Consider the following 115,343-nt stretch of genomic DNA (forward strand, 5'->3'; position numbering starts at 1 on the left):
CGCGACGCATACCCCCGCGCCACCTGCACACCACCCAGATACAACTCCCCCGGCACCCCCGGCGGCACCACACCCAACCGCGCATCCAACACGTACATTGTGGTGTTCGCCACCGGAATCCCGATGGGCACCAGTCGATCCCGGGTTGTCACGTCGACGTACCCGACCTCGACGGCCGCCTCGGTGGGGCCGAAGAGGTTGTGAATGGACACCTGCGGCAGCAGGGCATGGGCGGTGGCCACCGTCGCCGGCGGCAGCGCCTCACCCGAGCAGAAGAGCCAGCGCAGCGAGTCCAGCGCCCGAATCCGTTCGGCCGGAACCACATCGAGGAAGACCGACAACATCGACGGCACGAAATGCACCGACGTCGCCCGCGTCTGACCGATCAACTCCGCCAGATACCCCGGATCGGCATGCCCACCCGCACGCGCAACCACCACCTGCGCACCCGACATCAACGGCGCGAACAACTCCGGCACCGACACATCGAACGTCACCGGCGTCTTGAGCACCACCCGATCACCCGCGGTCCACGGGTACTCACCCAGACCCCACCAGAGACGGTTGAGGACCGACCGGTGCGAGACGGTCACACCCTTCGGGCGGCCCGTCGACCCCGACGTGAACAACGTGTACAACGCCGCATCCGGACGCAACACCGACAACCGCTCCCCATCGGCCACCGGAGCCGCCGACTCATCCACCGGCCCCGAGGCATCCACCTCCACGATCCGTACTCGCTCGCCGAGTCCGGCGATGGCGTCGGGCGTCTGTGCGGTCGCGACCAGCACCACCGACACCCCGGCGGTCTGCACCATGTACTCGATCCGCTCGCGCGGCGCCGTGGTGTCCAACGGCACGTACTGGCCACCGGCGGCTACCACCGCATGAATGGCCACCACGAACTCCACCGACCGCTCCAGCGACACCCCCACCGCCACCTCGGGACCCACCCCGACAGCAATCAACTCACGCGCCAACACCGCGACCCGCGCACCGAACTCCGCATACGACACCACCCGACCCTCGAACCACAACGCCGGCGCACCCGGCGACCGCACCACCTGCGCCGCAACAGCATCGGCCACGGTTCCCGACGGCATCCCGACGACCGGCCCCGTCGACCACTCGCCGATCATTGCCCGCTCGCCCGCACCGAGAAGTGCGATGTCGGCGACGAGGGACTCCGGCGTATCGGCCACGGTGCGCAGGATCTCGTCGAGCGCATCGGCGAAGACGCGGATCTGTTCGTCGGCGAATGCGGTCGGCAAATACTTGAGTGTGATCGACAGCCCACCGTCGGCGGCGGGCGAGGTGACCAGGTTGAGGGGGAAGTGGGTCGAGTCGCTCACCTCGACCTCGGTGATGGCCAATCCGGTCACCGACGATTCGGCGGTCGAGATCGACGCGGTGTCCACCGGATACGATTCGTGCACGGTCAGCGTGTCGAACAGGGCGCCCGTCACCCCGCTCAACGCGGTCAGTTCGGGCAGTCCGAGGTGCTGGTGATCGAGCACCGCCACCTTCGACTGCTGCAGCGCCGCAATCACATCGGTGATACTCGCGGCCGGGTCGACGTCCACCACGGCGGGCAGGGTGTTGATGAACAATCCCACCGTCGACGACGCGCCGTCGAGGTCGGCGGGACGGCCCGAGACGGTTTCACCGAAGGTGACCACGCGGTTGCCGGTGAGCCGTGACAGCAGTACGGCCCAGGCGAATTGGAGGACGGTGGCCACCGTCGAGCCCTGCCCGCGGGCCACCGCGTCGAGTCCGCGCACCAGGTCGGCGTCGAGGTGCACCGCGAGGTTGCGGGGCAGGGCGTCGGCCGTGGCGACCGCTCCGGGCGCGACGAGTGTGGGCCCGTCGATGGCCGCGAGCACCTCACGCCACGCGGCGCGCCCCGCGACGTGATCGGCACCGGCGATACGTCGGGCGAAGTCACCGAAATCGGCTGTCGGCGAATCCTGCTGGCCGGTGTAGGTGGTCCCGGTCGCATACAGCGCAAGGAGGTCGGCGAGGACGAGCGGGCCCGACCATCCGTCGAACAGGATGTGGTGGTTGGTGATGACGACGGTGACGCCGTCGGCGTCACGGACCGTCACCACCCGCAGCAGCGGTGGCGCGGCGAGGTCGAACGGCGTGATCCGCTCGGTGGCCACCACCTCGTCGACCGCGCTGCGCCGTGTCGCCTCGTCGACCGCGCCGAGTTCGACGGTGCGCCAGGGCACGTCCACCCGCGGCGGCACGATCGCCGCCGTGGCGCCGTCGGCGGTCTGCACGAAGGCCGAGCGCAGTGCGGGGTGATGGGTGAACAGGCCGTCGACCGCCCCGCGCAGGCGGTCGGGGTCGACGGGGTCGGCCAGGCGCAGCACCGCCTGCCCGACGTAGACGTCGACGGCGTCATCGCCGCCCGCGCCGGCGAGCGCGGACTGGAGGGCGAAGCCCTGTTGCAGTGGCGTCAGGGGCCAGATCCGGCTGCCCGGGTGCGCCGCGGTGAGCGCGTCGAGGTCGTCCTGGGTGAGGGCACTGCCCGGTACGTCCGACGGCGACGGCCCCGGATCACCGACCCGGGCGATCTCGGCGACGATCACATCGAGTTCGGCCGTCCAGGCCGCGGCCAGGTCGGTGACGTCCTGTTCGGTCAATTCGTCTTGTGCATAGAGGAATTCGGCCGAAAGTTGCCGGCCGTGCTCGCCCGGCCGGGCGACGATGTTGACGGTGAGGGTGTTCATCGCGGGCAGCAGTCCCGAAACGCTCGGCGGCAGCGCCGGCGCCGCGTCGTCGACGCCGAACGGCACCATCGCACCGTCGTCGGTGGCGCCCTGTCCGGCAGTTCCGAGATAGTTCACACCGATCGCGGGGAGCGCGCACCCCCACAGAGGTGTTCGCTCGTCGGCGCGCAGCAGGCCGAAACCGAGTCCGTGCTCGGGCCGGCCCAGGCGTTCTTCCTTGGCCGCCTTCACCGCGTGGATCGCATCGACACCCGGATCGACGACGATCGGCGCGATCGTGGTGAACCAGCCCACCGTCCGGGACAGATCGGCGCGCTGCGCGGGAACATCGTGCAGCAACGCGTCCTCGTAGCGGCCGTGCCCCTCGGTCAGCATCGACACCGGGCCGCTCGCAGCGACACCTCGCCCGTCTTGCCAGGCCCGGACCGCACGGGCCAGCGCGGCGATCAGCACGTCGGCGGTGGTGGCACCGAACGCCGCGGGCACGTCACCGAGGACGGCCTCGGTGACGGCGGTGTTCACGCGCGCGGTCACCGGCACCGGCGCCGCCACACCTCGTGTGATGCCCGAGTCGACGAAGCCCGGGGTGCGGTGTCCGACGCGTTCGAGCCAGTAGTCGATCTCGTCGGTGTCCACCTCGCGAGTGGAGAGGGCGTCCTGCCAGGCGCGTGCGGAGGTGACCTCGGGGCGAACCGAGACCGGGGCGTCGGCGAGGAGCGCACCCCAGACCGTGATGAGGTCCTCCACGATGATCGGCCACGACACCGCGTCGACGCACAGGTGGTGGATGGCGAGCACGACGCGCGCTCCGTTCGACCCGGACACCAGCACCGCGTGCACCATCCGGCCCGTCTCGGGATCGAGACGGCCGAGCGCGGCGGCATGTTCGGCGCGCACCAGTTCGGCGAATGCCGCTGATTCGCAGTCCATCTCGCCGTGGGCGACGGTCACCGCGACCGATGCATCGGGATCGCCCGCGAACAGACTCCATCCCGCCTCGGTGTGTCGCAGTCGCGCACCGAGCATCGGGTGGGCCGCGATCACCGTGTCGAGCACGCGCGTCAGGGTCTGTACGTCGAGTTCGTCGGGCGCCATCAGCACGAGCGATTGGGAGAAGTCGCGGAACTGCGCGGGTAGAGGTGCGGTGTCGAGCAACCACTGCGCCACCGGGCTCAACGCCAGGGCTCCGACACCGCCGCCGGCGGGTTCGGCGAGCAGCGGCGCCATCGCCCGGTCGTCGCCGCAGGCCCGCGCCATAGCGCGAACCGTCTTGTGCTCGAAGATGTCTCGCGGTGTCAGAGGCAGACCGGCGGCACGCGCCGCCGACGCCAGCCGGATCGACATGATGGAGTCGCCGCCGAGAGCGAAGAACGAGTCCGTGACACCGACGCGTTCGACGCCGAGAATGCCCGCCACCACCGCGGCGAGTCGCTGCTCGGCCGTCGACTCGGGTGCGATGTAGCGCTCGCCGCCGGGCGTCTCCGGGGCGGGTAGCGCCCGCTTGTCGAGTTTGCCCACCGGCGTGAGTGGCAGGGCATCGAGGACGGTGATCGTGGCCGGCACCATGTGCGAGGGCAGCCGGAGTTCGAGGTGGTCACGCACCGCGGCCACGTCGAGTCCGGGATCGGCCACCACGTAGGCGGCCAGCGCCGTCGCCACCGAACCGCCGACGCCGATCACCACCGCATCCGAGATCTCGTGATGGTCGGCCAACGCGGCCTCGATCTCGCCGAGTTCGATGCGCAGGCCGCGCAGTTTCACCTGGTCGTCGCTGCGTCCGGCATATTCGAGTTCCAGCCCACCGCTCGGCGACCGGCGCCAGCGCACCACGTCGCCGGTCCGGTAGAGCCGCTCCCCACCGGTGCCGAACGGGTCGGCGACGAACCGTGCCGCGGTCAGACCCGGACGGTGCAGGTAGCCGCGGGCCAACGCGACGCCGCGCACGTAGAGTTCACCGGTCACGTCGACGGGGACCGGTTGCAGCGCCTCGTCGAGCACCACCAGTCCGACGCCCGGAATCGGGCTGCCGATGCGCACCGCGACACCGGCCTCGCACGCCTTGTTCGCCACCGCCACGGACGTCTCGGTGGGACCGTAGGCGTTGAAGAAGGCCAATCGGGAGGCCCAGAGGTCGAGCAGCCGTTGGGATACCGCCTCACCTCCCGACGCCATCACCCGTACCCCGGGAACCGCATCGGGGTCGATCGTGGCCGCCACGGTCGGTGTCAGAAAGACGTGGGTCACCCGGTTGTCGCGGATGAACTTCTCGAGCAGGTCGCCACCGATCGCGCTGTCCGGCCGGTACGCGAGTGCCGCACCACTCGTCGAGGCCATCAGCCACTCCAGCACCGACGCGTCGAAACTCGGTGACGCGTAGCCCATCACCACGGCGTTCTCGCCTGCGCGGTAGCGGGCGAGGTCGTTGGCATAGTTGACGATTCCGCGGTTGGTGACCGCAACGCCCTTGGGCTGCCCGGTGGATCCCGAGGTGTAGATCACGTAGGCGAGCGCATCGAGGTGGCGCGGACGCAGCAGTTCGTCGTGCCGCAGGGCGTCGGTGGCGTGCCGGTCGTCGGCGAGGACCTCGGTGACCGATGTCCACCGCACCGACGCGGGCAACGTGTCACGCAACGCCGATGTGGTCACCCCGAGGGCCACGGCCGAGTCGGCCAGCATGTAGGCGATGCGGTCGGCCGGATAGCCGGGATCGACCGGTACGTAGCCCGCACCGGCCTTGGTCACCGCCCACATCGCCGTCAACAGATCAGCTGACCGCGGAATAGCCAGTGCCACCAGTGATTCGGTCCCGACGCCGTGAGCGATCAACCACCGCGCGAACTGATTGGAACGCGCGTCCAACTCCGCGTAGGTCAGCACGGCGCCGGACGAGTCGGTGACCGCGACCGCGTCGGCGTGAGTCGCGGCGGCATCGGCGAGCACATCGGCCAGCAACCGCGGCGCGGCGGCAGGGCCACCGGACACCGTGGTCAATTCGGCATGCTCGTCCGCATCGACTATCGCGGCATGACCGACCGGACTGGTCGGCGCGCCGACCAACTCGGTCAGCACCTTCGTGAAACGCCTGCCGATGGTCTCGGCCGTCGCCGCATCGAAGATGTCGGTGGCATAGACGAGTTCACCGGACCATCCGTCGGCGGTCTCGCCGATACCGAATGCCAGATCGACCTTGGCCGGGATGTCGTCCACCTCGACGGGCTCCACCTGCAGATCCGGCAGCTGCGCGGCGCCGAGGCCACGCATGGCCAGCTCGGGCATCGCCGACTGGTCGAACGTCAGCATCACCTGGCTCAGTGGCGCATAGGATTCCGACCGCGGCGGGTCGAGCGCCTCCACCACCGACTCGAACGGCAGGTCGGCGTGTGCGAACCCTTCCAGGTCGACACCACGCACCCGATCGAGCAGGTCGGTGAACGTCAGCGTCGGATCCACCCCGACGCGCAGGACCAGGGTGTTGACGAACATGCCGACCAACGGATCGAGGACCCGCTGTCCGCGCCCGGCGATGGGAGTGGCGATGGCGATGTCGTCGGTGCCCGACAGCTTCGCCAGCAGGACGCTCAACGCGGCGTGTACCACCATGAACGGGGTAACACCACCGGTTCGGGCCAGTTCGGTCACCGCGGCGGTCACCTCGGCCGGCACCGTGAAGGTGGTGCGCGCACCACGCATCGATGCCACCACCGGACGCGGCCGGTCGCTCGGCAGATCCAGTACGTCGGGCAGTCCGCGCAGTTGCCGGGTCCAGTACCCGAGCTGGCCACCGATGATCGAATCCGGATCGTCGGCAGAGCCGAGCACGTCGTGCTGCCAGATCGCGTAGTCGGCGAACTGGATCTCCAATGGCACGAATTCCGGTGCCACTCCGGCGGTTCGGGCCGCATATGCGGTGACGAGGTCGGTGACCAGGGGTCGCAGCGACTCCCCGTCGGACGCGATGTGATGCATCACCAACGCGAACACCCAGCACCCCGGGGACTGCGGCCACAGCGCGGCGCGCACCGGCCATCCGGTGGTCACGTCGAAGCCTTCCATCGCGACCGCCTGCAGGGCCTGCGCCGAATCCACCTCGCGCCAGTCGAGCCGGACATCGACCTCCCCCGTCTCGGAGATCACCTGTACCGGTGTGCCGTCCACGAGCGGGAATACGGTGCGCAGCACCTCGTGCCGGGCGATCACATCGACCAGCGCCGCCCGCAATGCGTTGACGTCGAGGTCACCGCGTAGCTGCAGCAGTGCCGGAATGTTGTAGGTCGGCAGTGAGGTGTCGAACTGGTTGATGAACCACATCCGGCTCTGGGCGAACGACAGCGGAATCCGTTCCGGCCGAGCGGAAGCAACCACGGTGGGCAGGCCGGTGGCGCGCTGTGCCGACAGTTCGGCCAGCCCGCGCACGGTCGGGGCGTCGAACACGTCACGGACCGCGAGGTCGACGCCGAGCGCTTCCGCGGCACGCCCGACGATGCGTGCAGCCGCCAGCGAGTTGCCACCGAGGTCGAACAGCGAGTCGGCCACGCTGACCCGATCCAGGTCGAGCACGTCGGCGACGATCTCGGCCAGCATCTTCTCGGTTTCGGTGCCGGGCGCCACGTACTCGGTGTCCACCACGATCTGCGGCTCGGGCAGTGCCCGACGGTCGAGTTTGCCGTTCACCGTGAGCGGCAACTCGTCGAGCAGCATCACCACGTCGGGCACCATGTAGTCCGGCAGCACGGCTGCGGCGTTGGCCCGGATCTGCGCCGGCGACACCGGGTGCGCGCCGTCGAGAACGGCGTACCCGACGAGCTGCTCGATCCCGTTGTCGCGTCGGATGACCGCCACCGCGACCGCATCGACACCGGGTGTGGCCAGCATGGCCGCCTCGACGTCACCGAGTTCGATCCGGAAGCCGCGCAACTTGATCTGCGCGTCGGAGCGACCCAGGTATTCCAGCGTGTCGCCGTGCGGGATCGCGATGTCGCCGCTGCGGTACATGCGCCGACCGTCACCGGCGAAGGGATCGGCGACGAAACGCACGCCGGTGAGTTCGGGCCGACCCAGGTACCCGCGCGTCACCTGGGTGCCGCTGACGTAGATCTCGCCGGGAGTGCCGTCGGGCACCGGGCGCAGCCGCTCGTCGAGGACGTGGATCGTCAACCCGGGCAGACCGTTGCCCACATCCGATCCCTTGGCGGTGGACACGAATTCGGGGTCGAGGGCACGGAATGTGGAATGCACGGTGGTCTCGGTGATGCCGTACATGTTCACCAGCACCGGCCCCGGCCGGCCCTCGGCGGCGATGCGGTCGTCGTACCAGCGGCCCACCTGGGCGAAGTCCAAAGCCTCCCCGGCGAACACCATGTAGCGCACGGAGGCAGGCATGCCGGTGTCGGTGCCACCGCTGACGGCGCGCGGACGGACCGCGGCAGCGAGCTGGTAGAAGGCCGACGGGGTCTGCGACACCACCGTCACCGATTCGTCGCCCAGCAGTGCGGCGAATTCTGCGGGACTGCGGGTGGTGAGGTAGTCGACCACCAGCAGTCGGCCACCGAACAGCAGCGGACCCCACATCTCGAACACCGAGACGTCGAAGGCGTAGGAGTGGAACATCGTCCAGACGTCGTATTCGGTGAATCCGTAGTGCTGTTGCGCGGCAGCCATCAACGCCACCACCGACCGGTGTTCCACCACGACGCCCTTGGGCCGCCCGGTGGAGCCGGACGTGAAGATCGCGTAGGCCGCCAGGCGTGGATCGACCCGGGCCGGAAGTGCCCGCGTGGCCTTCGATGCACGGTATTCCAGGCCGGCGGTGGTGAATCGGTCCACCGGGAGCAGATCGAGGGTGTGGTGGCCGTCCGGTCCGGTGATGACGAGCGCCGGAGCGGCGTCATCGACGATCATCGCCAACCGGTCCGCGGGGTGGGAGGTGTCCAGCGGCAGGTAGGTGGCGCCGGCTTTGAGCACACCGAGGATCGCCACCATCACGTCGACGGTCCGGTCGGTGGCCAGGCCGACCACCGTGCCATCGGTGACGCCGGACGCAATGAGCCCGAGTGCAACCGCGTCGGACCGCGCGTCGAGTTCACCGTAGGTCAGTGCGGCCCCGGTGGTGTCGGTGAGTGCCACGCGCTCGGGGAAACGACGGACCGCTCGCCGGAACAGACCGGGCAGTGACTGCCAGTCGGCGCCGCCCAGTACAGTCTCGGCGGCGTTCCGGACCCCCACCACGAGTTCCTGGGTGAGTGCGGCCAGCGCGGCAGGATCGGCTCCGGGCGTGCTCACCAGCGGCGCGATGACGGCCCCCACGGCCGCGTCGGCGTCGATGCCCCGACCGGCGAACACGGTCGCCATCGGCGCCACCCGCGCATCGAGGTCACCGAAGGTGATCACCCCGCCCGCCGCCGACAGCGCGATGGCGTCCGGCTCGACCCGTGCCGCGGTCGCGATCAGGTCCCGGGTGCCGGGACGTGCACCCCACCCCGAGCATGTTTCTACTGCGTTCGCATCGATTCCCGTCACGGTGTTTGTGGAACCTTCCGGCTAGATGGGATCGGCTGGAGTGGAGTTGTCGCGGGCCGCAACGCCGTGGGCGCGATCACGCAGTACGCGCAGGGTGTCGTCGAGTTCGGTGGCGTCGGCGGCCGCGAGGCCCGGAACCAGGGTCATCAGCGCCATCGTCAGAGCCGAATCAGGCTCGGGCACAATGGCGCTCAACGCGGACATGTGGGCTTGCAATGCACCGAAACTGACCTCGGCCCCGTGCAGGATCGGTGCCTCGGGGTCAGCGGCGGCCGCCGCGGTGACCAGGCCGTGTAACGGCGCGGTCGCAACCTCCTCGGTCGCGGTGGCCGGTTGGTCCTCGGCGATACGGGCGTCGCCCACCGCCCGCTCGGGATCGTCGGCGAGTTCGGTGAGCAGGTGCACGTACCGGTCCGCAATCCTGGCGACCGTCTCTTCGTCGAAAAGGTCGGTGGCGTAGATGAACTGAGCACGCAACGCGCCTCCGCGGGCCTCCCGGTCGGGGTCGTTGGGGAAGAAGGTGAGCGCGAGGTCGACCTTGGCCGACGTCAGTTCCTCGTGCTCGGGTTCCACGGTCAGTCCGTCGAGTCGCAGCACCGGGAAGTCGACGTTCTGGAACGCGAGCATCACCTGGAACACCGGATTGTGGGCGGTCGGCGGCCGGGACATCAGTCGGGACACGATCTCGTCGAACGCGACGTCCGCATGCGACATGTCGGCGAGATCGTCACCGCGGACCCGACCGAGCAGATCGAGGAAACTCTCCGACTTGTCGACTCGCGTGCGCAGGGCCAGCGTGTTGACGAACATGCCGACGACGTCCTCGAGCAGCGGTTCACCGCGGCCCGCGAACGGGGTGCCGATCACGATGTCGTCACGTCCCGACAGCCGCGCGAGCAGCACCGCGAACACGGCGTGCGTCACCATGAACTGGGTGGTGTGGTACTTGCGGGACATGTCTTCGAGGGTCGACACCACGGCTGCGGGGATCTCGAAATCGACTGCGGCGCCGCGGTAACTCGGAGTCCTCGGGCGCGGGCGATCGGCGGGCAGTTCCAGGATCTCGGGGAGTCCGGCCAGCCGGTCCTCCCAGTAACGCAGCTGCCGTTCCTGCTCGGAGACACCGTCGTCGACCACCGCGAGCCGCTCGGAGAGCCACATGCTGAAATCCGCGTACTGCACCGGCAGTGGCTTCCACGCCGGCTCGGCGCCCCCGTGACGGGCCGCGTAGGCCGCCATCAGATCTCGCGCCAGCGGCATCATCGAGGCACCGTCGGCGCTGATGTGGTGGATCACGAACACCAGGACGTGTTCATGCGCGGAGATCCGCAGCAGCACCGCGCGCACCGGGGGCGCAACGGTGATGTCGAAGCCCTCACCGGTGATCTCGGCGATCTGCGCCACCGGCGACGGCCCGGCGTCGCGGACCTCGAGGACCACGTCGTTGTCGAGTGCGTCGGCGGGCATGATCACCTGCACCGGTTCACCGTTGATCATCGGGTAGACGGTGCGCAGCGCCTCGTGGCGCCGGCTGAGATCCACCGTCGCCTGGGTCAGCGCGGCCACATCGAGATGTCCCGACAGCCGCAACGCCATCGCGACGTTGTAGGCGGCGGAACCGGGTTCGGCCCGGTTGATCAGCCACAGCCCCCGCTGCATGCCGGAGACATGCACCAGTTCCGTGCGGCTGCGCGCATGCAGTGCGGGAATGCCGTGCCCGGTGGGTCCCGACGTCAGGGCGGCCGCGAGCGCGGACACCGTGGGACGTTCGAAGAGAAGCTTGACCTGCACCTGCCGGTCCAACAGCGCCGACAGTCGCGCGGTGACCTTGGTCGCCGACAGCGAACTGCCGCCGAGGTGGAAGAAGTCGGCGTCGGCAGAAACCCGGTCGAGGCCCAGGACCTGCCCGAACACCCCGGCCACCACCATCTCCAGTTGCGAGGCGGGCGGCCGGTAGGGTGCCGTCTCGGTGAAGTCGACGGCCGGAAGCGATGCGCGGTCGATCTTGCCCGACGTGGTGAGCCGGAACCGGTCCACCACCACCAGGGTGTGGGGCACCATGTACCCGGCCAGCCGGGTGGCAGCATGCTCGAGGATGTGGGCGGGCTCGGTGGCGGCACCGGCGACCAGCGTCGCATAGGCCACCAGGACGTCCTCGCCGTTGGGCGCGGGCACACCCAGGCACACCGCGTCGGCGACGAGCGGATGATCGACGATCGCCGCTTCCACCTCGCCCGGTTCGATCCGCAGGCCGCGGATCTTGAGCTGGAAGTCGGTGCGGCCGATGTAGCGCAGATCGCCACGGACGGTGCGGATCACGCGGTCACCGGTGCGGTACATCCGCGCGCCGGAGTCGTACGGGTCGGCCACGAACCGGGTTGCGGTCAGCGCGCTGCGGCGATGGTATCCGCGGGCCAGTTGCACGCCGCGCAGATACAGTTCCCCGGGCACCCCGGTGGGCACCGGGCGCAGGCCGCGATCGAGCACCACCGCCCCGACCCCCGGGATCGGGGCGCCGATGGTGACCTCGTCGTGCTCGGACATGGGCCCGGCCGCGGTGGCCCAGATGGTGACCTCGGTCGGACCGTAGAGGTTGTGGAAGCGCCGACCCGCCTTGGCCCACTTGCGCATCAGGTCCGGTGGGCACGCCTCGCCGACGCTGATCACCCGGCGCAGCCTGGGAACGGCCGCCGGCTCGATCGTGCTCAGCGCCGACGGCGTCATCACCGCATGTGTCACGCCCTGCTCGCGGATCAGGGTGGCCAGTTCGTCCCCGCCGAACACGCCGTTCGGGCTGATCACCAGCCGCGCCCCTTCGCCGAGTCCCATGAGGATCTCGAAAACCGATGCGTCGAAGCTCGGTGACGCGACATGCAGGACGCGTGAATCCTTGGTCAGTCGCAGGATCGTGCGCTGGTTGGCCACCACGTTCGCCAGTCCACGGTGACTGACCGCGGCCGCCTTGGGACGTCCCGTCGACCCTGAGGTATAGATCAGGTAGGCCAGATCGTCGAGCCGTGGCGTACGGACGAGTTCGTCGGCGCCCAGGGGTGCGCCGCTGTGGCCGGCCAGCCTGAATTCGGCTGCCGGCTGACCGATCACCAGCCACGACAGCGTGTCGGGAACCCGGTCGGTCGCCTCGGCCACGCACAGGCCGGTGACCGCGCCGCTGTCGGCGAGGATCTCCTCGATCCGCCCGGCGGGCAGGGCCGGGTCGATGCTGACGAAGCCGGCCCCGGTGGCGGCCACCGCGAGCAACGCAATCACCGAGTGATGGGATCGGGGGATGCAGATCGCCACGATGTCGCCGGGCCCAACTCCGAGCGAGATGAGTTCGCGGGCAAGCTGATTGGATCGAGCGGTGAGGACCGACCAGGTGATCTCCGACGTCCCGCTGATGGCCACCGAATCCGGATCGGCCTTGAGCGCTCCCCCGTGGAGCAGATCACGCAACAATGCGGCGGGCGCCACCGGTTCGGCCACCGAGACGAGTTCGGTGCGGTCGTCGTCGGTGGTGACGTCGATGGTGCCGACCCGTCGTCCGGGCGACTCGACCATGGCCCGCAAGACAAGTTCCAGTTGCGCGGCAACGCGTTCGGCGGTACGCCGTTCGAACACGTCTGCCGCATAAGAGAGTTCGACGTCGTAGCCACCCGTGTCGGGCTGATCGGTGAGCGTGATCGACAGGTCGAATTTGGCGGCAGGCACCCGCGCATCGACCTGACGGGCCGACGAGTCGAATTGCTGCAGGGTGGTGGCGTGGCCCGGATGCATCGTCATGGCCACCTGGAAGAGCGGTGTGTGGGAGGCCGACCGTTCCGGGGCGAGGACGTCGACGACCCATTCGAACGGGATGTCGGCGTGCCGCACCGCACGCGTCCGACAGGCGTGCGCACGATCGAGCAGGTCGCCGACGGTGTCGCCGGAGGACACCGCGGTCCGCAGCACCACGGTGTTGACGAACATTCCGACGAGTTCGCTGGTGGCCGGTTCGTCACGACCGGCGACGGCGGTGCCGATGGCCACCTCGTCGACCTCCGCCCAGCGTGCGAGCAGGACGGCCAGGGCCGAGTGCACCACGGTGAAGGCGGTGACCCCGTGGTCACGCGCCAGGCCACGGACCGCCATCGCCAGATCGGCATCGAGGCTCGCGTCGACGTAGGCGCCGTTCCCGGTGGCCACGTGTGGGCGTGGGCGATCGGTGGGAAGCATCAGCAGATCGGGCATGCCGGCGAGTTCCTGCTCCCAGAACGACAATCCGGCGGCCGCCCGATCGGTCGGCGAGTCCAGCGAACCCAGCAGTTCGCGCTGCCAGATCGCGAAGTCGGCATACTGCACGGCCAGCGGCTCGAGGTCCGGTGTCGCGCCGTCGCGCCGGCGCGTGTAGCCGACCATGAGGTCACGGATCAGCGGTTGCAGCGAGAAGCCGTCCCCGGCGATGTGGTGCAGCACGGTGACCACCGCGTAGCCGTCGGCGTCATGCAGGATTCGGATGCGGAACGGGATCTCGTGCACCAGGTCGAATCCCCGCGCGGCATCCGCGGCGATCAATTCCTCGAGCCGGCCCTCGGCGTCGAACACCTCCGTGTCGAGCAACCCCATCGCCTCGGCCGCGGGCAGGATCTCCTGTACGGGTTCTCCCAGATGCGAGCCGAAGCGGGTGCGCAATGTCTCGTGCCGTTCGACCAGCGACTCGATCGAATCCCGCAGCGCGTCCACGTCCACGTCGTGGCCCAGCCGGACCGCCCCGGGCATGTTGTAGGTGGCCGCCCCCGGGTCCATGCGGTTGACGAACCACAGCCTGGTCTGCGCGTGCGACAACGGCACGACGGCCGGCCGCTCGACCCGGCGCAACTCGGGCCGGTCGTCCTGGCCGCCCAACTCCGAGCGCGCCGCGATCTCGCCGACGTCCACCGCGGCGAACACGGTGGTCAGATCCACCCGCAGGTTGCGTTCGTTGCGCGCCCGTGACACCAGGCGAGCTGCCAGCAACGAATCCCCACCCAGGGCGAATATGTTGTCGCGCAACCCGATCCGCTCCACTCCGAGAAGTTCGGTGAGCAGTCCGGCCAGCGCGAGCTCGACGGGGGTACGTGGTGCCACGTACTCCACCGACCGCGTCAGCTCCGGCGCGGGCAATCGCTTGCGATCGAGTTTGCCCGACGGGTTGAGCGGGAACTGATCGAGCAGCATCGCCGCCACCGGGACCATGTGCGACGGGAGATGCCTGCGGCACCACGCCAGCGCCGTGCCCTCGGTCACCTCGTCCGATTCCGCACGCAGGTAGGCCACGAGGACGGGTGCCGACGCCAGGTCGGTGCGCGGTATCACCGCGCTGGCCTCGACGCCGGGCAGCGCATCGAGCACGGACTCGATCTCGCCCGGCTCGACCCGCTGTCCGCGGATCTTGATCTGGAAATCGGTGCGGCCGAGGTAGTGCAGAGTGCCGTCGTCGGCCCAGCGCACCAGGTCGCCGGTGCGGTACATCCGGGTGCCGGTGGGACCGAACGGATCGGCGACGAACCGCTCGGAGGTCAACGCGGGGCGACCGACGTAGCCGTCGGCGAGCTGGATTCCGGCCAGGTACAGTTCACCCGCCACGCCGACCGGCACCGGGGCCAGCGCCTCGTCGAGCACGTGGACGCGCGTGTTGGCCACCGGCCGGCCGATCGGGACCGGACCGTCGTCGCCCACCACACGGCACTCGGTCACGTCGACGGCGGCTTCGGTGGGGCCGTAGAGGTTGACCACCTCCGCGCTCGAGGTCTCGATCACCCGGTCGGCCAGGTGTCGGGGCAATGCCTCGCCGGAGGTGAAGAGATACCGCACCGACGGCGGGAGCAAGGTGTCGTATCCCTCGTTGGCGAGCACCTCGGTGTAGACGTCGAGCATCGACGGAACGAAGTGCAGCACACTGACGCCGCGGCGCTCGATCAGCTCACGCAGATAGGCGGGATCGCGATGGCCACCGGGTGCGGCGATCACCATCCGCGCGCCGCGCGCCAACGGCCAGAGCAACTCCCACACCGACACGTCGAACGTGAACGGCGTCTTGTAGAGCACCACGTCGCCGGGGGTCAGTGCGTAGTTGTCCTGCATCCAGGCGAGTCGGTTGAGTACCGCCTCGTGGCTCACCCGGACTCCCTTGGGGACCCCGGTCGAGCCCGACGTGAAGATCACATATGCCGCGCCGGCACCGCCACCGACCGGCGGGAACGATTCGTCGGTCGCGGGCCCGCCGGATCGGATGTCCACGGATTCGATGTCCACGGACTCGATGTCCACGGCGAAGCCGATCGAGGAGAGGTGCTCGGAATCGAGCACCACGCGGGCGTCGACGGTATCGGCGATCAGCTGCCGCCGCTGTTCGGGCTGCCCGGGATCCACCGGCACATACGCGGCGCCCACGCTGAGTACCGCATAGATCGCCGCCACCTGCGCCACACCGCGGTCGAGTGCGACCACCACGTGATCGCCGTCCCCGACACCCGACGCCCTGAGGCTGTGGGCGAGCCGACGGCGGAGGTCGTCGAGTTCGCGGTAGGTCCACGAGCGGGTCTCGAACTCCACCGCCACCGCCGACGGCCGCTCACCGACCATCTTCTCGAAACCGTGCAGCAGGTGCTCCGACGGCTCCGGCAGCGGGCGCACCGGACCGACTCCGAGACCGAGCAACTCGTCGCGCTCGGAGTCGAGCAGCAGGTCGACGTCGCCGATCGGGGTGTCCAATGCGGAGAAGATCCGCTCGAGGAAGACGAGAAATCGATCCAGGTGCCCGCGTAGGTCGTCCTCGTCGTAGAGATGGGGGTTGCCGTGCAGGTCGACGACGATCCGCGCGCCGGGACTGGCCTGATAGAGGTTGAGCCGCAGATCCTCGAGGATGCCCGAGGAGAGGATCTGGTAGTCGATGGTGGCGCCCTCGAGCTCCATCGGCTTGTCGAAGAACATCATGTTGACGATCGGCCCGAACGACGCCGTGTTGGCGTCCTGCAGACCCGCGTCGAGGCGGATGTCCTCGAAACGGTAGCGCTGATGCCGCAGCACCCCGGTCAGCTCGAGTTGCGCCTGATCGACAAGAGCCCGCAGCGACAACCGCGAGGTGTCCCGGAATCGCACCGGCAGCATGTTGGAGAGCATGCCCGCGGCCCGCTTGATCCGGGCGGTGGCGCGACCGGTCACCGGCAGGCTGAGCACCACGTCGTCGGTGCCCGCCATGCGCGAGAGGAAGGCCGCGAATCCCGCGCTGAGCAGCACCGCCGGCGATGTGTTCAGCGACGCAGCGAATCGGTCCAGCGTGGCCTGCCGGGCGGGATCGAGTTCGGCGCCGGCAACCACGTTGACGGGAGACAGCGGCACCGCGGCCGATTGCCGCGCCAGGGTGACCCGCTCGGGCAGGTCACGCACCCGTTCCGCCCAGTAATCGCGGTCGGCCTGCCGGCGCGTCCCGTCCGCGTATTTGCGGTCGTCAGCCACCAGTTCGGCCAGTTTCGCCGCCGGCTTGGGGGAATAATCAGCACCATTTAGTGAGGCATTGTAACGATTTAGAATATCAACGACGATGGTCAGCGCTGCATATCCGTCGAGCGCAATGTGATGCGCACGGACGTACCAGAAAACGCGGTCATCGGCCACCCGCAACAATGCGGAGACAACGAGGCGATCGGCCAGCAGGTCCATGCTGGACCGGTAATCCGCATTCATCCATTCCCGTGCTGCCACAACAGGATTGACCTCACCGCGGAAGTCGATGAGCTCAACGTCGTTGTCCAGCTCCTGATCGACGACCTGCATCGGCACGCCATCGACCTCGACGATGCGGGTGAACGCCATCTCGGTCTCCCGCCCGACCTCGACGATCACCCGCGCGAGCAGGTGTTCGTCGAGCGGCCGGTCACGATCCTTGATGTCGATGTACTGCGCGACGGTGACCGAATAGTCCGGAGAAAGGCTCTCCGCGAACCACATACCACGCTGCGCCGCCGTCAGTTCGAGAAGCGTCACCGCCGTGTCGCAGTCCTCGTCGGCCGTCTGCTGTTGCCGCATATCCTCACTCCCGGGTCGCCCCGACTCGGCCGGACTCCCAACGACCCCCGCCGATGGAATGCGGCCGACCTGCCCTCGAATGGATTCCATGTCTACCGGACTCAGTCTCACCCAACTTCAATTTCGGCGGAAGCAATCGCCTGATTATTCGATCAATGGAAGTAGTCAGGAGAAGTAATTACCCGCAATACACACAGGAAATCCTCTCCTGGGAACTCATCGCTCAGGCACGCCGAGTCGTTACAGTGTCCGTCGAACGGGCTAAACCGCCCAGCGGAATTGTTATTTCGTTGACCGAAAATGCGATGATCTCGGACAGCGACGGGTAATCTGCGCACCGAACCCGAAATCCGGACCGACCGACGGCCCGGCCCGACGTGGTGCGCAAGCCACGTTGTTCCTGACCAGACACGCCATCCGAGGCGAGAGGAGTGCCGCATGGCACACCCGTTCCGCCGATCGGCGGTCCCTGCCGGCGCCACCACCCGAGCCCGACACCGCGCCGAACCCGAGGCCGCCATCGTCGCCGACGGGCTGCGCAAGCAGTTCGGTGATCACACCGCGGTCGCCGACGTCTCGTTCACCGTCGAGAAGGGGACCATTCTCGCGCTCCTCGGCCCCAACGGGGCGGGAAAGACCACCACCGTCAACATGCTGTGCACCCTGCTCAAACCCGATGGGGGCACCGCGACGGTGGCCGGCCACGACGTGGTGGCCGACGCCCCCGGGGTGCGTCGGTCGATCATGCTGACCGGGCAGTTCGCCGCCCTCGACGAATCGCTGAGCGGCCGGGCGAATCTGATCCTCTTCGGCAGGCTGATGGGCCTGGGCAAGCGTGCCGCGCGCGCCCGGGCCGACGAGTTGCTCACCGAATTCGGCCTCGGCGACGCCGCCGACCGCCGGGTGGGCAAGTATTCCGGCGGTATGCGCCGCCGAATCGACATCGCGTGCGGACTCGTCACCCGCCCGGACGTGGTGTTTCTCGACGAACCGACCACCGGGCTCGATCCGCGCAGCAGACAAGAGGTGTGGCGCCTGGTGGCCGCGCTGCGCGACCAGGGGGTCACCATCCTGTTGACCACCCAGTACCTGGAGGAAGCCGACACCCTGTCCGATCACATCGTGGTGATCGACAACGGGCGCGTGATCGCGTCGGGAACCGCGACCGAACTCAAGGCGGCAACCGGCGCCTCCCATTACCAGGTGACACCCGCCGTGCCGGACGAACTCGAGGCCCTGCTGGCCTGTCTGGGTGATCTCGCCGCCACCCGCGCCGGTACGGCGATGCTCGCCGACGACGACACCGACGTCGGCGAGCTGAATGTGGTGGCCGCATCCGTACCGGCACCCGAGGGCGCCGACACCCTCGTGGAGATCGTGCGGCGCACCACGCTCGCCGGAATCAGGCTGTCCGACATCACATTACGGCGCCCCACTCTGGACGAGGTGTTCCTGACGCTCACCGGGTCGGACACCGTTGCGCGCGAGGATATCTCGGGTGACGCCCCGGGAAAGCGAAGCGCGAGCGCATGACCGAGACCACCGTGAACGGTATCGTCACCGTCGCCGGCCGCGACGACGAGGCGGAGCCGCACGCCCGCGCGACCACTCAGCTCTGGGTGCTCACCGGCCGCGGGGTGGCCGGCATCGTCCGCAACGGCGAGTTCGTCTTCGCGTTCGTCGCCCCGGTGCTGCTCGCGGTGTGCTTCTATCTGCCGTTGCGTTCCATCATGGATGCCGACCCCGGCATGGACTACGCACAGTTCCTGATGCCCATCATCGCCCTGCAGTCGGTGGGGTTCGTCGCCTCGTCGGCCGCGATGCGCGCCGCCAACGACGCCACCCGAGGTGTCAACACCCGGTTCCGGACCCTTCCGATGCGCACCTGGGTGCCCGCCACCGCCCGGCTGTGCACCAACACGGTGCTGCTGGTGCTCTCCTTGGTCTGCGCCGCGGTCACCAGCCTGGTGATGGGCTGGCGTCCGGAGGGCACCGCGCTCGACACCGTCGGGCTGTTCGCGGTGGCCCTCGTCGTGGGGATTCTCATCGCCGCGGTATCCGACGGCGTCGGGCTGTTGTCGAACAGTCCGGAGGCCACCAGTCAGGCGTTGTCGCTGCCGATCCTGATCCTCGGCATGATGTCCACCGGATTCGTCCCGGAGGATCAGTTCCCGGAGTGGATTGCGCCGTTCGTCCGCAACCAGCCCATCTCGCAGTTCGCGACGGCGATGCGCGCGCTCGGCGACGGTACGGCCACCCGGGAGATCCTCACACCCACCTTCTGGTGGTGTGCGGGACTGGCCGCGGCGGCGGTGGCGCTGGGCGCGCTCGCCGCCAGGAAGACCGCTCGATGACCACACAGATGCCGGTGGCGGCCCCGCCCCCCGAACGCTCGCTGCGCGCCTGGGCCACGCAGAGTGGTGCCCTCACCTGGCGGCAGGTGTCGGTCATGGTCGGCGACACCGGCACGATCGTGCAGTTGGTGCTGGTCCCGGTGCTCACGCTCCTCATGTTCAAGGTGGTGCTCGGCGACGCCATCGGCGGTGCCACCGGTCAGGACAGCTCGTATTCCACGGTGCCGCTGGTCATCCTCGTGAGCGCCATGTTCGGTTCGGTGGCCGCCGGGGTGCGCCTCAACTCCGAACGCGGCACCGGCCTGCTCACCCGGCTCTACGTGTTGCCGATTCACCGCGCCGCCGACCTCACCTCGCGGCTCGGCAGCGAAGTGATCCGCATCGTGGTGGTCACCGGCCTACTTCTCGCGCTCGGTTCGGCGATCGGTTTCACGATCACCGGCGGCGTGGGTGCGGTGGCCGGGATCTTCGCCGTCACCCTGCTGTTCGGGATCGCCTACGCCACGCTCGTGCTCGCGCTTGCCGTGAGCGCGGCACCGAGTGCACCGCTTGTGCCGCTGCTCTCCCTGCTGTCGAGCGTGCTGATGTTCTTCAATTCCGGGTTCTCCCCCGTCGACGCCTACCCGGGGTGGCTGCAGCCGATCGTCGAGAATCAACCGATGACACCAACCATCGAGGTCATGCGCTCGCTCGCCGACGGTGGACCGGTGGCGCACAACTTCATCAAGGTGGCCATCTGGTCGGTCGCGATAGTCGCCGTCTGCATCGTTCCCGCGCTACGCGGATACCGCCGAGCGGCGACGTCCCGCTGAGCTCCGCGCGCAGTGCCAGGACGTCGCCATGACCGTGTGGTCACGCTACCGTCGGAAGCATGACCACCGACAAGACCGGGGCGCAGACCAGCGTGTCCGAGATCCCCGCCGCACAACGCTATGAGATCAGTGTCGACGAGCAGGTTGCCGGGCTCGCCGCCTACCGCGACCGAGACCACGACGGCGTATCCGAACGCGTGTTCTATCACACCGAGGTGCCCGAAGAGTTCGGCGGCCGCGGACTGGCCACCATCCTGGTCACCGAGGCGCTCGACGACACCCGCGCGCAGGGCAAGACCATCATCGGCGTCTGCCCGATGGTGGCCGCGTTCCTCAAGAAGCACACCGAATACGCCGACGCGACCGCTCCGGTGACCCCCGAAGTGATCAACTGGCTGTCGAGCGTGACCACCTAACAGGGGTCTTTCTTACGCCGCACGAAAGGCCCAAAGTCCCTGTTCTGGAGCCTTTCTGGCTCGTAATCTAAGAGTTGTGAGCGGGGGTGGACGACCGCTCACCACGACGGTCGAGTTGCCCGCCGGCCACCTCTCCGGGCGGGGCAACGGCACCGATCACCGGCCCGTCCGACTGTGAAGTCGGGCGGGCCGAGTCGTGTCCGGGGGGTCCTCGCCCCCGAGTTCCATGGTCGTCCGGCGCCCCGATCGCTCGAACTCGATCCGTTGGTGCCGCGTTCCCGTGTCGACGGTGATGGTGGCCGCGACGTCACGGCCGGGCGGCAGGATGCGGGCGGTGACCCGACCGTCGTCCACCGAATCGAGCGCGTCGACCAGCACCGACTCCAGTTCGGTGAGAATGTCCGGTGTCGCGTGCACCCGCTCGCCGGCACGCATGCCGTCATCGAGGAGGAGCACCGTGACGCCACGACCGCGGGCCCGCCACACCGCCGCCCGTACGTCGGAGGTGTCGAGACCGCGTCCGCGGATACCGTCACGCAGTCCGGCCTCCACCCGCCGCGCGCGGGCGACCTCGTCCGCAGTGAACTCCTCGCGGGCCGCGATGGCCTGCAGCAGCGGTCGGGCGCGCTCGTCGAGCACCTCCACCTGGTTGCGTCGGACCATCGCAGCGGCGTCGGCGGACGCCTCGTCGGCGGCCCGCCGTGACTGCGCCGCACGCAGGGCGTAGATCTGCGCAGACATGGGCCGCACCATCAGCGCGAACAACGACCCCATGATCATCACCGCGTAGTTGGCGAGGGTCAGTGCCGCACCATCACCGAAGCCGTGGCCCGCACCCAATGACCACAGCCCGACCTCAATCGTCAGCATCACGTTGGCCACCCAGGCGATCAACACCCGGCCGCGCACGGCGACCAACGCGAGGACGATGATCGACGCACCGGTCACCGGCCCGGTCTGCATCACCGTCGTGGGCGGCTGCGGCAACGCCCACAGCGTGATCGCGGCGGCGACGAGTACGCTCACCGCGATACCCCACGCCGCGCCGCGCGACATCGGATCGCCGGGCAGGCGCACCAGCACCACCAGGACGACCAGGTAGATCGCACCGGCAAGCAGAAGGCCGCACCACGTCTGCAGCGTGGTGCCCCAGGCGGTTCGGACAACGATCGCGAGGCACGCGGTCACGAAGGAGGTGAGCGCCACCAGCATCGCGCGCGAGCGGATACCGAACGTGTCGATGACCGCGCCCGTCTGTCCGCCACTGGAGTTCACGGCTGCTCCCATCGCAGGCCCACGGTGGTTCCGCGACCCGGTTCGCTGCGGACCGTGGCCGATCCACCGTGAATCCGCTTCATCCGCCGGCTGATTCCGGCCGCGATCCCCAGCCGCCCGGCGGGCACCGCGTCCGGGTCGAATCCCACGCCGTCATCGACGATGGCGATGGTGATCGCGTCGTCGCCTGTCCGGCAGATCACCGCGCAACTGGCGTCGGGCCCCGCGTGGCGCGCGACGTTTCGCAGCGCCTCCTGCGTCGCCTCCACCAACGCCGAGACGACCTGCGCCGGAAGCGTCGCCCCGGCGAGGGCCCCGTTGACGATGTCGATCTCCGCACTCTCCCGGACATCCGCCACGGCGACGCGGATACGTTGCAGCGCAACGGTGGTGGGCACGGTGTCATCGACCCCGACGACGGGACCGGACCCGTGGGAGAGCCGATCGAGTTCGGTCAGCGCCGAGGATGCCTGCAGGGCGAGACGATCGTCGGACCGACCGGGGGTGACGGCGAGCAACGTCGCGATCACCCGATCGTGGATCAGTGCGTCGAACCGGGATTGTTCGGCTTCGGCCGCGGCAACGGCAGCCGTCGCGGCCGCACCGGCGTACGCCTCGGTGCGGGTGCGGTCGAGCAGCCGAGCGGTGCGCACCGCGGTGAACGCGATGGCCAGGAACACACCGCTGAAGCTGCAGGCCCACAGCAGTTCGAGCCCGAGTTCCGGGGTGGGGTGCCCGAACCGTCCGCACTGCTGGGCGATGTTGATCCCGACCGTCGCGACCGCCGTGTGGATCAGACTCCACCGCGGGTGGACCAGCATGAGCACCATCGCGGGCAGGGCGGGAAAGCCGATCAACCACACCGCACCTCGGCCGGTGTCACCCAGGGTGTCGCCTGTCCACGCGAGGAACCAGGTGGCCGTCGCGACCAGGTACCCCGCCGACAACATCATCGACAACGGACTCAGCCACTTTGTCCCCGGCCGGAAGCTGGCGACGATGAGAACCACTGCAGGGCCGATGGCCGCCAGCACGCTCAGTGGCGGCCACCAGGGGTCGGTCAGCACCGACTGCGCGCGGATCTCCCCGGTTGAGACGAGCAGATACGCGACGAAGCCGGCCCCGAGAAACCGCGCGCCGATGCGCTGCACACGCTCGAGATCGGTGCCCTCCGAATCCTCGTGTCCGTCGGTGGTCTCAACGGGCTGCACGGTGGTCACCGCGACCGCGCATCTCGCCGATGTGTGGACATGGGAGGCAGCCTAACCCGAACCCTGGTCAGGCCCCCGCGGCGATCTCGCGTGAGAGCGCCCGGCGGATCGGCGGGTACTGCGCACACACGACCGCAAGCACGCTGAGCAGCAGCCACACCCCCACCGAACTGGTCAGCACCGCCGCCAGCGCGCCCCACTGCCCGGCGGGTAGCTTGTCCGACGCCGTGTCCTTGGCCCACAGTCGCCAGTAGATCATCAGGTTGACGGCCAGGCCGACGACATACGAGACGGCGAATCCCTGCAGGTAGGCCTTCCAGGAGGCGTCTTTGAAGCGCGCCGGCAGCGGTTCGGCGCGCAGCGGGTACACCACCGACAGCACGTTTCCCACCCCGAGCCAGATGAATGTCATGGTGACCAACTGATCGAACATCGACGCCAGGCCGAGGTCATCGTCGACGAGGGCCAGCACCCCGATGACGATCGACCCGACGACCAGAGTGCTGATCAGCATGGCCAGGTTCTTGCCGATCAGAATCCGCCACAGCGGGTCGCCGCCACCGAGCTCGTCGCGGACGTGGAAGGAGTCGACGCACAGGGCGTCGGTGCAAATGCTGCTGCCCACGCCGACCGACAGCAGGAAGAGCGCCAGCGCGCTGTACGAATCATATTTGTCGGAGAAACCGGTGACGCGGTACACCACCGCAACCCCGATCGACACCCCGAGCGCGATCATGAGGCGGATCAGCACGGAGTGGGGTCGTCCGACCACCACGTGATCGAGTTCGTGTCGGGTCTCGGTGCCCACGGCACGCGCAGCACGGCGCACACCGCCGATGAGCTGACGACTCTCGGCGGCGCCGGTCGTCTCCTCGTCGGATACGGTCGCCCGGTCCGCGGTGAGCGCGGCCTGCGCAATGGCCGCGCGCGCCACCGCCGTCGCCACCACCACGTCGGCATCGGCGATCGGTCCGAGTGCGGGTGCCGGGGTCGCGGCGAGATCCGCGGTGAGTCGTCGGGCACGCTCGGCCCAGTAGTCGGAGGCCGCGGCGGCACCCACCCCCTGCGCGTCGGCGACCGCGTCGGCGATCATCTCACCGGCCGCGTCGACGAGTCGGCGACGTGCGTCGGCGACGTCCCACTCCGCCGACGCCGCCAGCCGACGCAGTTGATCGGCCGAGTCGGCCAGCGAATCGAGTTCCCCTTCCGCGCTCATCTCCGCTATTCAACAACACCCCGGCAACGGCTGCGGCTCGTCGGTCGTGGCACGACACACACAGCACCGTTCGGGCACGGACTTGCACGACGAGGTTGCCCATACACGCGAGCGGCCCGCCCCACGGATGAGACGGGCCGCTCGTGACTGCTGTTGTGCAGAAAGCTCCTGAGCCTTTGTGGCTACTTGGCCTTCTCCAGCACCTCGACCAGACGCCAGTGCTTGGTCGCCGACAGCGGGCGGGTCTCCATGATCCGCACGCGGTCACCGACGCCGGCATCGCCGTTCTCGTCGTGTGCCTTGACCTTGCTCGTGGTCCGGATGATCTTGCCGTAGAGCGGGTGGCTCTTACGATCTTCCAGCTCGACCACGATGGTCTTCTGCATCTTGTCGCTGACGACGTAACCGATCCGCTCCTTGCGGCGGTTGCGCTCAACGGTGGGGGTTTCGGTCACCTTCTGGTCCTCACTCATGCGTCATCACCGTCCGGTCCCGACGCCAGTCCCAGCTCACGCTCACGCATCACGGTGTAGATCCGCGCGATCTCGCGACGCACGGTCCGCAGACGACGGTTGTTGTCGAGCTGGCCGGTGGCCATCTGGAACCGAAGGTTGAACAACTCTTCCTTCGACTCTTTGAGCCGGTCGACCAGATCAGCGTCGGTGAGATCGCGCAGCTCGGCTGCTGCCACTCCGAGTGCCATCAGAACTGCTCCTCTCTGGTCACGATCCGGGTCTTGATGGGGAGCTTGTGCTGCGCGCGACGCAGGGCCTCGCGAGCGATCTCCTCATTGGGGTAGGTCATCTCGAACAGCACGCGGCCCGGCTTGACCGGGGCCACCCACCACTCCGGCGAACCCTTACCCGAACCCATACGGGTCTCGGCGGGCTTCTTGGTCAGCGGACGGTCGGGGAAGATGTTGATCCACACCTTGCCGCCACGCTTGATGTGCCGGTTGATCGCGATACGAGCGGACTCGATCTGACGGTTGGTGATGTACGCGCTCTCCAGTGCCTGGATGCCGAAATCACCGAACGTCACCTTGGTGCCGCCCTTGGCCTGACCCTTCAGGCTGGGGTGATGCTGCTTGCGGTGCTTGACCCGACGGGGGATCAACATGCCTCAGCCCTCCTGCTTCTCTGCTCCGGCGCCGACCGTCGCGTCTGCCGGAGCCTCAGCTGCCCGACCTGCGTCGGTGCTGGTGGCCGTGGTGCCCGAGGCACCGCTGCGGCGGGGACGGCTGGGACGGCGCGGACGACGATCCTCGGCGGCCGGCGCGGCTGCGGACAGCTCACGCTTGCCACCGACGATGTCACCCTTGTAAATCCAGACCTTCACGCCGATCCGGCCGAAGGTCGTCTTGGCTTCGTAGAGTCCGTAGTCGATGTCGGCGCGCAGCGTGTGCAGCGGCACGCGTCCCTCGCGGTAGAACTCACTGCGGCTCATCTCTGCGCCGCCGAGGCGACCCGAGCACTGGACCCGGATGCCCTTCACGTTCGGCTGTCGCATCGCCGACTGGATGGCCTTGCGCATCGCGCGACGGAACGCCACACGGTTGCTCAGCTGCTCGGCCACACCCTGCGCCACCAGCTGGGCGTCGGACTCGGGGTTCTTGACCTCGAGGATGTTGAGCTGAACCTGCTTACCGGTCAGCTTCTCCAGGTCGCCACGAATCCGGTCGGCCTCGGCGCCGCGGCGGCCGATGACGATGCCCGGACGGGCGGTGTGGATATCAACTCGAACTCTGTCGCGAGTCCTTTCGATCTCCACCTTGGAGATGCCGGCGCGCTCGAGTCCGGTGGACAGGAGCTTGCGGATGGCGACATCTTCTTTCACGTACTCCGCATACTGCTTGTCGGCGTACCACCGGCTGTTCCAGTCGGTGGTGATGCCCAGACGGAAGCCGTGCGGGTTGATTTTCTGGCCCACTGTCAGGCTCCCTTCTTCTTCGGCTGACGCGACCGGCCGCGCGACGCTCCGGCCTTCTCCGGCAAGCTCTCCACGACCACGGTGATGTGGCTGGTGCGCTTGCGGATACGGAACGCACGACCCTGCGCACGCGGCTGGAACCGCTTGAGCGTGGGGCCCTCGTCGGCGAACGCGGTGGACACCACCAGGGTCCGGCGATCCAGATCCTGGTTGTTCTCCGCGTTGGCGACGGCGCTGGCGAGGACCTTGTACACCGGCTCGGATGCCGACTGCGGGGCAAACCGCAGGATGTCGAGGGCCTCGTCGACGTTCTTGCCGCGGATCAGGTCGATCACGCGACGTGCCTTCATCGGCGTCACACGCACGAAGCGCGCGGTCGCCTGGGCTGTCGGGTTTTCAGTCTTCGTAGTCATGATTACCGGCGCTTCGCTTTCCGGTCATCCTTGATGTGACCCTTGAAGGTACGGGTGGGGGCGAACTCGCCCAGCTTGTGCCCGACCATGTTGTCCGAGATGAACACCGGCACGTGCTTGCGTCCGTCGTGGACGGCGAAGGTGTGTCCGATGAAATCGGGGATGATGGTCGAACGGCGCGACCAGGTCTTGATGACCTGCTTGGTGCCCTTCTCGTTCTGCGCGTCCACCTTGGCAAGCAGGTGGTCGTCGACGAACGGGCCCTTCTTGAGGCTGCGTGGCATTCTCTAACTCCCTCCTGTGCTTATCGCTTGTTCTTGCCGGTGCGACGACGCCGGACGATCAGCTTGTCGCTGGCCTTGTTCTTACGGGTGCGGCCCTCAGGCTGACCCCACGGGCTGACCGGGTGGCGACCACCGGAGGTCTTGCCCTCGCCGCCACCGTGCGGGTGGTCGACCGGGTTCATCACGACACCGCGGACGGTGGGGCGCTTGCCCTTCCAGCGCATGCGGCCGGCCTTGCCCCAGTTGATGTTGCTCTGCTCGGCGTTGCCCACCTCGCCGACGGTGGCGCGGCAGCGCACGTCGACGCGACGGATCTCACCGGAGGGCATACGCAGCGTGGCGTACGTGCCCTCCTTACCGAGCAACTGGATCGATGCGCCGGCGCTGCGGGCCATCTTGGCGCCGCCGCCCGGGCGCAGCTCCACGGCGTGCACCTGGGTACCGGTCGGGATGTTGCGCAGCGGCAGGTTGTTGCCCGGCTTGATGTCGGCGGTTGGGCCGGTCTCCACCACGTCGCCCTGGGACAGGCCCTTGGGCGCGATGATGTAGCGCTTCTCGCCGTCGACGAAGTGCAGCAGCGCGATGCGCGCGGTGCGGTTGGGGTCGTACTCGATGTGTGCGACCTTGGCGTCGACGCCGTCCTTGTCGTTTCGACGGAAGTCGATCAGACGGTAGGCGCGCTTGTGACCGCCACCCTTGTGCCGGGTGGTGATACGACCGTGTGCGTTACGACCGCCGCGACCATGCAGCGGACGAACCAGCGACTTCTCCGGGTGATCGCGGGTGATCTCGGCGAAATCCGAGCCACTCGATCCGCGGCGACCCGGGGTCGTCGGCTTGTACTTACGAATAGCCATGAGTTGAAAGTCCCTCTGTTCCGTAGAGTCCCGGTCAGCTGACCGAGCCTCCGAAGATCTCGATGGGCTTGCTGTCGGCGGTCAGCGTCACCAGCGCGCGCTTGGTGGAGCGGCGCTGGCCGTAGCCGAAGCGAGTCCGCTTGCGCTTGCCCTGCCGGTTGGCGGTGTTGACGCTGGCGACGGTCACATCGAAGATCTGCTCGACGGCGATCTTGATCTGCGTCTTGTTGGACTCCGGGTGCACCAGGAAGGTGTACACGTTGTCCTCGATGAGTCCGTAGGACTTCTCCGAGATCACCGGCGCCAGGATGATGTCACGCGGGTTTGCCTGCGTAGCCATGCTCACGCCTCCTTCTTGGCTTGTGCGATGAACGCGTTGAGCGTCTCGACGCTGAACACCACGTCGTCCGCGTAGAGGACGTCGTAGGTGTTGAGCTGATCGGGTGCGATCGGCAACACGTTGCCGAGGTTCGCGACGCTCTTCCATGCGGTCAGGTCCTCGCGGCCCAGCACCACCAGGAACTTGCGCCGGTCGCTGAGGGTCTCCAGGAACTGACGTGCCGACTTGGTCGACGGGACCTGCCCGGAGACCAGCTCGGTGATCACGTGGATGCGCTCGTTGCGGGCGCGATCGCTCAGCGCACCGCGCAGGGCGGCCGCCTTCATCTTCTTCGGGGTGCGCTGGCTGTAGTCGCGCGGCTGCGGGCCGTGCACGGTGCCACCGCCGGTGAACTGCGGGGCGCGGGTCGAACCCTGGCGGGCGCGGCCGGTGCCCTTCTGGCGGTACGGCTTGGCGCCACCGCCGCGGACGTCACCGCGGGTCTTGGTGGCGTGCGTGCCCTGGCGGGCGGCGGCCTGCTGGGCCACCACGACCTGGTGCATCAGCGCGAGGTTGGCAGGTGCGTCGAAGATCTCGGCGGGCAGGTCAACGGTTCCGTTGGTCGCGCCGTCGGCGGTCTTGACGTCCAGCGTCAAGTTGGTTTCTGTCGTTTCGGTGCTCATTTGTTCGCACCACCCTTCACGGCGTCACGGACCACCACGATGCCGCCCTTGCGGCCCGGGATGGCGCCCTTGATCAACAGCAGGCCGGCCTCGGCGTCCACCTTGTGGACGGTGAGGTTCTGCGTGGTCACGGTGTCGTTACCCATCCGCCCGGCCATCCGCATGCCCTTGAACACACGGCCCGGGGTGGCACAGCCACCGATCGAACCGGGGGCGCGGTGCACGCGGTGCGCACCGTGGCTGGCACCCAGGCCGGAGAAGCCGTGGCGCTTCATCGCGCCGGCAAAGCCCTTGCCCTTGGAGGTGCCGGTGACGTCGACCAGCGCGCCGTCGTCAAAGATCTCGGCGGTCAGTTCCTGACCGATCTCGAACTCGGCGGTGTCGGCGACGCGGATCTCGGCCAGGTGGCGACGCGGGGTGACCCCTGCCTTCGCGAACTGACCGGCGACCGGCTTGGTCACCTTGCGCGGATCGATGGCGCCGTAGGCGAGCTGCACGGCGGTGTAGCCGTCGCGCTCGTCGGTGCGCAGCTGGGTGATGACGTTCGGGCCCGCCTGGATGACGGTGACCGGAACGACACGGTTGTTCTCGTCGAATACTTGGGTCATGCCGAGCTTGGTGCCCAGGATGCCTTTGCTTGCGCTCTGATTGCTCATAATTCTCGTCCCCCGCCTACTGGATGTTGACGTCGACGCTGGCCGGAAGGTCGATGCGCATCAGCGCGTCGACCGTCTTCGGCGTCGGGTCGAGGATGTCGATGAGTCGCTTGTGAGTGCGCATCTCGAAGTGCTCGCGGCTGTCCTTGTACTTATGCGGCGAGCGGATGACGCAGTACACGTTCTTTTCGGTGGGCAACGGCACCGGGCCGACGACGCGTGCACCCGTACGGGTCACGGTCTCCACGATCTTGCGCGCCGAAGCATCGATCGCCTCGTGGTCATAGGCCTTGAGCCTGATGCGGATCTTTTGTCCCGCCACGCTTGTGTCCTCTTCCGTCAGTTGTTCTCGACAGACAAACACCGCGTGACCTTGGCCGGCGCCAATTACCGGTGGCACATTGATCCGCTCGTGAGATGGGCGGGATCGACGCTGTTCATCTGTCGTTGTACGTTGGCTCACCACTGGTGGTGAGCCGTTGTGCTCCGGCACCCGCGGTCGGGCGTGTCGTGCCATTACCCCTGATCCGGGGCATGAGTTACACGCCCAGTCCCCGTTTCGGAGGCCTGGGAGTCATTCACCTTGTCGGGGCCGCGAGAATTCCCACGTCCGCCGGTCAAGGCAACCCGACAAGTATGCACCAGGTCGGGGGAGCAATTCAAATCCACGTCGAGCGTGCCCACATCCGCGTCGAGCGTGCCCACATCCACGTCGAGCGTGCCCACATCCACGTCGAGCGTGCCCCTACTGCCGGCACAGCCGAGGTCGACGACGCGTGAACTCCGCGCGACGCAGATAACTGCTTCGTGTCATTTGTGCCTTATCCCCGGGCACACCGGAGATCAAAGCCCTAGCGTGGAACACGGGACCCCGACACCCGGTTCGCCAGCCCCGAGCCGACTCCGGAAGGCCTTGCATGAGCACGCTCATCCCGCCCACCGACCGCGGACCGGACGGCATGGTGGTCGACGACGCCGACCACCCGGTTCCGATTCCCACCCCACGGGTCGCCACGCCGATGCCCACCGCCGCGCGTCCGCGGCCGTCCAACGTGACCCTCAAGGTGACGATGGCGCTCACCGGCACCGTGTTCGCCCTGTTCGTGCTGGTACACATGATCGGCAATCTCAAGATCTACACCGGCGCCACCCACTTCGACGACTATGCCCACTGGCTGCGCACCTTGCTCGAACCGCTCCTCCCCTACGAGGGCGCGCTGTGGATCTTCCGCGTCGTGCTGCTGGCCTGCCTGGTACTGCACGTGGTGTCGTCGTTCATCCTGATCGGCCGCTCACACAAGGCCAAGGGACGCTTCCGACGCAAAGGCATGAGCTGGAAGCGCCTGCCGGCAACCCTGATGCCCTATACCGGCCTGGTGCTGCTGGTGTTCATCGTCATCCACATCCTGGATCTGACCACCGGTACCCGCCCCATCGCGTCGGACGGCTACGAGGCGGCCACCCGCGACCGGTCGTATGCCTACAACAACGTGATCGACAGTTTCCACCGCTGGCCGATGGCCGCCTTCTACATCCTGGTGATGGTGCTTCTCGGCATCCATCTCGTCCACGGCCTGTGGAGCGTCGTCAACGATCTCGGTGGCACCGGAAAGCGGCTGCGGCAGATCTGGGCGGGTGTCGGGGCGCTGGTCGCGGCCGCCGTGATGATCGGCAACATCACCATCCCGCTGGCCGTGCTGACCGGGGTGGTGGGCTGACATGACACACACCGCACCGCACTCCGACTCCGTCGCCATCGACGACCTGCGCAGCCTCGGCGGCGACATGGCGTCCGGTGTGCCCGACGGTGACCCGGCCACCGCGTGGCAGCGCCGCCGGGACTCCTACAAGCTCGTCGGTCCGCTCAACCGGCGCAAGTTCACGGTGATCGTGGTCGGCACCGGGCTGGCCGGTTCCGGCTGCGCCGCCGCACTGGGCGAACTCGGCTACAACGTGCACTCGTTCACCTTCCACGACGCCCCGCGACGTGCGCACAGCGTCGCCGCGCAGGGCGGTATCAACGCGGCGCGGGCGCGTAAGGTCGACAACGATTCGTTGCATCGCTTCGTGGTCGACACGGTCAAGGGCGGCGATTTTCGTGCCCGCGAGGCCGACGCCTTCCGCCTGGCCGAGGAATCCGTCCGCGTCATCGACCATCTCAATGCGATCGGCGCACCGTTCGCCCGGGAGTACGGCGGGTCGCTGGCCACCCGCAGCTTCGGCGGCGTCCAGGTGTCGCGCACCTACTACACCCGCGGCCAGACCGGCCAGCAGTTGCAGGTCGCGGCGTCGCAGGCGCTGTTGCGGCAGGTCGCGGCGGGCACGGTCACGCTGCACACTCGCCAGGAGATGCTCGACCTGATCGTGGCCGACGGCCGCGCACAGGGGGTGATCGTCCGCGATCTGGTGACCGGGGAGATCACCGCGCAGACCGCGCACGCCGTGGTGCTGGCCACCGGTGGGTACGGCACCGTGTACTTCCAGTCGACGCTGGCGCGCAACTGCAACGCCACCGCGTCGTGGCGGGCGCATCGGCGCGGCGCACTACTGGCCTCGCCGTCGTTCATCCAGTTCCATCCCACCGCACTGCCGGTGAGCGCGGAATGGCAGTCGAAGACGACGCTGATGAGTGAATCGCTGCGCAACGACGGGCGTATCTGGGTGCCGCGCAAGGAGCACGACGACCGCGCGCCCGGCGACATACCCGAGGCCGAACGCGACTACTACCTGGAACGCAAGTATCCCGCGTACGGCAATCTCACCCCGCGCGACGTGGCCTCACGCGCCGCGCGGGAACAGATCGAGAGCGGGCACGGAGTGGGGCCGCTGCACAACAGCGTGTATCTCGACTTCTCCGACGCGCTGGCGCGACTCGGCAAGGCCACGATCGCCGAACGCTACGGCAACCTGTTCTCGATGTATCACGACGCCACCGGTGAGGACCCCTACGAGGTGCCGATGCGCATCGCGCCGGCCGCGCATTTCACGATGGGCGGATTGTGGTCGGATTTCGACCAGATGACCTCGATCCCAGGGCTTTTCGTCGGCGGCGAGGTGGGCTGGGGCTATCACGGCGCCAACCGGCTGGGTGCCAATTCGCTACTGTCGGCGTGCGTCGACGGGTGGTTCACACTGCCGTACTCGGTGCCCAACTATCTCGCCCCGCTGCTCGGCGAGGACCTGCTGCCGCTCGACCACGACGCGGTGCGGCAGGCGGCGAGCGGTGTGCGCGATCGGGTGTCGCGGCTGATCGCGGTCGACGGAACAACAGGTCCCGACCGGTTCCATCGTCGTCTCGGCGAGGTCCTCTACCGCGGATGCGGGGTGTCGCGCAGCGTCGAATCGCTCACCGCGGCGATCGCCGAGGTCCGCGAACTGAGCGAGGAGTTCTGGAACGACGTCCGCGTGGTCGGGAGCGGGGCCGCGTTCAACCAAGAGCTCGAACGCGCCGGGCGGGTGGCGGATTTCCTCGAACTCGCCGAGTTGATGTGCATCGACGCGCTCGACCGCGACGAATCGTGCGGCGCGCACTTCCGCGTCGATCATCAGACCGAGCAGGGCGAGGCGATGCGCGACGACGCCCAGTGGTGTTTCGTGTCGGCGTGGGAGACCACTCCCGACGACAAGCAGATTCGCCACCGCGAACCGCTGGATTTCCGGGCCGTGCCGCTGCAGACGCGAAACTACAAGTGAGGCTGAGTAAATGGGGAACCGGATATGAAACTCACCATCGAGGCCTGGCGGCAAACCGGGGTCGACGACGCCGGCCAGTTCGAGACCTACGAGATCGATGATGCGACACCGGAAATGTCGCTGCTCGACGTGCTCGATCGCCTCAACGATCACCTCGTCGACGCGGGCCGTGAACCGATCGCCTTCGACTCTGACTGCCGCGAGGGGGTGTGCGGCTCGTGCGGGATGATGGTCAACGGCCGGCCACACGGGCCGACCGCGAACACCCCGTCGTGTCGACAGCATCTGCGTCACTTCGACGGCGCCACCCACCTCAAACTGGAACCGTTGCGGGCCAAGAGTTTTCCCGTGGTTCGCGATCTGGTGGTCGACCGGTCGGCGTTGGACCGGGTGATCGAGGCGGGTGGCCACGTTGCCGTCGCGGCGGGTCAGGCGCCCGACGCCGACACACAGCCCCTCCCCCACGACGAGAGCGAGAAGGCGCTCGACTATGCCGCGTGCATCGGGTGCGGGGCCTGCGTGGCCGCCTGCCCGAACGGCTCCGCGCACCTGTTCGCCGGGGCCAAACTGCTCCACCTGGCCGCACTCACCCAGGGTCGGCAGGAGCGAGGTCGGCGGGCGCGGGCGATCACCGGTCAGATGGAGCAGGACTTCGGCCCGTGTTCCACCTTCGGCGAGTGCGCCACGGTCTGCCCGGCAGGCATACCACTCGACGCGATTGCCGGGGTGAACCGCGAGGCTCTGCGCTTCGGGTTCCGTCGCAAACCCGACTGACGTCGAGCGTGCCCAGATCCCAGTCGAGCGTGCCCAGATCCCGGTCGAGCGTGCCCAGATTCGGGTCGAGCGTGCCCGCGGGTGGTGGTTTCGACAAGCTCAACCAGCGAAAGACAAGCTCAACCAGCGGGAGACCCGGGTCGAGCGTGCCCAGATTCGGGTCGAGCGTGCCCGCGGGTGGTGGTTTCGACAAGCTCAACCAGCGAAAGACAAGCTCAACCAGCGGAAGGACCCGACGAGCGTGCCCGCGGGCGGTGGTTTCGACAAGCTCAACCAGCGAAAGACAAGCTCAACCAGCGGAAGGACCCGGTCGAGCGTGCCCGCGGGTGGTGGTTTCGACAAGCTCAACCAGCGAAAGACAAGCTCAACCAGCGGGAGACCCGGGTCGAGGGTCACCAAATGCCGATGAGCTTCATCCACGCGCCTCCGACCACCGTCCAGATGAGGATGATCACCACCGACATCAGGAAACCGACCCGGAACCATTCGCTGGTCTTGATGTAGCCGGACCCGTACATGACGCCCGCCGGACCCGACGAATAGTGTGCTAGCCCGCCGAACAGGCTGCCGATGAAGCCGAACACCAGCGCGGAGAACAGGGCAGGCGCGCCCGCGCTGACGGCCGCGCCGAGGAACACCGCGTACATTGCGACGATCTGTGCGGTGTTCGAGGCGAACAGGTAGTGCACGTAGAAGTACACCAGCGTGAGCACCGCGAACGCCGCCAGCCAGGGTAGGCCGCTCACCCCGGAGGCAACCCGGTCGCCCACCCAGTCGATCACCTTCAGTTTGCGCAACTCGTCGGCCATCGCCACGAGCACGCCGAAGAAGATCAGAGTCTGCCATGCGCCGGTGTCGGTGACGAGGTTCTTCCAGGTGAGCACGCCGGTGACCAGCAGGATCGCGATGCCGACGAATGCGGTGGTGGTGGCGTCGACATTGATTTGCTTGCCCAGGCACCACAGCACCAGCAGCAACACGAAGGTGGCAGCCATGATCCACTCGTGCACCGACATCGTGCCCGCCTCGCGCAACTGCTGCCGGGCCATGTCCGGCGCCTCCGGGGTCTTCTTCAGCGTCGGCGGATACAGCTTCTGCATCACCCAGGGCACCACCACCAGACTCACCAGACCCGGCACGAGCGCCGCCAGCGCCCACTTGCCCCACGTGATGTCGATTCCCTTCTCGGCGGCGGCGTCCACCGCGATCGGGTTACCCGCCATCGCGGTGATGAACATCGCCGACGTCACGACATTCACCTGCAACGCGGTCAGTAGCAGATACGAACCCAGCCGACGACGCGACGCATCGGAGTCGGGCGTCGAATCCTCGAGCACCGCCAGCGATCTGATGATCGGGTACACCACTCCGCCGGCCCGGGCGGTGTTCGACGGCGTGGCGGGCGCGAGGACCAGATCGGTGATCGCCATGCCGTAGGCCAGCCCAAGACTCGACTTCCCGATGGACCGCACCAGGATCAGGGCCACCCGTTTGCCGAGTCCGGTGACGATGAATCCCTCGGCGATGAAGAACGACGCCACGATCAGCCAGATCGTGGTGTTCGAAAACCCCGCCAGCGCCTCACTCGGCGTCATCGTCTTGGTGATCATGGCGAGCGCCAGCCCGACCAGGGCTACCGACCCGGTGGGCAGCGGCTGCAGGATCAGCCCCAGGATGGTGGCGACGAAGATGCCGAGCATGCGCATGCCGTTGGCGTCGACCCCGTCGGGGGCCGGGATGAAGAAGATTATCAGTCCGACGATCAGCGGGATGCCCGCCCGCCACCACAGCGGGTTCATCCGCGGGCCGTGCGTATCGCCACCTGTCGCCGCATCGTGCTCGGGAGCGTGCGTCATATCTTGATCGTCACCCCAACCACGCGTCCCCGACCGGCTACCAAGATCAATTCACCCATCCGTGACCTGTCGGTTCCCGAAACCGGGCACGCTCGACGCGGATCCGGGCACGCTCGACGCCGATCCGGGCACGCTCGACGGGGATCCGGGCACGCTCGACGCCGATCCGGGCACGCTCAACGCCGATCCGGGCACGCTCAACGCCGATCCGGGCACGCTCAACGGGGACGGACCTCACCCCCGCCCGGGCGCTGCGTAGCATCGCCGCCATGGACTCGAGCCCGGCCCCCGTCAGCACGACCGTCAGCCCGACCTACGCGCTTCGGCGCCGACTCCCCGACAACCGGCTCGGAGCGCTCGTGTTCTCCATCGGGATGGTCGCCCGCGTCCCCTACTTCGGCACGGTCGTGCCGATGGTCCGCGAGATGCGGCCCGGGTATTGCCGCGTCACCGCACCCAAATGGTTCGGCGTCTACAACCACCTCGGCACCTTCCACGCAATCGCCGCGTGCAATCTCGCCGAGGTGGCGATGGGCATGCTGATGGAGGCCACCACCCCCGCAACCCACCGCTGGATTCCGAAGGGCATGACCGCCGAGTACCTCGCCAAGGCCACCACGAGCCTCACCGCCGAGGCCGCTCTCGCCGAACCGATCGACTTCGGCGCCACTACCGAGGGTCGGGACGTGGTGGTCTCCATCCGCATCACCGACAAGGCGGGTACCGAGGTGGTGCACTGCGAGATCACGACATGGGTCACGCCGCGGTGAGACAGACCGGCCGACTCGCCCTGCCACACCGGGACGAAGCTCCTAGTCTTAGTTGATGACGTCGCTTCCCGACCATCCCCGACAGCGCGCGACCGAGTGCCCCGGGACCACTCGCCGCGTGGGGGTCGAGGAAGAGTTCCACCTGGTGGATCTGCGCACGTGGCGACTGACGGCGCGGGCACCGGAACTGCTCGACATCCTGCCCGACGACAGCCCCTACGTCGAAGAGCTGCAACGCTGCGTGATCGAGTCGAACAGCGGGGTGCACGAGCGCTTGAGCGAGTTGCGCGACGATCTGAGCGCCAATCGGCGCACCCTGGTCGAAACCGCCGCCACCCTCGGCATGGGTGTGGTCGCCGCCGGATCGGTACCCCTCTCGGTGCCCACCGAGATGCGTGTCACCGAGACCCCCCGGTACCGGCGGATGCTCGCCGACTACCAGCTGCTGGCCCGCGAACAGCTGATCTGCGGCACCCAGGTCCACGTCGACGTGGCCAACCGCGACGAGGCGGTGGCCATCGCGGTGCGCCTGACCCCCTACATCCCCACCCTGCTCGCGTTGTCGGCGAGCTCGCCGTTCTGGGCCGACGGCACCGACACCGGCTATGCCAGCGCCCGCACCCTGGTGTGGCAGCGCTGGCCCACCACCGGGCCGTTCCCCGACGTCCGCAACGCCGCCGAATACGACGACGAGATCGATCGCCTCATCTCCAGCGGGGTGATCACCGATCCGGGCATGGTGTACTTCGACGTCCGGCCATCGGCGCGGGTCAGCACCCTGGAACTGCGTGTCTGCGATTCCTGCCCCTCGGTGGACACCATCGCGTTGATCGCAGGACTGTTCCGCGCCCTGGTGATCCGGGAGGCCGCCCGCCTCGACCAGCCACCCACACCCGATCTCCCCTTCGCCACCCTGTATCGGGCCGCGATCTGGCAGGCCGCCCGGTCCGGACTGGAGGGCGACCTCATCGACATCGCACGCGCCACACCGCGCCCGGCGGTCGACGTGGTCCGCGATCTGACCAACTCCTTGCGTGCCGAACTCGAGCAGACCGGCGATTGGGACACGGTGACCGAACTGACCGAACGCGCACTGGTCGCGGGCAGTTCGTCGTCGCGGCAACGTCGGGTGTTGCGGCGCCGGGGTCGGCTGACCGCCGTGGTGGAACGGCTGGCCGCGGAGACCGCCGGAACTCTGGAGACAGTGGAGATCCCGGCCGATCCCGAGGGCACGCTGCTGCTCGGCTACAGCGATCACACGGCCGGCGATCACACGGCCGTTCATGACGCCGACGACAACGCCGAGGCCTACGACGAGGCCGTCGGCCCGCAGCAGCAGCCTCGTCCCGGCTACGCCGACATCCTGACCGCCGAGGCCGATCTCGGTGCGATGGAACTGCGCAAGCGGCAGTACCAGATCGAACGCGAACAGAGTATCGACGGCGTGACGTTCCGGGTGACCGGGCAGTCGCGCGCCCAGCTGTTCCCCCTCGACGTGGTGCCGCGCTACATCGGTGCCGACGACTGGACGCGGGTGGGTGCGGGCCTCAAGCAACGTGCGTTGGCGCTCAACGCTTTTCTGCTCGACGTCTACGGCGAGCAGAACGCGGTGCGCGACGGTGTGATCCCGCTCGAGGCGCTCGACCGCGCCCCCGGCTACCGCCAGACCGGCGCCGTGCCCGCCTGGCAACGGGTTCGTACGCACATCTGCGGTACCGACCTGGTGTCGCCGCGACCGGGCGAATTCGTGGTCCTCGAGGACAATCTGCGGGTGCCCTCGGGCGTCGCGTACGCGATGAGCAACCGTCGGCTGATGACGCAATTCCTGCCGGAGATCCCGATGCCGGCGACCACCCTTCCGGTCGACGGCGTGCCCGCGATGATCGGCGAAACCATTGCCGCGGCCTGCCCGCCGGACGCCCATCCCGACGGCATCGACATCATGCTCAGCTCCGGATGGAAGGATTCGGCCTGGTTCGAGCACACCCTGATCGCCGAGGGCGCCGGCCTGGGTCTGGCCACCCCGGAGATGCTCTCGGTGGCCGACGCCGACGGCCCCGATGCCGGGCGCGTCTACTTCCACCACGGCAAGTCCACGGTCCCGGTGAACACCGCGTACGTGCGGATGGACGAGGACATGCTGCTCTCCTCGCACGGCGTCGACGACCAGGCCCTCCGGCACGGCATCCTGGCCGGGTTACAGCGCGGTCGTTTCGCCATCGCCAACGCGCTGGGCAACGGGATCGGCGACGACAAGGCCATCTACGCCTACGTCCCGGAGATGATCCGCTACTTCCTCGGCGAGGAACCCCTGATCGCGCAGGTCCCCACCTGGCTGTGCGCCGAACGTCATCAGCGCGACCACGTGCTGGAGAACCTCGACCAACTCGTCGTGAAACCCATCGACGGGCTCGGTGGCTCCGGGATCACCATCGGGCCGGAGTGCACGGAGAAGCAATTGGCGGATCGGCGCGTCGAATTGCTCACGCAGCCCGAACGTTTCATCGCGCAGGAGGTGGTGCCCCTGTCGACGCACCCCACGTTCGACGGTAACGGCTTCTACGCCCACCACGTCGATCTGCGGGTATTCGTCCACCTGCGCGCACACGGGTCCGACGCCATCAGCGCGCACGTGGCGCCGGCGGCACTCACCAGGGTGGCACCCGCCGGATCGCTGATCGTCAACTCGTCGCGCGGCGGCGGCGGCAAGGACACGTGGGTTCAAGGCGCCGACCCTGCTCCGCAGGTCGACGGGGTACAAGGCGCCGGGGTAGAGAGAAACCAGGGAGAGGACTGACCAGTATGTGTGGCATCTGTGGCGAGATCCGGTTCGACGGGACATCTCCCGACGCGGTCGCGGTGGACAAGATGACCTGCGCCATGGCCCGTCGCGGCCCCGACGGATCGGGGCTCTACATCAAGGGTTCGGTGGCGCTGGGTCACCGCAGGCTCAAGATCATCGACCTGTCCGAGCGGGGCAGTCAGCCGATGGTCGACTCCGAACTCGGCCTGGCAATGGTCTTCAACGGCTGCATCTACAACTATCAGGAGCTGCGCGCCGAACTCGAGGACATGGGATATCGCTTCTTCTCGCACGCCGACAGCGAGGTGATCCTCAAGGCCTTCCACGCCTGGGGCAGCGAATGCGTCGACCACCTCATCGGCATGTTCGCGTTCGCGGTGACCGACACCGACACCGGCGTGGTGACCCTCGCCCGTGACCGCCTCGGCATCAAGCCGCTCTACCTCGCCGAAACGCCGGGGCGGCTGCGCTTTGCGTCGTCGCTACAGGCGTTGCTGCGTGCCGGCGACGTCGACACCTCACTCGACCGGGTGGCACTGCACCACTACTTCAGTTTCCACGCGGTGGTACCCGCCCCGCACACCATCTACAACGGCATCCGCAAACTGCCGCCGGCCACCGTGCGGATCATCACCCCCGACGGCCGCGGCAGCGAACGCCGTTACTGGACACCGACATTTGCCCCCGACCCGGACCGCGCCGACTGGGACGAGGCGCGCTGGCAGCACGAACTGATGGATTCGCTGCGCACCTCGGTGCGCCGCCGCATGGTGGCCGACGTGCCCGTCGGCGTGCTGCTCTCCGGCGGTATCGACTCCTCACTGGTGGTGGCACTGCTGGCCGAGCAGGGGCAGACCGACCTGGCCACCTTCAGCATCGGATTCGATTCCGCCGGTGGCGAATCCGGCGACGAGTACGCCTACTCGGATCTGATCGCCGACACCTTCGCCACCGATCACCACAAGATCCACATCGGCACCGACCGTTTGCTGCCCGCAGTCCCCGACACCATCGCCGCGATGAGCGAACCGATGGTCAGCCACGACTGCGTCGCCTTCTACCTGCTGTCCGAAGAGGTGAGCAAGTCGATCAAGGTGGTGCAGTCGGGGCAGGGCGCCGACGAGATCCTCGGCGGCTACTCCTGGTATCCGCCGCTGCTGCACACCCCCCGCGGGGACACCACCAAGGCGTACCAGAGCGTCTTCTTCGACCGCTCGCACGCCGCGATCGGGGCCCTGCTCAACGATCCGTATCACCTGGGCGACAGCGATTACGACCCCAGCTGGGAGTTCGCGCTGGCCCATCAATCGGCGCCGGGCGCGCAGACCGCCGTCGACGCGGCACTGCGCCTGGACACCACCATCATGCTGGTCGACGACCCGGTGAAGCGTGTGGACACCATGACAATGGCGTGGGGGCTGGAGGCGCGCGTGCCGTTCCTCGACCACGAGTTCGTCGAACTCGCCGCCACCTGCCCGCCCGACCTGAAGCTGGCGCACGGCGGTAAAGGCGTGCTCAAGGAGGCCTCGCGGTCGCTGCTGCCCGCCGCGGTGATCGATCGCACCAAGGGCTACTTCCCGGTACCGGGAATCCGTCACCTCGAGGGCGGGGTGCTCGACCTCGTCACCGACACGCTGGGAGCACAGTCGGCGAAGGATCGTGCGCTGTATCGGCCGGAGGCGCTCGACCGGCTCTTCGCCGATCCCAACGGCATCCGCACCACTCTCGACTCCAACGAACTGTGGCAGGTCGCGTTGCTCGAGATGTGGTTGCAGACAATGGAAGCCGTCGCCGCACAGTGAGCACCCCCACACCCACCGGCCCCGCCGACACCGAGCCGGACTCGTCGTCGGCGCTGCGGTTCGATGAGCGGGGCTGGCACACCTACGGGCCCTCGGTGTCTCCGGACGGCTCCGCGTTCGCCTACATCGTCGACGACGGGTCGGGGTATCCGCGTGCGGCCCAACGTGTTCTGTCCGAGGACGGCGTCGGCGAACTGCGCTGGGTGCGGGTGCCCGCCACCGGACCCGTCCGCAAGCTCGTCCACTCCACCGACAGCAACTGGCTGGCGGTGGAACTGGCGCCCAGCGGCGGTGAGCACCACCAGGTGTGGGTGGTCACCACCGATCCCGCCGATGACACGGCCCACCGGATCGCCGCGTCGCTGCCCGACACCGACTACGGCGCCCGCTACCCCTCCACCGGCGCCGGCTCCTTCGGCACGGTCTCGCTGGTGGGTTGGGACACCGACTGGGTGCTGATCACCGCGACCACCCCCGACGGCACCGCGCATTCACTGCGGGTGCATCCGGCCACCGGTTTCACCCAGACCCTCGACGTGCGCGTCGGCGGGGCACTCATCGACTCCTGGAAGGGCGCCACCCTGCTGCGCGCAGGGCCCCGCGGCTATCGCGACATGCTGTTGCTGCGACGACAGTTCGACCGCGGCAACCGACCCCCGAGTCCGGCGGGCGACACCGGTGACGACGTCAAGATGTCGACGCTGCTGCCCAACGACCCCGGCGCGGTGACCGACCACGGCTACATCCTCGACCAGGGTTTCGACCACGCGTCGGCGATCTTCGTGGGTCCACCCCAGGATGCCGAGCGCGACCTCGACAGCGTGCAGGCGGTGGTGGTCAGCGACTTCGACGCCAAGTTCCCGCGCCTGCTCGGTGTGGAGGTCGGGCGTGCGGGCACGCGGTTCCGGGTCCTGGCCGAACGGGCCGGAGCGGGCATCGACGAGTTCGCGGTGAGCAACAACCAGTCGACCATCGCCATGCTGTGGAATGTGTCCGGCCGCAGCGAACTTCAGATCATGACACTGCCCGATCAGACGCTGCATGCCCCGGTCCCGTTGCCGGGGGAGGTCGCCTCGGATCTGTCGATCAGCGCGGCGGGCACCCTGGTGGCGCTGACGGTGTCGAGTCCGCAACATTCACCGCTCGTGCATCTGGTGCACACGCCGACCGAGACGGTCACCGCGATCCGCGACGACATGGTGGTCGGCAGCGGACCCTCGAGCGCGCTGCGCCCGGAGTATCTCGAGTTCTCCGCTCGCGACGGAATGCCGTTGTCGGGCTGGCTCTATCGGGCCCACACGTCCGATGCCGAGGCCGGTCCGCCGCCGTGTCTGCTGTACTTCCACGGCGGGCCGGAGGCGCAGAGCCGGCCCGACTACCAGTTCCTGTTCGGTCCGCTCGTCGACGCGGGCATCACCGTCTTCGCACCGAATGTGCGCGGATCGTCTGGCTACGGGCGACTGTTCTCCCACGCCGACGACCGTTATGGCCGCTACGCGGGCATCGACGACGTCGCCGATTGCGCAACCCATCTGTGTGACAAGGGTTTTGCCCACCCGGACCGCCTCTATGTGTCCGGGCGTTCCTACGGCGGCTACCTCACCTTCGCCGCGCTGACGTTTCACCCCGAGCTGTTCGCTGCCGGCATCGCGATCTGCGGGATGAGCGACCTCGAATCGTTCTTCCGTAACACCGAGCCGTGGATCGCCGTCGCCGCGTACACCAAGTACGGCCATCCTGAGTCCGATCGTGAACTGCTGCAGGATCTCTCACCGATCCGTCGGATCGATGACATCCGCGCGCCGTTGCTTGTGGTGCATGGGGCCCACGACACCAATGTCCCGGTGAGCGAGTCGCAGCAGATCGTCGACGAGTTGCGGGCACGCGGCAGCGTCGCCGAACTCCTGATGTTTCCCGACGAGGGACACGAGATCGTCAAGCGGCACAACCAGCAACGCCTCACCGAGGCCGTCGCCGACTGGATCGGCCGGCACCCGTCGGCGCGCGGGGCACACCGCGAGGTGTCGCACTCGCACCGAGAGGGGGCGCAGGCATGACCAGGCGCGTGACCGGTCGACTCGTCGCCCAACTGGCCGAGACCCGCTCGGGAAACGACCGTGCAAACGTGGTCGAAGAACTGCGCAGACTGATCCTCTCCGGCGGGGCACCACCAGGAGCACAGATCATGCCCGGCGAGGTGGCCGACGTCTTCGCACTGAGTCCGATACCGGTGCGTGAGGCTCTCAAAACCCTTGTCGGCGAAGGATTGGTGGTCCATCAGCGCAACTCCGGCTACCACGTCAGCCAGCTCTCGCTGGCCGAACTCAAGGAGATCTACTTCGTCCGGGGCGTGCTCGAGCAGGCCGCGCTGGGCCGCGCCGTGGACAACATCACCGACACAGACCTGGCCGGGGCCGCAGTTTTTCACCAGGAGCTGGTCACCGCCACCAAGTATAAGGACGGCAAGGCATTTCACACAGTGTCGCGACAGTTCCATGCGGCGCTGACCACTCCGTGCGCAATGCCCCGACTGCTCAACATGTTCGATGCCACCTGGAATCTCACCGAACCGTTCCAGGTGATGCGCGTGGTCAATGCCGAGACCCAGGACAAGCTCAACGTCGACCATGCCAACCTGCTCGCGGCGTTCGCCGACCGCGACACGACCGCGGTGCTCGAGGTGGCCCGTACCCATCACGACCGCTTGGAGTCGGCGATCATCGAAACGGCCGAATCGTTGGGTGTCAAACCGGCCCCTCCTGATTGACGGTACGCAGAACGCGTTCCACGGCGTGCCGCCGCGTTTCGTTCGCGTCGTCGAGCTCGTTCATCAATCTCAGACTCCGACAAATCGGGCCACATTCACCCGGCGGCGCTTGGTTCCGGGCGGAAAGGCTTCGAATATATCTGCCGGTTAATTCCCGGGTAACAAAAGGTTCTTACCTTATTTTCAGGCCCGCTCGCACCGAGCGCCTACCCCTTGTCTCCCGAGGAGTCCCGAATGTCCCCATCCACTGACACTGCGACCGAGTCGCATCATCACAGCGCCGCAGGCGAAAGCGTCATCAAGGTCGGCTACGACCAGCGCCTGACAAATGAAGACCTCGCTCCCCTCAAGGAGCAGACCTGGACCTGGTACAACATCTTCGCGTTCTGGATGTCCGACGTGCACAGCGTCGGCGGCTACGTCTTCGCGGGAAGCCTTTTCGCACTGGGTATCTCGTCGTGGCAGGTGCTTGTCGCCTTGGTGGTGGGGATCATCGCGGTGAATCTCCTGTGCAACCTGGTGGCCAAGCCCTCCCAGCAGGCGGGTGTGCCCTACCCGGTGACCACCCGAATCGCGTTCGGCGTCAAGGGTGCCAACATTCCGGCCATCATCCGCGGCTGCATCGCGGTGGTCTGGTACGGCATCCAGACCTACCTGGCGTCGTCGGCCTTCGTCCTGCTGGCGCTGAAGTTCTTTCCGTCGCTGAAGGATTACGGCGACGACGGATCCCACTTCATTCTCGGACTGTCCCTACTGGGATGGGTCGGCTTCGCCCTGATGTGGGTGCTGCAGGCACTGGTGTTCTGGAACGGCATGGACACCATCCGCAAGTTCATCGATTTCTGCGGTCCGGCCGTCTACGTGGTGATGATCGCGTTGGCCGCCTACCTCATCGCGAAGGCGGGCTGGAGCAACGTCAGCTTCAACCTGGCAGAAGGCTCGGGCATGCACGGCTGGGCGTCGATCACCGCCATGATCAGCGCCTTCGCCCTGGTCGTGTCGTACTTCTCGGGTCCGATGCTCAACTTCGGCGACTTCTCCCGCTACGGCAAGACGTTCGGCGAGGTGAAGAAGGGCAACTTCTGGGGTCTGCCGGTCAACTTCCTGTTCTTCTCGATCCTGGTGGTGTGCACCGTGTCCGCCGGCGCCACCGTCATCGGACGCGACCCCAAGACCGGGAAGATCATCACCGACCCCGTCGTCATCGTCGACAAGATCGACAACACCACCGCCGCCGTCCTCGGCGTGCTGACGTTCGCGATCGCCACCATCGGCATCAACATCGTCGCGAACTTCGTGTCTCCCGCATTCGACTTCTCCAACGTCGCGCCCACCAAGATCTCCTGGCGTACCGGCGGCATGATCGCCGCTGTCGGCTCGGTGCTGATCACGCCGTGGAATCTGTTCAACAACGCGAGTGCGATCCACTACACGATGGACACGTTGGGTGCGGTCATCGGCCCGCTGTTCGGCATCCTGATCGCCGACTTCTATCTGATCAAGAAGCAGAAGATCGTGGTCGACGACCTGTTCACGATGAAGCCGGAGGGCTCCTACTGGTTCCGCAACGGCTGGAATCCGGTGGCGGTGGTCTCGGTGATCCTCGCCTCCGTCATCCCGATCGGCTTCGTCCTGTTCGGCACGCCGTACGAGGCCAGTTTCACCTGGTTCATGGGCGCCGGTGCCGGATTCGTCTTCTACTACCTGGGCATGCGGTACGCGCCGGACTCGTTCCTGCACGGCACCAACGTGCCCGAGGTGTCCACGATCACCGCCGACATGGAGGTGGCGGGCGACGGCACCGTGCTGCCCGGGTCGCCGACGGCGGCCACCGTGACCGAGAAGGCCGCGACGTCGGAGTGACAGCACGATCCGTGAGATCCTGCCGGTCATGAGGATCTGCGTCATCAACCCCAACACCACGGCGGAGATGACCGCGGTAATCGAGGCGGCCGCGCGCAGTGTCGCGTGGCCCGACGCCGAGATCATCGCGGTCACCTCCGCCATGGGGCCCGCCTCGATCGAGAGCCATTACGACGAGGCGATGTCGGTGCCCGGGTTGCTCCGCGCGATCGACGAACACCCCGGCGCCGACGGCTACCTGATCGCCTGCTTCGGCGATCCGGGACTCGACGCCGCCCGCGAAGTGGCCGATGCTCCCGTGTTGGGGATCGCCGAGGCGGGTATGCACCTGGCCGCACCGCTGGGCCGGGGGTTCTCCGTCGTCACCACCCTGGGGCGGACCGTCGGTCGTGCGCGTGATCTGGTGAGCCACTACGGATTCGGCCGCCAGTGCCTGGGCGTGCACGCGTGCGAGATACCGGTGCTCGAACTCGAGACCAATCCGCAGACCGCCGCGATTTTGGCCAAGTCGTGCCGCGAGGCACTGCTCGCCGACTCGTCGGACGCGATCCTGCTCGGCTGCGCGGGTATGGCCGACCTCGCCGTGGAAATGAGCGAGGAGATCGGCGCCCCGGTCATCGACGGGGTGGCCGCCGGGGTGGGAATGCTCTCGGCGATGGCCGCGATGCATCTGCACACCGGCACCGCGTCGGGCGAGTTCGCGCCACCACCGGCCAAGGAGTACCGCGGTATGTCCGGGCTCGACCGGTGAACACGCCACCCGCCGACACCACCGGGCCGACGCGATAGGCTCATCGCCATGACCGCCCCCGGCAACGACGACGCCCAGGTCACCGCGCTCGCGCTGGCGGCCGCACGCGGGGATGGCAGCGCACTCGAGGCCTTTATCCGTGCCACCCAGCGTGACGTCTGGCGATTCGTCGCCCACCTGGGGCACCCGGGTTCGGCCGACGACCTCACGCAGGAGACCTTTCTGCGGGCGATCAAATCTCTTCCCCGTTTCCGGGCCGGTTCCACCGCCCGCACCTGGCTGCTGTCCATCGCGCGGCGGGTCTGTGCCGACGAGGTCCGCCGCGCGATGAGCCGCCCCCGCATCGCCGGCAGCGTGAACTGGGTGGATGCGGCCGACGCCGCGACGTCGGCCCAGCGACCCGGCCGCTGGGAGGACGTCGTCGAACTGAATCTGCTGCTGGAGACGCTGCCCGCCGAACGCCGCGAGGCACTCGTGCTGACCCAGGTGCTGGGACTGTCCTACGCGGAGGCGGCGCAGGTCACCGGATGCCCGATCGGCACCGTCCGTTCGCGGGTTGCTCGCGCACGTGAATCGCTGGTCGACGCGGCTTCGGCGAGTCCGATGCGACGAAACGGGTCCAGCGGCAGGACCTAAGGCTCATGACGGTCGGCGCCCCACGTTCAGTACCCTGAATGGCGGCGACGGGCACGTCCTTGTCGGATCGGCCGATCAGACGGCACCCGACGCGGGACTCCTCGCCGTGACATCCGACGTGAAGGAAGTGTGAGGGACCCGTGGCCGACAAACGCCGCAAGCCGATCGTTGACCCGCGAGCGGCGGAGAAGCGTCGCTCGCTTCTGATGAAGATCGGCGCAGCAGTCGTCCTCGTCGCCCTCGCCGTCGGCATCGGTGTCTGGATCGTCGTCTCGCACGAGTCGTCCACCGGGTCGTCGGACACCGTCAGCGTCGCCACCGATGGCGCGTTCCGCGTCACCACCGCACCCAAGGGCACCACGCCTCCCGTGGTGGTCACGGTGATCGAAGACTTCCAGTGCCCGGTGTGCCGGCAGTTCGAGACGCAGTTCGGTGCGGTGATGGAGCAGATCCGCGCGAACCCGAAGGTCGCGGTGGATTACAAGCCGATCGCGATCCTCGACCGCATGTCCACCACCAACTACTCCTCCCGCGCCGCCAACGCATCGGCGTGTGTGGCCGAGTCGACCGGCGGTGACGACAACTTCAGCACCTGGCTGAAGTTCCACAACGCGCTCTACGCCCAGCAGCCCGAAGAGGGCGGTTCGGGCCTCACCAACGATGAACTCAACTCCATCGCGAAGCAGTCGGGCGCCACGAACGTCAAGCAGTGCATCGACGACAACCAGTTCGGCGGATGGGTGAAGAACAACACCCAGAAGGTCCTCGATTCCGGGGTCAACGCCACCCCGACGATCCAGATCAACGGTCAGCAGGTCCAGCTCTCGTCGCCTGAGGCGCTGCTCGCGGCCGTCGACGCAGCGGCGAACAAGTAAGCACACCGGCGAGAATCCCGGCACCAGAACCGAGTACGAGGCACATCATGAGCACCACACCCACCGACGAGGTCCCCGACGCCGAAACCGGTGCCGACAGGTCCGACACGCCGAGCAACCCGGCACCAGAGCCGTCACGCAACGATCCGGGGCTGTCGACGGGGAGCGGTCTGGCCGCGTTGGTGCCGGTCGGCCGGGGTACCGGGCTGGTGGTGTTGATCCTCGGTGCGATCGGCTTCGTCGCCTCGTCCACGCTGGCGATCGACAAGTACCACCTGCTCACCGACCCGTCGTACACACCGAGTTGCTCGCTGAATCCGGTGATCTCGTGCGGTTCGGTGATGAAGAGCTGGCAGGCCGGACTGTTCGGATTCCCCAATCCGCTGATCGGGATCGCCGCGTTCTCGGTGATCATCGTCACCGGCGTGCTGGCCACCGCGGGCATCGCGCTGCCCCGCTGGTACTGGCTGGGCCAGGCGATCGGCACGCTCGCCGGTTTCGTGTTCGTCAACTTCCTCGCCTACTCGGCGCTGTACCGCATCAATGCCCTGTGCCTCTACTGCATGGTGGTGTGGACGGTGGTGCCGATCATCCTGATCCTGAGCATCAATCGGGTGCTGCCGAGCGGTGATCGCTCGCGTGAGATCCGCGGCTGGCTCTGGGTGTTGCTGCCGGTCTGGTACGCGATCGTCATCGTCGCGATCGGTGTGCAGTTCTGGGATTACTGGTCCACCCTGATCTGACAGCCGATCGCAATCGCAACCGCATGGCCGGGAACTTTCCGGGACGTTCCGGCGACATACTGGTAGAGAACCCTGCGCAAGTGTCGTCCGGGTCCCGGTCGGGGCCCGACGAAGAGATCGAGGACCATGTGACCACGCTGGAGACATCCGTCGACGCTCTACCCGGACGGTCAGAGGCCACCGACACGCGCATCCAGCTCGACGTGTCGGGCATGACGTGCGGCGCCTGCGCCGCCCGGGTGGAACGCAAGCTCAACAAGGTCGACGGCGTCAAGGCATCGGTCAACTACGCGACCCGCATCGCCACGATCGACGCCCGCGCGGATGTGAGCGCCGACGCGCTGTGCGAGGTGGTCGATCAGACCGGTTACGGCGCCCACGTACGCGCCGACACGCCACAACCGATCCCCGACACCGACGGGGACGAGGCCAAGCGACTGTTCCGCCGACTGGCCGTCGCGTTGATCCTCTTCATCCCGCTCGCCGACCTCTCGATCGTATTCGCCGTGGTGCCCAGCACCCGATTCGTCGGCTGGCAGTGGCTGCTGCTGGCGCTGGCCACACCGATCCTCACCTGGTGCGCATGGCCGTTCTACCGCGTCGCCGCCAAGAATCTGCGCGCCGGCAACGCCAGCATGGAGACGCTGGTGACCCTCGGGGTGCTCTCGGCCACCGGATGGTCGCTGTATTCGATGTTCTTCGCATCCGATTCCGCCGGCACGGCCACCGAGGCAGGGACGGGTGTGTGGTCGGCCATCTGGGGTGCCGATTCCATCTATCTGGAGGTGGCCACCGGCGTCACCGTGCTGGTGCTGGCCGGACGCTACTTCGAGGCACGGGCACGGTCCCGCGCGGGCGGCGCGCTGCGGGCACTGGCGGCGCTCGGCGCCAAGGACGTCTGCGTGCTGCTGCCCGACGGCAGCGAGATGCGGATTCCCACCGCCGAACTCAAGGAACAACAACGCTTCGTCGTACGTCCGGGCGAGATCATCGGCACCGACGGTCTGGTGGTCGAGGGCAACGCCGACGTCGACATGAGCGCGATGACCGGCGAATCCCGACCGGTGTCCACCGAACCGGGCGAGGCGGTGATCGGTGGCACGACGGTGCTCGGTGGCCGACTGGTGGTCGAGGCCGCCGCGGTGGGCGCCGACACCCGTTTCGCCGGCATGATGCGCCTCGTCGAGGAAGCGCAGACCGGAAAGGCCCAGGCGCAACGCCTCGCCGATCGCGTGGCGGGTGTGTTCGTGCCGGTGGTCATCGCACTTGCCGTGCTCACCGTCGTGGCCTGGCTGCTCATCGACGGTTCGGTCGATCGTGCGGTGGCCGCCGGACTTGCCGTGCTGGTGATCGCATGCCCGTGCGCACTCGGTTTGGCCACCCCGATCGCGGTGATGGTGGCCACCGGCCGCGGTGCACAACTCGGCATCTTCCTGAAGGGGTATCAGGCGCTCGACACGTCCCGCTACATCGACACCGTGGTGTTCGACAAGACCGGAACCGTCACCGAGGGCGCGCTGTCGGTGACACGGGTCTGGAGCGACGAGCACCACACGGACGCCGAGATCCTGGCCTTGGCCGCGGCGGTGGAGAACGCCTCCGAACACGCCGTGGGTACCGCCATCGTCGCGGCGGTGGCCGCGGCGGATTTGCAGGAGGTCACCGAATTCCGCGCCGAGGTGGGACGCGGCGTGTCCGGGATCGTCGACGGCCACGAGGTGCGGGTCGGTTCGCCGCGCTGGGTGGCACAGTCGGTGGTGGTTCCGGCCGATGCGGCGCGATGCCGCCGTGACGCCGAGGACGCGGGACAGACCGCGGTCTACGTGGCGGTCGACGGTCGGCCCTGCGGCGTGATCGCCGTGGCCGACACTGTGAAACCCAGTGCTGCGCAAGCTGTTGCGGGACTACAGGCAGCCGGTATGCGAACCGTGCTGCTCACCGGCGACAACGCGGGGGCCGCCCGGGCGGTGGCCGACGAGGTGGGTATCACCGACGTCATCGCCGACGTGCTGCCCGAGGCGAAGGTCGACGCCATCCGTTCGCTGCAGGAGGCGGGTCGATCGGTGGCCATGGTCGGCGACGGGATCAACGACGGCCCCGCACTGGCCACCGCCGACCTTGGTCTGGCCATCGGCGCGGGAACCGACGTCGCCATCGGCGCAGCCGACGTGATCCTGGTGCGCGACGACCTGCGGGCGGTCCCGGCCGCGCTAAGCCTGGCCCGGGCCACGCAGCGCACCATCCGCACCAACCTGATCTGGGCGTTCGGTTACAACGTCGCGGCGATCCCGATCGCCGCGCTCGGCGTGCTCAACCCGCTGATCGCGGGCGCGGCCATGGCGTTGTCGTCGCTGTTCGTGGTGTCCAACAGTCTGCGGCTGCAACACTTCGGCGACCGTCGCTCCTGATCACCCCGTCGAGCGTGCCCAGATCGGCGTCGAGCGTGCCCAGATCAGCGTCGAGCGTGCCCAGATCAGCGTCGGACAAGCACCACCGACGCGAAGACTTGACCGGCTGGGGAGAATGGATTCATGCGGTGTGAGGTCGCGCGCGAATCGCTGTCGGCGCGGATGGACGGTGAACGCGAATCCGTGCCCACTGCTCGCGTCGACGAACATCTACGACAGTGTCCCGGGTGTGCGGGTTGGTACCGCTCGGTGCAGGGACTCAGCTTCGGCGCCGCCGACCTCGCACCGGATCTGAGCACCGCGATCATCGAGGCATCCAGAACCTCACCCGCACCGCGGAGCGAGGCGGACACGAAAGCGTCCGGAGCCTCCACGGCGATGGCAGCTGCCGCGGTGGCGTTCGGCGTGGCCGCAGTGGTGATGTGTGCGGGGTATTTCACCGGGTCGCCACCCGCCTGGTATCCGGTGGCACACGGTGTGGTGGGCCTCGGAGCGATCGTGCTGCTCGTGATCGCACTTGTCGCCGGCCGGCGTTCACGTCACAACGCAGTGCCCGACGACGGTGCCGATGCTGGTGTCGCCGTGGCCGATTCGGCCCAGGGTGTCGCACGCGTCGACGACGCCGAACCCGTTCCCGTCACATATCTGATCGCGCCGTCCGGCGCAGAGGAGGCAGAGTTGTCGCAGATGATTCTCGGTGTGACGGGACTACATTGTGGCGGCTGCGTGCAGACAATCACGACCGCAGTGTCCGGGCTCGACGGTGTGGACAGCGTTCGGGTGGATCTCGACACTCACGGGGTGTCGAGGGTGACAGTGGAGTCCGATGTCTCGCTGGGCCGCGACACCGTCGCCGCAGCCATCACCGCGAGTGGGAACTTCGTGGTTGCCGGCGGGGTGTGATCTCGACCCGACCCGATTCCGGGCACGCTCGACCTCGAACTGGGCACGCTCGACCTCGAACTGGGCACGCTCGACGGTGATCCGGGCACGCTCGACGGCGATCTGGGCACGCTCGACCTCGAACTGGGCACGCTCGACGTCGAACTGGGCACGCTCAACGGTGATCCGGGCACGCTCGACGGGCGGCGCTGCGGCGCCTCATCGCCGCGACTTGGCCAGTTCCTCCAGCATCGCGTTGTAGGCGTCGAGTTCGGTGTCCTCGTAGGTGTCTGCGTGCCGGTCGCCGCGTTTGGCCTCGCGCCGATCGGACTTGGCCCACTGAGCCACGATGGCGATCACCACCAGCACCACCGGGATCTCGCTGGCACCCCACGCGATCGCGCCGCCGAGCCATTGATCGTGCAGCCGGTCGGTCACCCACGGCAGCGTCAGCTGGCTGTAGAAACTGTCGCCGACCACGGTCGACATGGTCATCAGCGCGATGCCGAAGAACGCATGGAACGGCATCACCGCGAACAGCAACCCGATTCGCGCCAGAAACGGGATACGACGCGGCCCGGGATCGAGTCCGATGATCACCCAGTAGAAGAGGTATCCCGTGATCAGGAAGTGCAGCGTGAGCAGTATGTGACCCCAGTGATATCGGGTGAACGTGCCGAAAATCGGCGTGAAGTACACCGCGTAGAGCGAGATCACGAAGAACATCAGCGCGAACACCGGATTGGCGAACAACGCCGTCACCTTGGTGTGCACGAAGCGCAGCAACCATTCCCGCGGACCGGGCGGCGCGTCGGCATGTGACGCGGGCAGCACCCGCAGCGCCAGCGTCACCGGCGCCCCCAGCACCAGCAATACCGGCGCAAACATGTTGAGCGCCATGTGTTCGGCCATGTGGATGCTGAACTGCGCCGACCCGTAGGCCCGGATACCCGACCCGGTGACCACCACCAGCGTCAGGCATCCCAGTATCCACGACACCGTTCGCCCCACCGGCCAGGTGTCGCCGCGTCGTCGCAGCCGGTATACGCCGACACCATAGAGAATCGCGGCCAGCACGCCGGCGACACCGAAGACGACGTCGAACCGCCAGAAGGTGGCCAGGTTCCAGACCGTCGGCGGACCGGGCAACTCGTACCCGAGGAACACGTCCCACCCGGTGAACTTGTGGGCCAGCAGACCGGGCGCAACGCGCGTGTCCATGATCGTCCAGCACGCGGCGACCACCATCAGCGCGACGGCACCCAGCGGCACGAGCAGAGGATTGGCCTGGTCCCGCTCGCCCCGGCGTACCGCCGCGGTCTGCCGGACGGACGCGATGCTCAGGCCGAGCACGGCGATCAACAGCCCGAGCAGGTGCAGCGACGCGATACCGAACGCGGTGGAGAACACGTAGCGAGCGGGCAGCAGAAACGCGACCAGCGCCACGGCGGTGATGAGGGTGACCGCGTCGCTGATCACCAGCAGGATCGCATTGCGGTGTGCGATGACGGCACGCTCGCCGGCATCCGGGGTCGCGGGCGCGAACATCCAGGAGCAGCGGAACCCGAGGGAGATCCCGAGCGCGAGCGCGAAGAGGACGCCGAAACCGGTGGTGTAGTCGTGGTTGGGGCCCTGACCGGCGTTACCCGCCATCAGCAACGCACACATGGCGATCCCCGCCGGCACCATCGCGATCACATGCACGGTCCAGCTCAGCCAGATGCGGGTCAGCAGAGCGATCAGGGTGGCGCACACCGCCACCACGATCCAGGCCACGGCCAGCTCACTGACCCCGAGCGCGTCGCCCAGATAGCCCTCACGCAGAAGGCGCCACGGCGTCGTTCCCGACGCGTCGGCGGCGGTCACCGGAACCATCAGCCACGCCAGAACGGCCCAGCCCAGGGCGAGCCGACGAAGTCCGAGATGCGCACGGTAGACGGAGACGTCGATGATGCCGTGGCCGTCGGGCCGGGCGTTGGTGAGGATGAACACCAGACCGCCGATGACCAGCGCGGCCCCGACCAGGCCGAGGAAGTAGCCCACCACGTCTGCGGTGGCGGTGACGGTGCCGGGGAACGGGTCTCCGCTCTCCACGTGCCGGGACGTGCCCGCGGCCAGGGCGTAGATCAGCACCGCGACGAGCGACACGGCGAACGACGCGACCAGCAGTCGTGTCGCCGGAAATCGGCTGCCGCCGGTGGCCGGTGCGGGGGCTGCGGTGTCCGGGCCCTCGGCCGTCTGCGCCTTGGCGCCGCCACCATGGGTGCCGGTACTGTCAGCGGCGGTCATCACATCCTCCTCGCCCGCCGGTTGCACGACGTCCCAGCCAGTCTACGACCCGATGTCGGAGAGGCTTCGGCGGCCGACCTGCACCACTTCACGCCCGCCGGTGATCAGGCAGCGGCCAGCACATCCCCGATGCGGCAGGCGAGCATCATCGTGGTGGCGTGGGGACCACTGCGGCCCGCGGTCGGCAGGATCGACCCGTCCACGATCCGCAGTCCGCGCATCCCGTACACACCGCCGAGCCAGTCGGTGCGCCGGCCCATTGCCGCCGACCCCCACGCATGTTGTGACGTGCGGATCACCGGATCGACGTGAACCGAACCCTCGACAACCAGATCCGCGAACTCGGGCGAACCCAGCATCGACTCCACGTCGGCCGCCGCGGCCGCCATCCGCCGCTGTGTGTCGGTGTCCACCGGGTCGAGGTCGAGTCGTATACGCCCGTCGGCCAGGCGCACCTCGCCCGTACCCCCGGGGCGCATGGCGCAGATCCCGATCGCCTGCCCCTGCGGCGGCAAACCGGTCACATAGCTCGCGAAATCGTCGTTATAGCAACGGATTTCCAGATCATCGGAGGTGTGCACCACCGACGGCAGCAGGGGCCCGGCCGGTGTTCGATCGCGCCGGCGATAGCCGACGAGGAGTTCCCGGTGTTCGTACACCCGTATCCGCGGGTCGGCGGCCATCGCCTCGAGACCCGATCGCAGCAGCAGTCCGGCGGTGCCGAGCGTGCCGGCGCACAGGATCACCTCGTCGCAGCGCACGGTGGTTCCGGCCACCGCCACACCCACGATGTCGCGCCCGCTGGTGATGATCTGCTCTACCGGGGCCTGCGCGCACACGGTGAGGGAGGACCGGCGCACCGCGGGGCGCAGGTAGGCCTCGGCGGCCGTTCGGCGTCGACTCCCCGTACCGTTGGACCGACCTCCGGTGCTGTTGGAGAGCACCCGGTTGACCCCGACGATCGGCCATCGGTCAGCCGGCGGCCGAACCGGAAGGCGCTCGGCCCAGTACCTCTCGAAAGCGATCGCCGTGTCGGCGAGCTCGGAGTCGGCGAACGGCCGCACCCTCATGGTGCCGTCGGGGTCGTCGAGCTCCCGATAGGCCGCGTCCACATCCGTGAGGTCCCAACCGGTGAGCCAGCCGGCGAAATCGTCGGCGTGCCAGCGCAGGAAGTACCCGCCGTTCACCACCGACGATCCGCCGAGTCCGCGCCCGCGGACCACCGTCACCGACGGGTCGGCGAGGTGGTGGGTGACGTAGGGTTCGCCCTCCCCGATCGGCAGCCGACGGAGATCGAGCACGTCGTCGCCGGGCCAGGTCACCGGGCCCTGCTCGAGCAGCAGCACCGAGCGTGCCGCGTCGCGGGACAGCTTGTCGGCCAACACACATCCGGCGCTGCCGGCCCCGACGATCACCACGTCGGCGGTGGCCGGAATCGCGTCACCGGACCGGACGAAATCGCTCATCGCCGTCGCCCGGCGTCAGGGTGTGATGACCGGACGCAACGCGGTCAGATCACGGTGGGTGATGACGCCCTGCCAGAGTCCGGCGCCGTAGGCCAGATCGTCGAGGCGACGCACCCACAGATAGGTGAGCGGCCCCAGTTCCGGCGCGACACCGGGATTGGCGGCCACCGTCCGCACCCATTGCACCAGACCCTCCGTGACGGCCAGTTCGATCAACAACCGCCGAAACCTCGCGGACACCAGTGCGACCAGCACGGCCACCGGCCAGTAGTGGCGACAGATCGCTCCGGCCGCCTGCAGCAGCCCGAAGAACGTTGCCCGGGCGGTCATCTGCGCCGACACGAGCGGTGCGTGGGGAAGTTCCCCGAGGCGGCCACGCAATTTGAGCATGACCCGCCCGAGCACGATCACCGCGATCGCCAGCCCGATACGGGTGCGGGTGAGCAGTGCGGCGACTGCGGCCGCCATCGAGATCGACATCACCATCGGTGCCGCCTGCGTCCCGTGCCGGTCCGCCAGAAACGACGCGCCCGTTCCGTAAAAGCGCCGTCGGTCGAGGACTGTCCGCATCCCGGTGCGGTGATCGTGGGCCACCGTGGCCACCGGGTCGTAACGGACACGCCACCCCGCCGCGTGCATCCGCCAGCACAGATCGACGTCCTCAGCCACCCGCAGCGACTCGTCGAAACCATCGAATGCGCTGCACCGCAACACCATTGCGGCACTGGGTACGTATGACACGGGAGTCGAGGGCACCACTGCCGCCTCTGCCGGCCCCATGTCGAGGGACGAGTAGCCGTTCTCGTACCGCTCGGCCAGCGACAGCCGGCGGTGCCGGCCGTCGCCGGTTCGTCGGCCGCTCAGACCCGTGATCCGCGGCGCGACGAGGCCTACCATCGGGTCGGAGAAGTGCGGCAGCAACATCACCAGCCAATCCGGATCCGGCACCACATCGGAATCAAGGAAGGCGACGAATTGGGTGGTCGCGGCCGTCGCTCCGACGTTGCGCGCGACGGCAGGCCCCCGATTCTCCTCGAGGCGGATCACGGTCACCTTCTCACCGCTGACGACGATGGGCACCGCAGAGCCGTCGTCCACCACGATCACGCGCAGTCCGGCCACCGCACGCAGCAGCCGATCGACTCCGGATTGGTTGTCGCGCACCGGAACAACCACCGTGACCTCGTCCGTGGAGGGCCCCGACATCGGCCGGGGATTCGCGATGCCCGCTTCCAGCAGGGTACGGGCGAGGACCCGCGTCGACTCGTTGCAGACCTGGATGCGCCCGTCGGCCGATGTCATACCCAGTGCCGCGTCCGACATCCGCAGCATCCGCGCCGGAGAGCCACCCACCAGGTAGCGCAGATCGCCGTTTCGGGCACAGCGCAGGTCGATCTGCACCTGGAATCCGTCGGGCAGGCCGCCTTCTGCGGCGGTCACGTCGCGCACCTTCGACGCGGCGATCACGAGAGGCGCCCGTCGTCGGCGACGGCCCACCGGGTCACGGCGTCGGCCAGTCGTGCGGTCAGGCCGTCGACAAGTGCGTCGCCGTCGACGGCCGAGGCGCCTCGCGGGTCACCGAGCACGCCGGACTCGCTCACCGCCGCCACACCACCGGCACGCATCGTCGGCAGCAGCGTGGCGATCGGCGCCACATTGCCCGCCGCGGCCCGCTCCAGATTCACCAATTCCGGCGAAAGGTGAAGCAGCACTGACGTTTCGGTGTGGCCAGCGTGCGCGTCGGCGGCGACGTCGGAGGAAGCGAAGGCACACGGGAACCACGCCACGTCGCGGCCCTCGTAGCGCAACAGCGACACGGCAGCAGCAGCCGTGGCGGCATTGCCGCCGTGACCGTTGACGAAGACGATGCGATCGGCCCACCGGCACGCGCTGCGCCCGAACTCGACGAGCACGCTGCGCAAGGCCTCGTGCCCGATCGAGATGGTCCCGGGAAACCCCTCATGCTCGCCACTGGCGCCGTAGTTGAGTTCGGGTGCCAGTAGCACCGACGGATCGGCCATCCGGGCACGCGCACCGGCCGCGACCGCCGTGGCGATACGGGTGTCGGTGTCGAGCGGCAGGTGAGGTCCGTGCTGTTCGAGGGAGCCGAGGGCGACGAGCAGGGTGACCGGGGAGTCCGCTATTTCCGGCCACGTGTGCCGACCCAATACCGGACCTGTCATCCGTCCAACTGTAGCGACGCCGACGGCCGGAAGTAACCGCACCGGGCTGTTTTCTCGCACGAACACACGACCCGACCTCCCACCGAGCGAACGATCGGCCTGTGTCATGCTGGTGCGGTCGACGTGACAGGCGACACACCTCGGTAATCACGGATGGAGAGCTCTCACATGACCGCACCGGAACAGGCAGGCACGGGCGGACCGCTGCACGGGATACGGGTTGTCGAGTTCGCCGGGATCGGTCCCGGACCCCACGCCGCGATGATGCTCGCCGACCTCGGCGCCGACGTCATCCGGGTCCAGCGCCCGGGTTCGCTGCCGAAGCCCGGACGCGACGCCGACGCGCTGCTGCGCGGACGCCGGGTGGTGGAGGCGAATCTCAAGGACCCCGCCGACCGCGAGACCATTCTGGGACTGCTCGGCCGGGCCGACGTGCTCATCGAGGGGTTCCGGCCCGGCGTGATGGAACGCCTCGGTTTCGGTCCCGACGACGTCGAGTCCGTCAACCCAGGACTCGTCTACGGTCGCATGACGGGGTGGGGTCAGGACGGCCCCCGCGCGCACGTCGCGGGTCACGACATCAACTACATCTCGCTCACCGGAATGTTGCATGCCATCGGCAGACGCGACGACCGACCGGTTCCTCCGCTGAATCTCGTCGGTGACTTCGGTGGCGGGTCGATGTTCCTCGTGATGGGTGTGCTCGCGGCGCTCGTCGAGCGCGGATCGTCGGGGCGCGGCCAGGTGATCGACGCCGCCATGGTCGACGGCGCTTCGGTACTGGGACAGATGATCTGGGCATTCCGCGGCACCGGGTTGTGGAGCGATCAGCGCGGTTCCAACATGCTCGACACCGGTGCGCCGTACTACGAGGTCTACGAAACCTCCGACGGCGGTTACATGGCCGTCGGCGCCCTCGAACCGCAGTTCTACGCCCAAATGCTCGAAGGGTTGGGACTCGCCGACGCCGACCTGCCGGCGCAGGACGACGTGGCGGGGTGGCCACGGCTGCGGGAGGCGTTCACCGAGGCGTTCGCGTCCCGCACCCGTGACGAATGGACCAAGGTCTTCGACGGTACCGACGCCTGCGTCTCCCCCGTCCTGGCCTTCAACGAGGCGCCCGACGACCCGCACATGTCGGCGCGGGCCAACCTCGTCGAGATCGACGGCGTGATGCAGGCGCAGGTGGCGCCGAGGTTCTCGCGCACGTCGCCGTCCACCCCGCACGGACCGGTCCGCGAAGCCACCGATCCGTCGACCATCTGGACCGACTGACGTCGAACGGTTGAGCACTTCCCCGCTCGGGTGGTTTCGACAGGCTCAACCAGCGAAACACCCGCTGGTTGAGCACTTCCCCCGCTGGTTGAGCTTGTCGAAACCACCCCACCGGACACGCTCGACCCGCCGCCCCCGCTGGTTGAGCTTGTCGAAACCACTCACCGGGCACGCTCAACGCAGATCCGGGCACGCTCAACCCGCCGCCCCCGCTGGTTGAGCACTTCCCCCGCTGGTTGAGCACCCCCCGCTGGTTGAGCTTGTCGAAACCACCCCACCGGGCACGCTCAACGCAGATCCGGGCACGCTCGACCCGCCGCCCCCGCTGGTTGAGCACTTCCCCGCTGGTTGAGCTTGTCGAAACCACCCACCGGGCACGCTCGACCCGCCGCCCCCGCTGGTTGAGCTTGTCGAAACCACCCACCGGGCACGCTCAACGCAGATCCGGGCACGCTCGACGCAGATCCGGGCACGCTCGACCCGCCGCCCCCGCTGGTTGAGCACTTCCCCCGCTGGTTGAGCTTGTCGAAACCACCCCACCGGGCACGCTCGACGCGGATCCGGGCACGCTCAACGCGGATCCGGGCACGCTCGACCCGCCGTGTCGGCCAACTAGAACGTGTTACAGTTCTGCGCATGGGACAGTACGACGGCCAGGTGGTTTACATCACCGGGATCGCACGCGGGCAGGGACGCAATCACGCCATCCGGTATGCGCGCGAGGGCGCGGCGGTCATCGGTCTCGATATCGCCGCCCCGGTCACCGACCACGCCACCTACCCGCCCACCACGGCGGCCGATCTGGCCGAGACGGTACGCCTGGTGGAGGAGGCCGGCGGCAAAATCCTTGCACGCCAAGGTGATATCCGCGACCTCGCCTTCCAGGAACAACTCGTCGCCGACGGTGTCGCCCAGTTCGGTCACCTCGACCACGTGGTGGCCAACGCGGGCATCCTGACGTGGGGACTGAGCTGGGAACTGTCGGAGAATCAGTTCACCGACGTCATCGATGTCAACGTCAACGGCACCTGGAAGACGTTGCGAGCCACCATCCCCGCCCTTCTCGACGGCGACACCACCGGGCGGTCGATCGTGGTGGTCAGCTCGGTGGCCGGCCTCAAGGCCATGCCGGTGCAGGCGTCGTACTCCGCGTCGAAGTTCGCGCTGACCGGCCTGGCCCAGACCGTGGCGAAAGAACTCGCCCCGCGACGAATCCGGGTCAACTCGATCCACCCCTACGCCGTCGACACACCGATGGGCGTGGCCGACTCGTCGGCCCTCAAGATCTTCGAGATGAGCGAATACACAAGGTATTTCATCTCGATGATGGACCACTTCCCGGTGGCCTCGCTCGACGACGTCTCCGACGCAGTCCTGTTCTTGACCTCGCCGCACGCCCGCGCGATCACCGGTACCCAGTTCGAGATCGACATGGGCAACTCGAAAGTCTGACCCCCGCCTCAGAGCGGCCCGCCGACCCCGCTCGTCTCAGTTCCCGTAGGACCGCTCGAATCCATCGGGAATGATCAGGTCGTCGCGGGTGAGTTCGTGAATGCTCTTGCGGCCCAGCCCCATCAGCACTCCGTCCAGACCCATGCGCATGAGGTCGAGCACATTCTCCACCCCGGCCTGCCCGTTGGCGGCGAGGCCCCACAGGTAGGCCCGACCGATCATCACCGCGCGGGCACCGAGCGCCAACGCCTTGGCGACGTCGCTGCCGCGGCGAATACCCCCGTCCAGCAACACGTCGACCTCGTTGCCGACGGCGTCGGCGATGGGTCCGAGCACGCGGATCGTGGCCGGAGTGCCGTCGAGGTTGTTACCCCCGTGATTGGACACCGAGATGGCCGACGCGCCGATGTCGACCGCACGCCGGGCGTCGTCGAGACGCGTGATGCCCTTCACCATGAACGGACCGCCCCACTGCTCGCGCAGCCAGGCGAGATCCTCCCAGGTGGGCGGCGGAGTGTTCATCCACTCGTAGTAGGCGCCGAAGAATGTCGGTCCAGGGGTACCGGCGTCGGCGGGCAGGTTGGGCGCAGTGAGATCCGGGATGATCACCTTGCCACCGCGAATCCAGTCGAGCGCGTAGCGCGGCTTGACCGCGATCTCCGGCGCCAGCTTCAGCAGCGCGGCGAAGTCGACCTTCTCCGGGATCTCCGGGCTACCCCAGTCGCGACCGGTGTTGAACACCCAGTCCGTGGTGACGATCAGTCCCTTGGCCCCGGCCGCCTTCGCGCGTTCCACCCGGGCCAGGATGTCGTCGCGGGAACCGAGCCAGTAGATCTGGAAGAAGATCTTGTCGTTCACCGCGGTCACCTCCTCGATCGGGTGCGAGGCGAAGCTCGACAACCCCATCGCGGTTCCGCGGGCCGCCGCGGCGCGCGCCACCGCCACCTCGCCATCCGGATCCACGGCCTGCACGCCGGTCGGCGAGATCATCACCGGGAACGAGAGTTCTTGTCCCATCACGGTGGTGGTCATCTCGCGGTCGGGCTGCACACCCACCACGTGGGGTGCGAAGCCGAGTTCGGAGAAGGCATCGACGTTGTCGTTCACCGTGACGCCCGCCTGGGTGCCGGCGATGAGCGACGAGTACACGGACTTCGGCAGCCGCTTACGCGCCCGACGCTGTGCCTCGGTGACGCTTTCGAACCAGGGATTTCGCGCCCAGGGATTGGTGACCATTGCTCTTCCTGCTCTCTGCTTCTTCTAGATCGTCTGCGGGGCGAAGCCCGCCAAGGGATTCTCGTCGCAGCTCTTCGACGGCGGACGGGTCATCAGCGTCAGCGGCACGCCTCGCGAATGATCCTTGTTGGCCGTGGGTTTCGTGCGTTCACCGGCGAGCAGCGCTTCGCCGTAGCCCTGCACGCATTCCGGGTCCGGCCCGGCCAGCGGCAGTCCGGTGAAGAACTTCGCGGCCATACACCCACCGCGGCAGGCATCGAAGTGCGCACACTTGGTGCAGGCACCGGCGTTCTGGGGTTCGCGCAGTTCGGCGAACAACTCGGAGTTCTGCCACACTGCCCGGAATCCGCCGTCCGACAAGATGTTTCCGGCAAGGAAGTTCTCGTGGATCGCGAACGGACACGCGTAGACGTCACCGACCGGGTCGATGAGACAGACCACCCGGCCCGCGCCGCACAGGTTCAGGCCGGGAAGCCCGCCGCCGGCACCGCCGAAGGCCGACAGATGGAAGAACGAGTCCCCGGTGAGCACGTTCTCACCGTTGGCCACCAGCCATTCGTAGAGGTCGCGTTGCTGTTCGGGCAACGGGTGCAGGTCATCCCACACGTCGGCGCCGCGACCCGAGGGACGCAGACGGGTGATGCGCAGGGTTGCACCGTAACGATCGGCGAGGGCCTTGAACTCGTCGAGTTGGGCCACGTTCTGCCGGGTCATCACCACGCTGATCTTCGCGTCGGCGAAACCGGCCTCGGCCAGGTTCTCGAGTGCCCGCACCGCCATGTCGAACGAACCGGGACCGCGTACCGCGTCGTTGACCTCCGCGGTGGCGCCGTCCAGCGAGATCTGGACGTCGACATAGTCGGAGGCGGCCAGCCTCGCCGCGACCTTCTTGTCGATCCGCAAACCGTTGGTGGAGAACTTGACTCCCACCTGATGGTCGGTCGCGTAGTCCACCAGTTCCCAGAAATCGGGGCGTACGGTGGGCTCGCCGCCACCGATGTTCACATAGAAGACCTGCATCCGCTGCAACTCGTCGATGATCGCCTTGCACTGATCGGTGGACAGTTCGCGCGGATCACGCTTTCCCGACGACGACAGGCAGTGCACGCACGCCAGATTGCACGCATAGGTGAGTTCCCAGGTGAGGCAGATCGGAGCGTCGAGGCCGCGCTCGAACTGGTCGACGAGCCGACCGGCCGCCGGTGGCGCGGCCGGCACCGCGGCGGCGAGTCCGGTTGCGCTGGAAGGTAACTCAAGTGTGGTCATGGGCTGTGACTCCTTGGACTCGGGGAGTGCGTTCGACCGACGGACATGCGCGGGCACGCGGCGTCGGGAATGGACGGGTTCGGGCGGATCGACAGTCGGGCGCCACACCGTCAGGCGGGGCGGGGCGTGATCATGCCGGAAGCGGCAAGCGCGCTCAGCGCCTGGAGGTAGAGCGCACGGTCGGGGGGCGCACTCACGCCGGCCGCGACGAGCGCATCCTGCGCGCTGTCGTGATCGGCGAGGGACGCCACGATGCCGACCACCGTCAGGTTCTTGAGGAACGAGAGCTTGCGGGTGCCGAAATGGTAGAGCAGCGCGCCGAAGGGTTCGGGCCGCAACGCCACCTTCGGATTGAGCCGCCACGCGGCGGTGACGTCGAACCCTGCGACATCAGGCGAATCGACGGGCCGGCGGCCGGCGACAGTGCTGCCACCGGCCGTCGGATTCGATGTCGGTGCGGACATCAGTAGACCCCGCACATCCCGTCGATCGAAACCTCTTCGACCAGCGACTCGGTGACGAGTTCCGCGTCGACGTCGGCCGGGACCGTCGCGTCCTGCGCCGGCGTGGTTGTGTGATCTGCCATGATCTGGACCTCCTGTTGATCATCAAGTGAAGTGGATCACTGCACACTATAATGGCACCCGGTGCATAAAACAGTCCCCAGTCGAGAACTATCCGGGTGGACAGGTAACTGATGAGCCCATCGAAGTCCGCCACGACCGCCCCTGCCACGTACGCACGGGCGGCGCCCGGTCGACGGCCGATCACGACGCGGGCCCAGATCAGCGCGGTCGCGATCGACCTGTTCACGCAGCGCGGATTCGACGAGACCAGTGTCGACGACATCGCCGACGCGGTGGGCATCGCGCGCCGCACGCTGTTCCGCTACCACCCGTCGAAGAACGCCATTCCCTGGGGTGATTTCGATGCCCACCTCGACGACATGCGCGCGCTGCTGACCGCCATCCCGGCCGAGCTTCCGATAGCCGACGCCCTCACCGAGGCGCTGGTGAGCTTCAATCGGGTTCCGGCCGACCAGACGGGCAGTCATCGCCGCCGGATGTCGTTGCTCCTGGGAGTTCCCGCACTGCAGGCACATTCGATGCTGATGTACGCGGAGTGGCGTCAAGTGGTCGCAGAGTTCTGCGCCGCACGACTCGGCCTGGCAGAAGGCCACCACATCCCGCAGACGATCGGATGGCTCTGCCTCGGTACCGCACTTGCGGCCTACGAACAGTGGCTCGCCGACGCCGACGCCGACCTGACCGCGCTGATCGTCGACGGTTGCACCACGTTGTCCGACGGCCTACGGGCGCTGCACTGAGCCGATCGTGACCGACTACCCTGATCCCGTGGTGGCTCGATCTCCCGCAGGCATGACTCGGGGGGAATTGGCATTACAGGTAGAACGTGTTCTAGTTTCGAGGTGTGGAGTGTTTGTGACATGGCCGAACTGACCCCTCACGGCTCTCGGAGCGTGATCCTGACAGTGGCGCGGGTGATCGACGAGACCGCCGATGCGCGGTCGATCGTGTTCGAGATCCCCGACATCGCGAAAGCTGCGTTCACCGAGTACAAACCAGGCCAGTTCCTCACGCTGCGCATTCCGAGCGACCAAACCGGCTCGGTGGCGCGCTGCTATTCGCTGGCGTCGGCCCCTTCTGTCGACGACCTCCCCAAGGTCACCGTCAAGCGCACCGTCGACGGATACGGCTCGAACTGGGTCTGTGACAACCTCGCTGCCGGGGACACGGTCGAGGTTCTCCCACCGTCGGGGGTGTTCACCCCACGCCGGCTCGACGAACCCCTGCTACTCATCGCTGCGGGCAGCGGCGTCACCCCGGTGATGTCGATCCTGAAGTCCGCACTCGCCTCCGGCGACGCGCCGGTCGTGTTCTTCTACGCCAATCGTGGTCCCGACGACGTGATCTTCGCCGAGGAACTGCGTGGACTCCAGCAGACCCACGCCGAGCGCCTGACCGTCGTCCATTGGCTGGAGACGCTGCAGGGACTGCCCACCGAGCGACTCCTGACAACTCTGTTCCGACCATTCACCGGCTACGCGGCCTACATGTGCGGGCCCGCTCCGTTCATGCATGGCGTCCATGCGGCACTCGATGCGGCGGGCTTTCCCCACCACGACGTGCACTCCGAGGTGTACAACTCGCTCACCGGCGACCCGTTCGCCGACGTGGAGCTCGGCGAGGTGTCCGAGGCCGAGCAGGCGCAGGCCGCCACGGTGGTCGTCGAGCTCGACGGCGCGTCCCACGAGTTGAGCTGGCCGCGCAGCAGAACGCTCATCGACATCATGCTCGCCGCGGGTCTCGATGCCCCGTACTCCTGCCAGGAAGGCGAATGTGGTTCGTGCGCATGCACATTGACCGAGGGTAGCGTCGAGATGGACAATCCCGGCGCGCTCGATCCAGCAGACATCGAGGACGGTTACATTCTCGGCTGTCAGGCACATCCCACCTCCGAGCGACTTCACGTGGAGTTCTGAATGCTTTCCAACCTTTCCCCGCAGCGCCTCGCACATGTGATGTCGGCGTTTCTGCTGACCACCGGAACCCTGCACTTCGTGGCGCCCACACCGTTCGACTCGATCGTCCCGCGCGAGATCACCGATGCCACCGGCACATCCGCCCGCAGCCTCACCTATGCCTCGGGTGCGGCCGAGGTCGCCATCGGCGCCGGATTGCTCGGCTCGCGCACTCGCCGTCTCTCCGGTGCCGCGGCGGCAGCGCTGTTCGTCGCGGTGTTCCCCGCGAACGTCAACATGGCGCGGATGTGGCGACGCAAGCCCGCGCCCTACCGTGCGATCGCCATCGGTCGTCTGCCACTCCAGATCCCGATGATCGCCGCGGCCATCCGGATATGGCGCGGCTGACGGCCGATCGTGGGTGCCCGTCCGGATCCACACTGCTGTGACGACACCAGATTCCGAGGGGACAACACCCGATTCCGAGGGGACGACACCCGATTCCGAGGGGACCGAGGAGACCGACCTCACAAGACACCGGAGTCTGCATCGCCCCGACTCGGAAGACCTCGACGCGCGCTCGCTGATCTGGCTGACCCTGATCGCTGCGGCGGCCGGTGCCGTCGCGGGCTTCGTCGGCGGCGCGTTTCGCTGGATGCTGATGCGTGCCGACGAGTGGCGCGGCGACATCGTGGACTGGTCTGTGCATCATCAGCCCTGGGGGCTGGCCGTTCCGGTCCTCATCTCGGCGGCCGCGGCAGCGGCCGCCACACAGATCGTGGTGTGGGTACCCCGCGCCGGGGGCAGCGGCATCCAGCACGTCGAGGCGGTGGAGCGAGGTGAGGCCGAGCCGCCCGACCTGTGGGTGATACCCGCGCGCTTCGTCGGCGGCCTGCTGTCGGTCGGCGTCGCCGGCATGGTACTCGGCCGGGAGGGACCCACCGTCCACATGGCGGCCGCGATCGGCACGGCCGCAGGACGTCTCGCACGCGCCGGAAACACCGAGATACGTCACCTGCAGACAGTCCTGGCGGGCACGGGCCTCGGGGTCGCCTTCAACGCACCCATCGGTGCCGCGTTCTTCGTGTTCGAGGAGATCGCCAAGGAGGTTCGAGTCCGCACCATCGTGTGGACGCTGGCCGCGGTGGCCATCGGCGTGGGCTGCAGCAGACTGATCCTGGGCGATCATCCCGATTTCGGTGTGCAATCGGTGACCACACCCTCGCTGTGGCTGGTGCCGCTGTTCGTGGTCTTCGGTGCGATCCTCGGTCTGATGGGTGTCGCGTACAACTGGCTCGTCATGAAGAGTCTGGCCTTGTTCGACGCGGTCACCCGGGTTTCGGCGCCGGTCAAGTCGGCCTGCATCGGCGCGCTGATCGGCGCGGTGCTGCTTTTCGCCCCCGAGATGACCGGCGGCGGCGATTCGGTGTCGCAGCGCGCGCTCGACGGATACCACTACGCGTTCTTCGCCATCGTGGTGCTGTTGGCGGTGCGCTTCATCGCCGGTCCGCTGTCCTATTCGGCAGGCACACCGGGCGGCCTCTTCGCGCCGCTGCTGGCGCTCGGCGCGCTCACCGGCCTGCTTGCCGGCCGGATCATGGAATTCGCGTCGCCGGGTTTCGGCCGGGAGCTCATGATCCCGCTCGTCCTGGTCGGCATGTCCAGCCTCTTTGCGGCCGCGGTCCGGGCACCCTTCACCGGTGTGGTGCTGGTGATCGAGATGACGACGGTCACCGAGGTCACCATTCCGATGCTGGTGGCCGGCGCCGCGGCGGTGATCGTGGCCACCCTGATGCGTTCGGCGCCGATCTACGACAGTCTGCGCGAACGCATGCTGCGGTCGGATCAACTCGCCTGACCGCCCCCTGCCCCACCCCACCCCCTCCCCGACGGATCAGCGCAGGGACCGAAAATGCTTGCGCTGCTCCGGGTCCAATCGCTCGACGGCGTAACCCAGTGCGGTACGGCCCATCTGCGCTGCGTGGTTGTCGAGGTACCCGGTCAGCAACCCCTCGTCGATGCGTTTGCCCATCTCCCGCAACATCCAGCCGAACGCCTTCTGGATCAGTGGCCGGTGGTCGGCGATCACCAGCGGCGCCACCGACAGCAGCGCGTCGGCGTCACCGTGTTTGATGAACGCGAACGTGCCGATCACCCCAACCCGGCGATGCCACAGTGCGGGCGTCTTCGCGAACTCTCGCAGCGGCCCCACATCGGCGCTGCGGTACTGCCACTCCCCGAGGATCGGATCGGCCGAGGAGTCGACGAGGTCCCAGTTGTTCACCTGCCCGGCGTGGACGGCGGCCACGTAATCACCGACCCAGGCCTGCGCAGCGGCCTCGTCGGCGCGGTCGAACTCGGCGCGCATGAGAAACAGTGCCGTGAGCCGGATTTCGTGGAAACGCGAACCCAGCAGCTCGGTCACGGCATCCCGGCCGATACCGCGAAAACCCTTGGCCGCGGCCCGCAACCGGGGCACCGTGACCCCCAGGAACTCGTCACCCTCGCCGTAACCGCCGGGGAAGGCCTGGAAGAAGCGAGCCGAGTCGGCGGCACGGTCGGGATCGGCGAGCACTTCGATGGCAGCGCACACGTCGTGTGCCGACGGACGCCGGGCCACCGCCGCTACACCAGGTCGGAGATCGGGGTCCGTGCCTGCACTTTGGCGCGCGACTTCATCACCGCACCGGCCTTGCCCGCACCGATCACCGCGGTGAGCACACCGTCGCGGCTGTAATAGGCGAGGAACTTGGTGCCGTCATCGTCCACGATGTGCACGTCGTCGTCGGGACGCGGATCGCCGATCAGCTGGATCTTCAGATCGAACTGATCGCTCCAGAAGTAGGGCACCGAGGCGGTGACCGGGTCGGCACCGGCGATCTGGCCGGCCACGATCGCGGCCTGCTCGACGGTGTGGTTCCAGTGTTCGACACGACGCGGCGTTCCCCCGGCGCCTGCCTCTTCCGCACCCGTCCAGTTCGCGACGTCGCCGAGCGCGTACACGTCGTCGGCGCTGGTGTGTCCAGTCGAGTCGCAGGCGATGCCGCCGCCCGCCTCCCGCTCGGCGAGCTCGATTCCCGAACTGTCGAGGTAGTCCACCACGGGCACCGAACCGATCCCCACGACGACGAGGTCGGCGGGCAGATCGGTGCCGTCGTCGAGCCGCACGCCGGACACCGCGCCGTCGTCGCCGACACGGATGTCGCTGACACCGACTCCGGTACGCACGTGCACGCCATGCGCTTCGTGCATGCGCGTGACCAGAGCCCCGATCCCGGTGCCCAACGCGGCGGCCAGCGGGGTGGGTGCGGGTTCGACCAGGGTGACGTCGAGTCCACGGGAGCGCAGGCTCGCCGCCACCTCACACCCGATGAATCCGGCACCGATGACCACCGCGACCCGCGCCGCGTCGATTTCGGCGCGCACGGCGACGGCATCGTCGAAGGTACGCAGGACGTGCACCCCGGTGGTGCCGGCCGGCAGATTCGGCAACTGCCGCGGCAGCAGTCCGGTGGCGAGGACGAGGTGGTCGTACGCGACGGTCTCGACCCGCGACGGGTCGTCGGTGTGTTCGACGGTGACGGTCTTGTGTCCGGGCGACACCGAGACCACGCGCTGCCCGAGGCGCAGTGTGATCGTCGCGGAGGTATAGAAATCGTCGGGCTTGAGGTCGACGCGTTCGTCCTTGCCGAGCAACACCGACTTCGACAGCGGCGGACGGTCATACGGAGGATGCGCTTCGGCCCCGATCACGGTGATCGGCCCGGCGTATCCATGCGTGCGCAGCGACTCGGCCAACCGGGCGGCGCCCAGTCCCGCGCCCACCACCACCACGCCTGCGGATGATTCGGTCATCTGTCTCCCTCATGCGTCGACGGGTCGCTCAGCGACCCGGGGCAACCGGTGTGACGTCGGCCACCAACCATGTTCCGTCGACATTACGCATCGAAACACGGCGCGCGACAGGGGCCCGATCGACGACCTCGCTTCCCCCCGGCTCACCGGCGCGTGTCGCCGGTTCCGGTGCGGGCGTACCGTTCGGTGCGCTGACCCGCTGGTCGATGAACATGAGCACGCGCGCGGTGTCCGGCGAATACCGCTCCACCCCGGATGCGAGCACCCGCACCGACATCGACACCTGCGATCCGACGGATCCGGGGAGCACGGCGTCGTTGCCGTCCGCGGCGTAGCGGACGCTCAGCGGGGCGGTGAGATGCGCGCTCACCGCCTCCCGATGCGCGACGGGGTCGGCCGGACCGAAGGTCATGAGCGCCGCGATCCCGGCGTCGGCGGCGCGCAGCACCGCCGTCCGGGTGGCGTCATCTGGGGTGGGCCGTGCGGCACGCGCGCCCGCCCATGCGCCGACCGCCACCAGCGCCGCAACGCCGATCACGGTGAGCAGCGCGGCGATCCTGCGCCGGTCGGCGCGGGTGAACCGGTGATGGGTCACCAGCGGCCGCGCCGGAGGGGTGGGGCACCACACCGCACGCGCCCGGGCGCACACCGTCGACCGTCGGCTCATATCCCCTCGACCTCGGCGATCTTCCAGGTGCCGCCGGTATGGATCATCTCCAGTGACAGTGTGATGCGGTTGGCTGCGGGGTCGCCCCCGACGAGTTGCGGATCGGAAGCCTGCGCGACGAGCAACACCCGGGCATGCGATCCTTCGCCGGCGCCGCTGGGATCGGAGGTCAATCCGGCCGAGATCACCTGTCCGGTGGTGGCCGCCGGTTCGGCCGCGATCGCCGCGACCAGCGCGTCGCGTGACCGTTCGAGCTTGCGGTGCTGGTCCCCGGTGGTCACCGCGAGCACGCGGTCGGGGTAGCGCTGCGCGTCGGCGGGCGACGAGGTGAGCATCGTGGTCACCGCGGCCCGCGCCGAGGCGAGGACGTCGGCGGCGGTCTGCGCCCGGCGGTCCTGCCGGGCGTCGACCACCGCGAGCACCACGAGCGCGACAAGGGCGGATATCGCGATCGCTGCGAGGCCGCCGAGTACCCACCGGAAGATCCGCGACCGCCGTCGTCCGCGGGCGCGCAGGTCGGCGGCCGCCGCGACCCGCGCGAGTCTGGCGCTGCGGGTGGCCTCATCCACCCGCGCCTGTGCCTGCTGCACATCGGTATCGGTCACTCGAGCACCTCGGCCTCGGCCAGACGCCACCGGCCGCCATTCTCGACGTACCCGGTGCGCAGTGTCCGGTCCTCCTCGGTGACCGAGCCCGCCTTCGGCGTGGTGGCGATCCGGGTGCGGATCAGCGCGGTGGCATCGCCGACGCCCACATCGATCAGTGCCACGTCGTCGACATGCCAAGTGACCGAGGCGATTCCGTCGGGCGGCGGCTGTTGCAGCTGCGGGGCGTGCACGTCGGCGAAATCGCCGGTGACCAGTTGCCGCGCGTGCCGGCGGTCGGCTTGCCACCGGGCGACGTCGACGCTGAACACCGCCTGCACGATCGCACCCGCCTGGGTACGCAGTTCGGCGCGGTTGGCCTCGACGGTACGGTTCTGCGCCACTGCGCGACCCAACATCCCCACCCCGGCCAGCAGCGCGGCGACGACGAGCACCGACACCACACCCAGCACGAGGCCCCGGCGCAGTTCGATGATCGCGCCACCGCCGGTGTGGACACCTCCGCCCTCGCTCGATGTCGTCATGGCAGGTACTGCACCGCCGCCACCTTGAGCCGGCCATCCTCCGGCGTGACCAGTACCCGCAACCGGAAATCCCGCGGCGGCGACGCCTGACCCGCCGATGATGGGCGATAGATGACCGTGGCCGCGACGAGCACGGTCACCGCGTCGCCCGATCGGGCCGCCACACCGGTCCCGGTGACCGTGGCACGTGCGACGGTGCCGGTGCGCTCGACGAATTCGGTGTAGGCCTGCGCGGATTGGGCGAACTCGTCGTGAAAGGTGCCGGTGGCACCGTCGAGAATGCGCTGTACCTGTCCGGGATCGGTGCTGTTGGGTCCCAGCAGCAGCGACATCTCCGCGGCCGCCGCGCGCTGGTAGTCGGCGTCGGAATGGGCGCCGGTCACCGACACCCACGACACGATCCCCACCACCGCCGCCGCGAGCGACGCGATCGCGGCGAGCACCAGCACCGCCCACCAGGCACCGGGCACTCGCCGGCCGAGTCCGGCGCGGCCCCGCGCGTCGGTCAGATCGTCGACGGCCCGCTGGAACGCTCGGCGCGCTTCACGGTCGCGCACGATCGGGTCAGGCTCTGGCGACGTCGTCGTCGGCATTGCCCTCCTTGGTGAAGATGTGCAATTTGCGTTTCGTGGTGCGTGCGGTGGGTGGTGTGTGCACAATTTACTCATCGTTCTCTAAGGAGGCCCTCGATGACAGAGAGTCGGCAAGCCCAGTCGCTGAGCACGACCTTCTTCCGGCGCAAACCCGTCGAAGGTGAGGGCGCTCCGGGATCCGGCGAGGGCGAGGAGCACCTCAAACGGAGTATCGGCACCTTCCAGCTCACCCTGTTCGGCGTCGGCGCCACGGTGGGCACCGGTATCTTCTTCGTTCTCCCCGAAGCCGTCCCCGACGCCGGACCGGCCGTCATCATCTCCTTTCTCCTCGCGGGCTTCGCGGCCGGCCTGGCCGCGATCTGCTACGCCGAGATGGCGTCGTCGGTCCCCGTGTCGGGGTCGAGCTACTCGTATTCCTATGCGACGCTGGGCGAGATCATCGCGGTGGCGGTCGGCGCCTGTCTGCTCCTCGAATACGGTGTGTCGGCGGCGGCCACCGCCGTCGGGTGGAGTGGCTATCTGAACAAACTGCTCGACAATCTCTTCGGCTTCCAGTTCCCCACCGCGCTCTCCCAGTCACCGTGGCCCGACGGCGACGTGCCCGCGGGCGTGTTCAACCTTCCCGCCGCCATCCTGGTGACCCTCTGCTGCCTGCTGCTGGTGCGTGGGGCCAGCGAGTCGGCGCGCACCAACACGATCATGGTGTGCATCAAGCTGTTCGTGCTGGTCCTCTTCTCCGCGATCGGCTTCACCGCCTTCCAGGCCGACCACTTCGCCAACTTCGCCCCCTTCGGCGCCGCCGGCATCACGGCCGCAGCCGGTGCGATCTTCTTCTCCTTCATCGGCCTCGACGCGGTGTCCACTGCCGGCGACGAGGTGCGCAATCCACAGAAGGCGATGCCGCGAGCCATCATCGGCGCACTGATCGTGGTGATCACCGTGTACCTGCTGGTGGCGGTCTCGGGTATCGGCGCGCAGGCCTGGCCGAAGTTCGCCAGTCCCGAACAGGCCGACGCCGGACTGGCGGTGATCGTGGAGAACGTGACCGGATCCACCTGGCCGGGCACCGTGCTCGCGGCGGGCGCGGTGATCTCGATCTTCTCGGTGACCCTGGTGGTGATCTACGGCCAAACCCGCATCCTGTTCGCCATGGGTCGGGACGGATTGCTACCCAAGCAGTTCTCACACGTCAATCCCAAGACGATGACTCCGGTGTGGAACACCGTGGTCGTGTCCGTCGTCGTCGGCGTGCTGGCCGGGTTGCTCCCCATCGGCAAGCTCATCGACATGGTGTCGATCGGCACCCTCGTGGCATTCAGTGTGGTGTCGGCCGGTGTGCTCATCCTGCGCAACAAGCTGCCCGATCTGCCCCGCAGCTTCAAGGTTCCCGGTTATCCGATCACCCCGCTGCTCTCGATCGCGGCCTGCCTGTGGATCCTGTCCGGTCTGCATCTGGTGACGTATCTGGCCTTCGCACTGTGGGTCCTGGTGTTCGTTGCGTTCTATCTCCTCTGGGGGCGCAAACACAGTCGCCTCAACGAACTGAGTGCCGAGGAACTCGTCGCCGGCGGGGGCAAACCGCTCAGCCAGCGGTTCAAGACATGGACCGGCATCGTCGTGGTGATCGGAGTGGTCGGGTTCATCTTCGCGGCCATCTACAACCATCAGGATCACACCGCCGCCAGCGCACCCCTCAAGGACGGCAGCGCCCTGCTCACCGACTACATCAAGGCGGTCAACGACAAGGACTGGGGCACTGCCGAAGATCTCTCGTGTGCGGGCAGCCCGGCGCGGCAGAACGTCGACGCGCTCAAGGCCGGCAGCGGCAGCTTCCTCGATGGGGTCACCTACGACCCGGAGAGCGTCGGCCTCGAGGATCTGCCGAAGGCGACCGGTGGCGACAACTACTCGGCGAGGTTCAGCCTCCAGGAGGACCTCGGTGACTCGAAGACCTCGCCGACGCAAACGCCGATGACCGCCGAGATGCACCTCGGGGACGAGCAGTGCGTCATCTCCATCGCGAAGAAGTAGGGGTGATCCGGTGAGTATCGTCGTCGGGTACGTGCAGGGCGAGGGGGGCCTCGGCGGTGTCCAACTCGGCGCGATGCTCGCCGAGGCCATGAAGACCGAACTCATCGTCGCGACCGTGGTGCCCAAGCCGTGGGTCACGCCGTCGCCGGCGAAGGTCGATGCCGAGTTCATCGAATGGACCGATCAGGTGGTTGAGCGCGCCCGCGACGAGGTCACCGAGTACATGGAGATCTATCCGCCCGATCTCCAGTGGAGGTTTCAGCGACTCGATCACCGCACCGCGTCGTCGGCGTTGATGGCCTTCGCCGAAGAGGTGAACGCCGCTGCGCTGGTGATCAGTTCGACCGGCGACAGCCAGTTGGGGCAGATCCAGCCGGGCGCAACGGCCGACTCGCTGCTGCATCGATCGAAGGTCCCCATCGGCATCAGCCCCCGCGGCTACCGCTCCCCCAAGGACGGTCAGCTCAAACGGGTCACCGTCGCCCTGGCCGACGGCGGACCCGACGCCATCGCCGTGGTGGCCCGCGCCCGCGAACTGGCCGACCGGATGAGTGTGCCGCTGCGGGTGATCACCTTTGCGGTGCGCGGCGGCGCGATGTATCCGCCGCTGGTGGGTCTGGTGAGCGAGGACGTGGTGCTGGCGCAATGGCAGGACCAGTCCGGACAGGCACAGCAGCGGCTGCGCGACGAGGGGGTGATCGACCCCGACACGCCATGTCTGGTGGCGTCGGGCCGCGGATGGCGTGAGGCGTTCGATTCGGCCGAGTGGATCGAGGGCGAGGTGCTGTTCCTCGGGAGTACCCGCGAGGGCCTGCTCGCGCAGGTGTTCATCGGGTCGCGCGCGAGCAAGATCGTCCGGCATTCGCCGGTGCCGGTGGTGGTCCTACCCCGCTGACGCCAACAGCCGGTGGCAGCGGATCAGTCGTTCGCGCCACCAGAGTTCCCGATCGGGATTCACCCGCGGCGTCGTCGCCGCGACGTGGTCGTCGGAGTCGAACCATCGCGGGACCACGGCCCCGGATTCGGGAACGAACCCCGCGCCCACATCGACGGTGAACAGTGTTCCCGTGCCCAGCCCGCAGGCGTGGTCGAGAGTCGGTAGCGCCGCGGCGGCAGCGACTCCGGCAGCCATGCCGACCGCACTGTCGAGCGCACTGGAGATCACCACCGGAAGCCCGATCTGCTCGGCCAGCCGCAGCACCGACCGCATCCCACCGAGGGGCGCCACCTTGAGCACGGCGACATCGGCGGCGTCGGCGGCCACCACCCGCATCGGGTCGGCGGCCTTGCGGATCGACTCATCCGCGGCGATCGGCACGTCCACCGCGCGACGCACTGCGGCGAGCTCTTCGACTGTGGCACAGGGCTGTTCGACGTACTCCACATCGCCGATCGCGCGGATCGCGGCGATGGCCTCGGGCACCGACCAGTGCCCGTTGGCGTCGACGCGCACCCGGTCAACCACCGCGCGAGCGGCCGCGACCCGGGCGACGTCGTCGTCGAGATCCTGCCCGGGTTCGGCGACCTTGACCTTCGCGGTTCTCGCACCCGGGTACCGGGCCAGGATCGCGGCCACCTCACCGGCGGGGACGGCCGGGACGGTGGCATTGACCGCAACCCGCTCACGCACCGGGGCGGGTGGTCCGAGGTAGGCCGCCTCGATGCCGGCGGCGAGCCATGCCGCCGACTCGGCGTCGTCGTACTCGGTGAACGGCGCGAATTCGCCCCAGCCGGCCGGGCCGCGAAACACCATCACCTCACGAATCAGGATGCCGCGGAAGCGGTTCCGCAGCGGTAGTGCCACCACAGCGGCGGATTCGAGCAGTTCGGCCACCGGCGGTGGCGTGCGGGTCACCGCCTCACCCGGCCAAGAAGTCGCCGACGGTCGACTCGAACTGCTGCCGACGATCACGGTGCACCGAATGCCCGGCGTCGATGATCTCGAAACCGGCCCGCGGGATCGACTCACTGAGGCGGCGCAGATGCTGCGGCGGCAGGAAGCTGCGGGGTCCGCCCGAGATCACCAGGGTGCGGCCGTTCACCACCGACAGCTGTTCCCACCAGTGCGGCTCCGCCCGCCGGAACTGTGCGCCCACCTGATCGGCGACGCCGCGGTCGAAGCGCAACACCGGGCGCGGATCGGCCACCAATGCACGCAGACCGCGCAGTCGTTCACCGAAGCCCGCGCCGGTGGTGATCTCCTCGTCGAGGTCTTGCTGGTCCCGGGGCATCGGGGGCACCTCCTCGAGGACGAGGTTGCGCACCCGCTCGGGTTCTGCCATCGCCACCCGCAGGGCGGTGTGGGCGCCCAGGGAATGTCCCACCACGTCGACGTGATCGAGCCGTGCCTCGTCGAGCACGAATCGCACGTCGTCGCGGAAGTCGTCGAGGTCGTAACGGTCGGCGTGCGCGCTGCCGCCGTGGCCGCGCAGATCGAGCGAGATCACCGACCGCCCCGCGCTGCGCAGAGCCCGGGCGAATCGCCGCCAGGTGCTGTGGTCACCGGCCATGCCGTGCACCAACAACACCGGCACCCCCGTATCCGACGCCACCGCGTCGGTAAGCCTGGGACCCGTGGGACCCGCGTCGGTGGGCCCCGACATCCGGACGGCCAAGGCGAGATCGCCGGAACCGGAGACGGGACGGTGCAGGATGCGCATTGGCTCAACGATAGTCAAACACTGGTCGTGCACCGTCGATGTCACGCCCGCGGCCGCGCTGGCGACAGGCAACCGCTTCCCATCCTCGGTCACGGGCGTGACATCGGCGTCGACCGGCCTGGTGCCGGTCTCGATTCCGCGCGTCGCATCCCCAACAACGCGCGCATCGGCGTCAGTGGTCGTGGAACCACCTGCTGTTCTTCGCGCGCCACACCATGTCTTCCCAGTACCCCCACGTGTGGGTGCCGACATTCGGGAAGTCGGTGGTGATCGGAATGCCCTGCAGGGCGGCGGCAACCTCGAACGATCGCGTCTGCGCGAGTGCCGCGACCTCCAGGGGCGTGCCCTTGACCGAGTCCACCGCGTTCGTGTTGTAGCGGCCCCAGGTGGCCGACCCGGACCCAACCCTGATCTTCATTCCCCGCATCCGCGGCAACTGCACCAGGGCGTCGTTGCCTTCCCACCGTTTACTCCACGGTGGCCCCCACATCGCGTCGGCACTGAACGGACCCACCCCGGCCTCGACGCCGGCGTCGATCAGCGCGAGCCGGATCGCCTCACGCATGGTGGGGGCGGAGAGATTCAGGTACCCCGACATGGAGAACACGTGCGAGATTCGGTTGCGGTGATAGGCCCCGTAGATCATGGCGGCGTTGCCGCCCATGGAGATTCCCATCATCGCGTACTTGTGCCGGGGGCCCACGGCCAGTCCGCGGGCATCGAGTTCGGAGATGATGCGGTCCAGCCGGCACGTCCAGCGGTAGCGGTAGGTGATCTTGTTGCCCGGGCTCGCGGTGTTCCAGTCGGAGTAGAAGCTGGCCAGACCACCCACGGGTTCGACGACGTTGACGCCCGAATCGGCCATGCGCTGGATCCGGGTCTCGTGTCGCCACCCGCTCATGTCGCTCGTCGCGCGCAGACCGTCGAGCGCGATCACGGTCTTGTAGTTGTCCGCGCGGGTCCACATGTCGACGGGGGTGGCGGGCATTCCGCAGCCGCCGACGTAGAACCGGCCGAACCAGGCGGCATGCGCGCTACCCGCATTGATCCAGCCCGCCGCCAGGACGGTGCTCAGCAGCACCACGAGGACAACGGTTCGACGGGCGCGGATCGGACGCGCGGACACCCGCGGCCCCGGGAGACAGGAAAGCACGGACGAACATTAAGGGCCGCTCACACCGTCGATCCAGGCCTCGTGACCACAGGTCTCCGACATTGAGACCCGTCAGTTACCAAAGTGGCAGATGTGAAAGTTGTTAATTAGAGTTACTTGGCCGTCGCTGCTCCGCGAACTCCGTGGGAACGAAAACAGACAATGTCGCCGTTCCCAACCCGGCCGGGTGTGGCGGTGGCACACTCTCGCATCAGAGGCGCACGTCACCGGCGCTCCGAGGCGAAAGGCCCGGCATGAATCACATCGGTCATCAGAGTCGAAACGCCCGCCGCAGCAGGTTCGCCGCACTCGTCCTCGGCGCCGGCATCGCCATCACAACCCTGTTGGGCGGGGGCGTCCCCGGCGTCGCGTCGGCTGCACCGCCCGATGCCTGCGGTCACTACAGCGACAAGACCACCGGCCGCGGATACCTGTGGGGACAGGTCAAGGGCACCAAACCATGGGCTCCGGGCAGCAACCTGGCGGTAGTGCAACCGGGACCGCAGTACCAGCCGAACCCGTTGGACCCCAAGTACTACGCGATCCGCAAGGGTGGCGACAGCAAAGGCTTCAAGGACGACTTCCTGCTGCTACCCACCAACCGCATCAAGGGCATCGAGTGCCCGTATCTGGAGAACGGCTCCCAGCTCAACCTGTGGAGCGCCGCGTGGTTCCAGATCCCCAACTACGTCGCGGTGAACCCGGCCAAACCCTTCGCGCTCGGCGTGAACTCCGCCGACACACGCGGTCAGGACCAACTGCACATCCATCTCGCGCAGGTGTATCCGGACACCCTCGCCGACTTGCGGGCCATCCCGAACATGCCGACGAACCTCAACAACTGGATGTCGACGAACTACAAGCTGCGCATCAACCCTCATTTCAGCGGCGGCACCCGACAGTTCCGCGTGGTGAAGTACCGCGGCACGATGCCCAACCTGTTCGCGCAACTCGACCAGGTGTTACCCGGCAAGGAGGTCATGGACTACCAGTCGATCGGTGTCGTCTACGCCGGTCAGCCCAACACCTGGTATCTGCTCAACAGCACCCGCAATCTCCCCGGCCGCGGGACCGGCCTGATGGACATGATCTACGGGTGGCGGTACAAGTAGTCGCGGCCTGACTCGAGTCGGAGCCGTTCCCGCGGATCCATTTCCTTCCCGCGTCGGGGATTACATGCGCGGCAAGGAAATGGGTGCGCGGGAAGCCACGCCAACACAAAGGCGCCCGGCCACTGTCGTGACCGGGCGCCTTTGCTGTTCGTTCAGTGCGTCACTTGATGATCTTCGTGACTCGACCCGCACCCACGGTGCGGCCACCCTCACGGATGGCGAAACGCAGGCCCTCGTCCATGGCGACCGGCTGGATCAGCTTGACGCTCATCTCGGTGTTGTCGCCCGGCATGACCATTTCGGTGCCCTCGGGGAGGGTCACGACGCCGGTCACGTCGGTGGTACGGAAGTAGAACTGCGGACGGTAGTTGTTGAAGAACGGGGTGTGACGGCCGCCCTCGTCCTTGGACAGGATGTAGGCCTGACCCTCGAACTCGGTGTGCGGGGTCGTGGTGCCCGGCTTCACGATGACCTGGCCGCGCTCGACGTCCTCACGCTTGAGGCCGCGGAGCAGCAGACCGGCGTTGTCGCCGGCCTGAGCCGAATCGAGGAGCTTGTGGAACATCTCGATACCGGTGACGGTGGTCTTCTGCGACTTCTCGCGGATGCCGACGATCTCGACTTCCTCGTTCACGTTGACCTCGCCGCGCTCCACACGACCGGTGACCACGGTGCCGCGGCCGGTGATGGTGAAGACGTCCTCGACGGGCATCAGGAACGGCTTGTCGGTCTCGCGGACCGGATCCGGGATCGACTCGTCGACAGCGTCCATGAGCTCCTCGACGGACTTGACCCACTCGGGGTCGCCCTCGAGGGCCTTGAGCGCCGACACCTTGACGACCGGGGCCTCCTCGTCGAACTCCTGGGCGGCCAGCAGTTCGCGGACCTCCATCTCGACGAGCTCGATGATCTCTTCGTCGTCGACCATGTCGGCCTTGTTCAGGGCGACCAGGATGTAGGGCACGCCCACCTGGCGGGCCAGCAGCACGTGCTCGCGGGTCTGCGGCATCGGGCCGTCGGTGGCGGCGACCACGAGGATCGCGCCGTCCATCTGGGCAGCACCGGTGATCATGTTCTTGATGTAGTCGGCGTGACCGGGGGCGTCGACGTGTGCGTAGTGACGCTTCTCGGTCTCGTACTCCACGTGCGAGATGTTGATCGTGATACCACGAGCCTTCTCTTCGGGAGCCTTGTCGATCTCATCGAACGCCGAGGCCTTGTTCAGCTCCGGGTACTTGTCGTGCAGCACCTTGGTGATCGCCGCGGTCAGGGTGGTCTTGCCGTGGTCGACGTGACCGATGGTGCCGATGTTCACGTGCGGCTTGGTCCGCTCGAACTTCGCCTTCGCCACTTGTTTGTCCTCCTGGACTGTGTCGCTCTACTGGGCGGATCCCAGCAGGGGTTTTCTTTCTTACGTTGTTGCCGCGCCGTGCGGCGCGTCGTGAAAGCTCGCGTGCGAGTGGATTACTCGCCGGTCGCCTTCGCGATGATTTCCTTCGACACGTTCGCCGGAACCTCGGCGTACGAGTCGAACACCATGGAGTAGTTTGCCCGGCCCTGGGTCCGCGACCGCAGGTCGCCGATGTAGCCGAACATCTCCGACAGCGGAACCTGCGCCTTGACGACACGGGCACCGCTGCGCTCCTCCATGGCCTGGATCTGGCCACGGCGGGAGTTCAGGTCGCCGATCACGTCACCCATGTAGTCCTCCGGAGTCGTGACCTCGACGGCCATGATCGGCTCCAGGATGACCGGGTTCGCCATCTTCGCAGCCTCCTTGAGGGCCTGCGCTCCAGCGATCTTGAAGGCCATTTCCGACGAGTCGACGTCGTGGTACTGACCGTCGAGCAGGGTGACCTTCAGATTGACCAGCGGGTAACCGGCGAGCACACCGTACTGCATCGCGTCCTGCGCACCGGCATCCACCGAGGGGATGTACTCACGCGGCACGCGACCACCGGTCACGGCGTTCTCGAATTCGTAGGTGGCGCCGTCCTCGGCGTCCACCAGCGGCTCGAGCTTGACGATGACCTTCGCGAACTGACCCGAGCCACCCGTCTGCTTCTTGTGGGTGTACTCGTGCTTGTCGACGGTGCGACGAATCGTCTCGCGGTAGGCCACCTGCGGCTTGCCGACGTTGGCCTCGACCTTGAACTCGCGACGCATACGGTCGACGAGGATGTCGAGGTGCAGCTCGCCCATACCGCCGATGACGGTCTGGCCGGTCTCGTCGTCGAGGTGCACCGAGAAGGTGGGGTCCTCTTCGGCGAGCTTCTGGATCGCGGTGCCGAGCTTCTCCTGGTCGGACTTGGTCTTCGGCTCGATGGAGACGTTGATGACCGGGTCGGGGAAGCTCATCGACTCGAGCACGATCGGCGCGTTCGGGTCGCACAGGGTGTCACCGGTGGTGGTGTCCTTGAGGCCGATCATCGCGTAGATGTGGCCGGCGCGGGCATCCTCGACCGGGTTCTCCTTGTTGGCGTGCATCTGGAAGAGCTTGCCGATGCGCTCCTTCTTGCCCTTGGTGGCGTTGAGCACCTGGGTACCGGCGGTGATGTGGCCGGAGTACACACGCACGAAGGTCAGCTTGCCGAAGAACGGGTGCGCGGCGATCTTGAACGCGAGAGCCGAGAACGGCTCGTCGGCACTGGGCTTGCGGGAGAGGATCTCCTCCTCGTTGCCCACCGCATGGCCCTCGACGCTCGGCACGTCCAGCGGGGACGGGAGGTAGTCGATGATCGCGTCCAGCATCGGCTGCACGCCCTTGTTCTTGAAGGCCGAGCCGCAGATCACCGGGTAGTACTCGCGGGCGATCGTCAGCTTGCGGATCGCGCCCTTGATCTCGTCGGTGGAGAGCTCCTCGCCGCCGAAGTACTTCTCCAGCAGCGCCTCGTCGCTCTCGGCAACGGTCTCGAGCAGCTTTTCGCGGTACTCGGCGGCCTGGTCGGCGAGGTCGGCGGGAATCTCCTCGATGGTCGGTTCGGCACCGATCTCGACGGTGCCCCGCCAGGTGATGGCCCGCTGTTCGATCAGGTCGACGACGCCGTCGAAGTCGTCCTCGGCGCCGATCGGCAGCTGCAGCACCAGCGGCTTGGCCCCGAGGCGCTCCTCGATGGTGCGCACGGTGAAGAAGAAGTCCGCACCGAGCTTGTCCATCTTGTTGACGAAGCAGATACGCGGCACGTCGTACTTCTCGGCCTGACGCCACACCTGCTCGGACTGCGGCTCGACGCCTTCCTTGCCATCGAACACCGCGACCGCGCCGTCGAGCACACGCAGGCTGCGCTCCACCTCGACGGTGAAGTCGACGTGGCCGGGGGTGTCGATGATGTTGATCTGGTTCTTGTTCCAGAAGCAGGTCACCGCAGCGGAGGTGATGGTGATACCCCGCTCCTTCTCCTGCTCCATCCAGTCGGTGGTCGAGGCACCGTCGTGGGTTTCACCGATCTTGTAGTTGACACCGGTGTAGTAGAGGATTCGCTCGGTCGCGGTGGTCTTGCCGGCATCGATGTGCGCCATGATGCCGATGTTGCGGACCTTGTTCAGGTCGCTGAGCACTTCCTGTGCCACGTGGTTTCCCTTCGGGAATAGCTGTTGAACGGGGCTGGGGTGAACGGGGCTTGGGGTGAACGGGCTGGGGTCAACACTGCGTGGTCAACACGGCCGGGGCCGACACCGCTGGGGCCGCGCGTGAGGCACGATGCCTCACGCGCGGCACGTTCTCACCAGCGGTAGTGCGCGAACGCCCGGTTGGCCTCGGCCATCTTGTGGGTGTCCTCGCGTCGCTTGACCGACGCGCCGAGACCGTTGGATGCGTCGAGCAGCTCGTTGGCCAGACGCTCGACCATGGTCTTCTCACGACGCTGACGGCTGAAGGTCACCAGCCAGCGCAGCGCGAGAGTGTTCGCACGGCCGGGCTTGACCTCGACGGGCACCTGGTAGGTGGCACCGCCGACGCGGCGGCTCTTGACCTCGAGGGTGGGCTTGACGTTGTCGAGCGCACGCTTGAGGGTGATCACCGGGTCGGTGCCGGTCTTCTCGCGGGCCTGTTCGAGGGCCTGGTAGACGATGCGCTCGGCGGTCGACTTCTTGCCGTCGAGCAGGATCTTGTTCACCAGCTGGGTGACCAGGGTCGAACCGTAGACCGGATCGTTGACGAGGGGGCGCTTGGGTGCGGGTCCTTTACGTGGCATGACTTATCAGTTCCCCTTCTTGGCGCCGTAGCGGCTGCGGGCCTGCTTGCGGTCCTTGACACCCTGGGTGTCGAGCGAGCCGCGGATGATGCGGTAACGAACGCCGGGAAGGTCCTTCACACGACCACCGCGCACGAGCACCATCGAGTGCTCCTGCAGGTTGTGGCCCTCACCCGGGATGTAAGCGGTGACCTCGACGGCGCTGGTCAGACGCACACGGGCGACCTTCCGGAGCGCGGAGTTCGGCTTCTTCGGGGTGGTGGTGTACACGCGGGTGCACACGCCGCGACGCTGCGGGCTTCCCTTGAGGGCGGCCGTCTTCTTCTTCGCGGCCTTGTCGTGGCGGCCCTTGCGGACCAGCTGATTGATTGTTGGCACTGGTGAGTTTCTTTCCTCTTGTTGTCGTCGTGTCGTGGTTTGTGCTCCGGGCAAGCGCGCAGTTCAGCGGTTTCGCCGAAATCTGGTTGCTTCCACAACTCGCCCCACCGGCACATACGTGCTGGTCAGTGTAATTATTGCTACCCCGAGGTCGGGCGTGTCATCGTTCCGACGGCGGATTCGCGTGGCAGTCTGTATGCCTACTCCCCCGGTTGAGGGACGACCAGTCGGTGTTCTCCGACCCGTCGAGGGCATGCGGACTCCGCCCGACTGTGCCGGGCACCGACGATCTACTCTACCGATCCGGTTTCTAGAGGTCAAAAAACGGAACCACCTGCTCACCGATGGTCCACGAGACGGTGAACGCGCGGTGACCACTACGTGGTGTGGAACGCCCCGCGAATCACGTTTCTTCCCGACATCAGGCCGGCCACGGCGCAGATCACCACCCGTGCGGCCCGCTGCCGAGGTCGTCAGTGACCGAAGGCCACCTTCAGGGCCACCACGGCGGCGGCGGACGACACGATGGGCACTGCGTCGCGCAATTCGCCGAGAACGTGGTCACGGTCGGCGTTGGTGGGTGCGGAGTCGTGCGATCCGCCGTGCGCCTCGGGAATGCTGCCCTGTGCGACGAGGTCGGCGAAGACGTGGGCGACGTAGGTCGTTGCTCCGGTGCCGATCACGATCCAGAACGCGTGCCCACTCTCGAGGTCGTGGGGAGAGACGGCGACGACGGCCGCGAGCACCAGGATGTTGCCGTACACATAGGCCGAGAGCCGCGATGCGGCGCGGCGTGGCGGCAGCGGACCACCCCGACGTTCGGTCAGAATGCCGCGCCACCCGGCGACGGCGCCCGTGTCCCGGCGACCGGATGGCATGCGATCTGTCACCCTCGAATGCTGACACATCTGTGGGCCGGGTCCGTTGCTCGAAACCGGACCCGGCCCACAGGTGGATGACGGCCGCATTGGATGCGAGCGCGGCGATATCCGTGCGCTAGGGCGTGTTCCACCACGCCACGACGGCGGGCCACGCCTTCGGGTTGGTGGTCTGGTACCCGACGTAGGCGCCGATCGCGGCACCCACTGCGGCTCCGATCCAGCCGAACACGATGAATCCGATGAGACCACCGATGAGGGTGGAGATCGGGGTGAAGTCCTTCCAGCCCTTCTGCAGCTCCTTCATCATGATGTCGTAGCGCTGCTGCTTGGTGAGTCGCTTGGGCTTGGGAGCAGGCTTGGCCGGCTTCTTCTCGGCGACGTCCGTGGCGACGGCGAGGATGTCGGTGCGCCGCTGCTCGGTCAGCTCCGGCGTGATCGTCACGCTCGACCCGCCACCGCCGAGGGTGTAGCGCACCGGTACCTGCACACCGTTGATCTCCCCGACCAGGGGCAGGGCGTCGAGCACCCGGCCGCCGCGGTCGACCACCTGCAGTTCGGTGTTCGCCGCGTTCGGACGGAAGACACCGTCACGAAGGGACGCCGACACACTTGTGCCGCCCGGGGCGAACGCGGCAGACAAGTACGGCGCGGGCGGTGCCGCATTGGCAGATCCGTTGGTGAGCGGAATGATCAGCAGCGCTGCGGTGAGCGCGGCGATCGCGCATACGACGCGGTGAAGGTTTCTCATGGTTCCCCGATCTTGTTCGACAACAGACAACGCCTCGGATCGAAGCCGACGGCCCGAACCTGAGAGGCAGCTGAATGCTAGCGGCGGGGACCGACAGCGGGCAGCGCGAAACCCCGTCGGTTGCGCCGGATTCGTCCGATCAGGTGAACGTCGATGGCCCCGCCGACCGCGATCAGGCGGTCGGCGGGGCCGATCAGCGAGCGGCTCGGCGCTACGGGGTGTTGATCCAGTCGAGCACCGACTGGCCGGCCTTCGGGTCGCCGGCGTTGATGCCGACCGCGGCACCGATCGCGGCACCGATGGGCGTGGTGATGAGCCAGCCGCCGATCAGCAAGAACCCGACCGCGAAGCCGATGAGAGCACCGACGGCGGTGGTCACCGCGGCGTTACCGCGGTTCCAGCCGTTGTTGAGGTGCCACATCATGTTCATGTAGGCCTTGTCCTTCTTCGCCGACACCGGGTGCGCGCTCTGCCGGATGCTCGCCAGCATGGCGTCGGAGAGCAATGGGGTGAAGGTTGCGGTCGAGCGGTCGGCACCCACCGAGACCCGCAGCGGCACCGCGACCCCGTTCAGTTCGGTCACGAGAGCGACCTGCTCGAGTACGCCGCCGGCGCGGTCCAGGATGGCGACCTGGCCACCGACCGGGGTCGGAGCGAACCTGGCTCCGGTGAGGTGCGCGGTGACCACGGACCCACCGGGCGCGAGCTGCGCGACGTAGGTGGGCGTCGCGTACGCCGGAGTGGCGCGCGCGGGTGAATAGGTGAATCCGGCGACCAGTGCGGCCACGGTGATCGCGGCGATCAGCACCAGGAGCCGGGACATGTGCTTCATGATCCCTGCCTTTCGAGACAACAGGATTCGACGGTCACACGATGTGATCGGGGGTCTCCAGACAACCTGAGAGACACCTTTGATTTTAGTCGTCGGTGCTATTTCTGCTGTGGTAGAACGACCCTTGCGCCACCTCTGCGAGCCGGATTCGACGGCGGCGGCACCATCGGCCCGATGTCCCCGTCGGGTGCGGAGTCGAGGTCGACGACGACCGGCGCGTGGTCGCTGGGTTTGGTGCCCTTGCGCGCGGCGCGATCCACCCACGCCGCCTGCACACGCGGGGCCACATCAGCCCCGGCGAGGATCAGATCAATGCGCATTCCCAGATCCTTGTGGAACATTCCGGCACGGTAGTCCCAGTAGCTGAACACGCGTTCGTCCGGCCAGCGATCACGAACCACGTCGCGCAGGCCGAGTCCCTCGATGTCCTCGAGTGCGCCGCGTTCGGCAACCGTGACGTGGGTGTGACCGATGTAGGCCGCGGGATCGAATACGTCGGCGTCGGCCGGCGCGATGTTGATGTCGCCACACAGCATGCTGGTCGGCGCTTCCGGTGCCACCGCGTCGCGCAGCCGGTCGAGCCAGTCGAGTTTGTAGCGGTAGTGATCGGAGTCGGGCTCGCGGCCATTGGGGACATACAGCGAATAGACGCGCACCCCGCCACACACCGCCGACACCGCACGCGCCTCCGGTTCCGACGCCGGATCGGGATAGCCGGGGGCGTCGTCGAATCCGCGTCGCACATCGGCGAGTCCCACGCGCGAGAGGATTGCCACCCCGTTCCACTGTCCCTGGCCGACGTGCGCGAACTCATAACCGCGGTCGGCGAATTCGGGTCCGAGTACCGTGTAGAACGCGTCGTCGGAGAGCTTGGTCTCCTGCAGGCACACCACATCGGGGGCGCGCTCGTCGAGCCACGGCAGCAGACGCGGAATCCGCTGCTTCACCGAGTTCACATTCCAGGTGGCCACGCGCATGTGTTTCACCGTAGTCGTCGCAGGAGCGGACCTGCGGGCCCGGCGGCCCTGCAGTCCGGTGCGGCACATGGTTCGTTCGAATGACGACCCCTGGCGGCCCCGAGCGCCGGTGTGTCATGGTTGCGCCACGACGCCGCCATCACCGATCACAGGGGCGTGGCCATGACACTGCAACCCGGCTCCTCATTCGCCGGATACACCGTCATCGGCACTCTCGGTGCCGGCGGGATGGGCCAGGTCTACCTCGTCGAGCACCCGCATCTCCTGCGCAGGCAGGCCCTCAAGGTGATCTCGGTTGCCGGCGTGGGCAATGCCGAGTTCGCCCGACGGTTCACCAACGAGGCCAGAACGACGGCCACCCTCGAGCACCCCGGGATCATCACCATCCACGATTTCGGTATGGCCGAGGACACCCCATGGTTCACCATGAGCTACATCGACGGCGAAGATCTCACCGCCGCTCGCCTCGCGCCGCACGAGGTGTTCGACGTGGTCGCACGAGTCGCCGACGCCCTCGACTACGCGCACTCCCACGACGTGATCCATCGTGACGTCAAGCCGGCCAACATCATGGTCACCCGCGCCGACTGCGGTTCGGTCGATCGCGTCGTGGTTCTCGACTTCGGCATCGCGAAACTGGCCAACGCACCGGGCACGTCACTGACCGCGTCCAACGCCCTGGTCGGGACCCTGTCGTACTGCGCACCCGAGATCATCGAGGGCGCACCGGCCGGAGCACGATCCGACCAGTACTCACTGGCCTGCACGGCATATCAACTTCTCACCGGCGCACCACCATTCACGGCTGACGCCATTCCGGCGCTCATGCTGGCCCATTTGCGTCGGCCGGCGCCGCGGATCAGCCGGTCGCGCCCCGAACTCGCCGCGCTCGACCCGGTTTTCGCTGTCGCGCTTGCCAAGGACCCGGGTCACCGCTATCCCGACTGCCGGTCGCTCGCGTACGAGTTGTCGGTTCGTGGACGTCAGTCGGTGAATCCGCGCCGAGACGAACCGGCCACCGTGTCCCACCCGGTTGCCACCACGCCGCTGTATGTGTCGGGACCGTCGCGCACACACCCGGTCACCGGTCCCCAGAACTCCGGCACCCACGGCCAACCCGGTTCGTTTCCGGTCACCGAGCATGCGGCGCCGCAGGCCTACAGCGCACCGGCACCGGGTTCCGCCGACATGACACCCGCGACGTCCGACATCGGACCGCACCCGTCGCCTCGGGCCGCGGGGCCGCCTACCGGCGATGCGCCTGCCCGAAGAACACGATCACGCACCGGCGCGGCGGTTCTCATGTGTGCGGCGATCGTGGCGCTCGCGGGTATCGCAATGGTCGTGGGCAGCGCGATCGAGTGGGCCCGGGTGGCTTTCACCGACGACGTGGGGCTTCGAACATACTCGGTGACCGGTCTGGGATCGGTGTCGCTGAAGGACAGCGCCGCTCCCGGTGACACGCTGGCCGACGCCGATTACTCCTCACCGGGAGCGTTCACACTGATCGGCGGAGTGCTTCTCGTCGTCGCCGGGGCGCTCATGGCCATCCGCTCGGTGTGGGTGGTGGGAACGATCATCGCCCTCGCCGGCGGCGCGGTGGGGGCGGTGCTCGCCGCGCGCGCGATCCACGATCCGTGGGCGGCCGTTGCGGCCGCGGACCCCGACCTCGCGCCGTTCTCGGAGTGGTTGCCGGCCAGCGCCGTCGGCCCCGGTCTGTGGGTCATCATCGGGGCCGCCGGTGCCGCGGTCCTCGCCGCTCTCGCGTCGATACCTGCGCGGCGTGCGGCACCCAACTGAGCAACCCCGACCACTGAGCAACCCCGACCACTGAGCAACCCCGACCGCTGAGCAACCCCGACCGGTCGATGCCTGGCCGATCAGTACTGCTGGAACTCGGGGTCGACGTAGCCGCCGGCCTCCTCACCGCCGGGACCACGGTCGGACGAGCGGTCGAACACCGGCGCGTAGAGCGGGTGCGCCGGGTCACGGATGATCCGTCCGCCCACCCGCTTTCGCAGGATCTCCCCTCCCGGGTCGGCAGCGTAGCCGCGTCCTGCGAGCCATCCCCGCACCCGCGCCCGATGGGCCCGGTCGCCGCGGACGGTGTTGTACACGTAGTTCACGCCGCGTGCGGCCGCCTCGCTCTCGAGGTGATCGAGGATGAACGTTCCCGCGCCGTGAGACTGCCGGTGGGTTTCCACGGCGAGCAGTATCTCGGCGTCGCCCCAGGCGCTGTCCATCCAGCCGTACCCGACCACGCCGTCGGCGTCCTCGGCACGCCACCACTCGCCTGTCATCCGGTCGCCGGGACGCGACGCGAGATCGAAGACGCCTTCGGGTGCATGCCCGATGATGCGTTCGCGGTCGGTGTCCCAGGTGGGCGACTGCTCGTGAATCCACGACAGCGCCACCGATCCGGACGGGCCGTCGGCCTCACCCCCGCGGGCCACCATGCGTCCCGCTTCGGTGAGCACGCGGTCGGCGCGGTCGGCCGCGAGATAGCCGCCGGTGCCGTAGAGGGAGGCGAGCGTCTCGCGCGTGACGCCGCATTCACGCGCGGCCTGATGCAATTCGAGCTTGTGCATCCGTCCACCGGCGGTGTCGATCATCATCAGCAGCGCCCGTACCGGGTCGTCGCTGCGCGGTGGCGCCGCATCGCCCGCGCGGCCCTGCCACGTCCGTTTGGGGTGACGGCGAAGGTACTCCTGCTCGAGGGCCAGCATGCGCCGGGTGTGGGTGGCGAACTGTTCGGCGGTGCCGTGCAAGAACACCCAGTTGCGGGTGTCGTGCGCCCGCTTGCCCTGCACTTCGAGTTCGGTATCCGACAGTTCCTCGACGGGACGTCCCACCATGCGCGGCGCGGTGTCGGCGACGACGCCGAAGTCGGTGCTCATTTCTCCGCCACCATCGGGGTGTCGACGCCGATCGGTCCCGTCTTGTGTGAGCCGCCGGGCGCACCGAGCGGTTGCGCACGCCCGGGAAGCAACTCGGTGAAGAATCGGCGTGCGTCCTCCACGAACTCCTCGTCCTCGGGTGCCACCCGGCGATCCTGGCTGATGGCCTCCACCGGGCAGACGGGTTCGCAGGCCCCGCAGTCGATGCATTCCTTCGGGTTGATGTAGAGCTTGCGTTCACCCTCGTAGATGCAGTCGACCGGACACTCCTCGGTGCACGACTTGTCCATCACGTCGATGCACGGACTGGCGATCACATAGGGCATCGGTACCTCCTCATGCCGGGACCGGCGCGGGCTGGGCGTCGGTCGAATGTCCGGGAAACAGTTGCGCCGCAGGGTCGATGTACACCGCGGCGTTGTTCACGGCCGTCGCCACCTCGCCGAACCCGACGGCGATGAGCCGCACCTTGCCGTCGTGGTCGGCGATGTCGCCGGCGGCGTAGATGCCGGGCCGTGTGGTGCGCATCGCCGGATCGACGACGATGTGCCGGTTGTCGTGCAGTTCGAGTTCCCAGTCACGCAGCGGCCCGAGGTTGGCCATGAATCCGAGGGCTGCCACGACACGCTGACACCCGACATCGCGGGTGGTGCCGTCGGCCTTGAGCGTGATACTGGCGGCCTGCAACGCGGCGTCACCGGTGAGCGAGCTGACCTCGGCATCGGTGATGACTTCGACCGACGACGCCATGACCTGCTCGACGGTGCCGTGGTGTGCCCGAAAAGCCTTGCGCCGGTGCACGACCGTCACCGATCGGGCGATCGGCTCGAGCATCAGCGCCCAGTCCAGGGCCGAGTCTCCCCCACCTACCACGAGTACGTCGGCGCCGGTGTACGGCGCCGCGTCGGGGACGAAGTAGTCCAGTCCCCGGCCGAGGAAGTCCTCGCCGGCGGGCAGCGCGCGCGGGGTGAAGGTCCCGATCCCGCCGGTGATCACCACCGCACCGCAGTCGATCCGGTCGCCCGCGGAGGTGGTCACCAGGTGCCTGCCATCGGACCCGGTGGTACACGTCTGCACCTCACGGCCGAGAAGGAAGAGCGGATCGTACTGCGCGGCTTGCTGTTCGAGCCCGGCGATCAGGTCGCGGCCCTTGATCGCCGGAAATCCGGCCACGTCGAAGATCAGCTTCTCCGGATACATCGCGGTGACCTGCCCGCCGATCTGCGACAGCGAATCCACCACCACCGTCGACAGTCCGCGCACCCCCGCGTAGTAGGCCCCGTACAGCCCGACCGGTCCCGCGCCGACGATGACGAGGTCGGTGCGGCGGTCGACGATGGCGGTCGGTGTCATCGTCATGCTCCTGTCACGGTCGGCAGCATCTGCTGCCGGACACGGAATCGTTGCAGCTTACCGGTGGCGGTCTTGGGCAGTGTGTCGACGGAGATCACGTCCCGCGGCCGTTTGAACGACGCCAATTCCTCTCTGCACCAATCGATCAGGTCGTCGGCTGTGACCGTTCCCCTGGCGTCGTCGGTGAGCACCACCGCGGCGATGGGTTTGTCGAGGCCGGCCGAATCGGGCAGCCCGACCACCGCCGCTTCGGCAACCGCGGGGTGCGCGAGCAGCCGTGACTCCACCTCCGACGGTGACACCCAGATCCCACCGGCCTTGAGCAGGTCGTTGGAGCGTCCGAGGCATTGGTAGTAGCCGTCCTCGTCGCGCAGGTACGTGTCGCCGGTGGACAGCCACGATCCCTCGAACACGCTGCGGGTGGCCTCGGTGCGATGCCAGTACCCGAGGGCGATCGATTCGCCGCGGACGAAGAGCCGTCCCGGTGTGCCCGCTGACACCAGGTTGCCGTCGGCGTCGCGGATCTCGAGTTCGTAACCGGGCACGGCCTTTCCGGTGGTGCCCGGCTTGATGTCACCGGGTTGGTTGGACAGGAAGATGTGCAGTGCCTCGGTGGAGCCGATGCCGTCGAGGATGTCGACGCCGAATCGCCGCCGGAAGTTCTCCTGCAGCGCGGGTGGCAACGCCTCGCCCGCCGACACTCCCCACCGCACCGACGCGAAGGCGTCGTCGGGCAACGCCGAGTTGACGATGGTCGCGTAGAAGGTGGGCACGCCGAAGAACAGTGTCGGTTGTCCCTGGGCGAGGCGGTCGCCCACCGACTCCACCGTCGGCCGCAACGGCATCAGCAGTGCGGTCGCACCGGCCGCGAGCGGGAAGAACAGACTGTTGCCGATCCCGTAGGCGAAGAACAGTTTCGCCACGGAGAAGCACACGTCGTCGGGGCCGATCCCCAGCGTCTGCCGCCCGTAGGTCTCGTAGACCCATTTGATGTTCTCGTGCCGGTGCATCGCGGCCTTGGGGCTCCCGGTGGTGCCCGAGGTGTAGAGCCACAGTGCCCACGAGTCGGTCATGGTGGAGGCGATCTCAATCGGGCTGCGGTTCAACAGCTCTCGCCAGTCGTGGCGTGTCACTCCCGCAGGCGATGTTTCTGTCACGTCGCCCCCCGTCACCTCGCCCACCGTCACATCGCGCACCGCCCCGTCGCGCACCGTCACGAGATGTGCGAGATCGGGTGCGTCGACCACCGCGGCGGCCACCGTGTCGGCGAACTCGGGGGTCGCCACCAGTGCCCGCGCGCCGGAGTCGACGACGAGCTTGTGCAACTCGGCGCCGTTGAGCATGGTCGAGACGGGGACGGCCACCAGCCCGGCGTGGAACGCCGCCAGGATGGTCACCGCCATCTCGACGTCGTCGCTCATCACCAGCATCACCCGGTCGTCGGCATGCAGACCGATGGCGCGCAGCCCGGACGCGACGCGCGCGACCTCGTCGGACAGCTCCGCATAGGTGACCGTTCGCGTGCCGATGAGGGCGGTCTTGTCGCCCAATCCCTCGGCGACCCGCGCATGTACCAGATACTCGGCGGCGTTGAATCCCGCCGGGACCGTTGCGACCATCCCGCTACACCCGCTTCACGTCGAACTCGGCGCGATGGCCGGTGCCGTAGCGCCGCAGCGCACCGTCGGGTCCGGCCGCGTTGGGCCGGATGAAGATCCAGTTCTGCCATGCGGTCAGACGCCCGAAGATCTTGGTTTCCATCGTCTCCGGACCGACGAAGCGGTGATTGGCCTCCATCCCGGTCAGCGCGTCGGGCGACAACGATGCCCGCTCCTCGAGCACGATCCGCAGTTCGTCGGCGAAGTCGATGTCGTCGAGCGCCGAGGTCAGCAGCCCGAGTTCGTCGGCGGCGGGTGCGTCGAGCAGTATCCCGGCCGACTCGCGCACCGCGGCGAGGTCGCTCTCGTGCCCGTAGAAGCGCGACTCGAGCCGGGTGAGTCCGTTGCCCATCGGGTAGCTGCCGAAGTTCGCCGCGGTCAGCCGGATGACGGCCGGGTCGGCATCGGGGTCGATATCCTCGTACACGCCTTCGAGCATGTACTGGCGATCGCCGGCGTAGGCGATCTCGGCGAGGAAGCCGGCAAACGCGCTGCCCGGTTCGATGACGCTGATGAGGCTGCGGCTGGTCACGTCGAGACGTTTGAACGTCCGCTTGAGGTAGTGCCGGATCTCGTTGACGAGCCAGTCGCCGGCAAGTTCCTCGAGCTGCGCATCGTAGGCGGTGGCCACCTCGATGTCCCCGGTGACGCGAAACACCCAGGTGCCCAGGTCATTGTGGTTGGTACGCAGCCGGAGGATGGCATCGTCGAGTTCGCGGGCCAGTTGCAGCGGGAAGTAGGCGGCACCCTGTTCCCGCACACCGTCGGCATCCGGTGGTGGTGGCGCATCCGGGACCGCGATGGTGAGGTCGACGCGGCGTGCGTCGGCGTCGAGGAGCGCGCTCACGTACGTGTACTCCAGTTGCGTGTCGGTCTCGGTGCGCCCCAACGGTGTCAGCGCCACGCCCGGGACACCGGAGGGACGCGATGAGCCGTCCACCGCCGCCTGCGCGCGACGGGCAACGGCCGCGTCGAAGTCCGATCGGGCGACGGTCTCGTCGACCAGGCCCCAGCTCACCGCCGTGGTGCCGCGGACGCCCTCGGCGCGGGTGGCGAACACGTCGGCGCGGTCCTTGCGCACCTTGCGCTTGTCGACGACACGGGTGAGTCCGCCGGTACCGGGCAGCACTCCGAGCAGCGGCACCTCGGGCAGCGACACGGCCGATGATCCGTCGTCGACGAGCACGATCTGTTCGCAGGCGGCGGCCAGTTCGTAGCCGCCACCGGCCGCGGTGCCGTTCACCGCGGCGATGTAGGTCTGGCCGGAGTTCGCGGTGGCGTCCTCGATGCCGTTGCGCGTCTCGTTGGTGAACTTGCAGAAGTTCACCTTCCACGAGTGTGGCGACCCGGCGAGCATCCGGATGTTGGCGCCGGCGCAGAACATCCGCTCGAGGCCGCCGGTGACCACGACGGCCTTGACCTCCGGATGCTCGAAACGCAGGCGCTGCACCGCGTCGTAGAGTTCGATGTCGACGCCGAGGTCGTAGGAGTTCATCTTCAGTTCGTAACCCGGGACGAGTCCGCCCTGCGGATCCACGGCGAGGGTGAGTGTCGCGACAGGTCCGTCGATGTCGAGTCGCCAGTGCCGGTACCGGGACGGGTCGGTGTCGAAGTCGACCGACGGTACAACGGCGGGGGGTACGTCGGGCTGGTGCGGGTCGTTGGCGTCGGGGACGATCTCGCCGACGGGAGAAGCTGTGGTGGCGGTCATGGAGAATTCACCTCTTGGGGGCTGGACGGTGAGGGTGTGGGGACGGGGATCGGGAACCCGCGATCGCGGGCGCGGGTTCCCGACCGGCAGGGACACGCTCAGAGAAGGGCCTCTTCGCGCAGATGGACGTAATCGAATTCCACCGGCTGATCGTTGATCCCGGTCTTGGGTGGCGCGATCCAGCCGGCGAATTCGCCGTACTCGTAGTGCGGGATCATCAGCGCGGCCACCCGCGCCCGGTCGTGGGCCAGCGGCAGCCATCGGGCCACGTTCTCGTCCCACTCCTTCTCGCTGATCACCCGTCCGTCGGGTGAGATGAAGTGCTCGGCGAAGGTGCCGACTTTGCGGTGGAATCCCTCGTGCGGCAACGTCAACCGATCGGGCAGGCCGGCGTCCTCGAGTGCCTGGTTCCAGCGACGGACGCCGTTCTCGCAGTCGGCCATGTACTCGTCGCGCAGGTCGAGGTTCAGTGCCGTCAGGTAGGGCACGCGAATCTCGACGATCTCGCCGTCCTGCACGGTCCGCATCGGATAGGTCATGTCGGCGAGCACGTGATCGTCCTTGCGGCGGGTCTCCTGCCACCGTCCCTTGAGCCCGCCGGTGAAGTAGGCGGCGGCGTTGGTGGACTGCTCGGAGCCGAACAGGTCCATCGACACCGAGAACTGGAAGTTGAGGTACTTCTGCACCACCGAGAGCGGGATACCGCCGTGGTCGAAGATCGCCTCGTCGTCGGCGCCTGAGATGCCATGTTGCACCATCAGTTCCGCGGTGCGTTCCACGGTTCGCTGCACCCCGGTGGTGCCGACGAACATGTGGTGGGCTTCTTCTTTCAGCATGAATTCGCAGGTGCGGGCCAGCGGGTCGAAGGCCGATTCCTTGAGGGTGCCGAGCTGATACTTGCCGTCCCGGTCGGTGAAGTAGGTGAACATGAAGAACTGCAGCCAGTCGGTGGTCTCCTCGTTGAAGGCGCCGAGAATGCGGGGCGAGTCGAGATCCCCGGAGTTGCGCTTGAGGAGCTGCTCGGCCTCCTCACGACCTTCGCGACCGAAGTACGCCTGCAGCAGGTAGACCATGGCCCACAGGTGCCTGCCCTCTTCGACGTTGACCTGGAACAGGTTTCGCAGGTCGTAGATGCTCGGTGCGGTGTTGCCGAGGATGCGTTGCTGTTCCACCGATGCCGGTTCGGTGTCGCCTTGCACGGTGATCAGACGCATCAGTTCGGCGCGGTACTCCCCCGGAACCTCCTGCCACGCAGGCTGACCCTTGTGCTTGCCGAAGGGGATGATGCGCTCCGGGTTGCGGTCGGCGAGGAAGATGCCCCACCGGTAGTCCTCCATCGGCACGTGGTCGAAATGCGCCCACCCGTCACGGCCGACCGCGATGGCGGTGCGCAGATAGACATCCTTGGTCGGCAGGGTGGGCCCGAGGGTCTTCCACCAGTCGAGAAACTTTGGCTGCCAACGCTCGAGCGCCCGCTGGAGTCTGCGGTCCTCGGCGAGATTGACATTGTTCGGGATGCGTTCGGAGTAGTCGATAGGACTCAGCGGTCCGGTCGGTGCGGGTGCCGCACCGGTGCGATCTTCCACGGTCACAGGGTTTCCTCTCATGGACTGGCTGCCTCTCCACATTCTACGTAAATATTGCGATACGTCTAGTGTTTTGTAGAACTAAGACGGTCGATTTCGTGCACTCCTCAGAGGAGTCCGCCGTTCGCATCGACGACGGACCCGGTGACCCAACCCGATTCGGGCCCCGCGAGCCACGTCACCACGGCGGCGATGTCATCGGCGGTGCCCAAGCGCTGCAACACGTTCGACGTCGACATCGCGTCGATTGCCCGCGCCGCGGTGGATGTCCGCAGGCGATCGGTGTCCGTGGCACCCGGCCGTACGACGTTCACCGTGATCCGCCGTCGGCCGAGTTCCTTGGCGGCAACCCGCGCCGCCGCCTCCAGACCCGCCTTCATCGCGGCATAGGACGCCTGGCGTGCCGGAGCCAGAAACGCTGCGGCACTGGACAACAGCACCACACGACCGTCGTCGGCGACGTGGTGTGCGCACCCTGCCAGGGTCAGCAGCGCCGATTCCAGGTTGGTCGCGAAGTCACGCTCGACGATCTCGGCGGTGAGCTCGCCGACCTTGGTGAAATCCCACGCACCCGCGGTGTGCACCACGGTCCGTAGTGCGCCCAGTCCGGTCGCCGCCGCGAATGCCTCCGCGACGCCCGCATCCGTCGACACGTCGGCGCCCACCGCTTGCGCCCGACCGCCTCCCTGCACGATCGACGCGGCGACGGCTTCGGCGCGGGCGGCATTGTCGCGGTACCCGACCGCGACCGCATGGCTGTGCGCGAGCCGGCGGCTGATCGCGGCACCGATGCCGCCGCCACCGCCGATGACCAGCGCACTCGGGAGTCCGACAGCCCGGCCGACGCCCGAACTCGCCGGTTCGGGAGTGTTCACGCGAGTCCGCCGAGGAAGTCGGGGGTGCCCTGCACCGCGGTGCGCGCGAGGTGGTGATGCATGCCGCGGATTCCACCGAGTTCCTCGCCGCCGCCGGCCCGGCCGGGGCCACCGTGCACCGCATGCGGAATGGCGGCGCCGTGCCCGGTCGATTCGCCCGCGTCGGCCCGGTTGAGGACCAGAAGCCTGCCGTGCCACGGCGCGAGCCCGGCCACCAGGGTCGTGGCCACGGTGTCGTCGGCGGTCACCACCGATCCGGCGAGGCTGCCGCGGCCCCGGGCGGCGAGCGTGACGGCGTCGTCGAGCGTGTCGTACGGCATCACCGTGCTGACGGGACCGAACGCCTCGACGTCGTGCAGATCGTCGGCGGCGGGATCGTCGGCCCGCAACAGCACCGGCGACATAAAGGCGCCCGAGGCGAAATCCGAGCGCGCGGCGAAGACTTCCGGCTGCGTGGACGGGTTCCCGAAAACCGTTGTCGCGGACTTCTGCAGCCGTGCGACCGCGTCGCGGACGTCATCGCGCTGGGCGGTGCTCACCAGCGGACCCATCCGCACGGACTCGTCGGCCGGGTCGCCGACGGTGACCGTGGCCAGCCGTTCGCACAGCGCCGACACCACCTCGTCGATGCGATTGCGCGGAATCAGGGCGCGTCGGATGGCGGTGCACTTCTGTCCCGCCTTCTGGGTCATCTCGGTGGCGATCCCCTTGACGAACAGTGCGAATTCGGGGTCGTCGGGTGTGACGTCGGGACCGAGGATGCTGACGTTGAGCGAATCGGCCTCGGCGGTGAACCGGACGGCGCGCGCGGCGACCCCAGGGTGCACGCGCAGGGCCGCGGCGGTGTCGGCGGAGCCGGTGACGGCCAGCGAATCCTGTTCGCCGAGTGCGTCGACGAGACCGTCGGGTCGGGCGCAGACCAGTTGCAGTGCCCCGTCGGGCAGCAGCCCGGACGCCACGATCTCGGCGACGACGGCGCGCGTGAGGAACGAGGTCTGCGTGGCCGGTTTGACCACACTCGGCACGCCCGCGAGGAAGGCGGGAGCGAGTTTCTCGAGCATGCCCCACACCGGGAAGTTGTAGGCGTTGATCTGCACGGCAACTCCTCGCCGCGGCGCCCAGACGTGGCGTACCCCGAAGGTGCCGCCCCGGCCGACCGGATCGATGTCGCCGTCGGCGAGCAGGGGCCCGTCGGGCAGTGTCGCACCGAGTTTGGCGTACACGAACAGCACTCCGATGCCGCCGTCGATGTCGACGGCCGAATCACGGCGGGTGGCCCCGGTGTGCAGGGAGAGGTCGGTGAAGGCGGGGACGTGTGCGCTCAGGTGCTTGGCGAGGTCCTTGAGGATGTGCGCGCGCTGCGCGAAGGTGAGCTCGCGTAGCGCCGGGCCGCCGACGTCGCGGGCGTGGTCGAGGATCGCGGGATAGTCGAGGGCGCGCACGGTGGCGCGTGCGACGGGGCTGCCCGTCGACGGGTCGAGCAGTTCGCGGCCTTCGTCGTCGGGCTGGTACCACGCCCCGCGGATGTAGCTGGGAAGGATCTCGGTCATGAATGCTCCTGTGGGTTTCGCGAGCGCCGTCAACGGCGTCGTTCGAGGAAGGCGGTCATCCGGTCGTGTTTGTCCGGATCGGCGAACAGCATCGCCTGGATCGCGAGGTCGAGTTGGGGATGGGCGTCGGGGGCTGCGTCGACGGCGAGTTTGGTCATGCGCATGGCGATGGGCGAACTGCGGCCGATCCGCTTCGCCAGAGATGTTGCGGCACCGAGCAGTTCGTCCGGTTCGACGATCGAATCGAGTAGTCCCACCGCATGGGCCCGTTCGGCGTCGAGGATTCGTCCGCCGATCAGGATCTGTTTGGCCACGCTCTCCCCGACGAGCCGGGTGAGCCGGTAGCACGCACCCGCACCGGCGATGATCCCCAGACCCGGCTCGGGCTGGCCGATACGCGTTCTGGGCGTGCCGATCCGGATGTCGCATGCATAGGTCAGTTCGGCGCCACCACCCAGCGCGTGCCCGTCGATCGCCGCGATGGTCGGCATCGGCAGTGCGCGTACGCGTTCGAACAGCCGCAGGTTGATACCGGCCAGCGCGTCGTCGCGACCGCGCTCGCGCAGTGCGGCGATGTCGGCGCCGGCGGCGAAGAAGCCGTCGGTGCCGCCGGTGATGACGGCGACGCGCGGCGCGCGCTCCAGTCGTTCACAGACCTCGTGCAGTTCGCCGATCATGGCGGTGTCGATCGCGTTGCGCTGGTCGGGGCGGGCCAGCCTGATGTGGGCGACGTCGCCGTCGAGATCGACCTCCAGCGTGTTCACGCGTCGCTCCAGTCGAAGAAGCCGCGGCCGGTCTTCTTGCCGAGGTCACCGCGAGCGACCATGTCGCGCAACAGTTGCGGCGGCTCGAACCGGGGGCCGAACTCGCGGCTGAGATACTCGGCGATGCCGAGTCGGACGTCGAGGCCCACCAGGTCGGAGAGCCGCAGCGGTCCCATCGGATGGCGGTAACCCAGCTCCATGGCCCGGTCGATGTCGGCGGCCGAGGCAACCCCGTCCTCGAGCATGCGGATGGCCTCCAGCCCGATCGCGACGCCGAGGCGGCTGGTCGCGAATCCGGGCACGTCGTTGACCAGGATCGTCTCCTTGCCGATCTCCGCGCCGATCCGCAGTGCGGTGTCGACGGTCTGCGGCGAGGTGGACTCCGATCGGATCAGCTCCAGCAGCGGCATCGACCAGACCGGGTTGAAGAAGTGCATGCCGATGAGCAGTTCGGGAGTACTCAGCGCCCGGGCGAGCCGACCGATGGCGATCGAGCTGGTGTTGGTGCCGATCACGCGCGGCTCACGGGTCTCGATGTCGCGCAACACCGCCGCTTTGAGGTCCGGGATCTCGGGCACCGCCTCGATCACCACATCCAGGCCCGGCGCGAGGTCGGCGGCCTTCTCGGCCACGGCGACACGTTCCACCACGGCGGACGCCTCAACGCTCTCCATCCTTCCGGCCGCCACGAGTTTGTCGGTCCGTCCGGCGATGGTCGCCACCACGGCGTCGGCGCGGCCGGCGTCGGGCTCCACGACGGTGACACCACGGCCGGCCGCAGCGAAGACGTAGGCGATACCGACGCCCATCGTGCCGCCCCCGACCACGCCGACGTTCCCGCGGTCCGCGCTCATACCGCCATCCCCTGCGCCGTTGCCGACCGCGCAGCAGTAGTGGTCGGCGGGGCGGGCCGCAGTTTCGTGGCGATGCGACCGAACACCCGCAGCGCGTTCCCACCGAGCACGCCGGCGAGTACGTCGTCGTCCAGGCCAAGGGCCGCAACGGATTCCGCGTTCCGGGCGACGCCCGGCACGCCGGGCCAGTCAGTACCGAAGATCATCTTGCGAGCCAATCGGTTGAGGTCGAATCGGGCGTAGTACTCGGGGAGTTTGCGGGGTGGCAACCCGGCCAGGTCGAGCCACACGTTGGGTTTGGCCTGCGCCATGAACGCCGCGACGTCGTACCACCACCCACGCCCGCCGTGCGCGAAGACGAACTGGAGGTCACCGAAGTAGTCGACGGGTTCCAGCAGCAGTTCGGGGTTTCCCATACTCGTCTTGGACCCGGGGAACGTGGAGGTGCCCGAGTGCAGGATCACCGGGATACCGAGGTCGGCACATCTGGCGTACACGGGGTAGAGGTCTCGGTCGCTCGGGTCGAATCCGCCGTGCACCGGGTGCAGTTTGAGCGCCACGGCGCCGAGGTCGAGTTGCCGCTGCAACTCGTCGACCGGCGGGTAGTGCAGGTGGGGATTGATGTTGGCCACCAACGAGAATCGGTGCGGATTCGCCTCGACGATCGGTAGCACGTCCTCGATCCGCTGCATGCCCGTGGCCTTGGGGCTGTACTCGCAGAACAGCAGCGCGTGGTCGACCCCTTCCTCGGCGAACAGTTCGTCGAGGCCTGCGGGATCCGGGCGGCCGTCCCGGTGGTACCCACGCTGCCACCGGTACCCCCGGGCGAAGTCGTCGGCCCACTGGCGCCATGCCGGCGAGAGTGTGCCGAGGACCGGCGCGTGCACGTGTGCATCGATCAACGGGTGGGCGTTCATCATGGCAATATGCTACGTGTGTCTGTCGTTTCTGTATATATAAGTAGAATTACAAGTGAGCGCCCACCCGACCCGGTGCGGCGCGCCGGGCGAACTCCTTGAGAGTGAAGTCGGACGCCGCAGCCTCCGCCGGGGTGAGTTCCACGCCGGCGCCCAGAATCTTTCGCGCCGCCATGTGGTCGGCAGGGGAATTGACCGATTCCACGCAAGCGAGCCGCCCGTCGCGGAATCGCAGGACCGAGAACTTCCCCACTGCACTGCCCCCTGTTGCACTGCTCCTTACTGCACTGCTCCTTACTGCACTGTCCCCTGTTGCGACGATCTCGTCGTCAGGCCTGCCGATCCCGGCGATCTGCACGTTGAGATCGAATTGATGGGTCCAGAACCAGGGCAATGCCGCGTAGCGGTCGGTGCTCCCGTGCGCGATCCGCGCGGCGACGCACCGCGCGTGATCGGTGGCATTCTGCACGGACTCCAGCCGCACCATGCCGGCGGTGTGCACGCTCGGGTAGGCCGCGCAGTCGCCGATGGCGCTGATCTTCGAATCGACGGTGCTCAGAGTCTCGTCGACGACGATCCCGTTCTCCACCGCGAGTCCCGCGGATCGCGCGAGTTCCGTATTCGGCACGACGCCGACACCGATCACCACCAGGTCGGCCGGCAGTACAGATCCGTCGACCAGTTCGACGCCGCGCACGTGCCCGTCGTCGGTGCGCAATCCGGCGACGGCGGTGTCGACCAACACTGTCGTGCCACGCATCTCGTGCATGCCGGTGACGAAGGCCGACAACTCCGGGGAGACCACCCGGCCCATCACCCGGTCGGCGGCCTCCACAACCGTCACCCGGCATCCGGCGGTGATGGCGGCGGCGGCCACCTCCAGACCGATGAAGCCGCCGCCGACCACCACCACTCGCTGTGCCGATCCCAGCGCGGCCCGCACAGCACGTGCATCGGCAACAGTGTGCAGAGTGTGCACACCCGATGCCCGGACACCGGAGAGCGCGAGCCCCCGAGGACGCGAACCGAGTGCCAGAACCAGTGCGTCGTACTCGACCGCCTCACCCGTGCTCAGCCGGACCCGCGAATCGGGCCGTTCGATGACGTCCACCGCACACCCCGTGCGCAGGTCGATCTCGTGCCGCTCGTAGAACGACTCGGGACGGAACGGCAGAGAGGCGTCACCGGCGTCCTTGGCGAGATCCAGATACGCCTTGGACAGCGGTGGGCGTTGATACGGCATGTCACCTCCGGCCTCGACAATCGTGATGTCACCACCGAAGTCGTTCTGCCGCAACGACACAGCGGCCTGGAAACCGGCCTGCCCACCGCCGACGATCACGACCCGCCCGTTGACCATCACTGCTCCTCGGGCAGTTCGACGACGAGACCGTCGTGGTCGTCGGACACCACCAGCTGACACGAGAGCCGGCTGTTGTCGCGCCGCTCGGTGACGGCGCAGTCGAGCATCTCGTCCTCATCGGCGGCCATGGCCGAAAACTCTTCGAGGCGTCCGGGATCGACGAAAACGTGGCAGGTCGCACACATGGCGTTCCCGCCGCATTCGGCGACGATCCCGTCGAGACCGGCCGACACCGCGGCCTGCATCACGGTGGTTCCCGCGGTGGTGTCCACATAGTCTTCGGAGCCGTCGGCAGAGCGATAGATGATCTTGGGCATGGGCTGGTCCCTCGGTCTGGGGTGAGATGAGCTCGGGTGCGCCGGAGCGGTCAGCGCGGGTGGATTCGGACCGGCTGTGACTCGAGGCTGCGAATCAGGTTGTTGACGTGGCGAACCGGCTCTCCGGTCGGTTCGATCCGGTCCACCTTGGCGGTAAGCGCGGTCATCAGGGAGAAGATCTCCAGGTTGGACAGCGATTTGCCCATGCACGTATGCACGCCGAAGCCGAAGGCCAGGCTGTCGGCGGGGTTGCGCCGGACATCGAAGCGAGCCGGGTCGGGATATTTGCGCTCGTCGCGGTTCGCCGCACCGTAGGAGTGGTACATCCGGGAGTGTTCGGGCACGGTCACCTCGCCGAACTCGACGTCTTGCGTGGTCACCCGGGTGAACCATTGCGCGGGCGATTCCACGCGGACACCCTCGAGCACCGCCGACGGGATCAGGGACGGATCATCGCGCACGATCTCCCATTGGTCGGGGTGTTTCGCGAACAGCATCATCAGGCTGCCGATGGCACTGGCCGTGGTGTCCAGCCCGGCGGTCGCGTACCCGCCGAGGATGCCGAACGCCTGCTCCGGGGTGATCATGCCCTTGTGCGCGGCCTCCCAGGTCTGCGCACCGATACTGCCGGGCCGGAAACCCTCCTCGCCCATGTTCTCCAGCACGAAGCCGTAGAGCTTCTCCATGCTGGGCAGTGTGTCGTCGAAGGTGCCGTCCGGGCCGCAGCAGTTGTAGGAGTCGGTGGCCCAGTGCAGAAGGTTGATGCGCATCTCGGAGCCGGGGTTCAGACCGATGAGGTCGAGGATCACCCGGGTGGGCAGTTGCTGTGCGAAATCGGTCACCGCGTCGAACTCACCCTTGGCCAACACCTCGTCGACCAGCTGGTTGGCGGCGGCCTCGATCGTGTCCTTGTACTGCGACGCGGCCTTGGGGCCGATGGTCTGCATCATGACCCGGCGCAGTGGCGCATGGTCTGCGCCGTCGAGGCACGGGGCGAACGGCGCCCAGGCGGTGTTGAGGATGTCGTTCATGCCGATGCCGTCGCCGGACTTGAAAATGTCCGGATTGCCGAGCACTCGTTTCACACCGTCATATCGGGTCACCGCCCACATGTCGTACTTGGTCAGGTAGGCGATCTCGCCGATGTCGTGCAGGGCCCTGTAGTCGTCGTAGGGATCCAGGAGGGACTCTTCGCTGAACAGATCGATGTCGGTGCCGTACTGGATTCTCGGATCGACGGATGTGGATGCGGTCATGAGGGATTCACCTTTCGGTGTCGGAGGGTGTGGTGTCGGGGCAACGGTGAACGAGGTGATGTGTTGCCGTGCAGAAGATCTCAGGAGAGACGCTGTCGCAGTCCGGTCAGCGAATCGGCGATCGCCGGTCCCATCACCTCTCCGATGGCTGCCGGTTCGATCTCTGTGCTGTACACCACCAGGCTCGAATTGTCTTCGAGGACAATCACATCGACTGTGCCCAGATGATGTTCCACCGGGAGATCGCCACCGACCACCTTGTACTGGAAACGGCGCAGCGCCGGATCCCGCGTCACGATCGCCTCCTCGACCTTGGTGCCGTCCTGCAGCACGATGGTGCGGCTCGACCCCTCCACGACGGAGTTCTCGATGAGCGGGAACCAGTTCTCGATCGGATCGTCGACGACGGCCCGCCATACCGCGTCGGCGGGCTGTTCGATCGTGATCTCGGAACGGAGAGTGGCCATGATGACTCCTCGGTTGGCGTACTGGACGATGCATCGGCCACGAGCCGATGTATGCCGCGGATCACATCCGGACTGGTTATGTGATTGACGACATGGCACTCATTGAAGTTCTCCGCGGTCGTTCATGCTGTCACCCCAGCGCCGCCCGATTGTCACTTCCGCGCACGACTTGAGGGGTCCGACGCCGCGCCAATACCCACGACGGGGGAGCACAGCGGCGGATGGGCACCCGTCGCGCGGCACGATGCCGATAGTGGCCGTGCACGGATTCGACAGCCGCACCCGGCCGTGGGTGTAACGTCCATCACACTCCGGCGTGACGAGGACCCGACACGCCGGCGCCTGACCCCCAGCCCGGTTTGACCCCCAGCCCGGTTTGACCCCCAGCCCGGTTTGACCCCCAGCCCAGTTGGACCCACAGCGATGACGCCGACCCACATGACGATGGACCTACGCGGCCACCACGATCAATCGACTATCCCGACCGTTTCCGAGGTCGTCGATTCCGCTGCACCCGTCTGCACCGCGAACAACTCGACGCCTGGAAGGAAGCTGTCAACGAGACGTTCTTCCCGTTACGCGTGGACGCGGCGGAATCGTCCCGATTCAGCTGGCGGCTACACACCGGATTCATCGGGTCACTACAGGTGACACGGGCCGACGCCGATCCCGAACTCGTCGTTCGCACACCGAGACTCGCCGCGTCCGACGACAACGACCACTACCTCATCGCGCTGCAGATCCGGGGATCGTGCCGGTTCCGGCAGGACGGGCGCGACGTGGAGATCACACCGGGCGATTTCACCATCTACGACTGCACCCGTCCGTTCGACGTGCAGTGGAACGGACGCCACCGCACGATCGTGGCGATGTTCGACCGGTCGTCGCTGGAATTGAGACCCGACGAGGTCTCCCGTGTGACGTCGACACCGGTGTCGGGCGCCGCCGGCACCCCCGCACTCGTGCGCTCGATGCTGGGCCAGCTCTCGCGCGACCCCGAGGCATATCAGGGATTGTCGGCCAACCGTGTCGCGTCGACCTTCCTCGATCTGGTCTCCGCGGTCTACAGCGACCGGATGGAGTCGGAGACCGCGCACTCCGACGCGGCGGCACGCACACTGCTGATACGAGTCAAGGCCTACATCGAAGACCACCTCTACGACCCCGAGCTCTCGGTCGAGTCGATCGCGGCGGCGCACTACGTGTCGGTGCGCTACCTGCACCGGCTCTTCGAAGGCGAACAGATGACCACCGCGCGGTGGATCCGGCATCTGCGCCTCGAACAGTGCCGGCGAGATCTCGTCGACCCGTTGCAGGCAACCCGGTCGGTGAGCGAGATCGCCGCACGTAACGGAATTCTCAACGCGTCGCACTTCAGCCAGATGTTTCGCTCCGAGTACGGCGAGAGTCCCAAGGATCACCGTCGCCGCGCACTGGAGGCATACGCGAGAATCGCACACTCGCGGCGGTCAGAGGGTTGATCCCAACCGTCACCCCGCGTGTGCTGCACATACACCATATTCTACATAATCAGGTAGAATCAATAGTATCGTGTCACACATGCCTCGTCTCGGTTTCTCCCGTGCGGCCCAGTACTTCTTCTGTGCAGCCCAGTACGTTGTGGAATCGTGCACTCCCCTGACGCCGACGGCCCGGATATCGAGCGAGACGCAACCATGACGGTCACCACAGATCACCTCGACGCGCTGGGTGCGGTGGGGTCACGACGCAGGCAGGTGTCCGCCGCGAGCGCCCGCGCGCTGCTGCTCACCATCCTCGGCGAGTTCGTGTATCCACGCGGCGACGCGGTGTGGACGTCAACCTTCACCGGAGCGCTGGGCGCACTCGGCATCGAGGAGAAGTCGGCCCGCCAGGCGATCGCGCGTTCGGCCAACGAGGGACTGCTCGAATCGCACCGCGCCGGCCGGCGCGTCCGCTGGACCATCACCGACCCCGGCCGACTTCTCCTCGATGAGGGAACCCGGCGGATCTACTCCTTCTTGACCGACGACCAGTCCTGGGACGGGCGGTGGCTCGTCCTGTCCACCGCCATCCCCGAGACCCAGCGGCAACTGCGCCACAAACTGCGCACCCGCCTCACCTGGGCCGGCCTGGGTTCACCGAGTCCGGGTATCTGGATCACCCCCGACACCACCCACGAGACCGAGGTGCGCCGGGTCGTCGACGAACTGGGTCTCGACGATCGCGCCTACGCGTGGATCGGACCGCTGTCCTCGATCGGCTCACCGCAACGCCTCATCGCCGACGCCTGGTCGCTGGACGAGGTCGAGAGCTCCTACCTCGACTTCATCGACACCTACGACACGATGACGGCCGACACCGGGTCTGCGGCGTTCACCGCACAGGTCCGCCTCGTCCAGGATTGGCGACGATTCCCCTTCCTCGATCCCGACCTGCCGCGCGAATTGCTCGACCACGCGTGGCCGGGGCGGCGGGCAGCGCAACTCTTCCACACCAAGCACGCCGAATGGCATCAACCGGCCCAGGAATTCTGGGAGGATCTGTCCCACCGCGAGTGACCGCGATCGGACTCATCACCGACCGAGAGGAGTGCGCATGCGCAGTTCCACCACTCCTGCGCTGCGTACCGAGATCGTCACGTCGTGGCGCCGGTCGGCGGGTAGCGGACTGGCGCCGGACGCAACCCCGGATATGGTGGTCGACGAGGACCTGGGCAACTGCGACCGATTGTTGCGGGTGGCTCGCCCCATCCTCGATCACGCCGGCGACCAATTGACCGACACCGGCGTTGCCCTGCTTCTGACCGACAGCGAATCCCGGCTCATTTCAAGAGTTTTCGGTGGCACCACGGTCGAACGGCACATCGATCGACTCGGCGCCGTACACGGCTCGTTCATGAACGAGGACGCGGTGGGCACCACCGGCCTCGGCACACCGGTGGAGATCCGCAAACCCATCGCGGTCAACGGCGACGAACACTACCTCGAGCGCTTCAAACACCTCAGTTGCTACGGATACCCCATCCTGCATCCGGGCACCAACAGACTCGAGGGCATCCTGTGCATGACCTCGGTCAGTGACACGATCCACCCCCTGTTCGCGCCCTTCGTCCACCGCATCGCCACCGACATCCAGAGCAGTCTGCTCGACCACGCACGCAGCTCCCACCAGCTACTCCTCGACGCTTTTCATCGCATCGGTAAACGCAGCATCGCGGCGGTCGCCATCGGTGACGACCTGCTGCTGACCAACAACACCGCCGGCGCACTGCTCGATCCGATCGATCTCGCGGTGTTGCGGTCATTCGCCGACTCGACCGAGACCATCCCGCCCACGTTGACGCTGAGTTCCGGCGCCACGGTGGACGTCGCGGTCGAGCGGGTTGCCGGCCCGGGCTCCGCGGTGTTCGCACTGACCCCGGAGACCGCGCACCGGCCGTCGATACCGCGGCGAACCGTGCACGAGGAGCCGTCGGCCACGCACGTGTTCACCACGAGCCGTTTCGTCGCCGCGGCGGGACGGTCGCTGGCGATCACCGGTGAACCCGGTACCGGACGATCCGTCCTCGCCCGCTCGGCCACCGAGGGCTGCACGGTCGAGTTGGTGGACGTCGCGCGAGCGGTCGCCACCGGCTCTCCCGTCGACATCGCCGGAGCCGCGCAACGCGCACGGCACACCGGAGCGGTGCTCGTCGTCGACGACGTCGACCTCCTGTCAGCCACCGATACGACCACGCTGCGTCGCCTGCTCATCGACAAAGATCCACCGATCGTGATCGTGGCCGGTGCGGGCGATTCCGTGTCCGGGGCGGTTGCCGCGCTGTGCGCGCTGTGTGATGAACGCACCGACCTGGCTCCTCTCCGGCACCGGACACAACACATCGCGGCTGCCGCAGCATTCTTCGTGGACCGCCACGCCCCCGGCACGCACATACGTCCCCGAGTGATCGATGCACTCGCCGCCCACGTGTGGCCGGCGAACTACACCGAACTCGGCCACGTCATCGCCGACGCGGCTTCCCAGGCGCGCAATCAGGGTCGCAGCCACACGATCGACGTCGAGGATCTGCCGGCACACCTCCGCGAGGCGGGCAGGGCAGCACGGCTGAGTATGCACGAACGCGTGGAGCGCCAAGGGATCATCGACGCGCTGGCCGAATGTCGCAACAACAAGGTGCACGCCGCACGACGACTCGGAATCAGCCGAAGCACGCTCTACGCGCGCATTCGCGCCCTCGGCATCGACACCTGATCCGCATCGCCGAATCGGGCGTCGCCGTGTGGCGACTCCACCGGTGTCCGGATTCCGGACAGTTAACCACCCCACTTCAGTGTGAGGATGGCCACCAGAGCATCACTTGGTGACTCCAATCACTGTCATGGAGGTTCGTTGACATATGAGTACCGCTATCTCGCCCGGAGCGGTGCCCACCGGAACGGCTCGGCTCGACAAGTTGTTCATCGGTGGCGAGTGGATCGACCCACAGGGGACCGGGCACATCACCGTCGTCTCACCCAACACCGGTGAACCGATCGGTGAAGTGCCCGACGGCACCGGCGCCGACATCGACAACGCGGTCCGCGCGGCGCGTATCGCCTTCGACAACCCCGCCACCTGGTCGGGCCTGCCCGCCGCCGAGCGCGCCGCCCACCTGCGCCGCTTCGCCGACGAGATCGATGCCCGGAAGGACGATTTCGCCACCCTGGTGTCCTCGCAGAACGGGATGCCGATCGGCGTGGCCGGGCAGCTGGAGGCGGTGTACCCGGCCACCCTGCTCCGCTACTACGCAGGCCTCATCGAAGCCGCAGCGCCCGACATCCGGGAGGGGATGTTCGGCGGGCACATCGAGGTCCGCCGCGAACCGGTCGGCGTGGTCGGCGCGATCGTGCCGTGGAACTTCCCGCAGACGCTGGCCGCCTTCAAGTACGCGCCCGCTCTCGCCGCGGGCTGCACGCTGGTGATCAAGCCGTCGCCGGAAACCGTGCTCGATTCGTACCTGCTGGCCGAAGCCGCCCAGGCTGCCGAACTACCCGCGGGCGTGATCAATTTCGTTCCCGGTGGCCGCGAAACCGGAGCTCACCTGGTGGAGCATCCCGGCATCGACAAGGTGGCGTTCACCGGCTCCACCGCCGCGGGCAAGTCCATCGCCGAGACGTGCGGTCGGCTGCTGCGCCCGGTCACCCTCGAACTCGGCGGCAAGTCGGCGACGATCGTCCTCGACGACGCCGAACTCGACCTGGCCACCATCGGCAACGAGTTGTTCGTCGCGACACTCGCCAACAACGGGCAGACCTGCTTCCTGGGTACCCGGGTGCTGGCGCCACGCTCCCGCTATGACGAGGTGGTCGACGTGCTGACCGCGTTCGCCTCGTCGATGAACATCGGCGATTCCCGCGAAGCCACCACCCAGATCGGCCCGATGGCCAGCAGTCGGCATCGCGAACGGGTGGAGGGCTACATCGCGAAGGGCAAGGCCGAAGGTGGCCGGATCACCACCGGCGGCGGACGTCCCGACGGTATGGACAGCGGATGGTTCGTGCAGCCGACGGTGTTCGCCGGGCTCGACAACAACGCCGTCATCGCTCGCGAGGAGATCTTCGGTCCCGTGCTCACCGTCATCGGTTACGACGACGACGCGGATGCGGTGGCCATCGCGAACGATTCCGATTTCGGTCTCGGCGGAACGATCTGGAGCACCGACGACGACCGTGCGCGCGACGTCGCCGCCCGCGTGCAGACCGGCACCATCGGGATCAATCGCTACATCCCCGATCCGGTGGCCCCGTTCGGCGGGGTCAAACACAGCGGCATGGGACGCGAGCTCGGCCCCGAAGGCCTGGCCGCCTACCAGAACCTCAAATCGGTCTACTGCTGAAAAGCGAAGCACACCAACACAAGAACAAGGGAGACAGAACTCATGAAGACCAAAGCCGCCGTCCTGTTCGAGGCGCACAAGCCGTTCGAGATCGTCGAGCTCGATCTCGACGGACCCAAGGAGGGGGAGGTACTGATCAAGTTCTCCGCCGCGGGGCTGTGCCACTCCGATCTGCACCTCACCGACGGCGATCTGCCGCCGCGCTTCCCGATGGTCGGCGGCCATGAGGGTTCGGGCATCATCGAGGAGGTGGGCCCCGGAGTCACGAAGGTGAAGCCCGGCGACCACGTGGTGTGCAGCTTCATCCCCAACTGCGGCACGTGCCGATACTGTTCCACCGGACGACAGTCCCTGTGCGACATGGGTGCCACCATTCTCGAGGGCATGCTGCCCGACGGAACCTTCCGTTTCCACCGTGACGGACAGGATTTCGGCGGCATGTGCATGCTCGGCACCTTCTCCGAACGCGCCACCATCAGCCAGCACTCGGTGGTCAAGGTCGATGACTGGCTTCCACTCGACAAAGCCGTCCTCGTCGGCTGCGGCGTCCCCACCGGTTGGGGATCGGCGGTGTACACCGGCAACGTGCGCGCCGGTGACATCGTGGTGATCTACGGCATCGGCGGCATCGGCATCAACTCGGTGCAGGGCGCCGTGCACGCCGGCGCGAAGTACGTCGTGGTGGTGGATCCGATCGCCTTCAAACGCGATACCGCAGTCAAATTCGGTGCCACGCATGCCTTTGCGACGGCGGCTGAGGCTCAGGAGAAGATCACCGAACTCAGCTGGGGCCAGGGCGCCGACTGCGCGATCGTGACCGTCGGAACGGTCGACGAGGACGTGGTGTCCGCCGCGATCGGTGCCATCGGCAAGGGCGGATCGGCCATCATCACCGGTCTGGCGAATCCGGAGAAGTTCACCGTCCACTGGCCCGGCATCGACCTCACGCTCAACGAGAAGTCGATCAAGGGTTCGCTGTTCGGCTCGGCCAACCCGCAGTACGACATCGTCCGGTTGCTCCGCCTCTATGATGCCGGACAGCTCAAACTCGACGAGCTCGTCACCCAGACCTACACCCTGGAGGACGTCAACCAGGGTTACCAGGATCTGCGCGACGGCAAGAACATTCGCGGCGTCATCATCCACGACGCCTGAGCGATCCCGCGCACACCTACCCGACCATCGGGCAGGTGTGCTTGCGGGCCAACCGAACCCGGCCCGGGTGTGGTGGTCGTCCCCGCCACACCCGGGCCGTTCCAACACACGACGAAACAGATGACCAGATCATGAAGAGAGCAGAGGTGAGCCGATGCCGACACTGCAACTGCGGGACCGGGCGTCGCTGAGCTACACCGTCCACGGCTACGGCGCTCCCCTGGTCCTGGTACATGGTTCGGCCACGGATTCCACCACGTGGGAACCGGTGATCGACATGCTGTCGGCGCGGCATCGGGTGATCACCTACGACCGCAGAGGTTATGGCCGGTCGGCGTCGCCGCCGGTGCGCGATCATCGCGTGCACACCCGCGACCTCGCCGCGATCCTCGGCATGGTCGGCGAACCGGCGCACGTCGTGGGGTGGAGCGCCGGCGGCAACATCGCGCTCGGGCAAGCCGTGGCCCACCCCGACTCCATCGCGACGCTGTGCATCGTCGAAGCACCGTTCCACGGACTCCGGCACGCCGACAGGTCGGTGCTCGCCGCGGCGTGCCGGATCAAGTACTCCCAGTTGCGGGGCAGACGGACCGCGGCGGCAGAGAACTTCCTGCGGTGGGCCTCGCGGCTGCGGCAGGGCTCCAACTCCTACGACTTACTCGACGACGAGCACCGTGAGGCACTCGTGCAGTATGCCGACAACATTCTGGCCGAATGGGATCCGCACCCGTACGGCATCATGATGGAACACGTCGACGCCGGTGCGGTCGCCGGGCTCGACCTGCCGATGACGTGGGTGCTCGGCTCCGACAGCCTGCCGTGGCTGCACGGGTTGGCACAGCGGGTGGCAACCGAACGCCCGGACATGTTGGTGCACGTGGCCCCGGGATCCGGCCACCTCGTGCACCACGACAACCCCGAGGCGTTCGTGCGCATCGTCGAGGACTCGATCCGCGCTGGGATCAGTTCGCGCTGACGGCCCTCTTCCGGGCCACGCGCCCTCCGGAGTCGCCCCGCCGGACTGCCCAATAGGTGAGTACCCCTGCGGCGGAATCGGGTTCGCGCTCACCGAGATCCTCGCCGCGGATGAACCGCCCCCACACCGCGCGCATCTCACGCCCGGCCGCAGCCACCTGTGGCCACGACGCCCCCGCCAGTATCCCTGCTCGGGTCCACTGCTCTTCGACGCCGAACAGCAGGGGCAGGTCGATGCAGTGGGTGGCCCCGAGTCCGCTGTCGGGGGCATTCCAGTGCAGGCGGTACTCCACCGCTGATCCGCCGGCCCGGACATGTCGTCGGGCCAGGCGGGTGGCCGGCTCGGAGTAGATGACGTGCGTCAGGGTGTCGGTGACGGCGGTCGTCACGGGCCGACCGAGCACCGGGACCCGGCTCATCCGCTCGGCGGCCGGAAACGCGGGCACGAACATGGCCATCTCGTCGCGGGTGTGCCCGATGAGCAGGTCGATATCGGCGGCCGATGTCTCCCAGGCCCGCTCCACCTCGTGCTGCGGCGGCAGCGGCGCGAAACCGTACTGCACACCGAACGGCATACCGCCCACCAGTCCGTGCCGGATTCCGGCGGCGATCAGCCGTTGTTGCACGCCGAGGATGTCGGTGATGCTCGACCTGGAATCGAAATGCCTTGTGCGGGCGAACATGTGATGCGCCATGGCGCGCCGGTGTTTCCGGATGCCCAACGGCGCACTCTGCACGATCGCGCGGCGAAAGCATCGCGCCGCCTCGGGTACGGCCATGAGGTGGGCCACCGCGTCGCCACCGGCCGATTGCCCCGCGACCGTCACCTGCCGGGGGTCACCGCCGAAGGCGGCGATGTTGTCGCGCACCCAGCCGAGCGCCAGCATCAGGTCGAGCAGGCCGAGATTGGCGGGACGGGCGTCGCTGCCGTCGCCGAGGAAACCCAGCACTCCGAGGCGGAACGTCACCGCGACGATGATCACGCCTTGCTCGATCACCAGTGGCGCGGGCTCGTGATGGGGTTCGTCGCCGGCGCCGAGAACGTAGGCGCCCCCGTGAATCCACACCATCACCGGCAGTGCGGCGGCGCCCGGTTCGGTCGGGGTGGTCACCGTGAGACGCTGACATTTCTCGTCGGTGGGCAGTTTGGTACCCGGCCCGCCGAGCAGGTCGTCGAGCAGTTCGCTGGGCACCTGGGGGCATGCCGGGGCGGGTTCATCGCTGCGATGCGGCACCGACCAGGGCTCGATCGCGTGCGGGACGGCGAAGCGGTCCGCTTGCGCGTAGGGGATGGCCCGCGAGCGGACCACCGCTCCGTCGACCACCCCCACGACGGGCCCGCACGGCGGCCGGAACACCCGTTCCTGCCGATCCGCGGACGCACTCATCGTTCCACTGTAGAGGGCGTTTACTCCTCGAGGTCCCAGGCCGACATACGACGCAGCAACGGCCGCTTCTTCTCGATGTGCCGACGCATCCGCGTCAGGATCACCACCAGCGCCTCGATTGCCTCCACGATGTGCGGACCCTTGTTCAGCATCACGCATTCCGCGCGGTTACCCGCCGCGGCGTCGGTGATCTCCGCGCGTGTGGGCAGTCCGCGGTCGGCGAGCGAATCGAGCACCTCGGTCGCCCAGATCACCGGGACATGCGCCGCCTCGCACAGCCACAGGATCTCCTCCTGCACCTCCGCGAGACGCTCGAACCCTGCTTCGACGGCCAGATCGCCGCGCGCGATCATCACGCCCACCCGCCGGTTCCGCATCAGTTGCAGCAGGATCTCCGGCAGCGCGTCCACCGCGGCGACGGTCTCGATCTTGACCACCAACCCGAGCTCGGCCGCGTTGCGGGCGGCGAGTTCACGCTGCGCGTGCGCCACGTCGTCCCTGCTGCGCACGAACGACACGTTCACCAGATCGGCGATCTCCACCACGCTGTCCAGGTCGGTGACGTCGTCGTCGGTGAGTGCGGGCAGCGGCAGGTACGTGTCGGGCAGGTTGATCCCCTTCTCCGCACGCAGCTTGGTTCCGTTCAACGCGGCACGGACCACTTCCACCCGGGCCTGCGAGGAGTCCTCGGCCACCGAGGACACCACGCCCTCGATCTTGCCGTCGTCGAAGAAGACGCGGTGACCCTCGCGCATCGCGGCCAGCGCCTCGGGGAGACTGCAGCCGAGCCGGTGATGGCCGTCGTCGGTGGGTTCGGCCGGTGTGAGGTCGGTGGTCAGCACGATCGAGTCGCCGCGAAACACCCGCAGCGCCTGCGGAAGCGGCGGCATCGGCCCGATCCGGGTGCTCGACCCGCCGTCGGCGCGCAGCGTGAGACCGGGGGTCAGATACATGGTGCGGTCGGTGCCCAGCAGCACGGCCGCCGACGCGATCTGCAGCACGGTGAGAATGCGCCGGCGTCCGCGTGCGTCGACGAGTCCGACGGTGTCGCCGAGGCCGAGCCCGGCGAGCCAGCCCTCGTCGACCACCCCGACCGCGTCGAGGACGTCCGAACGCAGCGGCGCGCGACCGGCCCAGAACCGGGCGGGCACCAGTACCTCGCCGAGCGCACTGCGCGTCGGCCGGACCTTGAGCACTTCG

93 protein-coding genes and 2 pseudogenes (1 of these 95 running past the window's edge) are annotated in these 115,343 nt (G+C 67.7%); 36 read left to right on the forward strand and 59 right to left on the reverse strand.

The genetic code is table 11. The features are described 5' to 3' along the window. A partial coding sequence (locus ACWDTD_RS07765) for an amino acid adenylation domain-containing protein (protein ID WP_449746523.1) occupies nucleotides 1-9,251 on the reverse strand: 9,251 nt, incomplete at its 3' end. A gap of 21 nt (nucleotides 9,252-9,272) precedes the next feature. Next, entirely contained in the window at nucleotides 9,273-17,294 is an 8,022-nt protein-coding gene (locus ACWDTD_RS07770) for an amino acid adenylation domain-containing protein (protein WP_449746524.1), read from the reverse strand. A gap of 330 nt (nucleotides 17,295-17,624) precedes the next feature. Between ACWDTD_RS07770 and ACWDTD_RS07775 the strand changes: the two genes are divergently transcribed. Genes ACWDTD_RS07775 through ACWDTD_RS07790 form a run of 4 tightly spaced genes read left to right on the forward strand, consistent with a single transcriptional unit; the run spans nucleotide 17,625 to nucleotide 20,876 of the window. Continuing rightward, nucleotides 17,625-18,827 carry an ATP-binding cassette domain-containing protein gene (locus ACWDTD_RS07775; protein WP_449746756.1) on the forward strand — a complete coding sequence of 401 codons (1,203 nt, stop codon included), beginning with the start codon at nucleotides 17,625-17,627 and terminating at the stop codon, nucleotides 18,825-18,827. After that, on the forward strand, nucleotides 18,824-19,648 hold the full coding sequence (locus ACWDTD_RS07780) for an ABC transporter permease (protein WP_449746525.1): 825 nt from the start codon (nucleotides 18,824-18,826) through the stop codon (nucleotides 19,646-19,648). Before ACWDTD_RS07775 ends, ACWDTD_RS07780 begins: the two co-directional genes overlap by 4 nt. After that, nucleotides 19,645-20,460 carry an ABC transporter permease gene (locus ACWDTD_RS07785; protein ID WP_449746526.1) on the forward strand — a complete coding sequence of 272 codons (816 nt, stop codon included), beginning with the start codon at nucleotides 19,645-19,647 and terminating at the stop codon, nucleotides 20,458-20,460. Before ACWDTD_RS07780 ends, ACWDTD_RS07785 begins: the two co-directional genes overlap by 4 nt. A 59-nt stretch (nucleotides 20,461-20,519) precedes the next feature. Beyond that, nucleotides 20,520-20,876 (forward strand): GNAT family N-acetyltransferase, encoded by a 357-nt coding sequence (locus ACWDTD_RS07790; RefSeq protein ID WP_449746527.1) that lies wholly within the window; start codon nucleotides 20,520-20,522, stop codon nucleotides 20,874-20,876. Between the two features lie 156 nt (nucleotides 20,877-21,032). Here ACWDTD_RS07790 and ACWDTD_RS07795 read toward each other — a convergent pair whose 3' ends face one another. From ACWDTD_RS07795 to rpsJ, 14 genes are all read right to left on the reverse strand, one after another. Continuing rightward, nucleotides 21,033-22,163: a hypothetical protein gene (locus ACWDTD_RS07795; protein WP_449746528.1), complete on the reverse strand. Its 1,131-nt coding sequence runs from the start codon at nucleotides 22,161-22,163 to the stop codon at nucleotides 21,033-21,035. Further along, complete coding sequence (locus tag ACWDTD_RS07800; RefSeq protein WP_449746529.1) at nucleotides 22,148-23,371, reverse strand: sensor histidine kinase; 1,224 nt, start codon at nucleotides 23,369-23,371, stop codon at nucleotides 22,148-22,150. The genes ACWDTD_RS07795 and ACWDTD_RS07800 overlap by 16 nt, the downstream gene beginning before the upstream one ends. Nucleotides 23,372-23,429: 58 nt before the next feature. Continuing rightward, a complete protein-coding gene (locus ACWDTD_RS07805; protein WP_449746530.1) occupies nucleotides 23,430-24,578 on the reverse strand; it encodes an ABC transporter permease in 1,149 nt (382 codons plus the stop codon). Between the two features lie 182 nt (nucleotides 24,579-24,760). Beyond that, complete coding sequence (gene rpsQ / locus ACWDTD_RS07810) at nucleotides 24,761-25,051, reverse strand: 30S ribosomal protein S17 (protein ID WP_449746531.1); 291 nt, start codon at nucleotides 25,049-25,051, stop codon at nucleotides 24,761-24,763. After that, complete coding sequence (gene rpmC, locus ACWDTD_RS07815; protein ID WP_449746532.1) at nucleotides 25,048-25,281, reverse strand: 50S ribosomal protein L29; 234 nt, start codon at nucleotides 25,279-25,281, stop codon at nucleotides 25,048-25,050. Before rpmC ends, rpsQ begins: the two co-directional genes overlap by 4 nt. Beyond that, the gene (gene rplP, locus ACWDTD_RS07820) at nucleotides 25,281-25,697 is read right to left on the reverse strand and encodes a 50S ribosomal protein L16 (protein WP_012835438.1); all 417 of its coding nucleotides are present in this window, start codon (nucleotides 25,695-25,697) and stop codon (nucleotides 25,281-25,283) included. The genes rpmC and rplP overlap by 1 nt, the downstream gene beginning before the upstream one ends. A 3-nt stretch (nucleotides 25,698-25,700) precedes the next feature. Beyond that, complete coding sequence (gene rpsC / locus ACWDTD_RS07825) at nucleotides 25,701-26,507, reverse strand: 30S ribosomal protein S3 (RefSeq protein WP_449746533.1); 807 nt, start codon at nucleotides 26,505-26,507, stop codon at nucleotides 25,701-25,703. Between the two features lie 2 nt (nucleotides 26,508-26,509). Beyond that, nucleotides 26,510-26,920, reverse strand: coding sequence for a 50S ribosomal protein L22 (rplV, locus tag ACWDTD_RS07830; RefSeq protein WP_449746534.1), 411 nt, complete (start codon nucleotides 26,918-26,920; stop codon nucleotides 26,510-26,512). 2 nt (nucleotides 26,921-26,922) lie between these two features. Then, nucleotides 26,923-27,204: a 30S ribosomal protein S19 gene (gene rpsS, locus ACWDTD_RS07835; protein WP_005193585.1), complete on the reverse strand. Its 282-nt coding sequence runs from the start codon at nucleotides 27,202-27,204 to the stop codon at nucleotides 26,923-26,925. A gap of 20 nt (nucleotides 27,205-27,224) precedes the next feature. After that, nucleotides 27,225-28,061 carry a 50S ribosomal protein L2 gene (rplB, locus tag ACWDTD_RS07840; RefSeq protein ID WP_449746535.1) on the reverse strand — a complete coding sequence of 279 codons (837 nt, stop codon included), beginning with the start codon at nucleotides 28,059-28,061 and terminating at the stop codon, nucleotides 27,225-27,227. Between the two features lie 34 nt (nucleotides 28,062-28,095). Next, nucleotides 28,096-28,401: a 50S ribosomal protein L23 gene (rplW, locus tag ACWDTD_RS07845; RefSeq protein ID WP_449746536.1), complete on the reverse strand. Its 306-nt coding sequence runs from the start codon at nucleotides 28,399-28,401 to the stop codon at nucleotides 28,096-28,098. 2 nt (nucleotides 28,402-28,403) lie between these two features. Continuing rightward, complete coding sequence (rplD, locus tag ACWDTD_RS07850) at nucleotides 28,404-29,063, reverse strand: 50S ribosomal protein L4 (protein WP_449746537.1); 660 nt, start codon at nucleotides 29,061-29,063, stop codon at nucleotides 28,404-28,406. After that, nucleotides 29,060-29,719 (reverse strand): 50S ribosomal protein L3, encoded by a 660-nt coding sequence (gene rplC / locus ACWDTD_RS07855; RefSeq protein ID WP_449746538.1) that lies wholly within the window; start codon nucleotides 29,717-29,719, stop codon nucleotides 29,060-29,062. The genes rplD and rplC overlap by 4 nt, the downstream gene beginning before the upstream one ends. A gap of 16 nt (nucleotides 29,720-29,735) precedes the next feature. Beyond that, entirely contained in the window at nucleotides 29,736-30,041 is a 306-nt protein-coding gene (gene rpsJ / locus ACWDTD_RS07860; protein ID WP_003938093.1) for a 30S ribosomal protein S10, read from the reverse strand. Nucleotides 30,042-30,636: 595 nt separating this feature from the next. On the opposite strand from rpsJ, the gene ACWDTD_RS07865 reads away from it, so the two are divergent. The 3 genes from ACWDTD_RS07865 to ACWDTD_RS07875 are packed head-to-tail and all read left to right on the forward strand — an operon-like array spanning nucleotide 30,637 to nucleotide 34,186. Further along, entirely contained in the window at nucleotides 30,637-31,437 is an 801-nt protein-coding gene (locus tag ACWDTD_RS07865; protein WP_449746539.1) for a succinate dehydrogenase cytochrome b subunit, read from the forward strand. Between the two features lies 1 nt (nucleotide 31,438). Then, nucleotides 31,439-33,412, forward strand: coding sequence for a fumarate reductase/succinate dehydrogenase flavoprotein subunit (locus ACWDTD_RS07870; protein ID WP_449746540.1), 1,974 nt, complete (start codon nucleotides 31,439-31,441; stop codon nucleotides 33,410-33,412). Nucleotides 33,413-33,436: 24 nt separating this feature from the next. After that, a complete protein-coding gene (locus tag ACWDTD_RS07875) occupies nucleotides 33,437-34,186 on the forward strand; it encodes a succinate dehydrogenase/fumarate reductase iron-sulfur subunit (protein WP_449746541.1) in 750 nt (249 codons plus the stop codon). A gap of 392 nt (nucleotides 34,187-34,578) precedes the next feature. On the opposite strand, the gene ACWDTD_RS07880 is transcribed toward ACWDTD_RS07875, so the two are convergent. After that, nucleotides 34,579-35,985 carry an anion permease gene (locus ACWDTD_RS07880; protein WP_449746757.1) on the reverse strand — a complete coding sequence of 469 codons (1,407 nt, stop codon included), beginning with the start codon at nucleotides 35,983-35,985 and terminating at the stop codon, nucleotides 34,579-34,581. Between the two features lie 118 nt (nucleotides 35,986-36,103). On the opposite strand from ACWDTD_RS07880, the gene ACWDTD_RS07885 reads away from it, so the two are divergent. The 13 genes from ACWDTD_RS07885 to ACWDTD_RS07945 all read left to right on the forward strand — a co-directional run bounded on the left by ACWDTD_RS07885 (nucleotide 36,104) and on the right by ACWDTD_RS07945 (nucleotide 52,363). Next, nucleotides 36,104-36,301, forward strand: coding sequence for a hypothetical protein (locus ACWDTD_RS07885; RefSeq protein ID WP_449746542.1), 198 nt, complete (start codon nucleotides 36,104-36,106; stop codon nucleotides 36,299-36,301). Nucleotides 36,302-36,311: 10 nt separating this feature from the next. Beyond that, nucleotides 36,312-36,812 carry a hotdog fold domain-containing protein gene (locus ACWDTD_RS07890; protein WP_449746543.1) on the forward strand — a complete coding sequence of 167 codons (501 nt, stop codon included), beginning with the start codon at nucleotides 36,312-36,314 and terminating at the stop codon, nucleotides 36,810-36,812. 55 nt (nucleotides 36,813-36,867) lie between these two features. Next, nucleotides 36,868-39,609: a glutamate--cysteine ligase gene (locus tag ACWDTD_RS07895; protein WP_449746544.1), complete on the forward strand. Its 2,742-nt coding sequence runs from the start codon at nucleotides 36,868-36,870 to the stop codon at nucleotides 39,607-39,609. A gap of 5 nt (nucleotides 39,610-39,614) precedes the next feature. Next, nucleotides 39,615-41,417 (forward strand): N-acetylglutaminylglutamine amidotransferase, encoded by a 1,803-nt coding sequence (locus ACWDTD_RS07900; RefSeq protein ID WP_449746545.1) that lies wholly within the window; start codon nucleotides 39,615-39,617, stop codon nucleotides 41,415-41,417. Beyond that, nucleotides 41,414-43,474 (forward strand): alpha/beta hydrolase family protein, encoded by a 2,061-nt coding sequence (locus ACWDTD_RS07905; protein WP_449746546.1) that lies wholly within the window; start codon nucleotides 41,414-41,416, stop codon nucleotides 43,472-43,474. Before ACWDTD_RS07900 ends, ACWDTD_RS07905 begins: the two co-directional genes overlap by 4 nt. Beyond that, entirely contained in the window at nucleotides 43,471-44,184 is a 714-nt protein-coding gene (locus ACWDTD_RS07910; RefSeq protein WP_449746547.1) for a GntR family transcriptional regulator, read from the forward strand. Before ACWDTD_RS07905 ends, ACWDTD_RS07910 begins: the two co-directional genes overlap by 4 nt. A 234-nt stretch (nucleotides 44,185-44,418) precedes the next feature. Further along, complete coding sequence (locus ACWDTD_RS07915) at nucleotides 44,419-46,047, forward strand: NCS1 family nucleobase:cation symporter-1 (protein ID WP_449746548.1); 1,629 nt, start codon at nucleotides 44,419-44,421, stop codon at nucleotides 46,045-46,047. 28 nt (nucleotides 46,048-46,075) lie between these two features. Then, the gene (locus tag ACWDTD_RS07920) at nucleotides 46,076-46,798 is read left to right on the forward strand and encodes an aspartate/glutamate racemase family protein (RefSeq protein WP_449746549.1); all 723 of its coding nucleotides are present in this window, start codon (nucleotides 46,076-46,078) and stop codon (nucleotides 46,796-46,798) included. 48 nt (nucleotides 46,799-46,846) lie between these two features. Next, the gene (gene sigC, locus ACWDTD_RS07925) at nucleotides 46,847-47,434 is read left to right on the forward strand and encodes an RNA polymerase sigma factor SigC (protein ID WP_449746550.1); all 588 of its coding nucleotides are present in this window, start codon (nucleotides 46,847-46,849) and stop codon (nucleotides 47,432-47,434) included. Nucleotides 47,435-47,574: 140 nt separating this feature from the next. Then, entirely contained in the window at nucleotides 47,575-48,309 is a 735-nt protein-coding gene (locus ACWDTD_RS07930) for a DsbA family protein (RefSeq protein ID WP_449746551.1), read from the forward strand. Nucleotides 48,310-48,356: 47 nt separating this feature from the next. Next, nucleotides 48,357-49,052 carry a vitamin K epoxide reductase family protein gene (locus ACWDTD_RS07935; protein WP_449746552.1) on the forward strand — a complete coding sequence of 232 codons (696 nt, stop codon included), beginning with the start codon at nucleotides 48,357-48,359 and terminating at the stop codon, nucleotides 49,050-49,052. 128 nt (nucleotides 49,053-49,180) lie between these two features. Further along, nucleotides 49,181-51,460 (forward strand): heavy metal translocating P-type ATPase, encoded by a 2,280-nt coding sequence (locus ACWDTD_RS07940; protein ID WP_449746758.1) that lies wholly within the window; start codon nucleotides 49,181-49,183, stop codon nucleotides 51,458-51,460. A gap of 123 nt (nucleotides 51,461-51,583) precedes the next feature. Next, the gene (locus ACWDTD_RS07945; RefSeq protein WP_449746553.1) at nucleotides 51,584-52,363 is read left to right on the forward strand and encodes a cation transporter; all 780 of its coding nucleotides are present in this window, start codon (nucleotides 51,584-51,586) and stop codon (nucleotides 52,361-52,363) included. Between the two features lie 198 nt (nucleotides 52,364-52,561). On the opposite strand, the gene ACWDTD_RS07950 is transcribed toward ACWDTD_RS07945, so the two are convergent. The 4 genes from ACWDTD_RS07950 to mftE all read right to left on the reverse strand — a co-directional run bounded on the left by ACWDTD_RS07950 (nucleotide 52,562) and on the right by mftE (nucleotide 58,280). After that, nucleotides 52,562-54,631, reverse strand: coding sequence for a cytochrome c oxidase assembly protein (locus ACWDTD_RS07950; protein WP_449746554.1), 2,070 nt, complete (start codon nucleotides 54,629-54,631; stop codon nucleotides 52,562-52,564). A 104-nt stretch (nucleotides 54,632-54,735) separates the two neighbouring features. Further along, a complete protein-coding gene (mftG, locus tag ACWDTD_RS07955) occupies nucleotides 54,736-56,097 on the reverse strand; it encodes a mycofactocin system GMC family oxidoreductase MftG (RefSeq protein WP_449746555.1) in 1,362 nt (453 codons plus the stop codon). 15 nt (nucleotides 56,098-56,112) lie between these two features. Further along, a complete protein-coding gene (gene mftF, locus ACWDTD_RS07960) occupies nucleotides 56,113-57,537 on the reverse strand; it encodes a mycofactocin biosynthesis glycosyltransferase MftF (RefSeq protein ID WP_449746556.1) in 1,425 nt (474 codons plus the stop codon). Between the two features lie 23 nt (nucleotides 57,538-57,560). Beyond that, nucleotides 57,561-58,280, reverse strand: coding sequence for a mycofactocin biosynthesis peptidyl-dipeptidase MftE (gene mftE / locus ACWDTD_RS07965; RefSeq protein WP_449746557.1), 720 nt, complete (start codon nucleotides 58,278-58,280; stop codon nucleotides 57,561-57,563). Between the two features lie 168 nt (nucleotides 58,281-58,448). On the opposite strand from mftE, the gene ACWDTD_RS07970 reads away from it, so the two are divergent. Next, nucleotides 58,449-59,555 carry a CaiB/BaiF CoA transferase family protein gene (locus ACWDTD_RS07970; protein ID WP_449746558.1) on the forward strand — a complete coding sequence of 369 codons (1,107 nt, stop codon included), beginning with the start codon at nucleotides 58,449-58,451 and terminating at the stop codon, nucleotides 59,553-59,555. Between the two features lie 636 nt (nucleotides 59,556-60,191). After that, nucleotides 60,192-61,007, forward strand: coding sequence for a mycofactocin-coupled SDR family oxidoreductase (locus tag ACWDTD_RS07975; protein ID WP_449746559.1), 816 nt, complete (start codon nucleotides 60,192-60,194; stop codon nucleotides 61,005-61,007). Nucleotides 61,008-61,043: 36 nt separating this feature from the next. Here the strand turns inward: ACWDTD_RS07975 and mftD are convergent, their stop codons facing one another. The 4 genes from mftD to mftA form a co-directional block, all read right to left on the reverse strand. Then, entirely contained in the window at nucleotides 61,044-62,243 is a 1,200-nt protein-coding gene (mftD, locus tag ACWDTD_RS07980; protein ID WP_449746560.1) for a pre-mycofactocin synthase MftD, read from the reverse strand. Nucleotides 62,244-62,267: 24 nt separating this feature from the next. Then, a complete protein-coding gene (gene mftC, locus ACWDTD_RS07985) occupies nucleotides 62,268-63,509 on the reverse strand; it encodes a mycofactocin radical SAM maturase (RefSeq protein ID WP_449746561.1) in 1,242 nt (413 codons plus the stop codon). Between the two features lie 110 nt (nucleotides 63,510-63,619). Next, the gene (gene mftB, locus ACWDTD_RS07990; RefSeq protein ID WP_449746562.1) at nucleotides 63,620-63,973 is read right to left on the reverse strand and encodes a mycofactocin biosynthesis chaperone MftB; all 354 of its coding nucleotides are present in this window, start codon (nucleotides 63,971-63,973) and stop codon (nucleotides 63,620-63,622) included. Beyond that, nucleotides 63,973-64,095: a mycofactocin precursor MftA gene (gene mftA, locus ACWDTD_RS07995; protein ID WP_449746563.1), complete on the reverse strand. Its 123-nt coding sequence runs from the start codon at nucleotides 64,093-64,095 to the stop codon at nucleotides 63,973-63,975. Before mftA ends, mftB begins: the two co-directional genes overlap by 1 nt. Nucleotides 64,096-64,206: 111 nt before the next feature. On the opposite strand from mftA, the gene mftR reads away from it, so the two are divergent. The 4 genes from mftR to ACWDTD_RS08015 all read left to right on the forward strand — a co-directional run bounded on the left by mftR (nucleotide 64,207) and on the right by ACWDTD_RS08015 (nucleotide 67,849). After that, nucleotides 64,207-64,836: a mycofactocin system transcriptional regulator gene (mftR, locus tag ACWDTD_RS08000; RefSeq protein ID WP_449746564.1), complete on the forward strand. Its 630-nt coding sequence runs from the start codon at nucleotides 64,207-64,209 to the stop codon at nucleotides 64,834-64,836. Nucleotides 64,837-64,956: 120 nt separating this feature from the next. Beyond that, the gene (locus ACWDTD_RS08005; RefSeq protein WP_449746565.1) at nucleotides 64,957-66,012 is read left to right on the forward strand and encodes a 2Fe-2S iron-sulfur cluster-binding protein; all 1,056 of its coding nucleotides are present in this window, start codon (nucleotides 64,957-64,959) and stop codon (nucleotides 66,010-66,012) included. Then, entirely contained in the window at nucleotides 66,013-66,399 is a 387-nt protein-coding gene (locus ACWDTD_RS08010; RefSeq protein ID WP_449746566.1) for a DoxX family protein, read from the forward strand. A 37-nt stretch (nucleotides 66,400-66,436) separates the two neighbouring features. Continuing rightward, nucleotides 66,437-67,849 carry a chloride channel protein gene (locus ACWDTD_RS08015; protein ID WP_449746567.1) on the forward strand — a complete coding sequence of 471 codons (1,413 nt, stop codon included), beginning with the start codon at nucleotides 66,437-66,439 and terminating at the stop codon, nucleotides 67,847-67,849. 36 nt (nucleotides 67,850-67,885) lie between these two features. Here the strand turns inward: ACWDTD_RS08015 and ACWDTD_RS08020 are convergent, their stop codons facing one another. The 6 genes from ACWDTD_RS08020 to ACWDTD_RS08045 are packed head-to-tail and all read right to left on the reverse strand — an operon-like array spanning nucleotide 67,886 to nucleotide 72,199. Next, nucleotides 67,886-68,611 (reverse strand): DNA alkylation repair protein, encoded by a 726-nt coding sequence (locus ACWDTD_RS08020; RefSeq protein WP_449746568.1) that lies wholly within the window; start codon nucleotides 68,609-68,611, stop codon nucleotides 67,886-67,888. Nucleotides 68,612-68,616: 5 nt separating this feature from the next. Further along, nucleotides 68,617-69,846 carry an NAD(P)/FAD-dependent oxidoreductase gene (locus ACWDTD_RS08025; RefSeq protein ID WP_449746569.1) on the reverse strand — a complete coding sequence of 410 codons (1,230 nt, stop codon included), beginning with the start codon at nucleotides 69,844-69,846 and terminating at the stop codon, nucleotides 68,617-68,619. 28 nt (nucleotides 69,847-69,874) lie between these two features. Then, nucleotides 69,875-70,513: a hypothetical protein gene (locus ACWDTD_RS08030; RefSeq protein WP_449746570.1), complete on the reverse strand. Its 639-nt coding sequence runs from the start codon at nucleotides 70,511-70,513 to the stop codon at nucleotides 69,875-69,877. Beyond that, nucleotides 70,510-71,118: a hypothetical protein gene (locus ACWDTD_RS08035; RefSeq protein ID WP_449746571.1), complete on the reverse strand. Its 609-nt coding sequence runs from the start codon at nucleotides 71,116-71,118 to the stop codon at nucleotides 70,510-70,512. Before ACWDTD_RS08035 ends, ACWDTD_RS08030 begins: the two co-directional genes overlap by 4 nt. After that, nucleotides 71,115-71,642 (reverse strand): hypothetical protein, encoded by a 528-nt coding sequence (locus tag ACWDTD_RS08040; RefSeq protein ID WP_449746572.1) that lies wholly within the window; start codon nucleotides 71,640-71,642, stop codon nucleotides 71,115-71,117. Before ACWDTD_RS08040 ends, ACWDTD_RS08035 begins: the two co-directional genes overlap by 4 nt. Then, a complete protein-coding gene (locus ACWDTD_RS08045) occupies nucleotides 71,639-72,199 on the reverse strand; it encodes a hypothetical protein (RefSeq protein ID WP_449746573.1) in 561 nt (186 codons plus the stop codon). Before ACWDTD_RS08045 ends, ACWDTD_RS08040 begins: the two co-directional genes overlap by 4 nt. A gap of 132 nt (nucleotides 72,200-72,331) precedes the next feature. Here ACWDTD_RS08045 and ACWDTD_RS08050 point away from each other — a divergent pair. Both ACWDTD_RS08050 and ACWDTD_RS08055 read left to right on the forward strand, forming a co-directional pair. After that, a pseudogene (locus ACWDTD_RS08050) lies at nucleotides 72,332-73,777 on the forward strand (amino acid permease); the annotation flags it as partial. A 499-nt stretch (nucleotides 73,778-74,276) separates the two neighbouring features. Next, on the forward strand, nucleotides 74,277-75,161 hold the full coding sequence (locus ACWDTD_RS08055) for a universal stress protein (RefSeq protein WP_449746574.1): 885 nt from the start codon (nucleotides 74,277-74,279) through the stop codon (nucleotides 75,159-75,161). On the opposite strand, the gene ACWDTD_RS08060 is transcribed toward ACWDTD_RS08055, so the two are convergent. The 3 genes from ACWDTD_RS08060 to ACWDTD_RS08070 form a co-directional block, all read right to left on the reverse strand. Continuing rightward, complete coding sequence (locus tag ACWDTD_RS08060; protein WP_449746575.1) at nucleotides 75,150-76,121, reverse strand: o-succinylbenzoate synthase; 972 nt, start codon at nucleotides 76,119-76,121, stop codon at nucleotides 75,150-75,152. The genes ACWDTD_RS08055 and ACWDTD_RS08060 overlap by 12 nt on opposite strands. Before the next feature lie 4 nt (nucleotides 76,122-76,125). Next, nucleotides 76,126-76,926 (reverse strand): alpha/beta fold hydrolase, encoded by an 801-nt coding sequence (locus tag ACWDTD_RS08065; RefSeq protein WP_449746576.1) that lies wholly within the window; start codon nucleotides 76,924-76,926, stop codon nucleotides 76,126-76,128. A 172-nt stretch (nucleotides 76,927-77,098) separates the two neighbouring features. Then, nucleotides 77,099-78,010 carry an alpha/beta hydrolase gene (locus ACWDTD_RS08070; protein ID WP_449746577.1) on the reverse strand — a complete coding sequence of 304 codons (912 nt, stop codon included), beginning with the start codon at nucleotides 78,008-78,010 and terminating at the stop codon, nucleotides 77,099-77,101. A gap of 323 nt (nucleotides 78,011-78,333) precedes the next feature. Here ACWDTD_RS08070 and ACWDTD_RS08075 point away from each other — a divergent pair, with 323 nt between their 5' ends. Next, a complete protein-coding gene (locus ACWDTD_RS08075; protein WP_449746578.1) occupies nucleotides 78,334-79,191 on the forward strand; it encodes a CDP-diacylglycerol diphosphatase in 858 nt (285 codons plus the stop codon). Between the two features lie 160 nt (nucleotides 79,192-79,351). Here the strand turns inward: ACWDTD_RS08075 and tuf are convergent, their stop codons facing one another. The 8 genes from tuf to ACWDTD_RS08115 all read right to left on the reverse strand — a co-directional run bounded on the left by tuf (nucleotide 79,352) and on the right by ACWDTD_RS08115 (nucleotide 87,200). Further along, the gene (gene tuf, locus ACWDTD_RS08080) at nucleotides 79,352-80,542 is read right to left on the reverse strand and encodes an elongation factor Tu (protein WP_449746579.1); all 1,191 of its coding nucleotides are present in this window, start codon (nucleotides 80,540-80,542) and stop codon (nucleotides 79,352-79,354) included. Nucleotides 80,543-80,655: 113 nt separating this feature from the next. Then, a complete protein-coding gene (gene fusA / locus ACWDTD_RS08085) occupies nucleotides 80,656-82,761 on the reverse strand; it encodes an elongation factor G (RefSeq protein WP_449746580.1) in 2,106 nt (701 codons plus the stop codon). A 152-nt stretch (nucleotides 82,762-82,913) separates the two neighbouring features. Further along, nucleotides 82,914-83,384, reverse strand: coding sequence for a 30S ribosomal protein S7 (gene rpsG / locus ACWDTD_RS08090; RefSeq protein ID WP_449746581.1), 471 nt, complete (start codon nucleotides 83,382-83,384; stop codon nucleotides 82,914-82,916). 6 nt (nucleotides 83,385-83,390) lie between these two features. After that, nucleotides 83,391-83,762, reverse strand: a complete 372-nt coding sequence (rpsL, locus tag ACWDTD_RS08095; RefSeq protein WP_348805624.1) for a 30S ribosomal protein S12 — start codon at nucleotides 83,760-83,762, stop codon at nucleotides 83,391-83,393. A 473-nt stretch (nucleotides 83,763-84,235) separates the two neighbouring features. Continuing rightward, the gene (locus ACWDTD_RS08100; protein WP_449746582.1) at nucleotides 84,236-84,640 is read right to left on the reverse strand and encodes a hypothetical protein; all 405 of its coding nucleotides are present in this window, start codon (nucleotides 84,638-84,640) and stop codon (nucleotides 84,236-84,238) included. 118 nt (nucleotides 84,641-84,758) lie between these two features. After that, complete coding sequence (locus ACWDTD_RS08105) at nucleotides 84,759-85,391, reverse strand: hypothetical protein (protein ID WP_449746583.1); 633 nt, start codon at nucleotides 85,389-85,391, stop codon at nucleotides 84,759-84,761. 211 nt (nucleotides 85,392-85,602) lie between these two features. Then, nucleotides 85,603-86,223, reverse strand: a complete 621-nt coding sequence (locus tag ACWDTD_RS08110) for a hypothetical protein (protein WP_449746584.1) — start codon at nucleotides 86,221-86,223, stop codon at nucleotides 85,603-85,605. Nucleotides 86,224-86,321: 98 nt separating this feature from the next. Further along, nucleotides 86,322-87,200: an exodeoxyribonuclease III gene (locus ACWDTD_RS08115; protein ID WP_449746585.1), complete on the reverse strand. Its 879-nt coding sequence runs from the start codon at nucleotides 87,198-87,200 to the stop codon at nucleotides 86,322-86,324. Nucleotides 87,201-87,362: 162 nt separating this feature from the next. Here ACWDTD_RS08115 and ACWDTD_RS08120 point away from each other — a divergent pair, with 162 nt between their 5' ends. Next, complete coding sequence (locus ACWDTD_RS08120) at nucleotides 87,363-89,000, forward strand: protein kinase domain-containing protein (protein WP_449746586.1); 1,638 nt, start codon at nucleotides 87,363-87,365, stop codon at nucleotides 88,998-89,000. 80 nt (nucleotides 89,001-89,080) lie between these two features. On the opposite strand, the gene ACWDTD_RS08125 is transcribed toward ACWDTD_RS08120, so the two are convergent. From ACWDTD_RS08125 to ACWDTD_RS08195, 15 genes and pseudogenes are all read right to left on the reverse strand, one after another. Next, nucleotides 89,081-90,097 carry a DUF6158 family protein gene (locus tag ACWDTD_RS08125; protein ID WP_449746587.1) on the reverse strand — a complete coding sequence of 339 codons (1,017 nt, stop codon included), beginning with the start codon at nucleotides 90,095-90,097 and terminating at the stop codon, nucleotides 89,081-89,083. Further along, nucleotides 90,094-90,423, reverse strand: a complete 330-nt coding sequence (gene fdxA, locus ACWDTD_RS08130; protein WP_449746588.1) for a ferredoxin — start codon at nucleotides 90,421-90,423, stop codon at nucleotides 90,094-90,096. The genes ACWDTD_RS08125 and fdxA overlap by 4 nt, the downstream gene beginning before the upstream one ends. A 10-nt stretch (nucleotides 90,424-90,433) precedes the next feature. Then, a complete protein-coding gene (locus ACWDTD_RS08135; RefSeq protein WP_449746589.1) occupies nucleotides 90,434-91,456 on the reverse strand; it encodes an NAD(P)/FAD-dependent oxidoreductase in 1,023 nt (340 codons plus the stop codon). Continuing rightward, complete coding sequence (locus ACWDTD_RS08140) at nucleotides 91,453-93,069, reverse strand: benzoate-CoA ligase family protein (protein ID WP_449746590.1); 1,617 nt, start codon at nucleotides 93,067-93,069, stop codon at nucleotides 91,453-91,455. The genes ACWDTD_RS08135 and ACWDTD_RS08140 overlap by 4 nt, the downstream gene beginning before the upstream one ends. A 4-nt stretch (nucleotides 93,070-93,073) precedes the next feature. Further along, a complete protein-coding gene (gene boxC, locus ACWDTD_RS08145) occupies nucleotides 93,074-94,819 on the reverse strand; it encodes a 2,3-epoxybenzoyl-CoA dihydrolase (RefSeq protein ID WP_449746591.1) in 1,746 nt (581 codons plus the stop codon). A 98-nt stretch (nucleotides 94,820-94,917) separates the two neighbouring features. After that, on the reverse strand, nucleotides 94,918-96,411 hold the full coding sequence (gene boxB, locus ACWDTD_RS08150) for a benzoyl-CoA 2,3-epoxidase subunit BoxB (RefSeq protein WP_449746592.1): 1,494 nt from the start codon (nucleotides 96,409-96,411) through the stop codon (nucleotides 94,918-94,920). 101 nt (nucleotides 96,412-96,512) lie between these two features. Then, the gene (locus ACWDTD_RS08155; protein ID WP_449746593.1) at nucleotides 96,513-97,280 is read right to left on the reverse strand and encodes an SDR family oxidoreductase; all 768 of its coding nucleotides are present in this window, start codon (nucleotides 97,278-97,280) and stop codon (nucleotides 96,513-96,515) included. Between the two features lie 11 nt (nucleotides 97,281-97,291). Further along, nucleotides 97,292-98,830 (reverse strand): annotated as a pseudogene (gene paaZ, locus ACWDTD_RS08160) (phenylacetic acid degradation bifunctional protein PaaZ); the annotation flags it as partial. Between the two features lie 29 nt (nucleotides 98,831-98,859). After that, nucleotides 98,860-99,594, reverse strand: coding sequence for an enoyl-CoA hydratase/isomerase family protein (locus tag ACWDTD_RS08165; RefSeq protein ID WP_449746594.1), 735 nt, complete (start codon nucleotides 99,592-99,594; stop codon nucleotides 98,860-98,862). After that, a complete protein-coding gene (locus ACWDTD_RS08170) occupies nucleotides 99,591-100,448 on the reverse strand; it encodes a 3-hydroxyacyl-CoA dehydrogenase family protein (RefSeq protein ID WP_449746595.1) in 858 nt (285 codons plus the stop codon). Before ACWDTD_RS08170 ends, ACWDTD_RS08165 begins: the two co-directional genes overlap by 4 nt. Then, nucleotides 100,445-101,368: an amidohydrolase family protein gene (locus ACWDTD_RS08175; protein WP_449746596.1), complete on the reverse strand. Its 924-nt coding sequence runs from the start codon at nucleotides 101,366-101,368 to the stop codon at nucleotides 100,445-100,447. Before ACWDTD_RS08175 ends, ACWDTD_RS08170 begins: the two co-directional genes overlap by 4 nt. Before the next feature lie 46 nt (nucleotides 101,369-101,414). Then, complete coding sequence (locus ACWDTD_RS08180; protein WP_449746597.1) at nucleotides 101,415-102,725, reverse strand: NAD(P)/FAD-dependent oxidoreductase; 1,311 nt, start codon at nucleotides 102,723-102,725, stop codon at nucleotides 101,415-101,417. Next, nucleotides 102,725-103,045 carry a 2Fe-2S iron-sulfur cluster-binding protein gene (locus ACWDTD_RS08185; protein WP_449746598.1) on the reverse strand — a complete coding sequence of 107 codons (321 nt, stop codon included), beginning with the start codon at nucleotides 103,043-103,045 and terminating at the stop codon, nucleotides 102,725-102,727. The genes ACWDTD_RS08180 and ACWDTD_RS08185 overlap by 1 nt, the downstream gene beginning before the upstream one ends. A 50-nt stretch (nucleotides 103,046-103,095) precedes the next feature. Then, a complete protein-coding gene (locus ACWDTD_RS08190; RefSeq protein WP_449746599.1) occupies nucleotides 103,096-104,301 on the reverse strand; it encodes a cytochrome P450 in 1,206 nt (401 codons plus the stop codon). Between the two features lie 80 nt (nucleotides 104,302-104,381). Then, entirely contained in the window at nucleotides 104,382-104,768 is a 387-nt protein-coding gene (locus tag ACWDTD_RS08195) for an SRPBCC family protein (RefSeq protein ID WP_449746600.1), read from the reverse strand. Nucleotides 104,769-105,286: 518 nt separating this feature from the next. Here ACWDTD_RS08195 and ACWDTD_RS08200 point away from each other — a divergent pair. The 6 genes from ACWDTD_RS08200 to ACWDTD_RS08225 all read left to right on the forward strand — a co-directional run bounded on the left by ACWDTD_RS08200 (nucleotide 105,287) and on the right by ACWDTD_RS08225 (nucleotide 112,756). Next, on the forward strand, nucleotides 105,287-106,249 hold the full coding sequence (locus ACWDTD_RS08200) for an AraC-like ligand-binding domain-containing protein (RefSeq protein WP_449746759.1): 963 nt from the start codon (nucleotides 105,287-105,289) through the stop codon (nucleotides 106,247-106,249). Between the two features lie 195 nt (nucleotides 106,250-106,444). Next, a complete protein-coding gene (locus ACWDTD_RS08205; RefSeq protein WP_449746601.1) occupies nucleotides 106,445-107,308 on the forward strand; it encodes a PaaX family transcriptional regulator in 864 nt (287 codons plus the stop codon). Between the two features lie 37 nt (nucleotides 107,309-107,345). Continuing rightward, on the forward strand, nucleotides 107,346-109,001 hold the full coding sequence (locus ACWDTD_RS08210) for a sigma-54-dependent Fis family transcriptional regulator (RefSeq protein WP_449746602.1): 1,656 nt from the start codon (nucleotides 107,346-107,348) through the stop codon (nucleotides 108,999-109,001). Nucleotides 109,002-109,146: 145 nt separating this feature from the next. Beyond that, nucleotides 109,147-110,625: an aldehyde dehydrogenase gene (locus tag ACWDTD_RS08215; RefSeq protein ID WP_449746603.1), complete on the forward strand. Its 1,479-nt coding sequence runs from the start codon at nucleotides 109,147-109,149 to the stop codon at nucleotides 110,623-110,625. Nucleotides 110,626-110,667: 42 nt separating this feature from the next. Beyond that, nucleotides 110,668-111,780, forward strand: coding sequence for an NDMA-dependent alcohol dehydrogenase (locus ACWDTD_RS08220; RefSeq protein WP_449746604.1), 1,113 nt, complete (start codon nucleotides 110,668-110,670; stop codon nucleotides 111,778-111,780). 154 nt (nucleotides 111,781-111,934) lie between these two features. Beyond that, nucleotides 111,935-112,756, forward strand: a complete 822-nt coding sequence (locus ACWDTD_RS08225; protein WP_449746605.1) for an alpha/beta fold hydrolase — start codon at nucleotides 111,935-111,937, stop codon at nucleotides 112,754-112,756. On the opposite strand, the gene ACWDTD_RS08230 is transcribed toward ACWDTD_RS08225, so the two are convergent. Then, nucleotides 112,743-114,143, reverse strand: a complete 1,401-nt coding sequence (locus ACWDTD_RS08230) for a carboxylesterase family protein (RefSeq protein ID WP_449746606.1) — start codon at nucleotides 114,141-114,143, stop codon at nucleotides 112,743-112,745. The two genes, ACWDTD_RS08225 and ACWDTD_RS08230, sit on opposite strands and share 14 nt — an antisense overlap. A 20-nt stretch (nucleotides 114,144-114,163) precedes the next feature. Further along, nucleotides 114,164-115,343: the 3' portion of a pyruvate kinase gene (locus tag ACWDTD_RS08235; RefSeq protein WP_449746607.1), read on the reverse strand. 629 nt of this gene lie beyond the right edge of the window; only the last 1,180 of its 1,809 coding nucleotides appear in the window; the start codon falls outside the window, past its right edge — the gene reads right to left on this strand; its stop codon occupies nucleotides 114,164-114,166.

This window comes from Gordonia sp. NPDC003425 (assembly GCF_053588635.1).

Excerpts from the sequence above, each read along its gene's own strand:
- ACWDTD_RS07770 (WP_449746524.1), bottom strand. The coding sequence starts at position 17,294 with ATGCGGCAACAGCAGACGGCCGACGAGGACTGCGACACGGCGGTGACG.
- ACWDTD_RS07780 (WP_449746525.1), top strand. The coding sequence starts at position 18,824 with ATGACCGAGACCACCGTGAACGGTATCGTCACCGTCGCCGGCCGCGAC.
- ACWDTD_RS07785 (WP_449746526.1), top strand. The coding sequence starts at position 19,645 with ATGACCACACAGATGCCGGTGGCGGCCCCGCCCCCCGAACGCTCGCTG.
- ACWDTD_RS07790 (WP_449746527.1), top strand. The coding sequence starts at position 20,520 with ATGACCACCGACAAGACCGGGGCGCAGACCAGCGTGTCCGAGATCCCC.
- ACWDTD_RS07795 (WP_449746528.1), bottom strand. The coding sequence starts at position 22,163 with ATGGGAGCAGCCGTGAACTCCAGTGGCGGACAGACGGGCGCGGTCATC.
- ACWDTD_RS07805 (WP_449746530.1), bottom strand. The coding sequence starts at position 24,578 with ATGAGCGCGGAAGGGGAACTCGATTCGCTGGCCGACTCGGCCGATCAA.
- rpsQ (WP_449746531.1), bottom strand. The coding sequence starts at position 25,051 with ATGAGTGAGGACCAGAAGGTGACCGAAACCCCCACCGTTGAGCGCAAC.
- rpmC (WP_449746532.1), bottom strand. The coding sequence starts at position 25,281 with ATGGCACTCGGAGTGGCAGCAGCCGAGCTGCGCGATCTCACCGACGCT.
- rplP (WP_012835438.1), bottom strand. The coding sequence starts at position 25,697 with ATGTTGATCCCCCGTCGGGTCAAGCACCGCAAGCAGCATCACCCCAGC.
- rplV (WP_449746534.1), bottom strand. The coding sequence starts at position 26,920 with ATGACTACGAAGACTGAAAACCCGACAGCCCAGGCGACCGCGCGCTTC.
- rpsS (WP_005193585.1), bottom strand. The coding sequence starts at position 27,204 with ATGCCACGCAGCCTCAAGAAGGGCCCGTTCGTCGACGACCACCTGCTT.
- rplB (WP_449746535.1), bottom strand. The coding sequence starts at position 28,061 with ATGGCTATTCGTAAGTACAAGCCGACGACCCCGGGTCGCCGCGGATCG.
- rplW (WP_449746536.1), bottom strand. The coding sequence starts at position 28,401 with ATGGCTACGCAGGCAAACCCGCGTGACATCATCCTGGCGCCGGTGATC.
- rplD (WP_449746537.1), bottom strand. The coding sequence starts at position 29,063 with ATGAGCACCGAAACGACAGAAACCAACTTGACGCTGGACGTCAAGACC.
- rplC (WP_449746538.1), bottom strand. The coding sequence starts at position 29,719 with ATGAGCAATCAGAGCGCAAGCAAAGGCATCCTGGGCACCAAGCTCGGC.
- ACWDTD_RS07865 (WP_449746539.1), top strand. The coding sequence starts at position 30,637 with ATGAGCACGCTCATCCCGCCCACCGACCGCGGACCGGACGGCATGGTG.
- ACWDTD_RS07870 (WP_449746540.1), top strand. The coding sequence starts at position 31,439 with ATGACACACACCGCACCGCACTCCGACTCCGTCGCCATCGACGACCTG.
- ACWDTD_RS07875 (WP_449746541.1), top strand. The coding sequence starts at position 33,437 with ATGAAACTCACCATCGAGGCCTGGCGGCAAACCGGGGTCGACGACGCC.
- ACWDTD_RS07880 (WP_449746757.1), bottom strand. The coding sequence starts at position 35,985 with ATGAACCCGCTGTGGTGGCGGGCGGGCATCCCGCTGATCGTCGGACTG.
- ACWDTD_RS07890 (WP_449746543.1), top strand. The coding sequence starts at position 36,312 with ATGGACTCGAGCCCGGCCCCCGTCAGCACGACCGTCAGCCCGACCTAC.
- ACWDTD_RS07895 (WP_449746544.1), top strand. The coding sequence starts at position 36,868 with ATGACGTCGCTTCCCGACCATCCCCGACAGCGCGCGACCGAGTGCCCC.
- ACWDTD_RS07900 (WP_449746545.1), top strand. The coding sequence starts at position 39,615 with ATGTGTGGCATCTGTGGCGAGATCCGGTTCGACGGGACATCTCCCGAC.
- ACWDTD_RS07910 (WP_449746547.1), top strand. The coding sequence starts at position 43,471 with ATGACCAGGCGCGTGACCGGTCGACTCGTCGCCCAACTGGCCGAGACC.
- ACWDTD_RS07915 (WP_449746548.1), top strand. The coding sequence starts at position 44,419 with ATGTCCCCATCCACTGACACTGCGACCGAGTCGCATCATCACAGCGCC.
- ACWDTD_RS07920 (WP_449746549.1), top strand. The coding sequence starts at position 46,076 with ATGAGGATCTGCGTCATCAACCCCAACACCACGGCGGAGATGACCGCG.
- sigC (WP_449746550.1), top strand. The coding sequence starts at position 46,847 with ATGACCGCCCCCGGCAACGACGACGCCCAGGTCACCGCGCTCGCGCTG.
- ACWDTD_RS07935 (WP_449746552.1), top strand. The coding sequence starts at position 48,357 with ATGAGCACCACACCCACCGACGAGGTCCCCGACGCCGAAACCGGTGCC.
- ACWDTD_RS07945 (WP_449746553.1), top strand. The coding sequence starts at position 51,584 with ATGCGGTGTGAGGTCGCGCGCGAATCGCTGTCGGCGCGGATGGACGGT.
- ACWDTD_RS07950 (WP_449746554.1), bottom strand. The coding sequence starts at position 54,631 with ATGACCGCCGCTGACAGTACCGGCACCCATGGTGGCGGCGCCAAGGCG.
- mftG (WP_449746555.1), bottom strand. The coding sequence starts at position 56,097 with ATGAGCGATTTCGTCCGGTCCGGTGACGCGATTCCGGCCACCGCCGAC.
- mftE (WP_449746557.1), bottom strand. The coding sequence starts at position 58,280 with ATGACAGGTCCGGTATTGGGTCGGCACACGTGGCCGGAAATAGCGGAC.
- ACWDTD_RS07970 (WP_449746558.1), top strand. The coding sequence starts at position 58,449 with ATGACCGCACCGGAACAGGCAGGCACGGGCGGACCGCTGCACGGGATA.
- ACWDTD_RS07975 (WP_449746559.1), top strand. The coding sequence starts at position 60,192 with ATGGGACAGTACGACGGCCAGGTGGTTTACATCACCGGGATCGCACGC.
- mftD (WP_449746560.1), bottom strand. The coding sequence starts at position 62,243 with ATGGTCACCAATCCCTGGGCGCGAAATCCCTGGTTCGAAAGCGTCACC.
- mftC (WP_449746561.1), bottom strand. The coding sequence starts at position 63,509 with ATGACCACACTTGAGTTACCTTCCAGCGCAACCGGACTCGCCGCCGCG.
- mftB (WP_449746562.1), bottom strand. The coding sequence starts at position 63,973 with ATGTCCGCACCGACATCGAATCCGACGGCCGGTGGCAGCACTGTCGCC.
- mftA (WP_449746563.1), bottom strand. The coding sequence starts at position 64,095 with ATGGCAGATCACACAACCACGCCGGCGCAGGACGCGACGGTCCCGGCC.
- mftR (WP_449746564.1), top strand. The coding sequence starts at position 64,207 with ATGAGCCCATCGAAGTCCGCCACGACCGCCCCTGCCACGTACGCACGG.
- ACWDTD_RS08005 (WP_449746565.1), top strand. The coding sequence starts at position 64,957 with ATGGCCGAACTGACCCCTCACGGCTCTCGGAGCGTGATCCTGACAGTG.
- ACWDTD_RS08010 (WP_449746566.1), top strand. The coding sequence starts at position 66,013 with ATGCTTTCCAACCTTTCCCCGCAGCGCCTCGCACATGTGATGTCGGCG.
- ACWDTD_RS08025 (WP_449746569.1), bottom strand. The coding sequence starts at position 69,846 with ATGACCGAATCATCCGCAGGCGTGGTGGTGGTGGGCGCGGGACTGGGC.
- ACWDTD_RS08030 (WP_449746570.1), bottom strand. The coding sequence starts at position 70,513 with ATGAGCCGACGGTCGACGGTGTGCGCCCGGGCGCGTGCGGTGTGGTGC.
- ACWDTD_RS08040 (WP_449746572.1), bottom strand. The coding sequence starts at position 71,642 with ATGACGACATCGAGCGAGGGCGGAGGTGTCCACACCGGCGGTGGCGCG.
- ACWDTD_RS08065 (WP_449746576.1), bottom strand. The coding sequence starts at position 76,926 with ATGCGCATCCTGCACCGTCCCGTCTCCGGTTCCGGCGATCTCGCCTTG.
- ACWDTD_RS08075 (WP_449746578.1), top strand. The coding sequence starts at position 78,334 with ATGAATCACATCGGTCATCAGAGTCGAAACGCCCGCCGCAGCAGGTTC.
- rpsG (WP_449746581.1), bottom strand. The coding sequence starts at position 83,384 with ATGCCACGTAAAGGACCCGCACCCAAGCGCCCCCTCGTCAACGATCCG.
- ACWDTD_RS08100 (WP_449746582.1), bottom strand. The coding sequence starts at position 84,640 with ATGCCATCCGGTCGCCGGGACACGGGCGCCGTCGCCGGGTGGCGCGGC.
- ACWDTD_RS08105 (WP_449746583.1), bottom strand. The coding sequence starts at position 85,391 with ATGAGAAACCTTCACCGCGTCGTATGCGCGATCGCCGCGCTCACCGCA.
- ACWDTD_RS08110 (WP_449746584.1), bottom strand. The coding sequence starts at position 86,223 with ATGAAGCACATGTCCCGGCTCCTGGTGCTGATCGCCGCGATCACCGTG.
- ACWDTD_RS08115 (WP_449746585.1), bottom strand. The coding sequence starts at position 87,200 with ATGCGCGTGGCCACCTGGAATGTGAACTCGGTGAAGCAGCGGATTCCG.
- ACWDTD_RS08120 (WP_449746586.1), top strand. The coding sequence starts at position 87,363 with ATGACACTGCAACCCGGCTCCTCATTCGCCGGATACACCGTCATCGGC.
- ACWDTD_RS08125 (WP_449746587.1), bottom strand. The coding sequence starts at position 90,097 with ATGAGCACCGACTTCGGCGTCGTCGCCGACACCGCGCCGCGCATGGTG.
- fdxA (WP_449746588.1), bottom strand. The coding sequence starts at position 90,423 with ATGCCCTATGTGATCGCCAGTCCGTGCATCGACGTGATGGACAAGTCG.
- ACWDTD_RS08135 (WP_449746589.1), bottom strand. The coding sequence starts at position 91,456 with ATGACGATGACACCGACCGCCATCGTCGACCGCCGCACCGACCTCGTC.
- ACWDTD_RS08140 (WP_449746590.1), bottom strand. The coding sequence starts at position 93,069 with ATGGTCGCAACGGTCCCGGCGGGATTCAACGCCGCCGAGTATCTGGTA.
- boxC (WP_449746591.1), bottom strand. The coding sequence starts at position 94,819 with ATGACCGCCACCACAGCTTCTCCCGTCGGCGAGATCGTCCCCGACGCC.
- ACWDTD_RS08170 (WP_449746595.1), bottom strand. The coding sequence starts at position 100,448 with ATGAGCGCGGACCGCGGGAACGTCGGCGTGGTCGGGGGCGGCACGATG.
- ACWDTD_RS08175 (WP_449746596.1), bottom strand. The coding sequence starts at position 101,368 with ATGATGAACGCCCACCCGTTGATCGATGCACACGTGCACGCGCCGGTC.
- ACWDTD_RS08180 (WP_449746597.1), bottom strand. The coding sequence starts at position 102,725 with ATGGTCAACGGGCGGGTCGTGATCGTCGGCGGTGGGCAGGCCGGTTTC.
- ACWDTD_RS08185 (WP_449746598.1), bottom strand. The coding sequence starts at position 103,045 with ATGCCCAAGATCATCTATCGCTCTGCCGACGGCTCCGAAGACTATGTG.
- ACWDTD_RS08190 (WP_449746599.1), bottom strand. The coding sequence starts at position 104,301 with ATGACCGCATCCACATCCGTCGATCCGAGAATCCAGTACGGCACCGAC.
- ACWDTD_RS08195 (WP_449746600.1), bottom strand. The coding sequence starts at position 104,768 with ATGGCCACTCTCCGTTCCGAGATCACGATCGAACAGCCCGCCGACGCG.
- ACWDTD_RS08205 (WP_449746601.1), top strand. The coding sequence starts at position 106,445 with ATGACGGTCACCACAGATCACCTCGACGCGCTGGGTGCGGTGGGGTCA.
- ACWDTD_RS08210 (WP_449746602.1), top strand. The coding sequence starts at position 107,346 with ATGCGCAGTTCCACCACTCCTGCGCTGCGTACCGAGATCGTCACGTCG.
- ACWDTD_RS08215 (WP_449746603.1), top strand. The coding sequence starts at position 109,147 with ATGAGTACCGCTATCTCGCCCGGAGCGGTGCCCACCGGAACGGCTCGG.
- ACWDTD_RS08220 (WP_449746604.1), top strand. The coding sequence starts at position 110,668 with ATGAAGACCAAAGCCGCCGTCCTGTTCGAGGCGCACAAGCCGTTCGAG.
- ACWDTD_RS08225 (WP_449746605.1), top strand. The coding sequence starts at position 111,935 with ATGCCGACACTGCAACTGCGGGACCGGGCGTCGCTGAGCTACACCGTC.
- ACWDTD_RS08230 (WP_449746606.1), bottom strand. The coding sequence starts at position 114,143 with ATGAGTGCGTCCGCGGATCGGCAGGAACGGGTGTTCCGGCCGCCGTGC.